This is a genomic window from Actinoplanes sp. NPDC089786 (assembly GCF_040684855.1).
Taxonomy (GTDB): Bacteria; Actinomycetota; Actinomycetes; order Mycobacteriales; family Micromonosporaceae; genus Actinoplanes.
Window position 1 is genome coordinate 286,081 of record NZ_JBFBGU010000004.1, and the last position, 115,343, is coordinate 401,423.

Sequence of the window (115,343 nt, forward strand, 5' to 3'; positions counted from 1 at the left end):
TCGCCGTACGCCCGTCCGGATCGGCCCGGCGTACGGCGGCGAGGAATTGCGTGGTGCTGCCGGCGCCGACGGTCAGCACCCGGTCGGCGCCCAGCTCGACCCCGGCCCGGGCGCTCCGGTCCTGATCGGCCGCGGCCAGGCTGCCGGCCCCCAGCGCGAGCATCGCCACCGCGGTGGCGACCAGCACGAACACCCGGTCGGCGGCGGGCTGCCGGGACACCTGCACGGCGGCCAGGCCGGCGCGCAGCCGACCCTGGTGGACGGCGAGCCCACCGGCCCAGGCGGTGACCGAGCGCAGCACCCGGGCCAGCACGAGCGCGATGGCCAGGGCGGTCAGGACCGACGCGACCACGCCGAGACCGGTCGGGTTGTCGCCGCTGCGGGCCTGGTAGACCGCCGCGACGGCGAGGGCGATGAGGATCAGGTCGAGGACGTCGGCGGCCCGGCCACGGCGTTTGGTGGAGGCCCGGCGCAGCAACGTGACGATCGGCAGGCGCAGCATGGCCGCGTCCACCAGCACCAGCACCAGCATCGCCACCAGCAGCACGACCAGCGCGGCGCCGAGCGTGCCGAGCAGGGCGAGCCACAGCTCGGAGCGGACCGGGAGGCCGCCGCCCAGCAGCCACCCGGCCAGGAAGCCGACCGGCAGGCCGGCCAGCACGCCCGCGGCCAGGGGTGGCAGGTGCTGGCCGGAGGTCAGCCGCAGCGTGTCGCCGCGGGTGTTGCCGCGCAGCTTGAGCAGGCCGACGTCGTCGCGGCGGGCGGGCAGGGTGGCCCGGCCGGCCAGGCCCAGCGCGATCCAGCCGAGCAGCAGCACCTGGCCGAGCGCGATGAGCAGGCCGGCCAGCACGGCCGTGCGGTCGTCGCGGACCTGCCGTTGCAGGTCCCGGGTCGGGTCGGTGATCGCGATGCCGTCGCCGAGCAGGTCGGGCTTCGCGGCGTTGACCACCGACCGCAGGTCGTAGCCGTTGTCGCCGCGCAGCAGCGGTTCGGGCACGTCGATGTCGGCGGCGAAGACCGGTGTGGCCAGCTGGGGCGCGTCGAAGGTGGCGAGCGCCGTGAAGATCGGGTCGAGGCTGGCCTGGGCCCGGAACTCCGGGTTGGCCCAGTAGGCGCTGGACGGATCGTCGATCTGGTAGATCGCGGTCACCGTGAGGGGCAGCTGCGGGCTGCCGGGCGACTGCCGGACCGGGATCGGGTCGCCGGCCTTCAGTTTGAGCCGCTTGGCCGCGTCGCCGCTGATCGCCGCCTGTCCGGCCGCGGACGGACAGGACCCGCTCAGCCGTACGTGCCGGCAGAAGTCGTCGCGGTAGGCGACCGGCACCGCCGAGGAGGCCGCGCTCGTGGTGTCCGGGCGGTAGACCATCGGCCGGACGGCGCCGAGCAGCGCGGTGGCGCCGGGGATGACCAGCGTGCCGGTGACCGAGCGGCCGAACTCGTCCAGGCCGGCCCGGGCGTTGCCGCTGATCGTGCCCTGCATCCGCGTGGAGAGCACCCGCTGGGCGGCCGGGGCGACGGCCACGTCGGCGGCGGCCACCCGGGAGGCGACGGTGAGCCCGTACCACGGCGCGGCCACGGCGGCGGTGGTCAGCAATCCGGCCAGGACCAGCACCATGAACGACTGGGCGGCGCGCGCTCGTACCGCCCCCAGGATCACCGTGTCCAAGCCCGTCCCCCGTACGCCGCGATCTTTCCAGCCGTGACCGTACTCGCTCGCGCGCGCCCGCGGTGGTAGACACCGGTTCATGCGCCACTACGCGACCGAGTTGACCACGTCCGCCGGAATCCGGGGAACGGTGGCCGTGTACGGCCACTACGGGCGGCCGGTCCTGGTGTTCCCCAGCGAGGGCGGCTATCCGGCCGAGTTCGCCGAGCGGGGCATGGTCGGCGCGGTCGAGCCGCTGATCGAGGCGGGCCGGGTGAAGCTCTACTGTGTCGGGTCGTTCGACGCGGGCACCTGGTCGGCCGGGCACCTGTCCCTGGAGGACCGCGCCCGGGCGCACGGCTTCTACGAGTCGTGGATCCTGGACGCGGTGGTGCCGCACATCGCCGGCGACTCGGCCGGCGCCTCCGAGATCATCACCCTGGGCTGCTCGCTGGGCGCCTTCCACGCGCTGAACTTCGCCTTCAAGCGGGCCGACCTGTTCCCGCTGGCGCTGTGCTTCTCGGGCAACTACGACCCGCGCACCTGGCGCGGCTGGGGCGAGCAGGGCGACGCGCTGTACTTCAACAACCCGGCCGACTACATCGCCAACCTGCACGGCGACCACCTGGAGTGGTTGCGGTCGCGGCTGTCCCTGCTGCTGGTCTGCGGGCAGGGGCAGTGGGAGGACACCACCGGCTCGCTGGAAGCGACGAAGCGGATGGCCGGGCTGCTGGCCGAGAAGGGCATCCGGCACGAGCTCGACCTGTGGGGGCACGACGTGCCGCACGACTGGCCGTCGTGGCGGCGGCAGCTGGCCCACCATCTGCCCCGCTTCGTGCAGTAGGTGCTCGCGGGCGGCCACGGCGGCCATCGGGTTTGAGAAAACTACTCTTTGTGTACGACGACCGCGCCGGCCGCCACCCGGATCCCGGCCACCTCATGCGCCTCGTCCGTGTGGTTGAGCAGCCAGAGCCGGTCGCCGCGCCGGACCGCCTCGACACCGGACGGCAGACCGGGCGCCACGGGCTCGACGCCGGCCTCCGCGCACACCTCGGCCAGCAGGCTGCCGTAGCCGCCGGCCAGCCGGGTCGAGACATACCAGACCGCACCCGCCCCGACCACGTGCCGGGTGATCGCCGGGCCGCCGTCCGGGTAGCGCGCGAGCACCTCGGCCCCGGCGGCGTGCACGGTCTCGCGCCACAGCTCACCCACCCGGCCGTCGTCCAGCGTGACCGTCGCGCCGGCCGGCATCGGATGGAACTCCTCCACCCGCACCCCGAGCAGGCCGCCGCCCAGCCCGCCCGGCCGGATCCGCCCGAATTCATCGGCGCCACCGCTCAGAAAGGTGACCACCAGACGGCCGCCGGCCGCGACCCACGCTTCGAGCCGCTCGACCTGATCGGCGGTCATCAGGTAGCGCATGGGAAGAACCATCATCTTGTACGCGGCTCCGACACCATCGCCGATGACGTCCGCGGTCACGCCGAGCCGCCACAGCTCGCGATGCGCCCGGCGGGCCGCGTCCTCGGCGTCCAGGCCGTCCCGGGGCATTCCCGGCCCCCGCAGCGCGAACGCCGACAGTTCGTCGTACACCACCGCCACCTCGGCGACCACCTGCCCGGCCGCCGCCGGTGCGACCTCCCGCAACCGGGCGCCCAGCGCGACCGCCTCCCGGAAGACCCGGCTCTCCGGCCCGGCATGCGGCACCAGCGCGGAATGGAACCGTTCCGCCCCGCCGCGCGGCGCCCGCCACTGGAAGTACATCGCGCCCGCCGACCCGCGGGCCACCGCGGCGAGCGCCTGCCGTTCCATCCGCCCCGGCTCCTTCACATGCATCCGCCCCGGCGTGTAGATCAGATTCGGCGCCGTCTCCATCAGCAGCCAGCCCTCCCCGCCGCCGCCCCTTTGCTCTGAGCGCGTATGGGCAACACCCGAGCCGGCCGAGCTACCCTGCCGCTCTGAGCGCGTATAGGCACCACCCGAGCCACCCGAGCCGCCCCTTTGCTCTGAGCGCGTAAAGGCAACACCCGAGCCGGCCGAGCTACCCTGCCGCTCTGAGCGCGTATAGGCACCACCCGAACCGGCCGAGCTACCCTGCCGCTCTGAGCGCGTATAGGCACCACCCGAACCGGCCGAGCTACCCTGCCGCTCTGAGCGCGTATAGGCACCACCCGCCGCGCCGCGCGCCCAGCCACGGGCCAGGTCGGCCGCGAACGCCGCCTGGTGTTCCCCCTCCAGCCCGGCGTCGGACGGGTAGTGGTCGATCGCCACGATGTCGACCTCGCGGGCCCAGCGGGCATGGTCGACCGGCACCCAGCCGCCGAGTACGAAGTTGGTGGTGATCGGCACCGCCGGGTTGGCCGCCCGCAGAACCTCGCGCTGCTCCACATAGGCGCCGAGCAGCTCGTCCGAGGTGAAGCGCCGGAAGTCGAGCAGCAGCCCCGGATTGGGCAGGTAGCGCGTGGCGCGCGGCGGCAGGATCTGCTCCCACTCGGTGTAACGCTGGCTCCAGAACGCGGTGCACCACGCGTCGTTCAGGGCGTCCAGCGACCGGTAACGAGCGTTCAGCCAGCGACGGAACGCGGCGGCGGCCAGGTCGCAGTGGCAGGCGGTGGCGTACTCGTTGTGCACGTGCCAGAGGGCGAGGGCCGGGTGGCGGGCATATCGGGTGGCCAGGGCCGACGCGATGTCCCGGGCGGCGGCCCGGTAGGCGGGCGCGCTGGCGCAGTAGGTGTCCCGGCTCCCGTGGCTGAGCCGCGTCCCGTCGGCTTCGACCGTAAGGGACTCGGGAGAACGGAGCGAGAACCACGGCGGCGGCGACGCGGTCGGGGTGGCCAGGACGACGCCGATGTCCGCGTCGGCGAGATGGTCCATCGTCTCGTCGAGCCACGCGAAGTCGTACTCACCGGGACGGGGTTCCAGGGACGACCACGAGAACACACCCACGGTGACGGCCGTGACGCCGGCTTCCCGCATCAGCGCGGCATCCTCCCGGCGGGTGGAAAGCATCAGCGCGGCATCCTCGCGGCGGGTGGAAAGCATCAGCGCGGCATCCTCGCGGCGGGTGGAAAGCATCAGCGGGGCATCCTCCCGGCGCGTGGAAACCGGCCACTGCTCGGGGTTGTAGTCCCCGCCGTACCAGAGCAAAGCCTTCAGCCCTTGACGGCGCCGACGAGCACGCCCCGGGTGAAGTGACGCTGGATGAACGGGTAGACGCAGGCGATCGGCAGTACGGTCACCACGACGACGGCCATCTTCACCGCGAGCGTGGGCGGCAGCGCCGTGCCGGCCGCGACACCCGAGGTCTGTGGCGTCATCCCGGCCAGGATGAAGCTCTGGAGCACCCGCTGGATCGGGAACTTGTTGTTGTCGTCGATGTAGAGCAGCGCCGAGAACCAGACGTTCCAGTAGCCGACCGCGTAGAACAGGCCGACCACCGCGACCACCGCCTTGGACAGCGGCAGCACGATCCGCCACAGGATGCGGAACTCCCCGGCGCCGTCGATCCGCGCGCTGTCCAGCAGTTCGCCGGGCAGGTTCTGGAAGAACGCCCGCACCACGACCAGGTTGAACACGCTGACCGCGCTGGGCAGCACCAGCGACCACAGGCTGTCCTTGAGGCCCAGCCCGGTCACCACCAGGTAGCTCGGGACCATGCCGGGGTAGATCAGGAAGGTCATCAGGAAGTAGAAGAGCAGGAACCGGTGGCCGAGCGTGCCGGGCCGGGACAGGCCGTACGCCGCCAGCACGGTGACCACCAGGCTGACCGCGGTGCCGAGCAGGGTGACGGTCGCGCTGACCGCGAGGGCCCGGGTGATCTGGCCGCCGGCAAAGATGATTTTGTACGCCGACAGGTCGATGCCGCGCGGTACGACGACCAGCCCGCCCGCCGCGGTGATCGTCTCCCGGGACGACAGGCTGGTCACCAGCACCACCCAGAGCGGCAGGACGACGGCCATGACGACGCCGGTCAGCACGGTTCCCTTGGTGGCCTGGCCGGCGACCGTGGGCTTCTCCTGCCAGGCCGGCCTTCTCGTGGTGATGGTCATGAGCGGCGGTACACCCCCGATTCGCCGAGCGCGTGGGCCAGCCGGTTGGCGACCAGGATCAGGATCAGCCCGACGGCCGCCTTGAAGAGCCCGGCCGCCGCGCCCAGCCCGTAGTCGGCCGTGACGATGGACTGGTGGTAGACGAACGTGTCGAGCACCTCGGCGGCCTGCCGCCCGACCGCGTCCCGCTGGAGCAGGAACTGTTCGAAGCCGACGGTCAGGGCGTCGCCGAGCCGCAGGATCAGCAGCAGCACGATGACCGGCCGCAGCCCGGGCAGCGTGATGTGCCACATCCGGCGCCACCGGCCGGCGCCGTCGACCGCGGACGCCTCGTACAGATCAGTGTCGATCGTGCTCAGCGCGGCCAGGAAGACGATCGTGCCCCAGCCCACGTCCTTCCAGACCGCCTCGGCCGTGACCAGCACGATGAACGTCTGCGGGTTGGACATGATCTCGGGCGGGCTGATCCCGGCGTCCCGCAGCTCCTGGGCCAGCAGCCCGGCGCCGCCGAGCATCTGCACGAAGAACGTCACCACCAGCACCCAGCTGAAGAAGTGCGGCAGGTAGACGACGGTCTGGACGAAGTTGCGGATCCGCGGCGACATGACGCTGTGCAGCACCAGGGCCAGCACGACCGGCAGCGGGAAGAAGAACACCAGCTGGAACGCGGTGATCGACAGCGTGTTGACCACCGCGTCCCAGAACGCCGGGTCGGCGAACAGGATCCGGAAGTTCTCCAGGCCGATGAACGGGCTGCCGGCCAGCGCGGCCAGGGCGCTGTCGCCGGAGTAGGGGTTGTAGTCCTGGAAGGCGACCACGTTGCCGAGCACCGGCAGGTAGTGGAAGACGAGCAGGAGCAGGAATCCCGGCGCGACCATGACCAGGAAGGGCCAGTCTCTTCTTATCGACCCGCGTCGGCGAGTGCCTTGCCCATCAGCTCGCGGGCCTCGTCGCCACCACCGGCGCGCCACTCCTTGACGATCGCGTCCAGGTCGCTGAACGGGCGCCGGCCCCGCACCAGGTCGGTGAGCTTGTCCTCGAACGGGGTCATCCCCGACTTGTACCGAGCCGGCATCTCCAGCTTGAGTCCGTCCCACGGGTCCTTCTCCAGGTATTTGACGGTCTGGTTGGAGTAACCGAGCATGTCCGGCACGTACTTGGGGGTCTGCGGTGTCGGCTGCACCACCGGCCGCCGGCCGCTGATGAAGAAGTACTGGTTGGCGATCTCCTTGAAGCCCAGGTCGGTCTTCACCGGGCCCTCGGCCTTCCGGGTGTGGTGCTTGCCCTCGACCCCGAACTCGCGGAGCTGGAACTCGGTGGTCCCGAACGGCGCCGAGCACCAGTTGATCACCCGGAGGATCTCCTCGACCCGGTCCTTGGGCAGGCCCTTCTTGACGAACGTGTACGAGATCGGCTCGTCGTCGCCCCAGGCCATCGGGTCGCCGCCGGTGGCCGAGAACAGCGGCAGCGGCTGCACGTCGAAGCCGGGCGTCACGTTCTGCTGCTCGGCCTGCATCGGCTGCCACGCGCCCATGCCGTCCTGGGTGATCAGGATCTTGCCGCTCTGGAACAGCTGCTTCATGTCGGCGCCGCGGCTGGCCACGATGTCCGGGTGGATCAGGCCGTCCCGGTAGAGCTTGGCCATGAACTCGGCGGCCGCCTTGAACTCCGGTGTCTCGTACTTGAACTCCGGTGTGCCGTCGGCCCGGCGGCGCCAGCCGTCCTTCGTACCCGGCGACCTGAAATACATCTGGATCATCGCGAACACGTCGCTGAACGCCCACACGCCCTGGTTCGGTTTGGTGATCTCCTTGCCGAGGCGGTACAGCTCGTCGATCGTCGCCGGCGGCTTCAGGCCCAGCTTGGTGAACAGGTCGCGCCGGTGGAACATCACCCACGGGAACGGGCCGTCGGTCGGGTTCGGCACCGACATCAGCTTCTCGTTCCAGCAGGCGTTGCGCCACGCCCCCGCCGGGAAGGTCGCCAGCATCGGATAGGCCGAGACCTTCGAGCCCCGCAGGTACGGCGTGAGGTCCTCGAACAGCGCGTTGGTGGCGTCGGCGAACCGGGCCAGCTTGGCCACCTCCCACTGCGGCACGCAGAGCAGGTCGGGGACGTCCCGGGCGCCCAGCAGCGCACCGATCTTGTCGGCGTACTGGAGTCCGTCCTGGACGCTGAACTCGACCGGCACGCCCAGTTCGTCGTTGATCGCGACCAGGTACGAGTTGTTCCGGCCGGCGGGCGGCGCCGGGCCCCAGACCGGGGTGATCGCCCGGATCGCCGAGCCGCCACGGCCGGGCTTCTCGCTGATCGCGTCGACCAGGGTGGCCGGGAACCTGGTGTAGCCGTCGGCCACCGGCCGGGTGCCGACGACGTCCGGCGGCGGGATGCTCAGGCCTGGGTCCTTGGCCGCCGGTATCAGCGAGGACAGCTTGTCGAGTTGCTGGGTGGCGCCGCCGCGGGTGCTCTTCTCCCCGCAGCCGCCCAGCAGCCCCGCGCCGGCCACCGAGGCGGCCACCCCCAGGAACGTCCGTCGTGACGTCACGGCGCTCTCCTCGACCTCGGATGGCCCGGGCCTCGATCGACCCGAACCTCGATTGACTCGGACTTAGTTTGGCTTGTAACCAAACAAACTATCCCCCGGTACTAGGATGGACAAGGGGCGTCGATCTCCGATGCGGCATGATGAGCGGATGAGCGGGAACAGGGTGATCTCGAGCCTCACCGACGTGCGGGCGACCAACCTGGCGGCGGTGCTCCGGCATGTGCGGGTGCACGCGCCGTGTTCCCGCACGGACGTCGCCTCCGCCACCGGGCTGAACAAGGCGACCGTCACCAGCCTGGTCGGCGAGCTGCTGGACCGGCGGCTGCTGCGCGAGACCGGCCCGGCCGGCAACCGCATCGGCCGCCCCGCCTCGCTGCTCGCCCTGGAGGGCCGCCCGTTCGCGGCGGTCGGCATCGAGGTCGCCGTCGACTACCTGACCGCGGTCGCGGTCGACCTGAGCGGCTCGCGGCTGCTGTCGTGGCGGCGCTCGTTCCCCGGCCTGGGCACCCCCGCCGGGCGTCCCGAGTCGGCGGTGGCCGCCCTGGCCGGGCGGGTCACGGCCAAGCTCACCGGTCAGGGGCGGCGCATCCTCGGTCTGACCGTCGCCGTCCCCGGGGCGGTGGCCGCCGACGACACCGTCCGCTTCGCGCCCCACCTCGGCTGGGCCGACCTCGACCTGCGGCCGGCCCTGGCCAAGGCGCTGCACGACCCGGCGTACGACGTGGTGATCGAGAACGACGCGAACCTCGCCGTGGTGGCCGAGCACCGATCCGGGACGCACGCCGGGGCGCCCGACCTGATCGCGCTGCTCGGCGGGGCCGGGGTGGGCGCCGGGATCATCGCCGGCGGCCGGCTGGTGCGCGGCGACCGCGGCCGGGCCGGGCGGGTGGGGCACCTCCAGCTCGAGCCCGGCGGGCCGCTCTGCCGCTGCGGGCGGCACGGCTGCCTGGACGCGTACGCCGGGCTGCCCGCCCTGATCCGGGCCGCGCTGCCGGACGCCGCCGACGACGGACCGATCACCGACTACGCGCCCGAGCTGGCGCGCCTGGCCACGATGGCCGGGGCGGGCGACCCCACCGCGCTGGCCGCCCTGACCACGGCCGGTCGCCGCCTCGGCCAGGCCGTCTCGCTGCTCAGCGACCTGCTCGACCCGCGGGCGGTGGTGCTCGGCGGCACGTTCACCGACCTCGCGCCGTGGCTGCTCCCCGCCGTCGAGGCCGAGGCCAAGCTGACCGTGTCGATCATGGACCCGGCCGCCGTGGCGACCGGCGCGGCGGCGCTGGCCCTGGAGAATCTCGAGGCCGGCGCCCTGCCGTCCTGAACCTGTCACGGGCGCCCGCGCTTGGCCGCCGAACCTATACTGAGGTCCGATATGGACGCGGTCGCCGGTCGGGGCCGCGGCCGGCGAAGGGCGGGGCCGTGCCTGACGAGACGGACGAACCGAAAGGGACGTTGCTTTTTCGCGTGCTCTTCAGCACCTTCTTGATCGTCGTCGCCACGATCGCCGCGTTCGCCTATCAGAAGTCCGACAACAACGTGTACGTGCTGATCGGCGCGATGGCCGGCGTCATTCTTCAGCCGATGGTGAATAATCCCGAGAAGACGCGGAAGGCGCTGGGCCGCCTACGCGGGATCGTCTCGGGCCGGCAGAGGATGATCGCGTTCGGCGCGGCTGGGGTGCTGGTCCTCACCGTGGCGGTCGTGTCCATCATCGAGATCACCCCCGACGAGATCTGTCCGCACGCCACCGAGCTGCGCGTTCTCACCTCGCCCGAAGGGCTTCAGGCGATCCGCGAGGTCACCGAGGCCTACGCCCGGGCCACCGCCGACGACGGCTGCCCGACGGTGTTCCCGTACGTCTACGCGGCGGGCGCCGCGTCCGTCGGTGGCGCCCTCGCCCGCGGCTGGGTCGATTCGCGCACCGAGCATCCGCTCATCGACTTCGGGCCGCGCCCCGACGTGTGGCTGCCCGACTCGACGGTCGACGTGCGCAAGGTCCGCGAGATCCTGGCCAAGACGCTGCCGCCCGAGCTGACCGCCAACGGCCGGCTGGTGGCCCCGCTGCGCGACGTCACGTCGGTCGCGTCCTCGCCGATCGTGCTGGCCGGCCCGGCGGCCGCCCGCGACGAGACGGCGACCCTGCCCGGCCTGGTCGAGGCGGTGCTGGCCCGGCCGCGTCCCACGCTGGCCGCCGCCGATCCGGAGTCGTCGGCGGCCGGGCTGCTGGCCTCGGCCGGCTACCTGCAGGACGAGCGGACCGGTCTCGTCGGCGACACCGAGGCGCGGCGGCGCGAGCAGATCATCGCCGGCTCCACGCCGTCCAGCACCGACGAGGTGAGCCTGCTGTGCTCGTACCTGCGTCGCGGCCAGACCCCGGCGGCCGTCCTCACCAGCCTCCGCACCTGGCGGCGCATGGTCGCCGGCAAGCCGCTGGGCCCCGGCTGCCCGGACCGGCCCGCCTCACCGCCGGACGCGGACGCCGCGCCTCCGGTGCTCGAGGGCCCGGCGCTCGACCTGCCGTTCGTGCGGTTCACCTGGAGCGGCACCCGGCACGCCGAGGCGGCCGACGGGCTGCTCACCTGGCTGCTCAGCGACAACGCCCGGCCGCAGCTCAGCCAGGCCGGGCTCGATCCCCCGCTGCCCGGCTGCACCCCGCTGGAGCGCAACGCCTGCGTGCCGATCGCCCTGAACGAGATGCTGCGGGTGCACCTCCAGGCCAAGCTGTCCGGCCGGGTTCTGCTCGCGGTCGACTCGTCCGGCTCGATGGCGGCCCGCACCGGGCCCGGCGAAGCCACCCGGTTCAGCGTGGCGTCCCAAGGCGTGCTGGAGTCGCTCGGCCATCTCGGCCCGAACGACGAGTTCGGGCTGTGGACCTTCCCGGCCCAGCGGGGCCGGCGCTCGCCGGAGCTGGTCGGGCTCGCGCCGGGCACGTTGCCACAGCGCAGCGCGATCGCCGCCGGGCTGCGCACGGCCCGGCCGGCCGGGGCGACACCGCTGTACGCCACGATCCTCGGCGGACTGGACGAGGTCGCCGGCGGTCGCGACGACAAGCGCATCCGTGCCCTGGTCGTGCTGACCGACGGCGAGGACACCAGCAGTGATCGAACCCTGAAGCAGATGGAGACCGAGGTGCGCCGCCGGACCGGCGCCTCCGGTACGCGGCTCTATGTGATCGCCACCGGCGACGCGCGCTGCGAGGGTGCGGGCGGGACGGAGAACGGCCTCCGCCTGCTGACCGACGCGGCACGAGGTGAGTGCCTGGAGACCAGCCCGGGAAAGGCGGACGCCACCATGGCCCAGCTCTTCGCGACCCTGTGGGGTGGACGGTGATCAGCACACCGAGGTGGCGCACCCTGGCGCACGCGCTCGCCTGGTTCGCCACCGGAGTCCTGGCGATGGTCTTCGTGGTCTACGCCCGTGGCCTCGTCCACGATGATCCCTCGCCCCTCACCGGCGCCGAGATGGTGATCCTCACCGGCGCCGACGAGAGCATCGGTGGTCAGCGGCAGGCGCTGGTCGACCAGTGGAACCGCGCGCACCCGAGCACCCCGGCGCGACTGGAGAACCTCTCCACCAGCTCCGACGCTCAGCACAGCGAGATGGTGTCACGGGCCCAGTCCGACAATCCCGGCATCGACATCTACAACCTCGACGTCACCTGGACGGCCGAGTTCGCCACCGCCGGGTACATCCGGGCCCTGGACGAGACCACCGACATCGCCGGGTTCCTCGGCGCTCCGTTGCACACCTGCCAGTTCGACAGCCGGCTGTGGGCGCTGCCGTTCAACACCGACGCCGGCCTGCTCTACTTCCGCACGAGCGTGCCGACGAACGCGCTGCCGAAGACCCTTCCCCCGCAGCCGAACGACGTGCGCGCGCTGCGGACCTCCCAGCCAGGGCTCCAGGGCGGCCTGGTGACCCCGCTGGCCCAGTACGAGGGGCTGACGGTCAGCGCGCTCGAGGCCATCTGGTCGGCCGGTGGCGAGGTGTACGACGCCGAGAACAACCTCGTGGTCATCGACAGCACGAAGGCGCGCGCCGGGCTGCGCCAGCTGGCTCAAGGACTGCGGGGAACGGACGGCCTGCCGCCCGCCATCGCGCCGCGGTCACGGGAGTTCCGGGAGGACACCGGCCGCACCGCCTTCCGGCGCGGCGAGGCCCCGCTGATGCGCGACTGGCCGGTGGCCTATGGTCAGCTGCGCTCCGGGGACAAGCCGCTGAAGGACTTCGACGTGCGCCCACTGCCGGGCCGCAGTGTGCTGGGCGGACAGAACCTGGCCGTCGCCGCGGGCACCCGCGACCCGCAGGTGGCGCAGGAGCTCGTCCGATACCTGACCAGTGAGGACAGTGAGAGGCAGCTGTTCGCTCAGGGCGGGCTGGCGGCCACCCGGTCCGCGGTCTACGACGATCCGGAGGTCCGGCGGAAACGCCCGTACGCGCCGGTCCTCCTGCAGGCGCTGAACGAGGCCAAGTCGCGGCCCGACACGCCGCACTACGCGCTCTTCAGCAGCGTCTTCCAGGAGATCGTGGTGGAGACGCTGAACAGCGGCGGCGAGCTGCCCGACGACGCGGTGACCCGGCTGACGGACGCCCTGCACGGCCGCCTCGGCTGACCAGACTTAACCGTTTAAGAAAATATCGATGGATGCCGCTGGAGGTCTTGACCGGCGTCGATGTCCGGTGCCAACCTCGGAGGACTCCGCGTAACACGGGTGTAACCGTCGGCGGAGTTTTCTTCACAGTCTCATCGAAGCGCTTCGACGAGGGGTGGCGCGGCATGAAGGACCCGGCGCCCGGGAGCTTCCGGGACCCCGACCGGCCCGTCGCCGACCGGGTGGCCGACCTGCTGGCGCGGCTCACGCTGCCGGAGAAGATCGGGCTGCTGCGTCAGCATCAGGTGGGCGTGCCCCGGCTGGGGTTGACGCCTTTCCGGACCGGGACCGAAGCGCTGCACGGGGTGGCCTGGCTCGGGCCGGCCACCGTGTTCCCGCAGGCCGTAGGGCTCGGCGCCACGTGGGATCCGGACCTCGTCCGGCTGGTCGGCGAGGCCACCGGGGCCGAGGTGCGGGCGCTGCACCACAAGGACCCCGAGCGGGTCGGCCTCAACGTGTGGGCGCCGGTGGTCAATCCGCTGCGCGACCCGCGGTGGGGGCGCAACGAGGAGGGGTACGCCGAGGACCCCTGGCTGACCGGCGTGATGGGCACCGCGTACGCGCGCGGCCTGCGTGGCGACGACCCGCGCGTCCTGCGAACCGCGCCGACCCTCAAGCACTTCCTCGGCTACAACAACGAGACCGACCGCTCGCGTACGTCCAGCGACCTGCCGCCGCGGGTGCTCCACGAGTACGAGCTGCCGGCCTTCCGAGCGCCCCTGGCCGCGGACGCCGCGGTCGCCGTGATGGCGTCGTACAACCTGGTCAACGGCCGTCCCGCCCACCTCAGCCCGCTGATCCGCTCGGCGCTGCCCGAGGTGATGGTGGTCGGCGACGCCGGCGCGGGCGGCAACATCCACCGCGACCAGGGCTATCTGCCCGACCACGCGGCGGCGTTCGGCGCGGCGCTGCGGGCCGGGGTCGACTGCTTCACCGAGGACGACGCCGATCCGAGGCCGACCGTCGACCGGCTCACCGAGGCGCTCTCGCGTGGGCTGATCGACGAGGCCGACGTGGACGCCGCGGCGCGGCGGATCCTGACCGTGCGGGTCCGGCTGGGCGAGTTCGACCCGCCGGGCTCCGATCCGTACGCCGCCGTCTCCGGCGACGTGATCAACTGCGCCGAGCACCGCGACCTGGCCCGGCTCGCCGCCCGCGGCAGTGTCGTGCTGCTGCGCAACTCCGGGGCGCTGCTGCCGTTGCCGCCGGGCGCACGGCTCGCGGTGATCGGGCCGCTCGCCGGCACGGTGCTGACCGACTGGTACAGCGGCACCCTGCCGTACGCGACCACGCTGCGTTCCGCCCTGCCGTCGGCCACCTTCGTCGAGGGCTGCGACCGGATCGTCCTGCGATCCGGTACGGCCGAGGCCGGCCGCTTCGACGTGCTCGACTGGGGCGGCAGCGTCCTGACCTTCCGCTCCCCCGCCGGCGGTTACCTGCGGGCCGGCCCGGACGGGGTGCTGACCGACGACAGCGCCGGACCGGGCGAGTGGGTGGTGCGCGAGACCTTCGAGGCGCGCCGCACCGGCGACGAGGTGCGCCTGCGCAACGTGGCCCTCGATCGCTGGGTCACCTTCTCCCCCGGCGCGCTCCCGCCCCTCCGGGCCGCCGCGCCCACCGTCGACGAGGCCACGGCGTTCACCGCCTCGCTGATCGTCGACGGGCCGGCGCTGGCGGCCTCGGCGGCCCGTGACGCCGACGTGGCGATCGTGGCGCTGGGCAACCATCCGATGGTGGCCGGACGCGAGACCGAGGACCGCGCCGATCTGGCCCTGCCACCGGCGCAGCAGGCCCTGCTCGAAGCGGTGCTGGCCGCCAATCCGCGCACGGTCCTGGCCCTGACCAGCAGCTATCCCTACGCGCTGCCGGACGATGTGCCCGCGGTGCTGTGGTCGGCGCACGGCGGGCAGGAAGCCGGGGCGGCCCTGGCGGAGATCCTGCTCGGCGCCGACGAACCGACCGGGCGCCTGCCCCAGACCTGGTACCGGGACGCGGCCGAACTGCCCGACCTGCTGGACTACGACATCATCGGCAGCGAGTCGACCTATCTGTACTTCCGGGGGACGCCGCAGTTCCCGTTCGGCCACGGGCTTGGCTACACCCGTTTCGCCCATGAGAACCTGCGCCTCAGCCGGGCCGAGACGGACGCCGGCGGGGTCGTCACGGTGCTGGCCGAGGTGGTCAACGTCGGTGATCGGGCCGGTACCGAGGTCGTCCAGCTCTACACCCGCCGGCGCCGGTCCCGGGTCCGGCAGCCGTTGCGGCAGCTTCGCGACTTCCGCCGGGTACGCCTCGAGCCCGGCCAGCGGGCCACCGTCTCCTTCGAGCTGCGGGCGGCCGACCTCGCGCACTTCGACGTCACCCGCGGCCGGATGACCGTGGAAACGGCCCGGCACTCGGTGATGATCGGGCGCTCCAGCACCGACATCACGCTCTGCGCGGCGTTGTCGGTGCGGGGCGAGGAGGTGCGTGATCGGGCCGGTCCGCTCGCGGCCGCGACACGCGACGACCAGTTCGGTACGCGGCTGGCCGACGAGACCCGCACCGACGGCGACGTGGTGGAGGCGCGGCTGGCCGGCGCCTGGGTGGCCTTCCACCACGTCGACCTCGGGGCCGGGGTGAGCCGGGTGCGGGTCCGGGCCGCCGCGCCGGACCGGGACGCCCGCCTCGAACTGCGGCTGGACGATCCGCTCACCGGCCGGCTCCTCGCCACGATCGACGTGCCCGCGACCGGCGACCCGTACCGCTACGCGGATGTGGTGCAGACCCTCGACGGCGCGGGCCGGCACGATCTGTTCCTGGTCTTCGACCAACCGGGGGTACGGGTCAGCGCGCTGGAGTTCGGCCGAGGGGCGGCCTGATGGCCCGTCCGGACGGGAAGCGCGCCGACATGGTGACGATCGCCGACGTGGCCCGGCACGCCGGCGTCGCGGTCAGCACGGTCTCCTACGTGCTCTCCGGCAAGCGGGCCATCTCGACGACCACCCGGCAGCGGGTCCTGGCCAGCATCGCCGAGCTCGGCTACCACCCGCACGCCGGGGCACGGGCGCTGGCCAGCCGGCGGGCCAACGTGATCGCCCTGGTCCTGCCGTTGCGGACCGGCATGCACCTGCCCGTCCTGATGCGGCTGGTGACCGCCGTGGTCACCGCAGCCCGGCAGGCGGGGCACGACGTGCTGCTGATGACCGCGGACGAGGGGCCGGCCGGGCTACGGCGGATCGCGGCCAGCGCCATGGTGGACGGCGTGCTGGTGATGGACGTGGAGATGTCCGACGCCCGGGTGCCGGTGCTGCGGGAACTCGGCCGGCCCTCCGTACTCATCGGATTTCCCGCCGACCCGACCGGGCTGACCTGCGTCGACCTCGACTTCCACCGGGCCGGGGCACGCTGCGCCGAACACCTGGCCGAACTCGGGCACACCCGGATCGCGCTGCTGGGGGCGCCGCCGGTGGTCTACCAGCGCGACACCGGGTTCGCCCGCCGGACCCGGGCCGGGTTCCTCGACGCGGCCGAGCGGCTGGGGATCACGGCCACCGCGCGGCCCTGCGGCGAATCGCCGGACGACGCGCGGGCAGCCGTGGAACAGCTGCTGATGGACGTTCCGGACGTCACCGGACTGGTCGTGCACAACGAGGAGGCGCTCGCCCACGTCCTGGCGGTGCTGCCCCGGCTGGGACGGGGCGTGCCGGACGACGTGTCGGTGGTGGCGATCTGCCCGGACCAGGTGGCCGAGAACGCGTGGCCGCCGCTGACCGCGGTGCTGATCCCGGCCGAGGAGGTGGGACGGCAGGCCGTCTTCCTCTTGATGCGCAAACTGGACGGTGCGCCCGTACCCGAATCGACCCTGCTCGGCCCCGCGCTCACCGTGCGCCGAAGTACCGCATCAAGACCTGTTTCGGAGCCCACGGCGGCCCGGATGGGTGAGTGACCGGAACCCGACCCTCACCGATCCGGTACGCGCGCCGCGGCGAAGTCCTCCCGCACGACCACCTTGGGGGAGGACAGAGAATGACCACACGACGAAAGCGCACCGCCGCGGCGCTCGCCGCCACCGGCCTGGTGCTGGCCGGCGCGATCGGCGGACTCGGCCCGTCGACGAGCACCGCGTCCAGCCACCGCGAGGCGCCGCTGATCGCCAGCGACCCGGCTGCGGACAACACCGACCTGTACGCGTTCGTCAGCCCGGACCGGCCGGGCTACGTCACCATGATCGCCAACTGGATCCCGTTCGAGGAGCCGAACGGCGGCCCGAACTTCTACCCGTTCGCGACCGACGCCGCGTACAAGATCAATGTCGACAGCGACGGCGATGCCAAGGCCGACGCCGTGTTCCGCTGGACCTTCAAGAACGTCGACAAGCGTGGCAACAAGACGTTCCTCTACAACAACGGCCCGGTCACCTCGCTCGACGACGAGAACCTGCTGTTCCGGCAGACGTACACGCTCCAGTCGTCGTTCGACGGGCAGCCCTTCAAGACGCGGATCAAGGACGCCCCGGTCGCGCCGTCGTGGACCGGCGCCGCGTCCATGCCCGACTATCGGACGCTGCGTGACCAGGCCACGGTCGGGCTGCCCGGCGGCTGGAAGCTCTACGCCGGCCAGGCCGACGACCCGTTCTTCCTCGACCTGCGGGTCTTCGACCTGCTGTACGGCGGGGACCTCAGCGGGACCGGTCAGGACACGCTGGCCGGCTACAACGTGAACACGCTCGCGCTTCAGGTGCCGTTCAAGGACGTCGCCCTCAAGGGTGACGCCCAGCGGAACCCGGTGATCGGCGTGTGGACCACGACCGAGCGCAACCGGGTGCGAATCACCGGCGACTCCGCTTTGACCAACGACCGGGTGCAGGTGTCGCGTCTGGGCAACCCGCTGGTCAACGAGGTGGTCGTACCCGCCGGCCTGAAGGACGCGTTCAACTCGATCTCGCCCGACAAGGACGCCGGCATCCCCGCCGTCGTCCAGCGTGTCACCGACCCGGAACTGCCCAAGCTCATCCAGGGCATCTATCAGATCCCGGCGCCGGCGACACCGCGTAACGACCTGGTCGAGATCTTCCTGACCGGCATCACCACCAAGGCGAACGGTCCGATCAAGGCCGACCTCAACTCGCAGCTCAACAACAAGGACGTGCGGGCGAGCCGGTTCCGGCCGTCCGAGATGTTGCGGCTCAACCTGGGCGTGCCGGTCGCGGCCACACCCAACCGGCTCGGCGTGCTCGGCGGCGACCTGCAAGGCTTCCCGAACGGGCGGCGGCTCACCGACGACGCCGTCGACATCTCGATCCAGGCGGTCGAGGGTGCGGCGCAGACCGGCAAGCTGGTCGATGCCCTGGCCGCCGGCGACAAGGTGGACGCCAACGACCAGCAGTTCGGCGCGTCCTTCCCGTACGTCGCGCTGCCCAACATGGGCGCCGTCAACAGCAACCGGTCGCCGGTCGTGGCGGCCGAACCGCCCACCGCGACCATCCCGTCAGCGTCCTCCGCGCCCGGGCCCGTCGCCCTCAAGCCTGCTTCGGCCGACCAGGACTCGTCCCGGGACAGGTGGCTGATCGTGGCTCTCTCGGTCGGGGCCGTGGCCGTCGTCCTGTTCCTCGTCGTCCTCGCCTGGCTGCGCCGCCGGGCCCGGGTCTGAGGAGACAGCGACGTCATGCGTCACCACCTGCGGATTGTGTCGATCGTGTCGGTGACCGCCCTGGCCGTGTTCGCGGCCGGTGCGATCCTCGGCCTGCGCGAGACGCCGCCGGTCGTCCGGACGGCGGGTGCTGCCCCCGCGGCAGCGCCCGCCGACCGGCAGGCCCAGGCCATCGCCCGGGCCCAGGACCGGCTGCGCGAGCTGCCCCGCGACCACCAGACCTGGGCGGCGCTCGGCGTCGCGTACGTGGAACGGGCCCGGATCACCGCCGACCCGTCGCTGTATCCCCGGGCCGAAGGCGCCCTCGAACGCTCACTGGCGGTGCGGGACAACCCCGACGCGCTGGTCGGCCTGGGCGCCCTGGCCAACGCCCGGCACGACTTCGCGGCGGCGCGCATCTACGCGACGCGAGCGCTGCGGACGAACGCGTACGACGCGAACGCGTTCGGTGTGCTGGCCGACGCGCTGACCCAGCTCGGCGACCGGGCCGGCGCCACGGCGGCGATCCAGAAGATGCTCGACCTGCGGCCCGGCCTGGCCGCGTATGCTCGGGCCTCCTACGACCTGGAGCTGCGCGGCTCGCTCGACCGGGCGTCGTCGCTGATGGAGCAGGCCCTGGCCGCGGCGGCCGACCCGGCGGACATCGCGTTCTGCCGCGGCCAGCTCGCCGACCTGGCGTTCAGCCGGGGCGATCTGGCCGGCGCGTCCGCCCACCTCGACGCCGGGCTGGCCGCGGAACCCCACTACCAGCCGTTGCTGCGGGGCCGCGCCCGCGTTCTGGCCGCCCGCGGCCTGCTGGCCCCCGCGCTGGCCGACGCGGCCAAGGTGGCCGCCCGGACCCCCACCCCCGACACCCTCCTCGAGTACGCCCAGCTGCTGCGCCTGGCCGGCCAGGACCCGTCTCGGCAGCTCGACCTGGCCGACGCCGCGCACCGCGTCTTCCAGGCCAACGGCGGCCGCGACGACCTGACCGGCGCCCAGCTGGCGCTCGCTCGCGGTGACCAGGCCACGGCCGTGCGGCTGGCCCGCGCCGAGTTCGCCCGGCGCCCCTTCCCCGACGTGGCCGACGCCCTGGCCCAGGCCCTCCACCAGTCCGGACAGGACAAGGCCGCCCTCGGGTACGCCCGCCGCGCGGTGGCTGCGGCGCCGTCCTCAGCGGCCTACACCTGGCATCTCGCCCAGATTTCACTCACCCTGGGTGACCGGTCGTCGGCGCTCGTCCAGCTCCGGCGAACACGTTCGCTCAACCCGCACTTCTCCCCCGCCGACGGACCCACCGCGGCCCGCGCCCTGGCCGCCCTGGAGGCCCACCGATGAAGCGCGCTGCCATCCTGCTGGCCCTGGTCATCGGGGCCGTCCTGCTGCTGCCGTCCGGGCCGGCGTCGGCGCACCCGCTGGGCAACTTCTCGGTCAACACGTACGCGGCGCTGACCGTGCACCCCGACCGCCTGGACGCGGTGGTGGTGGCCGACATCGCCGAACTGCCCACCCTGCAGGACCCGGCGCCGACCTGTGCTTCCGCGGCGTCGACGTTCACGGTGACGGTGTCCGGCCGGCCGGTCGCGTGGACTGTGGCGTCCTCATCGTTCACCTCAGCGCCCGGGGCCGGCGGCCTCTCGACGAGCCGCCTTTCGTGCACACTCTCCGCACCGGCCGCCCTCGGCGCCGTGGCCATGGCGTTCACGTTCCGCGACGACCGCATCGGCTGGCGCGAGCTGGTGGCGACGGCCGGGCCCGGGGTGGCGCTGGAGGGTTCGCCGCTGCCCACCGCCGGAATCAGCGACGAGCTGCGGCACTACCCGTCGGACCTGCTGACGTCCCCGCCTTCGGCGCGAACAGCGTCGTTCACCAGCCGGGCCGGCGCGGGGTCGTCGTCTGCTCTGTCCGAGGCGTCGCCGCTCTCGGCCGGGCCGTTGGAGGCGTCGCCGCTCTCCTCTCGGCCGTTGGAGGCGTCGCCGCACTCGGCCGGGCCGTTGGCTCGGGCCGAGCGCTATCTCGAGGAGCTGGTCGGCGGGCGGCGGCTCACGCCCTGGGTCGGCGCGTTGGCCGTGGTGCTGGCGTTGCTGCTCGGGGCCGGGCACGCCGCCCTGCCCGGCCACGGCAAGACGGTGATGGCGGCGTACCTGGCAGGCCGGCGTGGCCGCCCCCGCGACGCGGTCGCGGTGGGGGCGACGGTGACCTTGACCCATACCGGCGGGGTGCTGGCTTTGGGGTTGCTGCTGACGACGGTGGCCGGGGTCGCCGGGGAGACGATCCTCGGGTACCTGGGGTTGGTCAGCGGGGTGGTGGTCACGGCGATCGGGGCGGGCGCGTTGATCGCCGCCCTCCGCCGCCGGGGCGGCCCCTTGGACGCCCACCACCATCACGGCCCCGGCACCCATTCCCACGACGAGGACGGCGGCCACACGCACACCCGCGCCGGCGCTCAGCCCCACCTTCACGCCGGTTCTCACCAGCACGACCACGCCGGCCCGCACACCCACGCCGGCGCAGACAGCCGGGCGCCTGGGCGAGAGACGACTCAGCCGCACGTCCATGCCAGCGGACGTACCTTCGCAGGCGCACCCATTGACCGCGGCGGCGGCGTCACCACCGGCCCGAGAGCCACGGCCGTGCTGGATCTTCCGCGCGCGGACGGCGAGCCCGCCGACGTTACTAACGACCAGCCGCACCACGACCCCGCGCCCGGCCAGCACGAACGATGGCACAGCGAGGGTGATGCCCACACGCATAAGCCGGACCGCCACGCCCACGCCCACACGCAAAAGCCCGGACACCACCACTCCGATGTGGCGGAGCAACACCGTGACAACGCCTCAGGGCCGAGCCGGTGGAGTATCGCCGGGATGGGCATCGCCGGCGGGCTGGTCCCAAGCCCGTCCGCGCTGATCGTCCTGCTCGGCGCGGCCGCCCTGGGCCGGACCGTCTTCGGCGTCCTGCTGGTCGTCGCCTACGGCGCAGGCATGGCCGCCACCTTGACCGCGGCCGGCCTCCTCCTGATCAAGATCCGCGACCGCCTGGAGGGCCGCCTGACCCGCCTACGCCGCCTGCGCACCGCCGCCCCGATACTCACCGCCGCCCTGATCCTGATCGTCGGCGCCGGCCTCGCCGGGCGAGCCGTCATCGGCCTGCTCTGACCCGGCCGGCGAGCAGGCCGCCGCCAGCCCACTCTCCAAGCACGACAATCCACACCGGCACCCTCCTGTGGACGAAAGACCGAACTTGTCGTACCTCCGCGCTACGTTTCGCCCACCCAGAACAGGGGTGGGGGAGGTGGCGGCGGCCGCGTCAGATTTGATCTTGCTTGCCAATGGCGACCCCAGCCTCATGGCGTGCCTGGTCCCGCTGCGTGCTGGCCCTCGGGTCGAGCCCGCTTCCGCTGGGTGCCGGCCCTCGCGCTGGTCATGGGCCGAGCTAGGTTGCCAGGCGCCCGAGCTGCCCGCTCACCCTCCCTGCCGCCACTCACCCTGGCTGTCCCGCACCGGTGGTAGGCCCTGACGGTGTCCGGGCAGGCGTCGCCGAGCTGCCCCACCACCGCCCGTCGCAGCGGTAGACCCCAACGGCATTCAGGACCGCAACGCCGAGCTGCCCTACCACCGCCCGTCGCAGCGGTAGACCCCAACGGTATTCAGGACCGTAATGCCGGGCTGCTCTGCCACTGGTCATGACGGTGGTGGGGCGGCACGGCACACTGACCGCGACACTGCGACTGCGCGGCTCGGCAGGGAGGGCGAGCGGCCGCAGGCAGGGCGAGCGGGCAGCCCGGGCGCCTGGCAACCCAGCCCAGCCCACGACCAGCGCGAGCGATGCAGCAGACCTCCCACCCGGGAAGGCTTTCCGGCAAGCGCCACATTCCGGACTCAGCTTCGACAGGCCGCGCTGGACACGAGTCAGAGGACCGGCCGGCCCGCCAATGCACGACGCAGGCGCGACACGAGTATCCGCAATGGAGGTCGCGCCAGTTTGATCGGCGTCGAGTTACTAAGATGATCGTCGATGGAAGATCTGAGGCAATTGCACACTGTCGATGCTGATGGCCGGATCGCGCCGATCACGCTGCAGGTCAAAGGCGACCGCGGCGCGACCGTGGTGGGGGCTCGGTCGCTGGAGCGGGACTACGGCGCGTTCGCCGGGCCGGATCTGGTTGATTGCCTGATTGACCTGCGGCTGCGGCTCGAGGCGGACGGGCTGTTGCTGTGCTGCCAGGGTTGCCGGGTCAACGTCTGGCCGTCGGGGCAGCTCCGGCAGTTCGCGGACGGCCGGCAGGGGTATGTCCTCACGCGGCGCGCCCGGGGTCAGGTCCATGAGATCGTCGACCTGCTCGACCCGGCGCCGGCCGGTCAGGTGGTCAGCGTCGAGGATCAGCGCCGGTTCGTGTACGAATTCCACGCTCTGGGGCTGTGAAAGCCTAAGCTGGTCGGGTGCCGTTTCCGTCGCCGCTGCTGCTTGTGCTGGACGGGAACAGTCTGTTGCATCGCGCCTACCACGCGTATGCGAGCGATCCCATCGAGGATTCCGACGGCCGCCCGGTCTGGGCGTTGCGCGGGCTGGTGGGTTATGTCGCGCGGGCGGCGGCCCAGCTCCGGCCCGATGCGATCGTGGTCGGCTTCGACTGTTCGGTGTCGTCGGCGCGCCGGCTGGAGTGGGACGGCTACAAGGCGCACCGGCCCGAGAAGCCGGCTCCGCTGAGCGAGCAGATCGCGGGCGCGCCCGAGCTGCTGCGGAACGCGGGGGTCTGCGTGGTCGTGCCGCCGGCCTATGAGGCGGATGACGTGCTGGCGAGCGGGGCCGCCGCGGCCCGGCGGGCGGGCTGGCGTTCGGTGCTCATGACCAGTGACCGCGACGCGTTCGCGTTGATCGACGAGACGACCGAGGTGCTGCGCGTACGCAACGGAGGTTTCGACGAGGCGGTCCTGATCGACGCTCCGGGCCTGGTCGAGCTGTGCGGCGTGGAGGCGGGACAGTACCGGGACTTCGCCGCGTTGCGGGGCGACCCGTCGGACAACCTGCACGGCGTCCGGGGCTTCGGGGCGGCGACCGCGGCCAAACTGCTGAACGCCTTCGGCTCGGTCGACGAGGCGTGGGCCGCCCTCGACCGCGGTGACCTGCGGACGGTCAGTGACGTGGTGGGCGACGCGCCGGCGGGGCAGCTGGCGACGAGCAAGGACCGGGTCGACCGCAACCGCCGCCTGATGCGCATGCGCACCGACCTGCCCCTGCCCGACCTCGACGCGGCCCGCCTGCCGCTGGACTATCTGACGATGCGCCGCGCTCTCCGTGCCCGTGGCATCAACCTGGGGCCGTCGCTGTGGGCCCTGGTCGGCAACGTTCCGCCCCAGCGGGTCGACGACACCACCACCCCGGAGCTGCAGCCGTGGGTGTTCCGTCGCAGCCTGTCCAGCCGCCGCGACCCGACGCCGGGCCAGCTGAGCCTGTTCTGACCGCCGTCCCCGCCGCACGTCCAGGACGAACCCCGACAAGACCTTGATCGGGTACGGGCACAGCCGAGTCCCGCCGTCTACGCGCCGGCCGGTCGGTGCTCCGGGCCGCTTCCTGCCGCCGGGTCGGCGTCAACAACCGCCGACCGCAGCACCGACGGCCCGAGCAGCGCCGTGGGATCGATGTCCTGAGCCGTGCGTACCCGGAAGGTGAACGACTCGCCCGGCAGCAACGTCACCAGCTGCTCGTCCACGGCCGCGTCGGCCGCCACCCGGTCGGCGAGCAGCGTCACGTCCCGCGCGAAGGACGACGCCGCGACGGTCACGGCGTATCCCCCGGGCGCCGGAGCCACGGTCGCGGTCAGGGCCGACGGGTCGTACGCGAGCGTCTGGTCCTCGACGAACGTCCGGAACGCGCGTACCCCGTCAAGCTCGGCGACCACCACCTCAGCCGCCGGCGAGCCCGGGGTGGTGACCGACGGATCCAGCGGCAGCGTGGCCACGGATCGCGCCGCCACCGAGGCGGGCAGCGAGACCGAGGCCAGCACCGTGCCGTCGAAGGCCAGTCGCCGCACGAGAAGCGTCCCCGACCAGGGCGCATCGGAATCGTTGACCGCGACGACGGAGAGCGGCCGGATCGTCAGCAGGCGCGGCGCGTACGCCCGGCGCAACGCGTACCAGGACGGCTTGAGCCGCCCGGCGCTGTCGACGACCGCCCAGGACGTGACCGGCCAGCAGTCGTTGAGCTGCCACAGGACGCTGCCCATGGTGCGTGGCCGGTGCGCGCGCAGGTGTTCGACCGCGTACGTGGTGGCGCGGGCCTGGTTGAGCTGGGTGGCCCAGTGCCAGTCGTCGAAGCGGGCCGGGATGCCCAGGTGGTGGGCCAGGCCGCGGTCGAGCTTGCCGTTGCCGTCGGCCGCCTTCTGGTGCAGCAGGAAGGCCGGCGAGTCCTTGCGCAGGTCGGCCGGGTCGAGCCACTCGGTGAGCGTGGCCCAGGCCGGCGGCGCCTGCCAGCCGAACTCGGCGCAGAACCGCGGCACGTTCCGGTCGTGCCAGGTGTAGTCGCGCTGGTTCCACGACTCCCACTCGTGCCGGGTGCCGTACCGGTCGTCGTTGGGGTGCACGTCGGCCGGGTCGTGACCGGGGCTGGACGGGCTGCCCGGGTGGTAGGGCCGGGTCGGGTCGATCTCGGCCAGCAGGGCCGGGAAGTCGCGCTGGTAGTAGCCGAGCCCCCAGGTGCGGTCGCCCAGCTCGAGCTTCCAGTTCCAGTCTTCGTGGCCCCACAGGTTCTCGTTGCCGCCGTTCCAGATGGCCAGCGACGGGTGGGGGCTGAGCCGGGCGATGTTCTCGCGGGCCTCGGCCAGGATCTCGCCCCGGATCGGTTCTTCCTCCGGGTACGCCGCGCAGGCCAGCGGGAAGTCCTGCCAGACGAGGACGCCGCGTTCGTCGCAGAGGTCGTAGAAGTCGTCCGACTCGTAGATCCCGCCGCCCCAGACCCGGAGCAGGTTGGCGTGGGCGAGGACGGCCCGGTCGACCGCGGCGGCGTAGCGTTCCCGGGTCAGCCGGGTGAGCAGGTGGTCCTCGGGGATCCAGTTGAGACCGAGGGCCCAGATCTCGCGCCCGTTGACCACGATCGCGAACCGCTGTCCGATCTCGTCCGGTGTCTCGTCCAGCTCGACCCGCCGGAACCCGACCCGCCGCTCGGCGACATCGAGCCGCGCGTCGCCGTCGAGAAGCTCGATCGTGACGTCGTTCAGGGGCTGGTCGCCGTAGCCGACCGGCCACCAGATCGCGGCGTCCTCCACCGCCAGCTCGACCACGGCCGCGTCGGAGCCGGCCGCGATCCGCGTCTCGGCCACCCGACCGGCGACCGAGACCCGCAGCACCAGGTCGCCGGCGGGCTGGAGCCCCGAGCGCTCGATCGAGGCGTGGACGGTCAGCCGCCCGGTGGTGTCGTCCGGGTCGAGGGTGGCGAGCGGGCGCACCGAGGCCAGCCGGGCGACCCGCCAGCGCTCCAGCCGCACCGGCTTCCAGATGCCGCAGGTCTGCAGGTCGGGGCCCCAGTCCCAGCCGAAACTGCAGGCCATCTTGCGGATCATGTTGTACGGGTGCTCGTACGCCGCCGGTCGCGCGCCCAGCCGCTCGCGCATCGCCTCGGCGTACGCGAGCGCGCTGTCGAACCGTACGCCCAGCTCCTGATCGGTGTTGACCTTGTCGCGCACGTCGAACCGGAAGCTCCGGTGCATGTTGGCGGTGTGACCGAGCTCGGCCCCGCCCAGCGTGATCGTGGCGACCGTGTCGAGCCCGTCGAAGACCAGGTCGACCCGCTCGTCGGCGGCCGGGGCGACCGCGGGCAGCGTGGTGCGGTAGATCCAGGACGACCGGTGCAGCCAGGTGAGGGCGGCCTCGTTGGCCCCGGCGTACGGGTCGTCGATCAGCCCGGCGGCGAGCAGGTCGGTGTGGATCGAGCCCGGCACCTCGGCGGTCAGCGGCCCGATCGAGTCATCGGCGGCCACGACGGTCCAGCCGGCGTGGAGATCGTCACGGATCATTGAGTTGGCAAGCTCCTGGTGAGATGTTCGGGCAGGCCCATCACATCCTTTCACGTACGTCTCAGGGTCGGCCCCGGATGTTTCTCGGGGCCGCGCTTCCCTAGCGTCGGGGTGTGAAGGCGATCATCCAAGATCGGTACGGCTCGCCCGACGTCCTGCGCCTCGCGGAGATCGACCCGCCCGTCCCCCGCGCCGACGAGGTGCTGGTGCGGGTGGCGGCGGCCTCGGTCAACGCCTCCGACTGGCACTCCATGCGCGGCGATCCGTATGTCGGCCGGCTCCTCGCGCCGGAGCACACGCTGTTCCACGGTCCCCGGCAGCCGGTTCGCGGGCGGGACTTCGCCGGGGACGTGGCCCGGGTCGGCGCGGAGGTCACCGATCTGGCCGTCGGCGATGAGGTGTACGGGGACCTGGGCGCCGCCGAGGGCGGGTTCGCCGAGTACGTGCGGGCGCCCGCCCGGCTGGTCGCCCGGAAGCCGGCCAACCTCACCTTCGAGCAGTCGGCGGCCATGCCGCTGGCGGCGTGCACCGCGCTGGTCGGCGTACGCGATCATGGCCGGGTCGGTCCGGGGACGAGGTTGCTGGTCAACGGCGCGTCCGGCGGGGTCGGAACGTTCGCCGTGCAGATCGGCAAGCTGCTCGGCGCGACGGTGACCGCGGTGTGCCGCACGCGGAACGTGGAGATGGTGCGGGCGCTCGGCGCCGACGAGGTGATCGACTACACGCGGGCCGATTTCACCGCGGGCCACCCGCGCTACGACGTCGTGCTCGACCTGGTCGGCAACCGGACGCTCGGGGACATGCGGTGGGCGCTGACCCCGGACGGGACGCTGGTGCTGGGCGGGTTCGGCGTGTCCCGGGGCGGCAGCGTGCTCGGCCCGATGAGCCTGCTGGTGCGGGCCCAGATCGCGGCGCGCTTCGTGGCCCACCGGATCGTGCTGCTCCAGGCGCCGGGCGGTCGCGCGGTCCTCGACACGCTGCGCGACTGGGCCGAGGAGGGGCTGATCCGCCCGGTGGTCGACCGCACCTACCCGCTGAAGGACGTGCCGGAGGCCATCCGCTACCTGGAGACCGAGCACGCCCGCGCGAAGGTGGTGATCACGTTCTGAGGTTCGCCCCGCCTCTAGACTCGTCACGTGATCACGATCGGCGACGCGGTGCGGGCCTGGCGGCTCGCGCCCCGGGTCTCGGCCGGCCGGCTGGAATCCCGGTCGGGCGCCGGCGTCTACCCCGTGACCATGGTGGACGGTTCGCCGGCCTTCGTGAAGATCAGCCGGACCTCCGACCGCGAGCTGCGCTTCTACCGTTCGCTGGCCCCGGCCGCCCCGGTCCGTACGCCCCGGCTGCTCGACCACCTCGACGCCGGCGGCGACGGGGTGGCGCTGCTCCTGGAAGACGCCGGACCGACCCGGCCGGTCGACCGGTGGACGCCCGCGATGTGGGCCGCGCTGGAGCGCGACCTGGCCGCCCTGCACGCCATGCCCCCGCCCTCGGGGCCGGGCTGGGAGACCCCCGGCCCGCTGGCCTTCCTCGACTTCAAGGCCGTCCGGGCGTTCTGGGCGCCGGCGCTGCCCCGGCTCGACGACATCTTCGCCGCCATCGGCCGGCTGCGCGCCGACCTGGCCGGCCCGCCGCTCGCCTTCGTCCACGGCGACTGCCACACCGAGAACATCACGGTCGACGGCGACGCCCTGGTCTTCTGCGACTGGCAGATGGCGGGCATCGGCCGGCCGTCCGCCGACTACGCCCTGCTGAACGTGCGGGCCACCCCGGCCGGCGTGACGGTGCCGATCAACCTCGACCGGGCGACCACGCTCGGCCGCGCGGTGCTGGCCGAGGAACTGGCCATCCTGGTGTTCCAGTGGCCGCAGTACGCCGCCTACAACACCCCGGCCGGCAACGACCACATCCGCGCCCGCGCCGCGGCCCTGGCCGACGAGTGGCTCGGCGCGCGTTCGGCCTGGTGAGGGGTAACGTCCGCAGGATGACTCAGCTTCGTGAGCTGCTCGCGGTGGAGGCCGGCTCGTTCCGGCTCGACAAGGTCGATCCCCGGGGTACGCCGGGACTGCCCGACAGCAAGGCCGTGCGTAAGGACCCCAAGGCGTGGGCCCGGGAGGCGGTCTCGTCGATCGGGACCGAGCTCGCGGCGTACCAGGAGAAGCTCTTCGCCAGCGCGAAGAGTGAGCGGACCGACCGGCGGGTGCTGCTCCTGCTGCAGGCCATGGACTGCGGCGGCAAGGACGGCACGGTACGCAGCGTGTTCGCGGGCCTGAATCCGACCGGCGTCGAGGCGGTCAGTTTCGGGCCGCCGACCGACGAGGAGAAGCAGCACGACTTCCTGTGGCGGATCGAGCGGGCGCTGCCGGCGGTCGGCCACGTGGGGGTGTTCAACCGGTCGCAGTACGAGGACGTGCTGGTCGTCCGGGTGCACGGCCTGGTGCCCGAGGACGTGTGGTCGCAGCGCTACGAGCAGATCAACGCGTTCGAGACGGCGCAGGCCGAGGCCGGGCTGACCCTGGTCAAGGTGATGCTGCACATCTCGCCGGAGGAGCAGCGGCAGCGGCTGCTCGACCGGCTCGACGATCCCACCAAGTTCTGGAAGTACAACCCGGGCGACGTCGACGAGCGCGCCCGCTGGGACGACTACCAGGAGGCGTACCAGGCGGCCCTGACCCGGTGCAGCACCGAGGCCAACCCGTGGTTCGTGGTGCCGGCCGACCGCAAGTGGTACCGCAACTGGGCCGTGGCCACGCTGCTGCGGGACGCGATGGCCGCCGTCGACCCGGGCTATCCGCCCGCGGACTTCGACGTCGAGACCGAACGTCAGCGGGTCAGGGCGCTCAGCCAGGGGATCTGACGCTGCCACTGGTGGCCGCCGCCGCCCTCGTGGTCGTTGAAGGGCCAGACGTCGATCTCCTTCGGCCCGGCGTACGCGTTGTAGGCGGCGTAGACCGTCGAGGGCGGGCAGGTCTGGTCCATCAGCGCCACCGAGAAGCGGGCCCGGGCGACCGCGCGCTTGGCGTGGTTGGCCGCGTCGATGTACGACAGGGTGTGGAACGCCTGCTCGGTGTGCGCGCGGTTGACGGCCAGGTAGGCGGAGACCTCGGCGTAGGGGTCACGCGCGGTGATCTCGACGCCGCGCTTGATATGGCAGAGGAAAGGTACGTCGGGAAGCACCGCGGCGACGTCCGGCACGAGCCCGCCCACCGCCAGCGCCATCGCCCCGCCCTGGCTGCCACCGGCCACCGCCACCCGCGCCGGGTCGACGCCGTCCACCGCCCGCAGCGCCTCGACGGCCCGGGCCGCGTCGGTGAACAGCCGCCGGTAGTAGTGCTCGCGCGGGTCGAGGATGCCCCGCGTCATGAACCCCGGGTGTGCCGGCCCGGCGCCGACCGGGTCGGGCGTGTCCCCGCCGTCACCCCAGCCGCTCCCCTGCCCGCGGGTGTCCAGGAACAGCTCCACGTAGCCGGCGCTGGCCCAGCCCAGATGTCCGGTCGCCAGCCCGCGCCCGCCCCCGTAGCCGTTGCAGGTCAGCACCGCCGGCAGCGGCCCGTCCAGCCCGCGCGGCCGGGTCAGCCACCCCTTGACCGGGTGCCCCCCGAACCCGCTGAACGTCACGTCGTACACGTCGACCAGCACCAGCCCGGTGTCGACGGCTGTCAGCTCCAGGCTCAGGTCGTACCCCCGGGCCTCCCCCAGCGTCCCGCCCCAGAACTCGTCGAAGTCGTCCGGCTCGGCGATCTCGGGCGCATAGCCCGCCAGCTCGTCCGCGCTGAGATCCCACAGCGGCATGAAACGCTCCCTCCAGAGGCATGATCACCACCATCATGCCCCCGGCGCCTGGAGCACCACGCCGGAGAGGCGGCGGACTGCCTCGTCCATCTGGGAGGGTGCGGCCGCCGCATAGGTCAGGCGCAGGTGCGGGGCGGGCGGCTCGGCCGCGTACCAGGGCCGGCCGGGGAAGACGACCACGCCCCCGGTGGCGGCCGCCGCGGCCACGGCGGTGTCGTCGGTGTGGTCGGGCAGGCGCATCCACAGGTGCAGGCCGCCGCGCGGGACGGTCATCGGCGCCAGTGACGGCAGGTGGCGGTTGAGGGCCGTGCGCAGGGCGTCGCGACGTGTACGCAGGGCGGTGCGCAAGGCCCGGCGATGCCGTTCCCAGCCCGGGCTGGTCACCAGCTCGAGCGCCGCCTGTTGCAGCGGGCCGGCCACGAACAGGTCGTCCAGGAGGCGGGCGTTGCGCAGGCGCAGGGCGGCCGGTCCGCGCGCGCCGATCGCAGCGATGCGCAGGCTCGGCGCGGTGGTCTTGGTCAGCGAGCGTACGTACACCACGTGGCCGTCCGGGTCCGACGCGGCGAGCGGTGGCGGCGCCTCGCCGTCGATGGTCAGGTCGCGGGCGTAGTCGTCCTCGATCAGGAACGCGCCGGCCTCGCGTACCGCCGCCTGGACCGCGGCCCGGCGGCCGGCCGACAGCGTCGCGCCGGTCGGGTTGGCGTGCAGGGGCTGGCAGTAGAAGAGCCTGGCCTGGGTACGGGCGAGAGCGGCGCCGAGCTGATCGGGCCGCACCCCGTCGGCGTCGGCCGGCACCGGCACCACGCGCAGGCCGGTCGACCGGGCCGCCGCCAGCGCGCCGACGTAGGTGGGCGACTCGACCAGCAGCGTGTCCCCCGGCGAGGCCAGGGCGCGGAAGGCGGACGACAGGGCGGCCTGGCCACCCGGGGCGAGCACCATGTCGTCGGCGTGCAGCCCGCCGCCGACCTCCCGGGCGAACCAGGCCCGCAGGTCGGCCCGGCCGGCGGCGGGACCACGCTGCCACGCCGCGGGCTGGCGGGCGGCCCGGGCCAGGGCGGCGCCCAGCGCGGCGAGCGGCTGCAATTCTTCGTCGAGGTAGCCGCCGGAGAGCGGGATGGCGCCGGCCGGCGGCAGGGCCAGTAACGCCTGGAGCGCGTTCTCGTCGGCGCGGCCCGCGCCCAGGGTGACGGTCTGCCAGGACAGATCGGGCGCCGCGGCGGCCGGCGACGTCTCGGCGACGTAGAGCCCACGCCCCGGCCGGGCCGAGACCAGGCCCTGCGCCACGAGTTGCCGGACGGCCGCGGCCACGGTGACCGGCGACGCCTGGTGTCGCACGGTCAGCTCGCGCACCGACGGCAGCCGGGCGCCGGCCGGCGACGCCAGCGCCCGGGCGCGCAGATCTTGGATAACGCGGGCGGCTGCGTTACCGTTCTCCATGACGGCACAGAGTAGCGCTATCGCGCGGAAGTCGATAACACCCGGCGCGATCGGCGTGCTCGCGTTCAGCCTGTCCCTCCCCGCCACCCGCGTCGCCGTGCACGATCTCGACCCGTGGTTCGTGGCGTTCGGCCGCGCTGTGGGCGCGGCGTTACTCGCCTGGGCGTACCTGACCATCGTGGCCGCGCCCCGCCCCACCCGCAGCCAATGGCGGCGCCTGACCATCGTCGCGCTCGGGGTGGTCGTCGGGTTCCCACTGTTCACGTCGCTGGCCCTGACCACGCAGACGTCGGCCCACGGCGCCGTGGTGATCACCGTGCTGCCCGCGATGACGGCCGTGTTCGCCGTGCTGCGGGCCGGCGAGCGGCCACGGCCGAGGTTCTGGGTGGCCGCGCTCGGCGGCCTGGCCGCGGTGGTCGCGTTCCTGACGCTGAGCGGCCAGGTCCGCGGTGGCCCGGGCGCCGCCGACCTCTTCCTGCTGTGCGCGGTCATCCTCTGCGGGCTCGGGTACGCCGAGGGCGGCGCGCTGGCCCGCGACCTGGGCGGCGCCCGCACCATCGGCTGGGCTCTGATCATCGCGCTGCCGGCCACCGTCCCCGCGACACTCGTCTCCGCGTGGCTGCGCCCACCCCACGCCGGCGCCGCCGCCTGGTCAGGCTTCGCCTACCTGACCGTGGTGTCGATGTTCCTGGCCTTCTTCGCCTGGTACGCCGGCCTGGCCCGGGGCGGCATCGCCAAGGTCGGCCAGCTCCAGCTGATCCAGCCCGTCCTCACCCTGGCGTGGTCGGCCCTGCTGCTCGGCGAGCCGGTCACCCCCGCCGCCATCGCCGCCGCCCTCCTGGTGCTGTCCTGCGTAGCCGTCACCCAGCGCGCCCGCGACTAGTGGGCGCCGACGCGGCGCAGCTGTTCACGCAGCGCTCCGGCTGGAAGCGCGACAAGTCCCGCCCGTTCGGGCGTGCGGAAGGTGGCCGGCGCCGTCCGGCAGCTGAGCTGAGCACTGCCATGGACGTACATCTATATAAATGCCTCTCAATGGGTTTAGAATGCTGGCCTAGAGAGCGCTCTCTCCGAATCTTGGGCCGGAGAGGAGAACCATGAAGCGAACGATGACAACGTTGGCAGCGTTGCTGCTGCTGGCCATGGCGGCGGACCCCGCACATGCCGTCGCCTCCGTCACGGCCGCCGCCGCGCACACGGTGACGTTCGTGAACCGGTCGGGTCAGACCATTTGGCTCGGCAGCCAGGTCAACGCCGACCAGTCGGTGAACTTCACCAGCCTGCCCACTCTCGCCAACGGGCAGTCGGCGACCGTCACCATCCCGGAGAACAGCTTCCCGAACCACTGGCGTGGCAAGTTCGTCGCGCGGCAGTATTGTTCCGGCACGTCCGGCAGCACCTTCCACTGCCTCGTCGGCGACTGCGGCGTGTACGCCGACCACTGTGCGGTCGGTGAACAGCCGGCCGGCCTCGCGGAGTTCAACTTCGACACCGCCGACTCGCTCGCCCCCTGGTACAACGTCAGCTACGTCAACGCCTTCTCCCTGCCGCTGACCATCGCGCCGAACAACGCGCCCGCGCCACCGGCGGGTGGCGGCAGCTGCCAGGTGATGGGCTGCACGACCGACCTGCTGCCGTACTGCCCGGCGGCGAACGTCACCAACTACCCCGGCACGAGCACCCGCATGCTGTGCACCAACCCGAACCGCGACGCGCAGACCGCGTACAGCAACGCGCTCGGCAGCCACTGCCCGTACGCGTACTCGTGGTCGAAGGCCGACTCCGTCCCCGGCAACCAGGTGATCCGGCAGTGCGCCAACTGCACCGGCTTCACCATCACCTACTACGCGCCCGGCACCGCCTGATGTTGAAGGAGCGAATGGACATGAAGCGCCGCAGTCTGGTCGTCGGTGCCGTCGCAGCGATCCTGGTGCTGCTCACCGGCAACCCCGCCAACGCCGCCATCCCGGTCGGGCAGACCTTCACCGGCAAGGCGACCTACTACGACGACGCCGGGTACGGGGCCTGCGGCACGCAGATCAACGCCGCGACCGACTACCTCGTCGCGGTCTCGTACACCTGGTGGACGACAGCGAACCCGAACAACGACCCGGTGTGCAACTACAACGTCGAGGTGACGTACAACGGCGTCACCGTCACGGTTCCGGTGCGGGACAAGTGCCCGTCCTGCGACTCGACCCACCTCGACCTGAGCAAGCCGGTGTTTCAGCGCTTCGCCAACACCGACCAGGGCGTCATCAACGGCATCACATGGAAGTTCGTCAACCGCTGACGATCGCGTCCGTGGCGAGGTGATTCGGCGCGCCGCCGGATCACCTCGCGCAACTGCCCGACGGCGGCCGCAGTCCGGCCGACAGGCAAACATTTCGCTGGTACGCATGCCATGGGCCGTTGTCGGCACATTGGTGCCAGCCGCTCGGACCAGGTCTCATCTGGACCGCCCGCCCTTCGTCCTCGGAAGGTCCGGGCGGCGGCTTTCGTAGCGCAAGATTCTGGTGTACTGATCTGCCGCGATCCGCGCGCAGGTCAGAGCTTCCAGGCTTCATCGTCGTCGGGCTTGGGGTAGCCGAGTAGGTCCATCGCCGTTTGGTTGTCGACCCGTGACCAGAACAGCTGGTGCAACTCGATGGGCAGCTCATCCTGATGGCTGCCGGTGCGACCTCGGCGGAAGAACAGGTCGTCATGCCCCCTCAGCTCGTCGAGAGAGGGAATGGCAGCCCCCGACCGCAGACCAAGCGCGGGGGCCACCGTGGCGATGATCGGAGCGACCGCCGCATGCGGGTCACGAATCAGGTCCTCGTATCGCAGGACGACACGATGCGGCGCCGACGGTCGCAGCCAGCTGAGAACGTTGGTTCCCCAACTTCCGGTTCCGACCGCGCTCACTCGCAGAATCTTCGACCGCAGTTCGGCCCGGTAGATGTTCGGGTCTTCCTCGCTCGCTTGGCGGGCCCACGAGACCAAGGCGTCACGGCCGTCTCGCACCAGGCAGATCGCCCGATCGTCCTCGTCGACGTCGGCATCACGCTGCCGGTGGGTCTTGACGAAATGCAGCTCGTCGGTCGCCCGCATCTCAGAAAGGCTTCCTGGTCGATCGGTGAACCCGATCAAATCCTTCCCGAGGCGCTCGGCAACACCGTCAACGTCATAGACAGTCGAGGTTCTGACGCCATACAGCCTGTGGAGGACGATCCGCAGGAAGGTGTTGCCGGAACGAGGAAACGACGCCACCCACACAATCATCACCGAACCGTAGCCAGCGGCAGAGCGCATGAGCGAGCCGATGTGCCGCCGGCATCCTCTTCTGCCGCGATGCGATCCCGCGAGAGGACGACGGCTTCTTCAGCCCAACTCACGTCGAGCACGCCGGGGACCAGATTCCTGAGCTATCTGGCGCTGCCACCTGGCATGGGCGTCGTGCTGGCTCCGGGCAGGCGCGGATCTGCTGAGTCGAGGGCAGGGATTGACTTCTGGCCGGGATCTGGAACGCGGCGGTGGACGTGCGGCCTACGGGAGCGGCGCGTCGCGGAAGACCTGCCACTTGCCGCCGACCTCGTCGCGGTCGGCGCGGTTGCCGGCGTCGAGGCGGGCCATGTCGGCCAGGGTCGGGTCGGCCTCGACCAGGTGGACCATGGCGTCGACCAGGACGGCGCCCTCGACGTTGGGGTCGTTGACGCCGTCGAGGACGATCCAGGAGTTGTCGGCGCTGTGGATCACGCTCAGGGCGGGCAGTTTGCCCTCATGCACGGTTCGCTGCACCACGGCGCCCAGCTCGGGTGGGAAACGGTGGTCGGGGAACGGGAACGGGAGCATACGGAAGATCTCGTGGGCCACGAGCGACGATCATAGGTCCCGGCGCTGGAACGAGAGGGCCGCCAGCCCCAGGATCAGCGCGCCCCAGATCACCGCCCAGCCGACGTAGGCCGGGGGCGTGGGCACCATGCTGAGGAACGGTGACGCGCCGAAGCTGGCCGCGAACTGCACCGCGCCGGGGTCCTGGAAGGCGTTCATCGCGCCGCGCCACAGGCCGTCGGTCGGCAGGATCATGCGGGACACCGTGCCCACCTGGGCCATGCCGGCGTTGCCCAGTTCGTCGCCGACCTGGCCGACCACCCCGGCGATCCAGGTGGCGCCGAACAGGCCCACCGACACGATGCCGGACGCCATCGGGGAGATCACCGTGGACAGCAGCAGGCCCAGGGTCAGCAGGACGGTGGTCTGGCCGGCCAGCATCAGCAGGCCGGTGATCGGGTGCGGCGGCCAGTAGTCCAGCGTCGCCTTCACGATCACGAACTGGGCCAGGCCGGTGATCACGATGTAGCCGCTGCCGAAGGCGACCAGCCCCAGCCACTTGCCGGCCAGCACGGACGAGCGGCGTACCGGCCGGGTCATGATGGCCAGCGCCACGCCGGACTCGATCTCGCCGGAGACGGTCGGCCCGGCCAGGAACGCGGTGCCCAGCGCGGCGATCAGGCTCAGCCCGAACATCACCAGGTTCAGCACCTGCGACGCCGCCAGCTTGGCCTCACCGCTGGTCAGCGTCCCGAATTCGAGGCTGAGCCGCCAGAACCCCCACGCGCTCAACGCCAGCAGCACCACGGTCAGCACGGCCAGCGAACGCAGCACCTTCCGCCGGGCGGCCTCTTTCAAGGTCAGACCCGCGATGACGGGTACGGTCGACAGCGTCATTCCTGATCCCCCCGGAGAATGTCGAGCAGCCGCTCCTCGAGACTGATCCGCCCCGGCTCGACCGCGTGCACCCGCACGCCGAGCCCGACCAGGTCGGCCACCAGATCGGGAATGGCTTCGAGCGAGGCGTCGACCGTGAAGGCGTCGCCGTCGCGCGTCACGGGCCCGAGTGCCGCCATCCGGGCCTCGGCCGCGTCCGGGACGGAGGCGAGCCGCAGCCGGATCTCGGTGCGGCCCAGCAGCTCGGCCAGCGTGCCGGCCGCCGCGACCTTGCCCCGGTCGAGGATCACCACCCGGTCGCAGACCCGCTCCACCTCGCCGATCAGGTGCGAGTTGAGCAGCACCGCCACGTCCCGCTGCCGGAGGGCGAGCAGCAGGTCGCGCACGTCGGCCCGGCCGAGCGGATCGAGCGCGCTGGTCGGCTCGTCGAGCACCACCAGCTCGGGCCGGGCGACCAGCGCGACGGCCAGCCCGAGCCGCTGCTGCATGCCCTTGGAGAAGGCGCCGACCCGGTCGTCGGCCCGGTCGGCCAGCCCGACCAGTCCCAGCGTCTCCCGCCGCTCCCCCGCCGGCACCGCGACGCCGGACAGCTTGACGTGCAGGTCGAGCACCTCGGCCGCGGTCAGCCAGGGCTGGTAGCGGAACAGCTCGGGCAGGTAGCCGACCCGGGTCCGGGCGGCCGGCTCGGTCGCCGGCCGGCCGAGCAGCAGCACCTCGCCGGCGTCCGGCCGGACCAGCCCGAGCAGCATCTTGATGCAGGTGGTCTTGCCGGCCCCGTTCGGACCGAGCAGCCCGACCACCTCGCCCCGGTCCACGCTGAACGACACGTCGTCCACGGCGATCTGCCTCCGGTACCGCTTCCGCAGTCCCGAGCACCACACCGCGGCCGCCGGCGGAAGCTCGGCGACCAGCTGGGCCGCCGCCTCCAGGGACCCGGTCATCGCAGTCCCCGGGCGACCGACAGGACCTCGTCGGCGCCGATCGACCCACCGACCGCGTTGATCACCCCGTCCTCGATCCAGACCACGCCGTTCATCGCGTTCCCCCGGTCGGTCAGCAGCGTCGCCGGGACACCGTGCACGTCGGTGGACGCGGTCGCCTCCTCGTCCGAGTTCACGATCATCGGCAGCGTCGTCCCGTCCCCGGTGAACGCCCGCAACTGCTTGGCCACGGTCGCCGGCAGCCCCGGCAGCGACAACAGATAGTCCCGCGCGGTTTCGAAAGGCACCCCCGTCGAGTACGCCTTCGGCGCCACCACCCGCGCGACGACCAGGGCGGGCACACCCCGCGCCTCGTTCCAGACCTGGGCCAGCCCCGGCCCGGCGGTCATCCGGAACTCGCTGCCGTCCAGCCCCGCGGGCGGCGCCGGATGTGCCGTGCCCCCCGCCGCCGCGGCAGCTTTCCTGGCGTCGAACGTGAACTGTGCGCTGACCTGGTTCACCACAAGGAAGCCCGGCTCACCGACCACGCCGCGCGGCAGCTCACCGACCCGGGGAGCGGTCAGCCCGGTCGCCGCGCGCGCGGCCGCCGCGTTCGGCACCTTCCGGACGTCGGCCGGCTCGATGAACCGGACGTCCCCGTACGCGTCCAGCTCGGGCAGTTTCCCCAGGTCGGCCGGGTCGACGGTGATCGGCGCGACCCGCTCGGCCCGGAAGATCGGGAACCAGTCACCGGCGGCCGCCGCGCTCGCCCCGGTGACGATCGCGGCCACCCCGACGACCGCGATGACCGGACTCCGCAACGCCGCCCGCCACCGCTCCGCGCGCCCTTTGCTCTGAGCGCGTATAGGCAACACCCCGACGCTCTGAGCGCGTACAGGCAACACCCCGTTGCTCTGAGCGCGTACAGGCAACACCTTGGCGCCGGCCTCCTCCGCGAGGGCATCGGACAGCCGGCTCCAGCCGGCATCGACGTCCGAGGAAGCGGAGGAGGCCGAAGAAGCGGAGGAGGCGGAGGTCTGCAGGGCCGTACCCACCAGAAGCGCGTCCTCACGGGCCGCGGCCAGCGCGGACAGGCAGGTCCGGCAGTCCGCGACATGGGCGCGGTCGGCGGCGGCCACCCCGGCCGGCTCGTCCAGGAGGCGGCGCAACGTGCCGTCAGTCGGATGGCGCATGACGGTTCAACTCCTTGCGTAGGGCGGACTCGGCGCGGCGCACGGTGGTGCCGACGCTGCCCGGTGAGAGATCGAGGGCGGCCGCGACTTCGGCGTACGAGAGACCGCTGTGTCGCAGCACGAGGGCGACGGCCTGTTTGCGGGGCAGCGTCGCGAGCGCCGCGCGTACCCGTCGGCGTTCTTCGAGGGTGACCACCGCGTCGGCGATGTCGGGCGCGACCTCCGCGGTGCCGGAGATCGCCTCGCGGGAGGCGCGGCGGCGGCCGGTGCGGAGGTGGTTGAGCGCGGTGTGCGCGGCGGCGACCGAGAGCCAGCCGGCGGCCTCGGCGGCCGGCACCGACGAGCGCCCGAAGGTCAGGAACACCTCCTGGGCGACGTCCTCGGCCTCGTACCGCGAGCCCAGCACCCGGGCGGCGACCGCGACCACGCGCGGATAGGCCGACCGGAACACCTGCTCCAGGTCGGGCCGTACGCCCGCCACCATCACATCCTGCTCCACATCCCTCTAAGCACCGCCGGCGGCGCGGATGTGACAGGGGGCCCGGAGCCAAGCGGCTCCGGGCCCCCTGTTCCTGGGGACAGGGTGTCAGGACAGGGGGTAATCCGGCAGGTAGACCGGCTGGCCGACCTTGGTCGTGTCGGCCGCCTCGCCTACGCCGTTGACCACGTGGTCGATGACGCCGGCGCTGAGGTTGACGGTCATGATGTGGTGCAGCTTGACGCCCGGGCGGTTCGGGACCTCGAAGCCGTTCTCGGTGTGGATGGCCGGGTTGTTCTGGTTGAAGACGTACACGCCGGCGCCGTAGAGGTGGTGGTTGCGGACCTGGTCACCGACCTTGTAGCCGGCGTAGCCCTCGACCTTGCCGTTCATCCAGTCCCGCTGCGTCGGCGGGTCGTACGGCAGCTCGTTCTGGTAGAGCACGGTGGTGCCGTTGTTGCCGTTCCAGACGGTGTTGTACTTCTGGAAGTGCTCGACGAACAGGCCGGTGGCGGTCACCCGGTCACCGTTGACGATCACGCCGGTGGTGCCGATGTTGGTCCGCCAGCGCTCGGTGTCGCCGCTGAAGCCCTCGACGCCGTGGTCGGCCCGCCACACCCAGGTGTGGTCGATCAGCACGTCGTCGGCGTTGACCTCGAGGGCCGTGGCAGTCTTGCCGATGTGCGGCCCGCCGACCCGGAAGTACAGGTCGCTCAGGGTGGTGGGGTCGGAGTTGCGTCCCCACGCGTCCTGACCGGGGCGGCCGACCTGGACGAGCACCTTGGACTTCGTCAGCCCGGCGTCGACGGTGACACCGGCGACGACCACGCCGGGTACGTCGGCGATCTTCAGCGGCGTCGAGCCGTTGACGGCGGTGAGCGTGGCGTGTCCCTGGCCGAGCACCACGGTGCCGGGGCGTTTGATCTCGATGCTGCGCGGGATGTCGTACACCCCGGGGGTCAGCAGGAGGTTCTTGCCCCGGGCCAGCATCGAGTTGATCTTCGCGACGGCGTCGCCCGGCTTCGCGACGTAGAAGTCGCTCAACGGGATGGTGCGGCCACGACCGACATCGGCGGACCAGGAGATGCCGCTGGTGTTGCGCTGGACCGCGGGGACGCGGACGGCGTAGCTTCCCCGAGCATCCACGAACAGGTACGGCTTCTCCCGGCTGACCGGCGTCTTCTCCAGGGTGGTGTACGGCGGGGCGGGGAAGCCCGCCTCGGACGGCGCGCCCTCGACCCCGGCGAAGACCTGGTTCCACACGCCGTTCGACCAGCCGGCGACCTGGCTGTTGCGGGTCAGCCACTGCTGCTGCGAGCCGTTGGTGACGTCCGGCAGCTTGGAGTCGGCGATGAAGCCGCCGGAGGCGTACTGCGGCCCGGCCGTGCAGTAGTCCATCAGCGACAGGTTGCCCCCGGTGACCTGGACCCGGCGCATCGAGACGGCCTGCGACACGGCCCAGAAGTTGGCCGACGAGCGGCAGCCGTCCTGGCCCTTGGCGTTCACGTTGATGGTCAGGTTGGACACGGTGCGCCAGAAGTTGACCAGCGCGAGGCAGTTGTCCGCGGTGAGGCAGCGGTTGTAGACCTCGACCTTGCCGTTGATGGTCACGTCGCCCGGGTTGGCGCCGAGGCCGGAGATCTCGGTGTAGTAGCCGACCTTGATCTGCAGTGGCTGGTCGGCGGTGCCGTAGACGCCCGGCTTGAAGTAGTACGCGTACCGCTGCGTACCCATCTCGTTGCCGACCTGCTGAGCGTAGGTCGCGTCGAGGACGGCTTGGATCTCGCCGACCGGCGTGCTCGGGTCGAAGACGGTGACGTTCGGTCCGAAGCCGGCCGGGGCCGGATGCGAGGCCGACGGAGTATGCGTGACGGGCTGAGCCCCGGCCGAGGCGGCGGAGGTCAGGACCAGCCCGGTGAGAGCGGCACAGACGGTGACGATCCGGCCGAGACGCCGGCGTGTGATCATGCGGTCCCCTTTTCGAGTCAACGTGAATTAACGCGCTGGCAATGACTAGGTCCCAAGCAAGCGATAGACAGACTTCTTCGTCAAGCGGGGGAACACGGCAATCCGGCCGAGCCCGGACAACTCGCCGCGGTTCCGGAACCCGGTTGCCCGAAGCGGCAGCGTCACGCGGATGTTCGGGCAGCCGGAACCGGTACCGGGAGGTTGATTCGATAGTTGTCCTGTTACAAATGTCCCGTGGAAGATCCATACACTCTCAGTGCAGATCCGCCGGTGCTCGCGCTCGCCGGCGAGTTCGATCTGGCCGCCCGGGACGAGTTGACGCGCGCGCTACTGAACGTAGCGGGAGACCCGGCCACCGACCAGGTGGTCCTGGACCTCACGGACACGACGTTCATCGACTCCGAGGCCCTCGGGGCCGTCATTGTCGGGGTCAACGCCGCCCGGGAGGCCGGCAAACCGTTCCGGATCGTCGGCGCCACCGGCGTCGTCCATCGGGTCATGGACGTGGCCGGACTGCTCGATCTCATCGACGACCATCATCACAGTCCGTGATCTGACACTGCACGTCTCGTATTTGCACGGGGTCGTTCCCCTCCCTACCCGTACGACGTTTCATGCCCACGGGAGGGGAACACCGCATGATTCGCAACAACGACCGGCTGGCCGTCCGTGGTCCGATAAATCCGGACAACGGCTTCCCACGCTGGTACAAGGACGCGAACGGGGTCCGGCTCGAACTGGCCTTCGACCCGGCCGACCCGAACACCCCGGCCATCGGCGAACTGCCCGACCCGGCCGCGCCGGTGAGCTTTCCCGGGAACTTCCCGGACGAGGCCTTCTACTTCCTGGCCGAGGCCGAGCTGCCGATCGGCGGCGGGCCCCGGCCCGGTCGCGCGCGGGTGGTCCTGGCCCTGGAGGCGGCGTTCGCGCTGGAGGTCCCGCAGGACGGTCAGCAGCAGGTGTTCGCGCGCATCCGGGTCCGCATCGACAACGGCGTCCCCGGCGCGGCGTACGTCTTCACCCACCCGTACGGCGAGACCGATCCGTTGATCGCCGACGAGAACGGGCGGGTCTTCGTCACCGAGGACATCGGCGCCGCCGCGCTCCGGTTCGACGACGTGGTGCGGGACGGCGAGGTCGCACCGTTCCTGAGCTGGGACGCCGACGCCCCGGACGGCTACCTCGGCATCGGCGGCGTCGACCACACGATCACCGGCAGCCCGTTCGGCACCAACTTCGTGCGGATCCAGGGTCCGGGCGCGGGCGGGCCGGCCGTCGACGAGGTCTCCACGAACCTGTTCTCGCTGCAGGGGCGGCTGGCCACGGTGGCCGGCGCCGAGGTCACCCGCGCGGTCTACACGCGGACCTCCGGCTCGATGGTGGCGGACGTCTTCGCGGTCTCCGAGCCGGATCAGACGCTGCGGGCCGCTGGGGCCACGCTGCGGGACGCCGGCCCGCTCTATCACGTACGCGCGGAGCTCGGCGCCGCCGCACCCGCCACGATCGACCTGGTCAACACCACCGACCAGCCGCCCACCACGGTCACCGTGCCGCTGGTCGACGCGGTGACCGTGCTCGTCGCCGACTACGACACCACGGCCCGCCGCCTCACCGTCGAGGCCGCGTCCTCCGATGTGGACGGCCCGACCACGCTGACCGTCACCGGCTTCGGCGACCTGCCCGCCGGCAAGGCGTCGTTCGAGTTCGTCGAGGCGCCACCCGCGACGGTCGAGGTCACCTCGTCGCACGGCGGCTCGCACACCCGGCACGTGCTCGTCGCCGGCCCCGCCGCCGAGGCCGACCCGCTCGCCGCGGACGCCGGCCCCAACCGCGCGGTGGTCACCGGCGACCTGGTCGCCCTGGACGCGAGCGCCAGCACCGGCCCGGCGACCAGCTTCACCTGGACGCAGACCGCCGGCACGCCGGTCACCCTGTCCGACCCCACCTCGGTACGCACGACGTTCACCGCCCCGGCGGCCGGCTCGCTGGAGTTCGCCGTCACGGTGAACGGCACCGAGACCGACACGGTCGTGATCGTGGTGACCGCGCCGACCCCGACGGTGGACACGCTCACCGTGGGCCGGGCCGAGTTCCGCACCGACTCGGGACGCTGGCGGGTCGACGGCACCGCGACCGGGCCGCTGCCCGACCGGGTCACGGTCAGCCTCGGCGGCGTCGAGATCGGCACCGCGGCGGTGGACGCCACGCTCGGCTGGGACGTCCGGCGCACGGTCATCCCCGGCGAGACGGACATCATCCCGGCCAACGGCGCCACGATCGCGATCACGTCCAGCCGCGGTGGCTCGGCCACCACGACCGTCACCGTCCGGCGCTGAGAGGGGCACGACGATGGGATATCTCCTGACCGGCGTCTTCACCGAGGCCTGCGACTGCACCCTGGTCTGCCCGTGCTGGCTGGACGACGCGCCCGAGGAGGACCACTGCACCGGGCTGTTCGCCTGGCGGCTGGACGAGGGCTCGGCCATCGACGGCGTGGACGTCGGCAAGCTCACCGTGGTCAGCGTCTCCACCCACGCCGGCGAGCGGCGGGCCGGCGCCACGGCGACCGCGATCTTCATCGACGAGAACGCCGACGACCGGCAGTTCGAGCTGCTCGGCGCGGCGTTCGCCGGGGAGCTGGCCGGTCCGCTGGGCGAGCTGGCCGCGGTCAGCGGGGTGGTCGTGCAGCGGCTGGCGGCGCCGATCGAGATGACCGCGGACGAGGCCGGCTGGCACCTGGTGGTCGGCGTGCCCGGGGCCGGACCGATCGAGGCGACCGGCGCCCCGCACGTGCTGCTCGACGAGGACGAGCCGCTCACCCTGCGGCACACCGCCCTGGACCGGGAGCTCAGCGTGGCCGGCGACGACGGGGTCGCGGCGCACCGCACCGAGCGGCTGGCCGTGCGGGTGCCGGCGCTCGCGGGCGGGTATCTGGACGTGGCCGGGCGCTCCGCGATGCGAGGGCGGTTCCGGTACGCGGACCCGCTCCCGCCCCGTTCACGGCGATGACCCGTCCACTGTTGCCTATAGGTGCGCAGAGCAGCTCTGCGCACCTATACGCACCACGCTGGGATCGGGTGACCGGTGTCGTCGTCACTCTGGGCGTGGTGGCCTGGGTGGCGATGACGCTCGGTCAGCCCGGCGGCCATCACCACGGGCACACGTCGCTCGGCGGCTGGCTGATCATGGTGGTGGCGATGATGCTGCCGCCGGCGTTGCCGCTGTTCCGCGTCGTCCTCGGGCTCACGTCCTCCGCGGCGTACACCGGGATCGCGATCTTGATCTTTGTCGCGGCCTGGGGTGTGACCGGGATCGTCCTCACGGCCGGCACCGACCTGCTCGGCGCCCTCGTCTTCCGGCTGCCGCATGAGCAGACGCTGCTCGGGGCGGGGCTGGTGCTGGCCGGGGCGTGGCAGTTCACGCCGTGGAAGGACGCCTGCCTGACCGCCTGCCGGACGCCGCGCGGGATCGCCATGACCCACTGGCGTGGCGAACCCCTGAGAGGCAGCGCGGCGATCGCGGTCGTCTACGCGGCGTCGTGCATCGGCTGCTGCTGGGCGCTGATGGCGGTCGGGCTGCTCACCGGCGCGGCCGGCCTCGGGGCGATGGCCGTACTCACTCTTCTGATGGCCGCCGAACGACTCACCCGGTGGGGCCGCGCCCTGGTCCGCCCGGTGGGCGCGGCCGCCCTCATCCTCGGCGTCTCGCTGCTGCTCGGCGTGGACGCCCTCTTCACCTAGGAGCCTTCCCTGATGGCTGACCTCACCTACGACGTGGTCGCGTGCGAGTTTCCGGTCGTCTACACGATCGACGGCGACCACGACCCCAGCGGCCTTCTCTTCGTGCTGCGCGCCTACCAGCCGCTGCTCGACTTCGCGCGGGCGCGCTGGGAGGACGACGACCAGTTCCTGCCCCGCACCCACGAGCGCGCCCAGTGGACGCAGCTCGTGGTCGACGGATTACGGCGCTATGAGCTGATGCGGGCCAAGCTCGAGCCCGGTGATCCGCTGCTCGACTATGGCGTGACGGCGCCGGTCGAGACCGGCCTCGAGAGCGAGAACGAACGTTCTTCCCCGCTCTCGGCGCGCGAGCAGAACCTGCGGGCCACTGTGGACGAACTCCTCGCCGCGCTCGACCTGCTCACCGACGGCGCCGTGCGAACCCTGCCACCGGACGCCGCGACCCGGGCGGCCTGGGTTGTTCTCTATTCCGACGCATTGTCGGCCGCGCGGGCCGCGATCGCCGAGCGGCTGGCCAAGCTCGAGGTGGACGACGAGACCACGCTGCGGGCGCTGGCTCGTGACACCGGCCTCTCCCCCGCCCGGGTGCGGCGGCTGATCCTCAACGATCACAGAACGGACGTGACCGGTCTGGGCGCGGACACGCCGGCCTACGACCGGTTCAACCCGCTGCGACCGCTCCCCCTGGCCCGGCCGCTGGTCTTGCGGGCTTCGCTCGGGCAGAGCGTCGAGGTGCGCTTCGAGAACCAGATCCGTGACCGTCAGGTCGGCCTGCACGTGCAGGGCGACGTGCTCAACGACATCCAGATCGACGACGGCGCCGAGGTGGGGCGCAACATCTCGTCGCTGGTGCCGTTCCAAGGGCGCCACACCTACCACTGGACGGCCACGCACGAGGGCGCGTACGTGATCAATGACCTCGGCGACGTCCGGGGCGACGAGCGCGGCACCAACAGCCACGGCCTGTTCGGCGCGTTCCTGGTCGAGCCGGCCGGCGCGACCTGGCGCGACCCGGAGACCGGCGAGAACCTCACCGGCACGGCGTTCGCGGACGGCGCGTACGTGGACATCATCGTCCCGGACGACCGCCCCGACGTGCCGTTCGTGGACTTCCACAGTGGCACCGCGCACAGCCACCGCGAGTTCACCGTGTTCATGCACGACGAGCCGTCGGTGCACAGCGGGCTGCACGTCGCCGGCGAGCACGACGTGATGCCGCTGTCGCTGCGGGCCGAGCCGATGCCGAACCGGCTGCCGCACCGGATGCGCCGGCTCGTCGAACAGTCCGCCGACCGGCCGCTGCCGCCGCCCGGCCAGATCGACCAGCACGCCATGACGATGGTCATCGACGACGACCTGACCGAGGTGTTCCTGGTCGCCCGGAACAGCGACGGCGAGTTCCTCGAGCGGGTGGCCGGCGAGGAGCAGCACCACAGCTCGTGGCTCTTCGGCGACCCGGTGACGCCGATCTTCCGGGCCTACAAGGGCGACCCGGCCCGGGTGCGCGTCCTGCACGCCGGGGTCAAGGAGACCCACGTCTACCACCTGCACGTGCATCAGTGGCGGCAGATCGCGGCCGACCCGGACTCGCAGCTGGTCGACTCGATCACGATCGGACCGCAGACCGGGATCACGCTGGATCCGCTGTACGGGTCGGGCAGCCGGCAGAAGGCGCCCGGCGACGTGATCTGGCACTGCCACCTCTACCCGCACTTCCACCACGGGATGTGGGGGCTCTGGCGCAGCTTCGACCGGCTGGTCGACGGGAGCGTGCCGGCCTACCCGGACGGGACGCCGGTGCATCCGCTGGAGCCGTTGCCGGGGCGGGCGCCTCTTCCCCGTACCCCGGAGCTCCCCGGTTTTCCGTGGTTCATGGACGCCGCGTTCCCGCAGAAGTCTCCCCCGCCGCCGGCCGTGATCCCTTCGCTGGCCGTCGGGCGGCGACGGCTGCTCGGGATGCCGCCGCACTCCGAGCTCGAGGCGGGCGCCTTTCCCCCCGGCGTGGTGGCCGACCCCCGGCCCGGGGCGGTCTTCGTGGACCTCGACGGGGACGCGGCCGAGTGGAACGCGGCGGCCGGCCAGCCGGCGCCGCGGGTGATCAGCTACGACGTGGTGGTGGACGCCGACCCGGTGGTCTACAACTCGCGGGGCTGGACCGATCCGCGCGGGCACCACTACCAGATCCGGCGGGTGACCGTGGACGGCGTCGGGTTCGACCCGCCCGCCGACCGGATCGAGCCGTTCTTCCCACGGGCGAACCACGGCGACATCGTCGAGTGGCGGATGTTCAACAACCTGGACAGCGCGCCCGCCGACGGATTCGACCTGCCCGTACCGCCGGCCGAGTGCGGGCTGCACGTACACCTGGTGAAATTCGACGTGCTCGTCGCGGACGGGTCGTCGACCGGGTTCAACTACCTGTCCGGCGCGTCCTGCCTGTCCGCCGTCGACACGGTCGCCTCCGGGCCGGACGAGTTGCCGGTCAACGTGGGCCTGCACCGGTGGGTGGTGGACGAGGAGTTCGGGCCGTGCTTCTTCCACGACCACCTGCTGGCCAACTACCGGCAGAAACACGGGCTGTTCGCGGCGCTGATCGCCGAGCCGTTCGGGTCGCGGTGGCTGCTCCCCGATCAGGAGACGCTCGCGTGGTCGGGGCCGCAGGCCGTGGTGCTGCCGCCGCTGTCGTCCGGGCTTCCCGCCTATCGCGAGGCCGGCATCGCGGTCGGCGACTTCGTGCCGCTGGTCGACGCGTCCGGGGCGCCGTTGAATCCGCCGGGCGAGCTCGGCGGGGACGACGACCCCGGTGTCATGGCGGTCAACTACCGGTGTTCGCCGTTGACGTTCCGGGGTGACGACCCGTCGCAGTGGTTCGCTTCCACATCTCCGGAGAAGGGCGACCCGGAAACCGAGATCATTCGGACCTATCCGGGCGACCGGCTGCGGATCCGGCTCATCCAGGGCTCGCACGAGGAGCAGCACAGCTTCGTGACGCACGGGCTGCGCTGGCCGCGCGAGTGGAAGAACGACCGTTCTGCCCTGGTCAACCAGCAGACGATCGGCATCTCGGAGGCGTTCACGCTGGATCTGGACGCGTACGGCCTGGGTGATCACCTGTGGCACTTCGCCGCCATGGACGATCTGTGGCTCGGATGCTGGGGTCTCGTCCGTTCACAATTGCCGAGCCCTTCGGCGTTGCTGGAACTGCCTCCCCTGCCCGGGCGGCCGGGCCTCGACCCCGCGCCGCTGCCGCCACGGCCGGCCCGGCCCGATCGGGACTATGTGGTCAGTGCCCGGCGGCGCGAGATCTTCTACGACGGCCGTACGCTGACCGATCCCTGGGGGTTGATCTTCTCCCCCGCCGACGGCTTCGTCGAGGAGCGCGATGACGACGATCGGCTGCGCCGCGTGGCGTACGGAGTCTCGCGTACCCAGGAGCCCCTGGTTCTGAGGGCCCGGCCGGGTGAGTGGATCCGGGTCACGCTGATCAACGACCTGGCCGACGCCACCGATCCGCTGCTGCCGCCGTTCGGCGTCGAGCCGGTGGTGGTGCCGCTGCCGCTGGACGACGAGCGGACGCTGTCCTCGCGGGTCTCGCTGCATCCGTCGCTGCTGCGGTACGACGTGGTCAGTGACGACGGGGCGTTCGTCGGGCGCAACCACGACAGCACGGTGCCGGCCCTGGACCTACTCGCCGGGGACGAGCACGGGCACGCCTCGGCCGGGCACGACGACAGGCAGAACTGGCGGGAGTACTGGTGGTTCGCCGACCCCCGGCTCGAGGGCCAGGTCTGCTACCTGCAGGACATGGCCGACGTGCGCAACCACCGGCACCACGGCCTGGTCGGCGCGCTGGTGGTGGAGCCGACCGGCGTGACACCGGTGTCGTCCGAGACCGGGCGCGAGCAGTGGACCGGCGCCCAGGTGGTGCTGGTCGGCTCATCCGGTGAGCGGGTGGCCAACGAGCAGGTGCTGCTGGTGCAGGACGGCCTGCGGCACTTCGTGGCCGGCAACCCGACGATGGCGGTGCCCGACGTGGAACCTGGCGACGACCCGGAGGACGCCGGCCAGAAGGGCATCAACTACGGCACGGCCCTGGCGCACCCGCGCGACGTGCTGAGCTGCGACACCCCGCCCACCCCGATCTGGCCGGCCCGGGTCGGCGACCGGCTGTGGCTCCGCCTGCTCGGGGCCGCCGACAAGCCCCGCAACCACAGCTTCACGGTGCACGGCATGTCCTGGCCGGCCGCGCCCTGGGTGCCGGACGGCCCGGTCGAGGCGGCTCTGTCCGGTTTGACCACGGGGTACGCCCGCACGCTCGAGATGAGGGCCGGCTCGGCCGGTGACCACGCCTACCGTTCGTGCGCCTTCCGCTGGGCCGTCGAGGGCGGTGTCTGGGGCATCATCCGCGTGGCCCCACGCCCCTGACCGCCCCTCCGTCAGAGACGGGCCTCGCCGGGATCCCGGCGAGGCCGCCCGTCCCCGCATAACCTGCCGAGGTGAAGTTGCAACCGCTGACCGCCGAGCACGCCGACGCCGTCCTCGCGTTCGAGACCCGCAACCGCGCCTACTTCGCAACCAGCATCCCCGACCGGGGCGACGACTACTTCGCCGCCTACCCGGACCGCCACGCCGCCCTGCTGGCCATGCAGGACGCCGGAACCGACCGCTTCCACGTGATGGTCACCGACGACGGGACGGTCGCCGCCCGCGTCAACCTGGTCCACATCGAGGACGGCGAAGCCGAGATCGGCTACCGGGTCGGCCAGGAGTTCACCGGCCGGGGCGTGGCCACCCGGTCGGTCCGGGCCGCCTGCGACCTGGCCCGCACCGCCTACGGCCTGACCCGGCTGCACGCGGTCGTGACCACCGACAACCCGGCGTCCCGCACCGTCCTGCTCCGCAACGGCTTCACCCCCACCACCGCGACCGTGGTGAACGGGCGGGCGGCCCACTCCTACGTCCGACCTGTCCCCCTGATGGGGGAATAATCGGCCGCATGGACAGCGGGGGCCTTCTCATCATCATCGTCGTCGTGCTGGTCACGATCCCGGTCAGCTTGATCATCCTGTACGCGATCATCCGCAGCGCCGTCTTCCACGGCCTGCTGCGCTTCACCAAGGCCATCGCCCACGAGGCCGAGATCGTCGACCACGCCACGTTCCACAACAGGGAGGCCTACCGGGCATACGACCGGCTCGTCCGGGCCACGGCGGCCCGGATCCGCAGCCAGGCCTAGCCTCGTTTCCAACCCGGCCTAGAGGTCGTCGAGGCGGAAGCCGACCTTCATGGTCACCTGGACATGGGCGACGTCGCCGTCCTCGAGATGCCCGCGGATCTGGGTGACCTCGAACCAGTCGAGGTTGCGCAGCGTCTGCGACGCCCGGGTGATGCCGTTGCGGACCGCCTGATCGATGCCGTCGGGCGAACTGCCGACGATCTCGGTCACCCGGTAGGTGTGGTCACTCATCGAGACCTCCTTGAACACGTCGCGTGGCGACCACGCTACCGCTGCGCCCGCTCCGGCCGCACTTGTTCGAGCCTTGAGCACTCCAAATCCGTTGCGGCCTCGGACGTGGCGTCCCGAGACTGCCGGGATGGCGAACCTCGGCGGCACCTATGTGCGGTGGGTGTGGTGCCGGGCCGTGCTGCATCGCGGGTGGTGGCTGGTCACCAGCGTCTATCTGGTGGTCGACGCGCGGCTGCCGGCGTCGCAGCTCGTGCTCATCGGCGTCGGTCAGGCCGTGGTGGCGCTGGTGTTCGAGGTTCCGGCCGGGGTGCTCGCCGACCACGTGAGCCGGAAGTGGTCGCTGGTGGTGTCGCACGTGCTCATGGGCGGGGCGATGCTCGCCACCGGGCTGGCCGACGGGTTCCTGCCGCTGCTGGCCACGCAGATGGTGTGGGGGCTGGCCTGGACGTTCGCCAGCGGCGCCGACGTGGCCTGGGTCAGCGATGAGCTGGGCGATCCGGCGTACGCGCGAACGGTGTTGATCCGGGCGGAACAGGCGCAGCTGCTCGGGACCGTCGCGGGGTTGCTGAGTGTCGGCGGGCTGGCCTGGCTCGTGGGGCGCGGCCCGGCGATGGTGCTGGCCGGGGCGGTCATGGTGCTGCTCGGGCTGTACGTGATCGCCGGCTTTCCGGAGCGGCGCTTCGTCCCCGCCCCGAGCGCGCAGCAGTGGCCGATCCTGAAGGGCGTGCTGCACAGCCGCACCCTGCTGGCCGCCTTCGGCGCGACCTTCCTGGTCCAGGGCGCGGCGGACGCCTTCGGGCGGCTGTACCCGCTCCAGCTGCTCGCCCTCGGCCCCGCGGTCGGTCCGGTCGTCTGGCTCACCGGCCTGGGCGTGCTCATGTGCCTCGGCGGCGCGGCGGCCCTGCGCCTGGCGCAGACCCGAATCAGCGGCCAGGCCAGGCCGGCGCCGGCGCCGATCGGTGGCGACGACACGATGCCGCCGGCCCCCACCGGCGGAGAGAGCACAACGGCGGCGGGCCCCATCGGCGGCGAGGGCGCGGTGCGCAACGGCTACGTCTTCGCCTGCGTGATCGCCGTGGTCGGCGTGGCCGGCCTGGCCCTGGCGCCGGGCGTCGTCGGCGGCAGCCTCGCCGTGCTCCTGGCCGCGGGCGCGTTGCCGCTGACCCGCAGCTTCGGCACGATCTGGGTGAACAACGAGACCGTCGGCGCGGTGCGGGCCACCGTTCACTCCCTGCTGGCCCAATCCGAGTACGCCGGAAAGATCGCCTGCGGCCTCACCATCGCCCTGTTCGCGGAGCGAACCGCCTTGGCCGCCTGCACCCTGCTCATCCTGGCCGGAGCAGTCATCGCACGCCTCAGCCACCGCCGGCGCCTGCCTCGACAACGACCCTGAGGTGCACAGCGTGCTCACCACGAAGGTGTTCCCGAGGCAGGCGGACGTCACGACCGTCGGCGACTGGGCCGCCGCGACCTAGAGGCCCTTGTCCCGGGCGATCCGCACCAGCTCGACCAGGCCGGCGGCGTACTCCTGGGACTCACCGTGCGCCTCGTCGTACGGCGGCTGGAAGCCGACACCCTCCCACTGTTCGGTCGCGTCGTTCCAGATGTCGTTGCCCACCTCGAAGTTCCAGGCCGTGATGCCCAGGTCGTAGTAGAGGTGGTCGGCCGAGTTGCCGGCCGCGCTGTAGAGGACGTCGGCGACCGGACCGGTGTACGACGGCCAGGTGACCGTGCCCCGCTCGGCGGCGATCGCCCCGACGATGCGGCGGGCGGAGTCCTGGAAGTACTTCGCCTCGTCGATCGACGGCCGCGGCAGTGTGACCCGTCCCGCCGCCTTGTAGGCGCCCGGCGACCACATGAAGTAGCCGCCGTACGAGTGCACGTTCAGCGAGTACTTGATGTTCGGGTGGGACTCGGCCAGGGCGACCACGTTGCGGCTCTCGGGTTCGGAGAGCTCGGCGGTGCCCGCATAGGTGCCGGACAGGCAGTTCGTGCTGGCGCCCACGTAACCGTCGAAGAGCGAGCCGACCGCGTAGTTGCGGTTCACGTCCACGCCCCACGAATCACGGTTCCGCGGGTCGCGGGCGGCGCCCGTACAGTGATTGCTCAGGTTCTTGCGCTGGAAATTGAAGTCGTTGAACGCGTAGTTCGCGCCGTCTGGATTGACGGTCGGGATGATGAAGACGTCGACCGAGTCGAGCAGTTCCCGGGTGGCCGCGTCGGTCGCGTAGTTGGCCAGCAGCCGCTCCGCGAACTCCATCGTCACCAGCGGCGTCGCCCATTCGCGCGCGTGCTCCTGGGAGTAGGCCATGACGCCGACCTTCGAGCCGTCGCGCACCTTGCCGATGCGCAGCGCCTGCACGGTCCAGGGGCGCGTCGGCACCTCCGCGCCCTTCAGGCCGTCGTCGAGCCGCACCGGAGCGACCACCGGCATCGGCAGGCCCTCCGAGCCGCTCTCGGCGAAGGCCCGGAAGCGGTCCGGGAAGCTCGCGTTGATCGCGGCCGCCACCTCGGTGGTCGTGCTGATCGTCTTGCCGGCGTTGTCGGTCGCGAGCGAAACGGTCAGGACCCGATCACGGTACGTTACGGTGAGCGGCCGGTTGGCCTGGCCGGGATCGACCGTCCGGGCCTGGATGCCGTTCTGGTTCTCGGCGCCGAACTTGACCGTGTCGACCACCACCGCGGCCACGTTGGGATCGCCCAGGTAGGCGACCGCCGTACGCCGATAGCCCTGGGTCTTGTTGGGCAGGTCGAGCACGTCCACCAGGGCCGGGTACTGCCGCTTGAGCCGCTTGACGCGGACGGTGATGTCTTGCGGCGTCATGTACGCGTCGATGAAGTCCTGCTGGTAGCCGGACGGCGTCGGCGGCGGCGTGGCGCCCGGCCACACGCCCGGGGCGATCGAGCGGGACCGGCCGCCCAGCGACGAGGTGGCCACCACGGAGACCGGCTGGGCCGGCAGCTTCTGCGGCAGCGCCCAGTGGTACTGATATTCGCCCGAGTCGACGAAGCGCACCAGCGGGAACGACCCGGTGGCGCCGTCGGCCGTGGTCCAGGTGACGGTGATCTCGACGTTCGGGTCGTCGCTCGCCGTGGTCGCGACCTGGGTCTGCAGGAAGGTGGTGCCCTTGCTGGCCCACCAGTACGCCTGGAGGAACTGAAGGGTGTCGGCCGCGACCCGCTGCTTGCTCCGGCGCTGGCCCGCCGCCGCCGACCCGGTCGGGATGATCTGCACGGGGGTCGCGCCCTTGGCCGTCAGGGCGGCGAACTCGGCGCCGGTCACGACCAGGTCGGCCAGCACGGCGTTCGCCGTGGTGCGGGGACGCGCGGCGATGTCGGCGCCACTCTCGAGCAGCTCGGTGAACTGCTGCTCGCCGGTGAGCTGGAAACGCACCAGGGCGGTCTGGCCGTCGGCCAGGGTGAGGTCAGGGTTCGGGGCGGCGTTCGCTGCGCCGGGGTGGGCGAGCGCGCCGGTGAGCAGAACGGCAACGGCGGCGATGACCACCGAGCTGCGCCGGGACGGCATACCAGGCCTCCAAGTGACGAATGTGGACTCAGCTCAGTCCCTCGATCGACCGCTGTCAACCTGTACGGATGGGCACTGTGGATAACGTCTGACGGGCTCCGCGGACCGGGTACGGTCGGCCCATGCGAATTCCCACCGCGGCGATCACCGCAGGCTCCCTCATCGGCGGCTGGCAGCTGGCCCGCCGAACCGGCATCCGCCCCCTGGGCGGCGTGGTCCTGGCCGCGGGCGGCGTCCTGGCCGGCCGCGAGTGGCACCGCAAGACCGGCCCGGCCGTGACAACGGCCCTGGTCACGGCCTATGTGGGCGCCTTCGCCCTGTCCCATCCCCTGGCCCGGCGGATCGGCTCCTGGCCGTCGGTGCTCGCGGTGTCGGCCCTGACCGCGGCGGTGGCCTACGCCGCTTCCGACCGCCGGACCGTGACGCCATGACGCCGATAGCCGAGGCCTTCTCACGTCACGCCTTCAGTGAGGTCTACCCCCACTTGGCCGACGACGTCCGCTGGCGTCTGATCGGCGCGGCCGATGTCGAGGGCCGAGACGCGGTGATCGCCGCCTGCGAAGAGTCGTTGCCCCACCTGGCCGCCCTCAAGACGGAGTTCACCGAGTTCCGGGCCCGCGGCGGCCCCGACTTCGCCGTCGTCGACAGCACCGCAACCTACACCGACCCCGACGGCGCCACGTCCCAGGTCGCGTCGTGCGACCTCTTCACCTTCACCGGCGGCAAGCTGACCGAGATCGTCTCCTACACCGTCGAGCTCCCGCCCTGACCTCACGGCCCGCCACACCCGAGTCATCGGCGCCCCGGGGGTTCAGCTGCTCGGGCGCACCAGCCAGACTTGGGAGGGGTCTACATCCGGCCGGAAGAACATCTGCGGCAGGCCGGCATCGGGATGTCCGGCAGCCCGCAGCCCCTGAACCGCCTGAGCGTAGGCAGTCTGCACCGAGTGGCCGGCCGCGATGCCACCGTAGAACCGAACGGTGAAGGCACGCGCCGCGGCATCGGAGATGGGCCCGGCCATGCCAATGGCCACCTCGGCCGACTGGGCGGCCTGCTCAGCGAACTGGGCCGAGTCGCAGATGTTGAAGAGGATGACCGGTGACACCTCAAGCGTCGAGTGGATGACGCCGATGAGATCACCAGGCGCTACCGGCTTCGGCAGGTTGTTGGGCGTGGAAAGGACAATGCCCTCAGCCGTTCCGTGTCCGCTGAAGTGCACCAGGCGAGGCGCGAAGCGGTTGAGCCGATCGAACAAGTCGGTGACCCGCGTAGCCGGACACAGCTCGAACTGCACAAGGCGCCCGTGCCTGCTGGCGGCGAGCTGTTCCTGAATGTCGTGCATTTCGTGATCCAGCGAGACCTTCTCGTGGCCCTCCGGGTTGGAGGCGAACATGACCGCGATGAGCTTCTCGGGGAGCCCGGCAGCCTGCTCGACGGACGGCTGCAGCGCATCCTTGACCGCGTTGTCGATCGCGTCGGCCGGCAATTGGCGAGTCGACGGTCGGCCAAACGGCAGCGGGGAGGCCTGTGTTGCGCCGGCCCGACGCTGCTCAAGCCCTCGAACCGACTCCACGACCTCACGGACAGCGTCCGTGTTGAGTCGTAGAACCTTCTGCACGGGGTTCATTGATGTGATGACGTACTTGACAGTGCTCGTGAGCTGGCCGCCAACCGTGTTCAGCTGCTCACCCTGACTCGTCAGAATCTCATTGGTCGTTCCTAGTCGTTTGCCGAGATCATCGAGCCCGGAGCGCATGGCGGCGAGCTGTTGCCGGGTCTCGCCCTCCCGCCGGAGGGCCTGGGCGAGCAGAACCTGGATTCCTTCGATGATCTCGGCCTCCGCGGTGACAACTCGGCGGTGCAAGGCATCCGCCTGACTCTGTGCCTGATTGGCGACCTTTTCCAAGCGGTCAATCACGCGGCGGTCGGTGACCGTGACGGCAGCAGCCGCGTATATCGCCTCGTTGACCTTGCTGACGCGCAGGTTCGCGTTCGTTCTGGCCTCATTGGCACGCAGCGCGAGACGATCGTGCTCGACGAGCTTCTCGCCAAGGGTGGCCAAGTCATTGATCACGGTTGTGGTCCTCGAGAACGGCCGCAAATGCCCCGGCCAATCCGTGGGCGAAAACTTCTGCCGCGACCTTGGTCTCAGGCCCAGTCACTTCGAAAGTGACGTTCAGCCGGTCCGCCCCCTGCCGAACTTCGAGAACGATCCTTTTCGTCTCATCACGGCGTCGAGCACGAGCCCAGATCCGCCGTGCCAATCGAGTTACCTCGGCGCGGCCCATAAGAACTGTGACAACGTCGGCCGTGGCACCGAGCGCACCCCCGACAACACCGATAGAGACGAGAACGTCAGCAACCGCTCCGCGGTGCGGCCCGGACACGACGATGTCGAGCTCCTCAAGGTCCGCCCTGAGCTCCCGTGGCACCTCGACATACATTCCCGACGCCATCACAGAAGGATATCGATGGGCGACTCTGTGTCATCGGGATCAGGGCGGAAGTCCAGCAACTGCGCCTTCGGGCGACTCGGCCTCCAGCTTTCGATCACCTAGGGACACAGCGGCGCGGTGATCAGGCGGTGAGCACGGCCCAGCCCCGGGCCGGCAGAGTGACGACGGAGTCGGACAGGGCGCCTTCGCCGGCGGCGAGCGTGGTCGCGTCGGCCGCGGGCAAGGGCACCTGCTCGTCGGCGAGATTCAGGGCCGTGATGACGGCCGCCGTGTCGGTTGCGGTTCGGAGGACCAGCTGGTGGTTGGCCAGGTGGACCACGTCGGTGTGGGCGCGTAGCAGCCACGGGTGCCGGCGGCGGATGGCGATCAAAGCGCGGTGGGTGTTCAGGGTGTTGTTGTCCGGCGGCGGCTGGGGCGGGAACTCGGGGCGGACCGCGTCGTCGCCGCCCTCGCGCTGCTCCTTCACGCCGGTCCAGGCGTATTCGTCGCCGGCGTAGATGCTGGGCACGCCGGCCACCGTGAGCAGGATGGCCACGGCGTGCGGGACCAGGTCGGTGCCGATGGCCGAGGCCAGGCGGGTGACGTCGTGGTTGCCGGTGAAGGTGCTGGGGACGAAGGTGGCCAGCAGGTCGTTGTGCCGCTTCAGGCCGTGGGCGGTCTCGTAGAAGTTGCGGTCGGCGATGCCGTGCCAGATGGCCTGCCACAGTTCGTACTGGGTGAGCGAGTCCATGGTCGAGACGCGGATGATCTCGGGGTAGTCGCCGTGGATCACCTCGCCGCTGAACCAGGCGTCGGGGTGGTCGCGGCGGACCTCGGGCAGGACCCTGGCCCAGAACGCCGGCGGGGTGGCGTAGGCGGCGTCCAGGCGCCAGGCGTCGACACCGCGGTCGAGCCAGTGGTTCATCACCCGGATCGCCAGGTCGGCGACCTCGGGCCGGTCGTGGTCGAGGACGACCAGCGAGTCGTGCCCCTCGAAGACCTGGTCGAGGGCGTAGCGGCGGGCCGCCGGATGCGTACGCCCGACGTGGTTGAAGACGCCGTCGAGCTGGACCCGGACGCCGCGGTCGTGAGCCGCCGCGACGAGCCGGTCGAAGTCGGCCTCGTCGCCCAGGCGCGGATCGATGCGGAAGTGGTCGACCGTGTCGTACCCGTGGGTCTCCGAGGCGAAGATCGGGCCGAGCGCGATGCCGTTGAGGCCGAGCCGGACCACGTGGTCGAGCCACGCCTCGATCCGCCCGAGGCGGTGCACCGGCGTCGAGGCCGGGGCCGCCGGGCGCACGGGCGCGCCGGTGAAGCCCAGCGGGTAGAGATGCCACCACATCACATGGTCGGCCCAAGCATTCATGCCTGAAGAGTAGTCACACCCGATACCCTGTCCCCCTTCTGACGTCTCCCGGGGGCAGGTAGAGGTTTGCGGTTCCGCTTGCTCGGCCCGGTGGAGGTCCTGGCCGGCGACCGTCCCGTCAAGCTGGGCGCGCTCAAGCAGCGACATCTCCTGGCCGCGCTGCTGTTCGACGGCGGGACGCCGGTCACCTTCGACACGCTGATCGACCGGCTCTGGGACGACGAGCCGCCGGCCGACGCGCGGGGAACCCTCTACGGGTACGTCGCCAGGCTGCGCGGGACCCTCAAGCAGGGCGACGCGGTACGGGTGGACCGCTGGCCGGGCGGATATCAGCTGCACGCCCCGCCGGAGTCGGTCGACCTGTTCCGCTTCCGGGCCCTGGTCGAGCGGGCGCGGACGCGGACCGGCGAGCGGGCGGCGCTGCTCGACGAGGCGCTGGGCCTGTGGCGGGGCGAGGCGCTGGGCGGGCTGCCGGGCGGGTGGGCCGCGCGGGCCCGGGAGGGGCTGGAGCGGCAACGGCAGGCGGCGCTGGCCGGCTGGGCCGAGGCGGGCCTGGCCGCGGGACGTGAGAACGACGTGATCGACCGGCTGACCGCCGCGCTGACCGCGGATCCGCTGGCCGAGGCGCTGATCGCGATCCAGCTGCGCGCCTTGCACGCGGCCGGCCGTACCCCGGAAGCCTTGGATCTCTATGCCCGCTCGCGCGAGAAGGTGGCCGGGGAGCTGGGCGCCGAGCCGGGCCGGCTGCTGCGCGAGACGCACACGGCGATCCTGCGGGCGCCCGAGAAGAGGGAACCCGTGCTTCCGCCGGATCTGCCGGACTTCACCGGCCGGCAGGCGGTGGTGGCGACGGCGAGAACGGCGCTGGCCGGGGGTACGAGCGTCGTGGTGATCTCGGGGCCGCCGGGCGCCGGCAAGAGCGCTCTGGCCGTCCACCTCGCGCACCGCCTGGGCGAGGAGTTCCCGGACGGCCGGCTGTTCCTCAACGTCGGCGGGGCCGACCCGCTCAGTCCTCCGGAGGCGGTCAGCCGGGCCCTGCGAGCGCTCGGCGTCACCGACGCCGACGCGCAGGGCAACCCGGACCTGCGGGAACGTGTCGCCCGCTACCGCTCGGAGCTGGCCGGGCGCCGGGTGCTGGTGGTGGTCGACGACGCCGCGACGGCCGTGCAGGTGCAGCCGTTCCTGCCCACCACGCCGGGCTCGGCGCTGCTCGTGACCAGCCGGTCGCGACTGTCCACGCTGCCGTCGGCGGTGCGGGTCGAGCTGGGCGTGCTGTCGGCGGCCGACGCGGAGGCGATGCTGACCCGGATGATCGGGGCCGAGCGGGCGGCCGCCGACCCGGAGCAGACGGCGCGGCTGGCCGACCTGTGCGGGCGGCTGCCGCTGGCCGTCCGGGTGGCGGGCGCCCGGCTGCTGGCCCGTCCGCACTGGACGGTCGCGCAACTGGCCGACCGGCTCAGCGACGAGCGCCGCCGCCTCGACGAGCTGGCCGTGGACGAGCTGGAGGTGCGCGCCGGGCTGGCGGTCAGCTACCGAGGGCTGCGGCCCCGGGCGCAGGAGGCCTTCCGCGCTCTGGGCGCCCTCGACCCGCCCGACCTGACCGCCCTGACCGTGGCGGCGCTGCTCGGCGCCGGCCTGGACGAGGCGGCCGACCTGGTCGAGGAGATCACCGACGCCCGGCTGCTGGACGTGACCGCGGCCGGCGGCTGGATCACCCGCTACCGGATGCACGACCTGGTGCGGCTGTACGCGGCCGAGCTCGCCGAGGCCAGCGCGGACCACGTCGGCCGGGCGGTGACCGCGATGTTGCGGATGGCGGAACGCCTGGCCGAGCCGTTGCCGCTGGCCATTCCCCGGATGTACCGGCCCGACCGGCTGCCCGAGCCGGGTCCGGCCTGGACCGAGGCGCTGGACCGGATCGACCTGGGCGTGTTCTTCGCCGCCGAGGAGCCGGCCCTGGTCGCCGCGGTCGAGCGGGCCGCGGCGCTGGACCTGGACGAACCGGCCTGCGCCCTGGCCGATGCGCTGGTCTTCGCGTCGTTCGCCAAGGTCAACAACTTTGCGGGCTGGACGCGTACCCATGCCGCCGCGGCCGGCGTCGCGGCCCGGACCGGCAATCAGGCCGCTGCCGCGGTGATCGCCTGCGGCATCGCGCAGATGCACTACAAGCAGGACCGGATGCCCGAGTCGCGGGAGCAGTTCGCCGCGGCGGCCGAGCTGTTCGAGGCGGCCGGCAACAACCGCGGGCTGGCCGTGGCGCTGAACGGGCTGGGCACGGTCGGCCGGGAGATGGGCGAGCACCGGGAGGCGTTGCCGCAGATCGAGCGGGCGCTGACCATGCTGGAGGGCTTCGGCGACGACGCGGGCGTGGCGCATGCCCACTACAGCGCCGGGTTCGCGTACCGGGAGCTGGGCGAGGACGCGGCGGCGCTACGACACCTGGAGAAGTCCCGGGACCGCTACCGCGCCTGCGGGCACGAGCGCGGCGAGATGATCGCCATCCGGGGCATCGGGCTGGTGCACCGGGCCCGCGGCGACCTCGACCAGGCGGAACGGTTCTGCGCCGACGCCCACGAGCGGGCCACCACGATCGGTGACCTGCATCTGCTCGCGTACACCGCGCAGGCCCTGGCCAAGGTGTGGATCCGCCGCGGCGAGCCGGACCGGGCCGCCGGGCCGCTGGCCGCCGCGTCGGCCACCGTCACCGCCCACCACGACCAGCTGGGCGCCGCGCTGGTCAAGCGCACGGTCGGCGAGATGCACCTGGCCGCGGGCCGGTTCGGCCGGGCGGCCGAGCAGCTGGACCGGGCCGCGGCCGGGTGGCGGGCGATCGGCCTCGACCTCGGCCACGCCCGCACGCTGCGCGACCTGGGTGCGGCGCGGTGCGCGAGCGGCGACCATGCCGGCGCGCACGCGGCGTGGTCGGCCGCGGCGGCCACGTTCGGCCGGTTCGGCGTACGCGAGCAGGACGAGCTGGCCGCCTGGCGGGCCCGCTGGGGATGTCACTGCGCCCCCGATCAACTGACCGCCGCAGTGTCGTCCGCCGAGCGCAGCACGCGCAGCACGTTGCCACCCGCCAGGGCGGCCAACTCGTCGCCCGGCCAGCCGCGCCCGGACAACTCCGCGGACAACCGCGGGTAACCGGACACGTCGGCCGGCCCGGACGGCATGTCGTCACAGCCGCCGAAGTCACCACCGAGGCCATCGGATCTTGCGGGGCCGACCTTGCAGTTTTCTGGCAGTACTTCCGGCCGGCACGCATCCCCCAGCGGATGGGTGAGTCGCCGCCAGGGAGGAACGATCAAGATCAAGAGCCAGATGTCGTAGCTCGGTGGGTGGCACAGACCGTCGCTCCCGCCGAGGCCGGTCACCCGGCTCCAAGGCCGTGACCGGCCAGAACAGAGCCGCGCACCCTTCATTCGGCGTGAGTGGTCACCCGGAAAACCCCGGCGGCGGCCGCGTGGTTCCACTCGGTACACCGCAGGTGGGCGAGCGCGGCCACCAGGTCCGGCCGGTCCCGGCGCACCTCCACGACCGCCATGGCGCGGACGGTAGCCTTCGGCGGTGGTTTCTTCACGTCGAATTCGAGGCGTCGACGACCTCGGGGCCTGGCTGGTGAAAGGCAACGCCGACCACGTCGACCTGGCCGGGCGTTTCGCCCGGGAGCCGCGGGTGACCCGGTGGTGTGTGCAGCCGAGTTATCGGCTCGGCCTGATGCGGGCGGGCCAGCCGGTGCTGTTCTGGGCCAGCGGCAGCCGGCGGCGTGATCTGGCGTACGGAATCTGGGGTCTTGGTCGTCTGACCGGACCACCCCGGCAGGGCGACGGCTGGGCGATGCCGATGGATCTCGTCGTCGCGGAGCCGGGCGGCCGCCTGCCCCGCGAGGAGTTGCGGGCCGATCCGCGGCTGGCCGGGCTGGAGGTGCTGCGTCAGCCCCAGGGCGCCAACCCGTCGTTCGTGGACGTCGAGGAGTTCGCCGTGATCCGGGAGCTGCTCGGGGTCACGCCGGGCGGCGGAGCAGGCCCCAGGCCAGCAGGACAGGCGCGCCCAGGGTCAGGATGACCAGCACGGCGGCCAGCCCCGAGACCGAGGGGGAATAGCTGATCACGGCGCCCAGCTGGAGGAACGCCGACGAATGCTCGCGGCGCCAGAGGAACGACCAGATGTCGGCGGCGTTCGAGTAGGTCCAGGCGGTCAGGACGGTCAGGATCAGGGCGCCGGCCGCGGGCCACAGGGACGCCGCCGCGCGTTCGACGGTCAGGAACAGGATCACGGCGGTGAGCAGCATCGCCGTCAGGGCGGGCCAGGTGCCGATCAGCAGCGGGCCGGTCCAGGCGAGTTCGTCCAGGTCGGTGAGGACATCGGTCAGGGCCAGGACGACGGGTACGGCGGCCACGATCGCCGCGGGCGCCGCCCGGCGGGAACCGGCGCGGGGCAGGAAGATCAGCCCCACCGCGAAGGCGAGCAGGGCGGGGATCAGGAGCAGGGCGTCGGTGTCGTAGCTGCCCAGCCACGCACCCCGGTCGTCGGCCGGCGGAGCGTACCCCCGGATCGAAAGAAGCTGACCGGCCGACAACAGCAGGAGCGCGGCGGCGACCGACCATCGCAGGGCCGACCGCGGGCCGATCGCGGCGCAGACCGCGGCCCCGAGGAAGGCCACCGCCGCGCACTGCCGGGACATCGTGTCGCCGCCGAGGGCCGCCGTGCCGGCCGCGAGGAGGGCGGCGACGGCGGTGACGAGAGCCGGGATCCGGTACGGGTGCGGGAGCATCGCCCCGCACCGTACCGAACGGGTCGTTACGCCGCTTGCCCGATGTTGACCATCCAGGCCACGCCGAACCGGTCGGTCAGCTGACCGAACTCGTCGCCCCAGACCTGCTTCTCCAGGGGGACCGTGATCGTGCCGCCCTCGCCGAGCGCGGCGAAGTAGCCGGCCAGGCCGTCGTCGGCGCCACCGCTCAGGCTGACCGTGATCGTGGTGCCCGGCGTGAACGGCATGCCGGGCATGATGTCCGAGCACATCAGTGTGTAGCCGGCCGGGGTCTCGAGCTGACCGTGCATGACGCGGTCCTTGACCGCCGCGTCGTCGTTGCCCATGTCACCGAAGGTCATGGCGGTGAACTCGCCGCCGAAGACGCCCTGGTAGAACTCGAGCGCCTGCCGGGCGTCACCGTTGAAGTTGATGTACGGGTTCAGTCGTGAGGTCATGGACCGCACGTTAGAACCCGTACCACCTCACTGGAACAGCTTCGCGGCGGTAATGACCGTCTGGATGATGCCGTACCCCAGAAGCACCGTGACCAGGGCCCACGAGATGATCAGCCTCATGCCGCCACCTCCCTTTCTACCGGCGTGGCCGGCTCGTGGTACTGCTCGGGCACCGGGCGGATCAGCAGGTTGGCGACGAAGCCGACGGCCAGCACCCCGACCATGGTGAACAGGGCCGGACGGTAGGCCTCGGCGGTCAGGGTGCCGGGCTTGCCCTGCGCGTCGAGGAAGCTGTTGACGATCAGCGGCCCGGCGATGCCGGCGGCCGACCAGGCGGTGAGCAGCCGGCCGTGGATGGCGCCGACCTGGAACGTGCCGAACAGGTCGCGCAGGTAGGCCGGCACGGTCGCGAAGCCGCCGCCGTAGAACGACAGGATCACGCCGGCCAGCAGCACGAACAGCGCGGTGGCGGAGTGCCCGGCGACGGCCAGCAGGGCGTACAGGATCATGCCGACGCCCAGGTAGATCATGTAGATGGGCTTGCGGCCGATCAGGTCGGAGGTGGACGACCAGGCGAACCGGCCGGCCATGTTGAACAGCGACAGCACACCGACGAAGCCGGCCGCCGCGGTCACCGCGACCGTGGACGTGCCGTTCTCCCGGAAGAAGTCCTGGATCATCGGGCTGGCCTGCTCGAGGATGCCGATGCCGGCGGTCACGTTGCAGAACAGCACGATCCACAGCAGCCAGAACGAGCGGGTCTTGATCGCGTTCGCGGCCGACACGCTGGCCGTAGTGACCAGCGGCTTCGCCCTGACCGAGGCCGGGTCCCAGCCGTCCGGCCGCCAGCCCTCGGCCGGCACCCGGATGTTGGCGACGCCGAACATCATGATCACGAAGTAGCCGATGCCGAGGGTCAGGAACAGCAGCACCAGGGCGCTGCCGCTGGCCGTGGACGAGGCGACCGACGAGTCGTAGCCGCTGTCGTAGAGACCCAGCAACTGCCGGGACAGCGGGCTGGCGACCAGCGCGCCGCCGCCGAAGCCCATGATGGCCAGGCCGGTGGCCAGGCCGGGCCGGTCGGGGAACCATTTGATCAGGGTGGACACCGGCGAGATGTAACCGATGCCGAGGCCGATGCCGCCGATCACGCCGTACCCGAGATAGAGCAGCCAGAGCTGGCCGGTCCCGATGCCGAGCGCGCCGACCAGGAAGCCCGTCGCCCAGAACGACGCCGACACGAACATGGCTTTGCGCGGCCCGTTCCGCTCGACCCAGGTGCCGCCGATCGCCGCCGACAGGCCGAGCATGACGATCGCGATGCTGAACACGATGCCGATCTCGGTCTGGCTGGCGTCAAAGTGCTTGACCAGTGAGTTCTTGTAGACGCTGGTGGCATAGGCCTGGCCGATGCACAGGTGGACCGAGAGCGCGGCCGGCGGGATCAGCCAACGGCTGAAGCCTGGCGGCGCGACGGACTTCTCTCGGTCGAGCGCGGACAGCACGGACACTGCATCCCCCTCATCGGAGTGCTTCGATCATGGTTGATCGTATGACCGTCTATTCATTGCCGCCATCCACGCAAGGTCATGAACACGGAGACCAAGCGCTCGCTCGATCGGTGTCGGGTCGGCGCCGGCCGGCTCCTCAGGTCCGAAGATGCCCATTTCGCGGGCCCTGCGGCGCCCGCGCCCCGAGAAGGGCCGGCCGCCTCGACGGCCGTCGCTCAGTGAAGTGCTTGCGCTTGCAACTTTCCGCTGATCCTGCCCGATCGGACGCCCGTGACCGACACGATCGAGCGCGGGCCGGGCGGCGGCGAGCGGTTCGGTGGTCACGGCGGCACCGTCCGTCACGGTGGTCACCTTCATCAGGACCCCGGTGACGCTCACCTCCGGTTCGTGGTGGCCGAACAGAAGGGTGTGGGGCGGCTCGTCGGGGAGCACGCCAGGCGACGCCTGATCGGGGTCGTGCTGGTGGTCGTCGTGCTGCTCGCCGGCGGCGGCGCCACCTGGCTGGCCACCGCGGCGTTGAGCAGCGGGCAGCGGCAGCTGGCCGAGCAGTCGATGACCCGGACCGGCGACGACGCCGCGGAGGCGGTGGACGACGAGATGAGCCACTACGCCGACGCGATCGCGGACGTGGCGTCGGGCATCGGAGCCACCGACGATCTGACCGCGACCGACTGGGCCGGGATGACTTCCACCCTGACCGCGGACCGGCTGCCCGGCGCCACCAGCGTCGCGTGGGTGGTGCCGGCCAAGGACCCGGCGGTCGCGGCCACCCAGGCGGAGTGGCGGGCGCGGGGCGCGAAGGGGCTCACGCTCTATCGGACCGGTACCGGCGTCGAGCACCAGTTCGTGATCTACATGAAGTCGTTCACCAGGCTGCCGCCGGCGCCGGGCCGCGACCTGAGCAGCACGCCGGCCACCCGGGAGGCGCTCGACCTGGCCCGGCGCAGTTCGACCCTGGCGGTCGGCGGCGCGCACATCTCGTTGCGGGACCGCCAGCTGCCGGTCTCCGAACAGCAGCTGACGGTGACCATGGCGGTGCCGGTGCTGGACCGGAAGGGGCAGTTCGGGGGTTGGGTGGTGATGGGCGTGCACGGCGTCGACTTCCTCCGGTCGGCGCTGGCCGGCCGCCTCGGCAACGCCGTCAACCTGCAGCTGGTCGACTCGGAGCCGACGGTGGACCGGACGCTCGTCCGCATCGCGGGCGGCGTACCCATGAACGAGCCGACGCTGAACCGCAGCCGCTCCATCGACGTGGGTCAGCGCACCTGGCGCGTCGACCTGCAGCCGACGACCGCCCTGCTCGGGGTGTCGGACCGTCGCCTCAGCTCCTGGACGCCGGTCGCCGGCGGCGCGTTCTCCCTGCTCCTGGCCGTGCTCATCGGGGTGCTGGTGAGCGGGCGGATCCGGGCGACGGACCGGGCCGACCGGGCCACCGCGGCGCTGCGCCAGGACATCGAGCGGCGCCAGGCGGTCGAGGCCGAACTGCGCGAGCGGGAGCTCTCCCAGCTGCGTGAGCTGGCCTTCCACGACCAGCTCACCGGTTTGGCCAACCGCGTCCTGTTCTTCGACCGGGTGATCCACGCGCTGCGCACCCACGCCCGCGACAACGACACGTTCGCGGTGTTCTTCATCGACCTGGACGGCTTCAAGGAGGTCAACGACCAGCTCGGGCACGGCGCCGGGGACGCGGTGCTGCGCGCGACCGCCGACCGGCTCAAGGAGTGCATGCGGGAGAGCGACACCACGGCCCGGTTCGGCGGCGACGAGTTCGCGATGCTCCTGGAACGGCTGGCCGACCCGGCCGACGTGCTCCTGACCGCCGACCGGATGGTGGCCGCGCTGCGGGAGCCGATCCGGATCGGCTCCCGCATGGTGTCGGTCACGGCCAGCATCGGTATCGCGCTGAACCGGCCGGGCGACGACGCCGACGCCATCCTGCGCGCCGCCGACCTGGCCATGTACGAGGCGAAGACGAGCGGCAAGTCCCGACATGTCCTGTCGGGTTCCTGACGCTGCCGTAACGTTATCGATCCTGGCCGAAACGGGACTGCGCGGCCGATCGCCGATCGCCCATAATTTTCGCCGTGACTGAGCAGTATTACGGACCGCCTGGACCTCCTGGACCCCCGGGACCTCCCGGGCCGCCCTTCCAGCCCCCGGGTGACGGCGCCGCCTTCGCCCCACCTCCGCCGCCCAAGAAAAGCAAGAAGAAGGTCTGGATCGCGGGTGCCGCGGTCGGCGCACTCCTGGTCGCGGGCTGCTGCGCCGGTGGCGCGCTGATCGTCCGCAACCAGGGTGACGACAAGGGCGGTTCGGGCAGCGGCAAGGCGGTGTCCGCCGCCGACTACGCCAAGACACTCGGCGAGGTCGACTCCTCGCTGAAGGACCCGTTCGCCAAGATGGCGACGGGTGACAAGGCGTCGTACGCGACGTCGGCCTCCGGGCTGCGCGCGGGCGCCGACAAGCTCGACGCGATCGTGCCGCCGACGACGGCCTCCGGCGCTCACGTCACGCTGGTGACCGCGCTGCGCGGGCTGGCCGACGACGCCGAAGACGCGGCGACCGCCAAGCCGAAGTGTCCCGCGGCGTCCCCGGTGACCGAGTTGCTGGGCTCGGACGCCGCCGACGACATCCGCGAGCAGTCCAAGACGCTGGCCACCCGCGACGCCACGTTCAAGGTCGGCTCGTTCCTCCCGGCCAAGCCCAAGGAGCAGAACCGCCGCCTGAACACGGGCACGTTCGTCACCAAGAAGGCCGGCAACGGCTCGGGTGACCTGGTGATCGAGAACGGCTCCGGCGACACCACGGTCAGCCTGGTGCCCAAGGGCACGAAGAAGCCGAACTTCACCGTGTACGTGCGCGGCAACGCCAAGCACACGGTCAAGAACATCAAGAACGGCAACTACGAGATCTTCGCGGCGGCCGGCAAGGACTGGGACGCGGGCAAGAAGGGCTTCACCCGCGACTGCTCGTTCACCAAGTTCGACGACGAGTTCAAGATGGAACCCGGCGTCATCTGGACGATCACCCTGACCCAGGTCGTCGGCGGCAACGCCTCGACCACCGACGTCGACCCGGGGGCCTTCCCGACGGAGTGACCGTCGGGCTCCCGGCCCGAGCCTGCTTGGGCCAGACTGGGCCGATGTCAGGACGACCGTCGATCCGGGTCAATCAGGTCGGTTATCTGCCCGGCGGGCCACAGCACGCCACGTGGGTCACCGCTGAGGTCGCGCCGCGGCCCTTCGTGGTGTTCGACGCGGCCGGCGCGCAACGAGGGGCGGGCCGTTCCGAGCCTTGGCCGGAGCGGCCCGAACCCACGTCGGGCCTGACCGTGCACGTTCTCGATCTCGGCGGTCTGCCGCCGGGCGACGGCTTCCGGGTGGTGGCCGGCGACGACCGCAGCCACCCCTTCCGGGTCGCGGCCGGGCTCTACGACGAGCTGAGCCGTGACGCGGTAGAGCTGTTCACCCGGCTGCGGTGCCGGCACGCGGGGGACGTCGCCGTGCCGGGCTGGACCGGGCCGGACGCCGAGCGGCTCTACCCGGGGTGGCGGCCGGACGGGGTCTTCGACGTCTCCGGTGGGTGGTATGACGCCGGGGACTACGGCAAGTACGTGGTCAGCGGCGCCATCGCGCTCTGGCAGCTGCTCGATCTCGCCCGGCTGCTGAAGGCGCGCGGCCGTGACGCGAGCGTGGTGGTGGACGAGTGCCGGTTTCAGCTCGACTGGCTGCTACGGATGCAGGTTCCGCCCGGCCATCAGTACGCGGGGATGGCGTTCCACCGGGTCCACGGCACCGAGTGGTCGCCGATCCCGGGGCGGCCCGAGGACGACCCGACCACCCGCGTCCTGCACCGGCCGTCCACGGCGGCCACGCTTCATCTGGCCGCCGTCAGTCTCAAAGCGTCGCGAGTGCTGGACGACGCCGCGCTGGTCGATGTGGCCCGGACCGCCTGGCGGGCGGCGAAACAGCACCCGGACCTGATCGCCCCGGACGACGAGGGACGGTTCGGGGGCGGGCCGTACGGGGATCCCGACCTCACCGACGACGAGGTGTGGGCGACCGCCGAATGGGGGCTGCCGGTGACCATCCCGCCGCCCGCGGACCTCGACGGCTTCGACTTCGACCGGGTCACGATCCCGGCGCTGCTGGACTCGGGCCAGGATCTCCGGCCGCCGGCCGACCGCCTGCTGGAGCTCCAGGCCGGCCAGCCGTGGGGCCAGCCCTACGCGCCGGAGCAGGGCTGGCACTGGGGGTCGAACGGCCGGATCCTGAACAACCTGGTCGTGCTGGCGCGGGCGCACGAGCAGACCGGCGACCGCCGCTACCGGGACGGTGTCGTGTCCGGCGCCGACTACCTGTTCGGCCGCAACGCGCTCGGACAGTGCTACGTCACCGGCTACGGCACCGACGCGACCCGGCACCTGCGTACCCGGCAATTCTCGACGATCCCGCCCGGCGCGCTGGCCGGGGGCGCCAACTCGATCCCCACGCCCGGGTTCCCGAGCGACCCCCGGCTCGACGGCCGGCCGCCGCAGTGCCACTACCTGGACGAGGACACCTCGGAGACGACCAACGACATCTGCATCCGGTGGAACGCGCCGCTGGCCTACATCACGGCGTACCTGAGCGACGGCTAGACCTGACCGGCCTTCTCCAGCGCGGCGCAGCAGGTGTCGGTGATCAGCCGCGTCACGGTGTAGGGGTCGACGTTGGCGTTCGGGCGGCGGTCCTCGATGTAGCCCTTGCCGTCCTTCTCGACCTGCCACGGGATGCGCACCGAGGCGCCACGGTCCGAGACGCCGTAGCTGTACTCGTTCCACGGGGCGGTCTCGTGCAGCCCGGTCAGCCGGTCGTCGATGCCGGCGCCGTAGTTCTTGACGTGGTCCATCGGCTTGGAGCCCTCACCGAGGGCCTCGCACGCGCCGATGATCGCCTCGTAGCCTTCGCGCATCGCCTTGGTCGAGAAGTTGGTGTGCGCGCCGGCGCCGTTCCAGTCGCCCTTCACCGGCTTCGGGTCGAGGGTGGCCGAGACGTTGAAGTCCTCGGCCGTGCGGTAGAGCAGCCACCGGGCGACCCAGAGCTGGTCGGCGACGGCCAGCGGCGCCAGCGGGCCGACCTGGAACTCCCACTGGCCGGGCATGACCTCGGCGTTGATGCCGGAGATGCTCAGGCCGGCCTTGAGGCAGTTGTCGAGGTGGGCCTCGACGATGTCCCGGCCGAAGATCTCGTCGGCGCCGACACCGCAGTAGTAGCCGCCCTGCGGGGCCGGGAACCCGCCGGCCGGGAAGCCGAGCGGGCGGGCGCCGTCGAAGAAGGTGTATTCCTGCTCGATGCCGAACAGCGGCTCCTGTGCGGCGAACCGCTCGGCGACACCGGCCAGGACGGCGCGGGTGTTCGACTCGTGCGGCGTCATGTCGATGTTGAGGACCTCGCACAGCACCAGCACGTGGTCCGCGCCGCGGATCGGGTCGGGACAGGTGAAGACCGGCTTGAGCACGCGGTCGGAGGAGTGACCCACGGCCTGGTTGGTCGAGGACCCGTCGAAGCCCCAGATGGGCAGGTCGGCGCCCTTCTCGTGGTCCTCCAGAATCTTCGTCTTGGAACGGAGCTTGGCCGTCGGCTGGGTGCCGTCGATCCAGATGTATTCAGCCTTGAAGCTCACGATCCACATCCTCCAGGTACGCCGTACTGACGCCGGAAGCGTGCCAATGCGCCATTTCTCGCCCGTTGCCCGTGTGTGAACCGGAGGTTACCGGCGGTGTGTCAGGTGTCACCCGGTAACTCACACGCTGACCGGATCGACCACCAGGGAGGTGAGCGAGCCGAGCGGCGCCGGGTAGCCGTACAGGAAGCCCTGGCCGAACGGGCAGCCCAGCTCGAGCAGCATGGCCGCCTGGGCCGGGTCCTCGATGCCCTCGGCCACCGCGGTCAGGCCGATCGCGCCGAACAGCTGCCACAGCGTGCCGACGATCCGGACGGCGGCCGGGTCGCGGGCGATGTCCTGCACGTAGGTACGGTCGATCTTGACGATGTCGGCCGGGAACAGGTGCAGGTAGCGCAGCGACGCGTAGCCGGTGCCGAAGTCGTCGATGGCGATCCGGACGCCGGTGGCCCGGAGCTGCGCGAGGGTGCCGATCACCTCGGACTCGTCGGCGAGCGCGTTCTCGGTCACCTCGAGCACGAGTTGCTGGGGGCGCAGGCCGGCCTCGGCCAGGGTGGCGATGACCATCGCGGTGAACTCGGGGTCGAGCATCTGCAGCGGCGAGACGTTGACCGACAGGTACGCGTCCCGCGCGCCCGGCCACGCCGCGAACTCGGCGCAAGCCCGGCGCAGCATGAACATGCCCAGCTCACCGATGAGCGCCGCCCGCTCGGCGACCGGGATGAACACCTCGGGCGCGACCGGTCCCAGGCCGGGGTGGTCCCAGCGGGCCAGCGCCTCGACGCCGACGACCCGGTGGTCGGCCAGCCCGACGATCGGCTGGTAGGCGAGGTGCAGCGACCGGTCGGCCAGGGCCTGGCCCAGCTCGGCGCGCCACATCATCTCGCGGTCGAAGCCCTGACGCATGGACAGCTCGAACATGGCGTACGTGTTCTTGCCCTGGCCCTTGGCCGCGTACATCGCGAGGTCGACGTTCTTGCGCAGGTCCTCGGGCCGGGTGCCCTCGGGGCCGGCCGCGACCGCGATGCCCACGCTGGCGCTGACCCGGACCATGCGCGAGCCGACCTCGAACGGCTCGCGCAGCGCGTACAACAGCCTCTCGGCCTGGGCCTCGAGCCCGTCGACCTGGCCGGTGAGCACGGCGAACTCGTCGCCGCCGAGCCGCGCGACGGTGTCCTCGGCGGTGGAGCAGGCGGCCAGCCGGTCGCCGACGGTCCGCAGCACGATGTCGCCGGCGTCGTGCCCGAGCGAGTCGTTGATCATCTTGAAGTCGTCGAGGTCGAGGTAGACGATCGCGGCGGGCCGGCCGGACGACAGGGCCTGGTCCAGCCTCTCGTTGAACAGCGCGCGGTTGCCGAGCCCGGTCAGCGGGTCGTGGTACGCCTGGTGCCGCAGCCGCCGGGTGAGCGCCGAGTTGTGCAGCAGCGTGGAGAGCTGCCGGAGCAGAATCAGGACCAGACCGGCCAGCATGGGTACGGCCACCGCCGCGTCCGAGGTCACGCCGGCCGGCACCTGTCCGACGGCCACGGCGGCGGCGAGCCCGAACGGCACGTACGGCAGCATGATCTGGAGCCGGTTCATCACGCCGGTCTCGTCGAAGACCATCGGCTGCCGGGCCGCCGCCCAGCCGGCCGCGCCGAACGCCGCGAAGCAGAGGAAGAAGCCGGCGTCGGTGGGCTGCCCGGTGTAGTAGGTACCGGCCGAGGTGTCCAGGGCGAACATGGTGTCCGAGGTGGCCAGGCCGGCCAGGCCGATGATCAGCAGCAGGCCGACGCCGCGTCCGCCGCGCCGGGTCCGGGCCGCGATCAGCACGGCCATGGTGACCAGCACGATGTCGCTGACCGGGTAGGCCAGCGACACCACGAACGCGAAGGCCGAGTCGGCGCCGGCCTCCCAGACCGACCGGAGCGTGACCGCCCAGGCGATCGCGAACAGCGCGCAGCCGGCGATCAGGCCGTCGAGCAGCACGGTGAGCCGGGAGCCGACCGTGGTCCAGCCCGAGATCAGGAACAGGCCGGCCGCGGCGAGCACCGGGAACAGCAGGTAGCCCAGGTCGGCCCAGGAGGGGAACAGCACCTCGGCGTGGGCGATCAGCTCGTTGTACGACCAGTAGAAGTTGCCCAGGCCCCAGCTCGCGAGGCCGGCGGCGATCAGGCCCCAGCCGCCCCGGGCGAGGCCGATCGCCCGCCGGGCGGCCAGGGAGCACAGCACCGCCGCCACGCAGGCGAGGGTGCTGCTGGCCAGCTGGGTGTAGGGGGCGGCGGCGGTGTGGGCGAGCAGGATGATCGGCACGCCGGTCGCGAGACTGATCGCGACCAGCGTGGCCACCTGCCGCTGCCGAAGTAGCACGGCTGAGTGATCGGCCGATCACCCGGTGACTTGAGCGGGAAGGGCGGCCCGACCCGCTTCCAGCCGGGCGACCGGGACGCGGAACGGCGAACAGGACACGTAGTCCAGCCCGACCTCGTGGAAGAAGTGCACCGACTCGGGGTCGCCGCCGTGCTCGCCGCAGACGCCCAGCTTGAGGTCGGGACGGGTGGCCCGGCCCTCCTCGCTGGCGATGCGGACGAGCCGGCCGACCCCCTCGCGGTCGATCGACTCGAACGGGCTGATGCCGAAGATGCCCAGTTCCAGGTAGCGCCAGAAGAACGCGCCCTCGACGTCGTCGCGGGAGAAGCCCCAGCCCATCTGGGTGAGGTCGTTGGTGCCGAAGGAGAAGAAGTCGGCCGCCTCGGCGATCTGCCCGGCGGTCAGTGCGGCTCGCGGCACCTCGATCATCGTGCCGATGGCGATCTCGACGCCGGAGTCGCCGACCACCTCGGCGATGATCTTCTCCGCCTCCGCGCGGACCGTCTCGAGCTCCTGCACCGCGCCGACCAGCGGGACCATGATCTCGGGGCGCGGCCGGCCGCCCTCCTGGGCGAGCGCGACGGCGGCCTCGGCGATGGCACGCACCTGCATCCCGAACAGCCCCGGCACCACCAGCCCCAGGCGCACCCCCCGCATGCCCAGCATCGGGTTCGACTCGTGCATCCGGCGCACCGCGGCGAGCATCTTCTCGGACCGCTTGGCGCTCTCGCCGCGCTCCTTGGCCACCGCGACGTGTACGGCCAGATCTTCCAGCGACGGCAGGAACTCGTGCAGCGGCGGGTCGATCAGCCGCACCGTGACCGGCAGGCCGTTCATCTCGCGGAACAGCTCGAGGAAGTCGGCCCGTTGCAGCGGCTTGAGCGCGTCCAGCGCCGCCTGCCGCTCCTTGTCCCCCTCGGCCAGGATCAGCCGCTCGACCAGCTCGCGGCGATCGCCCAGGAACATGTGCTCGGTGCGGCACAGTCCGACGCCCTGGGCGCCGAAACGGCGGGCGCGGGCGGCGTCGGGGCCGGTGTCGGCGTTGGTCCGCACGGCCAGCCGGCGCCGCTCGTCCGCGTGCGTCATCAGCCGGTGCACCGCCGCGACCAGCGGCTCGTTGGCCAGCGCGGGGTCGAGGTCGCCTTCGAAGTACTGCACGACCTCGGACGGCCGGACCGGCACCTCGCCCAGGTAGACGCGGCCGGTGGTGCCGTCGATCGAGATCACGTCACCCTCGTTCACGGTGTGCCCGCTCACCGAGAACGCGGACGGCGACACCTCGAGCTGGTCAGCGCCGCAGACGCAGGTCTTGCCCATGCCGCGGGCCACCACGGCGGCGTGGCTGGTCTTGCCGCCGCGCGAGGTGAGGATGCCCTGGGCGGCGATCATGCCGGGCAGGTCGTCGGGGTTGGTCTCCCGGCGGACCAGAATCACGTCCTTGCCCTGGGCCGCCAGCTCGGTCGCCCGCTCCGCGGTGAAGACCACCTCGCCGTACGCCGCTCCGGGCGACGCCCCGACCCCCTTGGTCAGCACCTCGGGGTCGCCGGCCAGGTCGAAGCGCGGGAACATCAGCTGGGCCAGCTGGGCGCCGGTGACCCGCCGCAGCGCCTCGTCGAGGTCGATCACACCCTCGTCGATGAGCTGCGCGGCGATGGTGAACGCGGCCGCCGCCGTGCGCTTGCCGACCCGGGTCTGGAGCATCCACAGCTTGCCGCGCTCGATGGTGAACTCGATGTCGCACAGGTCGTGGTAGTGGCCCTCGAGGGTGGCCATGATGCCGAGCAGCTCGTCGTACGACTTCTTGTCGAGCCCTTCGAGATCTTGCAGCGGGACCGTGTTGCGGATGCCGGCGACCACGTCCTCGCCCTGGGCGTTCTGCAGGTAGTCGCCGTAGATGCCCTGCTCGCCGGTGGCCGGGTCGCGGGTGAAGGCGACGCCGGTGCCGGAGCCGGCGCCGAGGTTGCCGAAGACCATCGCCACCACGTTGACCGCGGTGCCCAGGTCGGCCGGGATGCGCTCCTGGCGGCGGTACAGGACGGCCCGGGGCGCGTTCCACGACTGGAAGACCGCGGCGATGGCCCGGTCCATCTGCTCGCGCGGGTCCTGCGGGAAGTCGTCGCCGGTGTGCTTGGCGAACACGTCCTTGTACGCGCCGACCAGCGCCTTCAGGTCGTCGGCCTCCAGGTCGGTGTCGTCGCGTACGCCCTTGGCCGACTTGGCGTTGTGCAGCGCCTGCTCGAACTCGTCGCCGGGCACCTCGCACACGGTCTTGCCGAACATCTGGATCAGCCGGCGGTAGGAGTCCCAGGCGAACCGGTCGTCGCCGCCGGCCTGGGCGCTGAGCCCGGCCACGGACTCGTCGTTGAGGCCGACGTTGAGGACGGTCTCCATCATGCCGGGCATGGAGAACTTGGCGCCCGACCGCACCGAGACGAGCAGCGGATCGGCCGGGTCGCCGAGCCGCTTGCCCATCGCCTCCTCGAGCTTTTCCAGATGCGAGGTGATCTCTTCCTCGAGCCCGTCGACATGGGCCCCGGAAGCCAGATATTGCTGACAGGCCACCGTGGTGATGGTGAACCCGGCGGGCACGGGCAGCCCCAGATTCGTCATTTCCGCCAGGTTGGCGCCCTTACCACCCAGCAGATCCTTCAGGTCCTTGTTGCCCTCGGCGAAGTCGTAGACGAACTTGTCGGCTCCCTTGCCTTCCATGCGAACGCACCTCCGGGTTTCGATTACCCCGGCGCGGTCGGTTTCACGCCCCGGGAACCGAAGGCTAGGTGACCTTCCGGCCGACGAATACCAGCCCGTGCGGAATTCCACAGGTGTGAGATTCAAGGTGCACGGAATGCGCTCTCTTCGCGCACCAACGAGCACGGTTAGGCTTTGCCGGGTGACCGCCATTGTGGAGACTCCGGAGACCGCGCGCCTGCTCGACGAGCTGACCACGCCGATCGGCCGGGACGATCCCTATCCCCGGTACGACCGGCTTCGCGAGATCTCCCGGCTGATCCGGGCCGAGGACGGCGCGCTCGTCGTGACCGGGTACGACGAATGCCAGACCGTGGTCCGCGACAGCCGGCTCGGCCACTTCCCCACGGACATGCTCGGGCTCGCCGGCCTGGCCGACTGGGCCGACCACCCCGGCACCTACATGCTGTTCACCAGCCTGGTGACGCTCAACCCGCCCGATCACACCCGGCTGCGGCGGCTGGTCAGCTCGGCGTTCACCGCCCGGCGGGTGGCGGCGCTGCGCCCGTCGATCGAGCGGATGGTCGACGACCTGCTGGCCGACCTGGCCGGTGCCGGCGACTTCATCGACCGGTTCGCGTTCCCGTTGCCGGTCAACGTGATCGGCGAGCTGCTGGGCATCCCGGCGGCCGACCGGGCCCAGTTCCAGTCGCTCATCCGGGACTGGTCACAGGTGCTCGAGACGGTCGAGCCTTCCGCTTTGGAAAAGGCCGACCCGGCCGCGGCGACGCTGCGCGACTACCTGACCGGGCTGGTCGCCGAGCGCCGCAAGGACCCGCGCGACGACCTGATCAGCGCGCTGGTCGCGGTCGAGGCCGACGGTGACCGGCTGACCGAGGACGAGTTGCTGACCATGGTGGCGTTCCTGTTCGCGGCCGGCTTCGAGACGACCACCAACCTGCTGGCCAACGGGCTGGTCGCGCTGCTGGCCAACCCGGGCGCGACGATCGCCGACCCGGGGCTCGCGGCCGAGGAGCTGCTGCGCTGGGACAGTCCGGTCCAGCTGGTCTCGCGTGTGGTCTACGAGCCGGTCGAGATGGCCGGCCTGACCATCGAGCCGGGCGAGCGGGTGGTCGCCTATCTCGGCGCCGGCAATCGAGACGCCGCGCGGTTCGACCACCCCAACACCCTTGATCTTCGGCGTACGGACAACAGCCCGCTGTCGTTCGGCGGCGGCATCCATTACTGCGTGGGTGCTCCCCTGGCCCGCCTCGAAGCGCAGATCGCCTTTCCCGCGCTGCGTTCCGCCTACCCGAATTTGGCGCTGACCGCCGAGCCGACGCGGCGGAACAGTCTGACCTTGCGGGGATACACCGAGATGCCGGTCGCCACAAACTAGCTCAGCTCGACAAAATAAGGCGCCGCTGCGAATTCCACGGGGGAAGAACTCGCAACGGCGTTGGAGCCACGTTAGACCACTCGGTTCGGCGCTGTCTATCCCACCCGGTTCAGGACTGTGCCGAGGAGTTTCTTCCAGTCGGTGTCGAACTGCGGCGAGCCGCTGGCGTTGCCCAGCCGGTAGACCGCGTACCCCTCCACGACCAGCACATTCGACTTGCTGACGACGGACACCGCGACATCGGCGGTGCCCGGGTGCTTCGCCTCGTACACCTTGTGCCGGGTGATCACGAACCCGGACCAGCCGCCCTCGTTGATGTCCTGGGTCTTGGCCGTCTCGGTGTACGCCGGCTCGTTGCGGTCGGCGGTGGTCTGGTGGCCCTGGCTGACCGTGGCCGGGCACTTGTCGGCGACCGCCCGCAGCGACGCGAGGGCGGCCTGGGCGCCGGTGGCGTCCCCGTACACCAGCGCGGTCTGGTTGAGGGTCTGCGCGCCCTTCGTGCCCTCGTCGGCCAGCGGCGCGCTGACCACCTCGGCCCCCGGCGGCACCGGCGGCGCCGTGGCCGCCCCGCCGCAGAGCGGAACCAGCCGCTGCGCGTCGGTCGACGCCTCGGGCGCCGCCCACGACCCGCCGACATCACTGGCCTGCAGCAACGCCCCCCGCATGGTGGTCACGCTGATGGTCCCGCCGTCCGGCTGGTCCGGTCCGTCGTCCGACGAGTCACATCCGGCGGCCAGCGCAACCACGCAGAGTGCTGCGGCGGCTACCCTGCCGATCTTGGGCTCGAGCATCCGGCCATGCTAATCGGTGCCGAGGTCGAAGTCGGCGGCCGTGCTGCGCACGAACAGGTTCAGGGACACCGGCGCCGAGGTCAGTTCCTGGTCGCCGTCGTGGAGCGACGAGCGTTTCGGCCCCTCATGCCGGTGGATGCTACCGGTGTTCCGGCAGGGTCCGGCCGCTCGCCTCGACGGCCTCGGCGGCCGGGCGGGCCGCCCAGCCGAGCAGGCGGCGCGCCTTGTCCGAGGACCGGATCCGGCGGCGCCCCAGGTTGACCACGAGCGCGCCGAGGTCGGGGTCGGCGATCGCGGCCTGCCGCACCACCTCGTCCGGCAACGGCTGCGTCGGCACCCGGCTCGCCGCGTCACCCAGCCGTTCCCGCAGCAGCCGCGCGATCTCGGCCATCCACAGGAACTCCCCGGTGCCCAGGAACCGCTCCCCCGCGGCGGCCGGGTCGACCATCGCCCGCAGGTGCAGATCGGCGATGTCCCGCACGTCCACCACCTCGAACCCGACCCGGGGCAGCCCCGGCATGCGTCCGGTGATCAGGTCGTCGACCGCCCGCAGCGACCCGAGGTTGGCCAGCGGCCCCCGCACCGGCCCGAGCACCCATCCCGGCAGCACGGTGCTGAGCTCGGTCTTGCCGCCGCTCGTCGCGATGAAGTCCCAGGCGGCCCGTTCGGCCAGCGGCTTCGACCGCCGGTAGGGCGTCGACAGCGGGTCGCTCACGTCGGTCCACAGCGTCTCGTCGGTGACCCCGTCCGGCGTCTCGGAATGCGGCGAGGCCGCGGCCGCCGACGACGTCACGACGACCCGCCGAACCCCGGCCGCGACGGCCGCCCGCAGCACCCGCAGCGTCCCCTCCCGGGCCGGCGCGACCAGCGCGTCCGGGTCACCCGGGTCGGCCTCCCCGGTGGTCACCGGCGACGCCACGTGCAACACGTAGTCACACCCGTCGACCGCCTCGTCCCACCCCTCGTCCCGGGTGAGGTCGGCCTCGATCGCTTCGGTCCCTTGCGGCGCCCGACCGCGATCCCGCACCGTCGTGCGTACGTCGTACCCCCGCTCTTGAAGCGCGACAACGCACCACCCCGCGAGAAAGCCCGACCCACCGGTCACCAGAACGCGTTCACTCATGCCTCTCCCAACGTGCCCGGAGGCGCCCGAGTTCAGACCCGGACCTTCGCGTGCGGGGCTCGCCAGTGGCGCAGGATGGCGACGATGCGCAAGGTGACGACGAAGACGGCGGCGCCGGTGGCCACGGCCGGGACGTTCAGGTCGAGGGAATGGGCGACGGCGACCAGGGTGGCGCCGCAGGCGGCCGGGATGGCGTACAGGTCGGAGTCGGTCTTGACCAGGCTCGGGGTCTCGCGGGCGGTGATGTCGCGCAGGACGCCGCCGCCCACGGCCGTGGTGACACCGAGCAGGACGGCCTGGATCGGGCCCAGGTGGTAGTCGAGGGCCTTGATCGTGCCGGTGACGCAGAACAGGCCCAGGCCGGCGGCGTCGAAGACCGCGATGGTGAAGGAGAGGCGCTGCACCAGCGGGTGGGCGAAGAACGTCACGGCCGCGGCGACCAAGGGGATGATCAGGTACGTGACCTCGGTGAACGCGGCCGGTGGGGTGTCGCCGATGATCAGGTCGCGGAGGATGCCGCCACCCAGGGCGGTGAGCAGGGCCAGCATCAGGATGCCGACGACGTCGAAGCCCTTCTGGATGGCCAGCAGGGCGCCGGAGGTGGCGAACACGTAGAGGCCGACCAGCTCGAGCACGGTCACCACGGTGGTTGCGGGCATGCCTGGGATTGTTCCGTCCCAGGTCAGCCCGCATCGAGGAAGGCGGCCAAGGCGCGTCGCAGGTCACTGCCGGGCAGGCGGACGCCGCGCAGGGCGGTGCTCAGGCGGTCGCGGAGGCCGGCGGGCCAATCCGTGTCGGGCAGCCGCAGGACCGTGGTGAGCAGGTCGCCGGTGTACATGTCACCGGACGCCGGCGGGTCGCGGACCAGGACGTCGACGGCGCGGGGCAGCAGGATCGGCACGGCGATCCGCTGGCCCAGCATGATCCGCAGATCTTCGGCGGTGAAGCCGGCCACGGGCTTGCGCCGCAGCTCGGTGCAGCGACGGATCAGCGTGGTGGCGCCGGGGCCGGGGTCGGGCTCCCGCATTCCCTCGATCTCCTCGATGGTCGTCACGGGCAACACTGTGCCAGCTCGGCCACGCCGGCCGCGATGCGGTTCTCGGTCATCTGCGAGTAGCCCAGCACCAGGGTCGGCGGGCCGGTCGTGAGGGCGTAGTCGGCCATCGTGGCCAGGGCGATGCCCCGCCGATGCGCGGCGCGGCGCAGCGCCGCCTCGTCGACCGTGCGCGGCAGGGTCACGGTCACGTGCAGGCCGGCCGCGATGCCGTGGATCTTCGCCGCCCCGAGGTGTTCTCCGATGGCGGCGACCATGGCGTCACGGCGGCGGCGGTAGCGCAGGCGCATCCGGCGCAGGTGCCGGTCGAGGTCGCCGCGCTCGACGAACCGGGCGAAGGCCAGCTGCTCGACCCGGGCCGAACCCAGGTCGGGGACGGTACGCAGGGCGGCGGCCAGCCACGGCGGCGCCACCAGCCAGCCCAGCCGCAGCGCCGGCGCCAGCACCTTGCTGGTCGTGCCGCAGTAGACGACGTGCTCCGGGTCGAGCCCCTGCAGCGCGCCGACGGCGGGGCGGTCGTAGCGGTACTCGGCGTCGTAGTCGTCCTCGATCGCCAGGGCCCGGTGGGCGCGGAGCCACGTGACCAGGGCGGCGCGGCGGGACGGGGCCAGCACCACGCCGGTCGGGTGCTGGTGGGCCGGGGTGAGCACGACCGCGTCGACGTCGGCGGGCAGGTCGCCGACGCGCAGGCCGAGGTCGTCGACCGGCACGTGGACCGGGGTCAGGCCGGCCCGGGCGACGATGACGGCCATGTCCGCGCTGCTGGGGTGCTCCATCGCGATCTTCCGCGCCCCGCGGGACCTCAGGGCATGCGAGATCAGGCCCAGGCCGTGGAGATAACCGCTGGTCACGACGGTCAGGGCCGGTGCGGCCACGACCCCGCGGGTACGCCCGAGATGGCCGGCCAGGGTCGCGCGCAGGGCCGGGACGCCGAGCGGGTCCCCGTACCCCAGCTCCTCGGTGTTGATCTCGCCGACCGCCTCGCGCAGGCAGCGTGACCAGGCCTCACGCGGGAAGGCCGACACGTCCGGGCGGGAGGGGCGGAAGTCGAACCGGTAGGCGTCCTCCCGCGGCGGGCCGTTCTCGGCCGTGCGGACGATCTCACCCGAGGCGACCCGCGGCCGGGCGCCCTGCCGCATGGTCAGGTAGCCCTCGGCGGCGAGCTGGGCGTACGCGTCGACGATCACCTTGCGCGAGATGCCGAGCTGGGCGGCGAGGTCGCGGGTCGACGGGAGGGCGACGCCGGCGCGCAGGCTGCCGTCGCGGACGGCCGTTCGGAGGTCGTTCTCCACCTGGCTGCGGAGCGTGCCCGGCCGTTCGCGCGACACCGAGAGGAGTAACTCCAACTGGTCCCCTCCTCGACCGTGTGACTGGACCTGTCTTTGGTACCAGTCCGAGGCGATCGTGGCTACATGCTCTTCTCCACCTCGGTAATCGCCCGGCTCCCGCTGGCCACCTTCGGCATCGGCCTGCTCGTCCACGCCCACCACCTGACCGGCTCGTACGCCGCCGCCGGCGCCGTGGCCGGAGCCCTCGCCGTCGCCCAGGGCGCGGGCGGCCCGCTGCTCGGCCGGCTGGTCGACCGCCGCGGCCAGACCACGGTGCTGCTCGCCTCGGCCCTGGTCGCCGGCGGCGCCCTGTTCGCCGCGGCCGCGCTGCCGGTCGGCACTGCCCTGCTGCCGTTGCTGCTGCTGGCCGCGGTGATCGGCTTCGCCACCCCGCCGGTCGGCGCGTGCATGCGCACCCTGATCCCGTCCCGCTTCCCGGTCCTGAAGAGCCAGCGGCGCGCGTACGCCGCGGACGCCACCGCCACCGAACTGACCTGGGTGGCCGGCCCGCCCCTGGCCCTGTCCCTGGGCGCGCTCGCCGGCACCGGCGCGGCCCTGACCTTCGCCGCCGTGGTGCTCGTGGTCGCGACCGGCCTCTTCGCGCTGGCTCCGGCATCCCGCGCCTGGCGCCCCGGCCCACGCGTCGCCGCCGGCCAGGGCGCCCTCTCCTCACCGGCCATGCGCGTCCTGGTCGTCGTGCTGGTCGCGGTGGGCGTGGTCTTCGGGGCGACCGAGGTGGGCGTGGCGGCCGCCGCCGGTTCGTCGGCCGGCCTGCTGCTCGGCCTGTGGGGCGTCGGCTCGCTGGCCGGCGGCGTGGTGGTGACCCGGCTCGGTGGCGGCGCGGCCGCCGGACGCGGCTTCGTGCTGCTGCTGGCCGGCCTGGGCGCCGGTCACCTGGCCCTGGTGGCCGGCTCGCTGGGCACGGTCGCCTTCGCCGTGCTGATCACCCTGGCCGGCTCGATGATCGCCCCCATCCTGGCCAGCGCCTACGGCATGGTCGACCACGCCGCCCCCGAGGGCACCGCGACCGAGGCCTTCTCCTGGCTGGCCACGGCAACCGCCGTCGGCTCGGCCCTGGGCGCGGCGGCCGGCGGCGCCCTGATCGACGCGGTGTCTCCCGCCGTCGCCTTCATCCTGGCCGGCGCCGCGGGCCTGCTGGCCGCGGCCACCGCCCTGACCCGCATCCCGGCCCGCCGGCCCGATCCCGTCGGCCGGCCGGTTCCCCTCGCCATCGGCCGTGGCCAGGACGTCGATCAGGGCGCCGCGGGCGTCCGCGCCGTGCTCCTCGCCGATCAGCCGGCCGGATGACACTCGGGGCCGCGCCGGCCGTCTGCCCCACGGTGACTCCGTGGGACAGACGACGCGTCAGCCTCGTCGGGGTTCCGGTGGGGAACCCCCGACAAGGCCGCCGATCACTTGGTGGATCTGCATTTGGGATCGAACTCGGCCTCGTGGCACTCATCCCAGCGGGTCGTCGGGTGACTCTTGTCCTGGAGCTCGATCAAAAGGTAGGTGACACCGCCGGGCACCGTTGACGTGAAGTTGACCGTCCCGACGGGAATCCAGATGTTGTTGGCCGGGCAGTAGTCGCTGCCGTCAGTGTCGGGTAGCGGTAGTAGTTGGTCACCCGCGTGTTGGCGCCCTGGTAGCCGGCGATGTACAACGTCGCGCACTCGCCACCGCGAACGAAGAACCTGGTGTTCGAGATGGTGACAGTCTTGAGCGACGACGACCAACCGACCGAACCCGTGGTCTGCACCGCGATGACGCCGGTGGAGTGGGTCAGCTGGGTGCCGAAGGAGGTCGGGGCGGCGGTTATCGGCGCGAAGCGCCGGGAGGGTGATCACGCACGCGGAATGAAGGGTGCGGGCAGCCGTTCTGGACGCGCCAGCGGCCAGGCTGACCGCGCCCGGCCTCGGCGAGAGCTGCGGTCTGCACGCCCCACCCAGGTGCGACATCACGCCCTTGATCTTGATCTTGACGTTGGGGGAAAGTCGGCTACAACCGTTCCCGCCGGATCTCCGTCGACTACCTGGCCTACGTGCAGGGGCGGCTGCCCACGTGGCGGCGGGCGGCCTATCTGCTGTGCGGCGACCGGCCGCCGGACCCGGAGCCGGTGCGCAGGGGTGATCCGGCGGAGCGCGAGACGCTGCGGGCCGCCCTCAAGAGGCTGCCGCCGCGGCAACAGGCGGTGCTCGTCCTGCGGTTCCTCGGCGATCAGCCGGTGCACGACGTGGCCCGGACTCTCGGGTGCAGCGACGGCACGGTGAAGTCGCAGACGTCGCGCGGGCTGAACCGATCGTCAAGGTCGGCGTGACCATGGCCCTGCCCGTCGACCCGGGCAAGCAGTACGAGGTCAACGCCTACAGCGCTGACGGCCGGCTACAGCGTCACCGGCGGCGAGAAGGTGGGCAATGAGCCCGTCGTCTGGCGCTGCCGGTGACCCCCGGCCCCTGATCTTCGCCGCGGTGGCACTGGTCACGCTGTCCGGATGTCCGGTCGTCGCCGAGGGCGCGAAGTACGTTCGAGAGAAACTGGACAGGCAGCGTACCGGCGAACCCACCGTCGCGGTCGGCTACACCGACGAGAACCACGCCGGCCTGGCCGTGACCATCCTGGTCGGCGTGGTCGCCGGGCAGTCGGTCAGACGGCGTAACCCCACTGGGTCAGGTGGTCGGCGATCACGGATTCGACGTCGGTCACCTGGCGCGGGGTCAGTTCGCGGCGGTACGCGTCGCCTCGGCCGCCGTGCAGCTGGTGCTTCTGGAAGCCTCGTTCGAACTCGGGGGTCCAGTCGAGGCCGAGGAATTCCAGGGCGCGGGTCAGTTCCTTGCGCGGGTCGAGCACCACGTCCTCGTACCGGAGGTCGAGCCACTGGCCCGGCAGCTGGGCGCGCGCGTCGGCGTACGCGGTCATCAGCATCGCCCAGCCCAGCCCGGCCAGCACCGGGAACGATCGCCCGGAGGCCTCCCACCGCTCCTGCAGGGGCCGCGGCAGCGGGCCGAGGTACCAGTTCGCCGGCCCGCTCCAGCCGTCCCACCAGCCCATCTGCAGCCAGGAGTTGACCACCGCGCGGCCGTCGCGCACCACGTTGACCACCTTGAGGTCGGGGTACGCGGCGGCGAGGAAGCCGGTGCGGGGCCACCCGGTCACGTGTTGGAGCAGCAGGTCACAGCGCTGGGCGGCGATCCGGCTATCGAAGAACGCGCGCGTTCTGGAGGAGAAGAACGGCGTCATGTCCGAGGCCAGCAGGTCCCGGCAGGGGCGGCTGAAGCCGGGCGTCACGTGCCGGTCGAGCAGCCGGTAGGCCTCCGACGGCGCGACCCGGACCCGGCCGCGTTCCAGCAGCCTGCGGCTGTAGGCCAGGGATGTCATGCCGGACGGGCGGGGCGCGCCGCGGCGGTAGAGGCGGCCGTTGCGCTTGCCGGTCAGGTTGAGTTTCGGCAGCTTGTCGTCGACCCCGGAGATGAAGCCGATGCCGGGGTGCCGGCACAGCAGCTCCTGCACCAGCGTCGACCCGCACCGGCCGGTGCCGGCCACCACAGCGAGACTCATCGAGCCCTCCGTCCGAAGGGGTAGCCCAGGCGTCGCAGCAACGGGCTGGTCAGGGCGGTCACCAGGGCGAACGACCGCGGCGACATGGCCGTGCGCCACTCGTCGTCGGCGCGCACCTCGACGCCGCCGGTGCGGTGCCGGACCGGGTTGCCCGCGACCGAATGCGTGGGCGCCAGCGTGAGCAGGCCGTCCTCGGTGAAGGGCAGTGGTGAGGAAGGCGCGGCGCCGGCGAAGGCGGCGATCCGGCGTACCCAAGCCTGCGGGTCTTGAACCAGGTCCTCGTAGCGCACGCGCAGGTAGGCGCCGCGCGACCAGCGGCGCAGCACGGCGCCGTTCCAGACGGTCCAGAGCAGCGCCGCCTTCCACACCGGGTGGCGGGTCATCAGGCGGTCGTCGCCGTCCAGCGAGCGGCGGCGGCGCCAGGAGAACGCGGCCGCGCGCGGGTCACGCACCACATGCAGCACGCGCAGGTCGATGCCGGGGAGACCGGCGAGCAGCACGCCGTACGGCGGGAGCTTGGACGAGTCGACGATGACCGCGCCGCCGGTGTGCGCGTGGATCGCCTCGTACAGTGCCGTGATGGTGGCGTCGTCGGGGCTCGGCGGCACCCGCAGCCGGTTCCGCATCCGCAGGCGTTCCCGCAGGCCGGCCGCGATCGACGCCGGCTCGTGCGGCGGCAGCTTGGCCAGCACCGCGCTCCACATCGGGCAGTCCGGCAGCGGCTGACCGCACCCGCACGGCCGCTGCTCGACCAGCCCGCGCTGCCACAGGTAGCGCAGCTCCCCGGCGGCGAACAGCCCGTCGACCTGGCCCAGCGCGGTGGTCACCAGGGTGCTGCCGCTGCGGCCGCTGCCGGCCAGGTAGAGGACGCGGATCACCCTGCCACCGACCCGTAGGCCGCGTTCAGCCCGGCCAGATGGTCGGCCGGGCTGAAGTGCTGCTCGACCTTTCTGCGGCCGGCCCGGCCCATGGAAAACGCAAGATCAAGATCTTTGAGGGTACGCTGCAGCGCGCTCGCCAGTGACGATGGTTCGTCCGGGGGAACCACCTCGCCGTCCACGCCCGGGGTGATCAGCTCGGGAAGCCCACCGAGATCCGTGCCGACGACCGGCACCCCGCAGCCGAAGGCCTCCAGCACGGCCAGGGGCTGGTTCTCGTACCAGCGCGAGGGCACCGCCACCACCGCCGCGCTCCTGATCAGCTCGTGCAGCTCGTCCTTCGGCAGGCGGCCGTGAAAATGTGTCCTTTTTGTCCGAGGTAGCTGCGCGAGCGCCGGTCCATCCCCCGCGATGTCGATGTCCAGACCCGCGATGTCGGCCGCCTCGATCAACGTGTCCACACCCTTCTCATGGGCCAGCCGCCCGGCGAACACCACGCCGCCGCCCGGCTTCTCCTTGACCTTGATGGTGTCCACGTCGACCGGGTGCCGCAGCACGCGCAGCCGCCCTGCGCCGACCCCGGCCCGGGTCATCACCCCGGCCAGGAAGTCGCTCGGCGCGATGAACACACCGACCCCGTCGTACGCCCGGAACCGCCGATGCAACCACGACTCCACCGCGAGCAGCGTGCTGGCCGACCGCGAACCGTCCTTGCAGGAACGCCGCGCCGCCTGCCACGGCCCACCGGTTACGCACGCGTCACACGGCCGCCCCCGGTCGAGCATCTGGTAGCTCGGACAGGCCAGCTTGTAGTCGTGCAGCGTCATGACCACGGGCACCCCGGCGTCCCGGCAGGCGGCGACCACCGAGGGCGACAGCTGGTGATACACGTTGTGCATGTGCACGACGTCGGGCCGGAACTGCTTCAGGGTCCGGGCGAGACCCTGCCGCGCCGACGTCGACCAGATCATCCGGGCCGCCGCCTCGGCCCGGCCGCGCACGCCGGGAGGCGGCGGATCCAGGTCCACCTGCGACGGGAAGTGCTCCTCGAACCGCAGGCCAGGGTCGTTGTCGACGTGGGCCATCCCGAAGAAGGCCACCTCGTCGCCGGCCCGTTCCTGCAGGCGCGCCACGTCGAACAGGTAGCCCTCGGCGCCACCGCGCCGATAGAGGAACTTGTTGACGTGCAGGACGCGCATTTATCCACAGGCCTGTCGTGAGGGTCGCGGGGATCGAGCGCGGTCACGCTAGCATTCAGCCGCCAAAGCCTGATGCATCGAGGAGGACGAGTGACCGGCGACGAGCCTTCCGCGCTGCGATATTTCGCCCGCCGCGTGGTCCGTCACGTCCGCTGGGCCCGACGCGAGGGGCTGGGCCGGCTGATCGCCGAAGACCGCCTCGACCCGCGCGAGCGTCTGCGGACGGCGTGGTCGAAGTGGCGCTGGCGCCGCGCCCACGGCGCCCCGCCCGGTCAGGCCCAGCCGGTCTACCTGGTCGGTCTCCAGCGCTCGGGCACGAACATGCTGGTCCGCGGCCTCGACGAGGCGCCCGAGGTGGAGGCGCGCAACGAGAACGACTCGGCCGTGTTCCGCCGGTTCCGGCTGCGCTCCGACGCCGAACTGCTCCGGGTGCTGGGGCGCAGCCGCCACCGGGTGGTGCTGGTCAAGCCGCTGTGCGACAGCCACCGGGTGACCGAGCTGCTGGCCCTGCCCGGGCCGCGGCCGGGCCGGGCGCTGTGGATGTGGCGTGACGTCGACGACCGCGCCCGCTCCGAGGTGGCCAAGTTCGGCCCGGCCACCCTCAACGCGCTGCGGGGCATCGCCGAGGGCACGATCGGGGCCGGCTGGCAGGGCGGCGGGCTCGGCCCGGCCGCCAAGCAGCTGATCGCGAGCTTCGACTACGACACCATGGATCACCACACGGCGGCCGCGCTGTTCTGGTACGTGCGCAACGACCTCTACTTCCGCCTCGGCCTCGACCGGCGGCCCGACGTGCTGCTGGTCTCGTACGGCGACATGGTCCGCGACCCGCAGGCCACCGCCCGCCGCCTGTGCGCCTTCCTCGACCTGCCCTACCGCCCGTCGTTCGCGGCGGGCGTGGTGGCCGGGCCCGCACGCGAGAAGCTGACCATCGACCCCCGGGTCCGGGCGATGTGCGACGAGCTGACCGGACGCCTGACCGCAGGGGTGACACAGCGTGGATAGTCCAATTTTCCTCGTGGGCTGCCAGCGGTCGGGCACGACGATGCTGCGGCTGGTGCTCGACTCGCACTCGCGGATCAGCTGCGGCCCCGAGACCCGGTTCCTGCCCGACCTGCGGCGCATCGTCGACGAGAAGCGCGACTGGCCCCGGCTGGCCCGCTTCGGCTTCGACCGCGCCGACTGGCTGCGGCGCATCGCCGGCTTCTTCGGCGGGGTGCACGCCGACTACGCGGCCAAGCGCGGCAAGGCCCGCTGGGCCGACAAGACCCCGCTGTACGCGCTGAGCATCGACTTCGTCACCGAGGTGTTCCCCGACGCGCAGATCGTGCACGTCATCCGCGACGCCCGCGACGTGGTCGTCTCCCACCGCAAACGGTTCGGCTACTGGTCGGCGGTCAAGTGCGTGGTCAAGTGGCCGCGCTACATCCGCACCGCCCGGGCGTTCGGCGCCCAGCTGCCGCCGGGCCAGTACCACGAGCTGCGCTACGAGGAGGCGGTCGCCCAGCCCGACAAGACGCTGCGGTCGCTGTTCGAGTTCCTGGGCGAGGAGTGGGAGGAAGGCGTGCTCGAGTACGCCGACCGCACCCACGACGTGGCCGACAAGTACACCGTGGAGGCCGACAAGCGACGGGCCGCCGCCGGCACCGACGCGGCCATCTACGCGTCGCGCGTGGGCAGCTACCGCCGCGAGCTCGATCCGTTCCTCCGCCTCCTGGTCCTGGTCTTTTCCGGCCCGATGCTCAAGGAGCTGGGTTACCGATGAAGCGCGTCCTGCCGGTTCTCGCGCTGCTCCTGCTGGCCGCGTGCACCTCCGACCCCGCTCCCCCGCCGCCGCCTCCCACATCCGCTGCCCCGGCCCCGGCCCCAGCCCCGTCGCAAAAGGGACGCACCGTCTTCGGCGCCCACTGGGACTGGAACCGCTACCAGCAGTTCGAGCCCTACCTGCGCAAGCTCGCCGGCTCCTCGACCTACTACGAGCTGAGCTGGTGCGACATCGAGAAGACCCAGGGCTCGCCCGACTGGGCGCCCCTCGACGCGATCGCCGCCAAGAGCCGCGACCTGGGCATCCACCTCGACCTGAAGATCCGCATCGGAACCTGCTGGGCCACCGGCGGCACCGCACAACACACCCGCGGCGAGGCCGGCAAGACCGAATCCCGGATGCCGCAAGACCTCGCGGCCTACCGGACCTTCGTCGAGACCTTGGTCAAGCGGTACAAGCCGCTGGGCGTGACCCGCTACGCGATCGAGAACGAGGTCAACGCGCAGCAGTACTGGGCCGGCACGCCCGAGGAGTACGAGACCCTGGTCCGCGCGGCCGCCGAGGCGGTGCACGCGGCCGACCCGGCGGCCCAGGTCGTCGACTCCGGCATCAGCAGCGTCGCCATGGGCATGGGCATCGCCGACCGGCTGCTCGAGGCCGGCCAGAACGACCAGGCGGTGGCGGCGTACACGGCCTACTTCGCCCGGCGCGTCGGCACCCGGGGCCGGCAGATCCCGCAGGTCAGCGACCCGGCCGGGCTCCAGAAGGCGCTCGGCAACCAGGTCAACCAGCGCAACCTGGCCTACCTCGCGGTCACCGACAAGCTGCTCGCCGACAAGGTCGTGCAGGTGCGCCAGCTGCACTTCTACGAACACCCGGACGGCGTGCCCCCGCTGCTCGACCTGCTCAAGGCGACCACGCCGGCCGGGGTGCCGATCTCGGCCTGGGAGGTCGGCCGGTTCGAGAAGTCGGCCGACGCCGCCCCCGCGGTCGTCGCGGACGAGATGACCAAGGTGACCGCGACGCTCGCCGCCGCCGGGATCGTCGACGTGGTGTGGCTGCCGCTGGCGTTCAACCCGGGCAACCGGGCCGGCGCCGAGGTCCGGGCCGGGCTGCTCGAACCCGGTGGCGCGGAACGTCCGGCCGGGGCGGCGCTGGCCGGGCTGGCCGGCGCGGGCCGTGGCGCCGTGGCGAGCCCGGTCGCCCAGGACGGGCTGGCCGGCGTCGCGTTCAGTGGTGACGGGACGCGCATCGTGGCGTGGTCGACGGCTGCGCCCGTACCCGTCGAACTGCCCGCGAAAGATCTCGAGAACGGCGCCGCCGTCAAGCAGGTCGGGACCGATCCGGTGCTGGTGGAGACCGATCAGCCGCTCGACAAAGCGTTGGACTCGCTGCGCGGCTGATCCGACACGTGCATATGGTCACGGTCCGGGGTGGCCCCTAGCCTGCGTACATGAAACGACTGCCATGGATGACCGCCATCATCGCGGTGGCCGCGCTGGTCGTGAGCGCCTCACCGGCGGTCGCGGCCGACACCCCCACGATCGTGGTGGCCAACGGCGTGACCCAGCCGGTCTTCGGCTACTCCGACGCGATCCGCGAGAAGCTGTTCATCGACTCCACCTTCGACAGTGACCACGACGGCCGGCGCGACATCATCGCCTTCGACGTGATCCGGCCCCGCGCCACCGAGCAGGGGCTCAAGGTGCCGGTCATCATGGACGCCAGCCCGTACTACACCACCGTGTGCCGCGGCAACGAGTCCGAGTGCAAGCAGGACCTCGACGGCGACGGGCTGCTGGACAAGTGGCCGCTGTTCTACGACAACTACTTCGTGCCGCGCGGCTACGCGATGATCCTGCTCGACATGGTCGGCACCGGCAGCTCGACCGGCTGCCCGACCACCAACGCCAACGAGGACAACCTCAGCGCCAAGCAGGCGATCAACTGGCTGAACGGCCGGGCCACCGCCCGCAACGCCGCCGGCCAGGTCGTCGAGGCCGACTGGGACAACGGCAAGGCCGCCATGGTCGGCAAGTCCTACGACGGGTCGCTCGCCCTGGCCACCGCCGTCACCGGCGTGAAGGGCCTGACCACGGTCGTGCCGATCAGCCCGCCGACCGAGTACTACGACTACGTCCGCTCCAACGGCGTCGTCACCCGCGGCAACGACTACGTGTCCGGGCTGGCCAACACGGTCACCAACCCCGACCGGCGGGCCTACTGCGCGCCCGTGCGGGCCGAGATCGGCGCGGCCGACGGCGACGACACCGGCGACTACACGGCGTTCTGGAACGAGCGCAGCTACGTCAAGAAGGTCCCCAACCAGACCGCCAGCGTGCTGTTCTACCACGGCCTCAACGACGACAACGTCCGTCCCGACCACTTCAGCAAGTACTGGGCGGCGCTCGCCGAGAACAACATCCCGCGCAAGGCCTGGCTGTCCCAGGAGGGCCACGTCGACCCGTTCGACGTGCGCCGCACGGTCTGGGTGAACACCCTGCACCGCTGGTTCGACTTCTGGCTGCACGGCGTGGCCAACGGCATCATGGACGAGCCCAGAATCGACATCGAGCGCTCGGCCGACACGTGGGAGACCTTCGCCGACTGGCCGGTCCCCGGCGCCGCCCCCACCGAGGTCTACCTCCAGCCCGGCGGCGACCTGGGCCTCGTCCCGGCCACCGGCCCGGTGACGGAGTCGCTGCAGGACAGCACCACCCAGTCCCAGGACACCATGATCCGCAACCCCGACACGGTCCAGCCCAACCGCCTGGCCTACGTCTCGGACCCGCTGACCGCACCCTTGCACATCTCCGGCACCGCACGCCTCCAGGTCCGCGCCGCCGCCGACAAGACCGACACCAACCTGGGCGTCATCCTGGTCGACTACGGCTCCGCCGAACGCGTGGCCCACCGAGCCTCCGGCGAGGGCATCACCACGCTGACCACCTCCGACTGCTGGGGCGAGTCCAGCGCCACCGACGACGGCTGCTACCGCCAGACCGCCAAGCGCGTGGCCACCGCCGACCTGGAGGTGGTGACCAAGGGCATCCACGACGCCGCCAACCGCCAGTCCCTCCGCGTAGCCGCCCCCCTGACCCCCGGCACGGCCTACAACTACGACTTCCCCCTCCTCCCCGAGGACTACGTCTTCCCCGCCGGCCACCGCCTCGGCGTCATCGTCGTAGGCAGCTACCCCCAGTACTCCAGCCAGTCCGACCCGAACAACGCCCACATCACCTACCAGCTCCGCTCCAGCAAGATCCTGCTCCCCATCGTCGGTGGCACACCGGCCGCCCACTCCGCAGGCCTGTAGCTCTTCTTCCGGGAGGGGCGACGTTGGCCGCGCCGCCCCTCCTTCACAACCCTCAGATCAACCGCTATGGGTACGCTCAACTCGCAGGCCCAAACGCACCACCGCGGAGCCGTGGCACACCGCGACCTTCGCGAATCCCCAGGCCGTGAACGCGTGTCTCGCGTGAGGGCCGCGCCACGCCGCGCATGGCCCGGCCCCGGCAAATCCCGCACGCCCGAGTCGGAACCCCAGAGACGCTCAGTCGCCGCGTCGCGTGACACCAAGGCCCGGATGACGCTCCGCTCCGCCGCGTCGTCGTTCGACTCGCGCCCAGTCGCGCCTTCCGTCTCGACCTCGGTGCCCCGGTTCTGATCTATCTGCCCAGCCGATCGTCGAAGACCCGCTGAAGTCTCGAAGCCCCGCGAAGCTCTCATGTCGCGTGGCATAGCGTGTCTGGCGTCCTAGGAGGCTAGCCCAGTATCTTGCCTAGCAGCCGCACAAGTTCTGCCCCTGCGCCCAGGCACCTGCCACCGCCATCGAGCGTCCCCAGGCACCTGCCACCGGCATCGAGCGTCCCCAGGCGCGTGCCGGCCGCCCCGGCTCGCCGATGATGTGACCGGTGGTCATCGCCTCGACTGGTCGCGGGCTGCTGCGATGCCGCCCTCCACGATGGCGACCGCGAGTTGCCGGGTCACCTCAGGGGTCACGATCTCCGGCGGACCGGTGACCAGGGCGAAGAGCGCGCCCCCGTAGGTCACGAGCATCGCCGGGATCGCGGCCGGCGGGATCGGCGTCCCCGCCGCGGTGTGGTGCGCGCCCGTGAACGCGACCATCCCGGCCGTCAGCTCGCTGATCGCCGCGGCCAGCGCCGGGCGCCGCAGGCTCTCCAGCCGCAGCTCGAAGATCGCCAGATACCGCGCCCGATGCTCCCCCGCCGCCAGCAGCAGCGACTCGGCGATCAGCGACACCGCGTCCCGTCTCGGGCGAGCGGGCGCCACCGCGGCGTCCATGTCGGCCCGATGCTGCTCGATCACCCGGCGGACGGTCGCCACGAGCAGAGCCTCCCGGGTCCGGAAGTAGTTCGACGCCGTCCCCCCGGGCAACCCGGCCCGCTTGTCGACGGCCCGATGCGTAACCCCGTGAACCCCCGACTCGGCGAGCAGCGCGATGGCAGCATCCGCGAGCCGAGCCCGGCGCTCTTCGTTGGGTGGCGGCACGTTCCCATCCTATGACACCATCCGTAGTACAACGATCGTAGTGAACGGAGACCCGCCGATGGAAATCCTGATCGTGGGAGCGGGCTTGGGCGGGCTGGCCCTGGCCCGCGGCCTCCTGGCCGACGGGCACACCGTCCGAGTCCTCGAGAAGGCGCCCCAACTCAGGACCGGCGGCGCCGCCGTCACGATCTTCAGCAACGGCACGGCGGCCCTGGCCGCCCTCGGCGCGCCGATCGTCGGCGGTGAGCCCAGAACGGTCGGCGGCGGCAACGCCGAAACGGTCCGCGAACGGGAGGTCGCAACGGTCGGGAATGAGCAGGCCATACCCGCCGACGGCGCGGAAGGGCGCATCGGCGGGCGGCTGGATGTGTTGCGCTTCGACGACGCCGGCGGGCGGACCGTGGTCGAGGCCGACCTGCGTGTGCTTGCGCGGAGTACCGGTTTCCCGGTCGTCTCGGTGCCTCGGGACCGGTTGAGCCGCCATCTCGCGCGGGGCGTTCCGGTGGAGTTCGGCGTGGAGATCGTCGACATCGACGGGACGACCGCGATCGACGCCGCCGGCGCCCGTCACCCGGCCGACGTCGTCGTGGGTGCGGATGGGCACCGGTCTGCCGTGCGCCGAGCGATCCTCGACCCCGCGCCCGCCGCGACCAACGGCTGGGCGACATGGCAGGGGCTGTCGCGGGTCCTCCCCGAGGTCGCCTCCGGCACGACCGGCGTTTGCGTCGTCGGCGGCGCCGGCCTGGTCGGCATGTTGCCCGCGGGCGACGGGCTCCTGATGTGGTGGTTCGACGTCCGTGGCCCGTTCGACCGTGAGCGCTTCCGCGGCTACGGCCCTCTCGTCGACCGCCTGCTCGATGAGGTCGCCGGCGAGGTGGCCGGCGACCGGGCGATCGGGCCGGCCGGGCCGGAGCCGTTTGAGCACGTCACGCATCGGGTCCCGATGAGGTGGGGGCGCGGCGGTACGACGTTGCTCGGGGATGCCGCGCATGTCTTCCCGCCGACCCAGGCGCAGGGCGCGAACCAGGCGTTCGAGGACGCCTGGCTGCTTCGCCGCATTCTGAGCACCGACCCGCCCGACATCCCGGCCGCGTTGCGACGCTACGAGAAGCTCAGCGCCAGGCGCGTACGCAAGGTTTCCCGCCGGGCCGCGAACGAGCGCACCAACCAGCCCCTCCCCCGGCCGCTGAGCGCGGTGACGCGGCTGATCCCGCCGGCCTGGATCGGCCGGGCCTACGCCGCCCAGATCCAGGGGATCAGCAGCGTCCTTCCAAACCGGGAAACACGCGACCGGGAAAGACGTGAGGCGGGGAAGACGGTGAAGCGAGGAAGGAGGTGAAGCGAGGAAGGAGGTGAAGCGAGGAAGGAGGTGAAGCGGGCGCGCTGCGCCCGCCTCACCTCCTTCGTCAGGGCAGGTCGATCGGGCGCAGCACCCGGTCGATGCCGTGGGCGATCTGCTTGTTGCCGTTGTTGACGTCGAACCGGACGACGCGCGGGTCGCGGTCGCTGCGGTCGGCGTCGATCAGCCGGACCCGCTTCCACCAGCCGCCGTACACGTCGACCTTGATCGACGCGCCGGCCGCGGTGGCCAGGGAGGCGCCGTCGGACTTGAGGGCCGCCCTGCGGTCGACCGTGGCGCCGGGGACGACGTGGTAGAGCAGCACCGACTCGACGGTGTCGATGCCCAGGCCGGCCACGGCGGTGAACGCCGCCTTCTCGCCGGGCAGCTTGCGGGTGTTCTGGATGTCGGCGACCAGCGTCTGGAAGGCGCGGTCGTTCGGGATGAACGCGGTCAGCGCCACCTTGCCGTCGGTGAGTACGCCGACGGGGCTGGACGGCTTGGCCTTCAGGACGGCCAGCACGGCGGCGGTGAGGATGTCGTAGTCGCCGCCGTTACGGTCGAAACCGCTCTTGTCCGCGGTCAGCACCGCGGCGAGCGACCTGGTGCCCAAGGGCTTGGGGTGGCCCTGCGCCTGGGCGGGAGCGGGGGCAAGAGCGAGAGCGGAGACGACAGTCGTGGCGGCCGCGACCGCGGCGGCTCGGATGAACCTCATCTACGTGCGTCCTTTCCGAAGTTCGGGTGGTGGCTTCGTCGCCACCACCCGGTCCTTCGTGCGGAAGCACCGCGTTGGATGCACTAAACCGATGCGCTAAATCGATGCGCTAATAGGTGAGCGTTCCGCGGAGCAGGCTGCGGCCGGAGTGCGCGGCGTCCCCGTCGTGCGGTTCGTCGCTGACGTCGACCAGCCGGTAGCGGTTCATGTCGACGCCGGACGGCACCGGAAGCACCGCGTCCGGCCGGTCCGGCAGGTTGCCGATCGCGACCATCTTCGTGGGGTCGTCCGGGTCGATCAGCCACACCTCGTGGAACCCGGTGGTCAGGGGCAGGTTGCGCACCTCGATGCGCATCTCGCCGTCGGACAGCACCCGGACGCTGCCCTCCGCGGACGCGGGAATGGCGCCCAGCGGCGCGAGGGTCGCCCGGGCCAGCACCGTCGCGGCCGGTGGGCGGCGGACGAACCGGTCGACCGCGACCGTGCCGGCCACCGCCAGCACGGCGGCCGCCGCCGCGGCGAGCACCGGGGTCAGCCAGCGGGGACGTGACGGCCGGGGCCGCTCGGCCACCCGGAGGGAACGCGGAGCGGGGTCGGTGATGTCGGCCTCGATGCGCTGCCAGATCCGCTCCGGCGGCGCCGGCAGGTCGTGCAGGTCCTGGCCTTCGGCACCGAGGTCGGCGACGGTACGCAACGCGTCGAGCTCGTGCCGGCAGACCGCGCACTCGGCCAGATGGCCGGCGTCGCCCGGCCCCTCGGGCTCCTCAGAGAGCGCGAGAAGGACCAGCCGATCGGGATCCAGATGCTGCACCGTCCACCTCCCATCGGCGACGTAGGTTCGCCAGTCCACGGCGAATGTGGCTCTTGACCGTACCGAGCGGGAGCCCGGTCACGGCCGCTATCTGTGGATGGGTCAGGTCGTCGAAGAACGCCAGTTCCAGGGTGCGCCGCTGTTCGGCCGGCAGCCGGTCGAGCTCGTCGGCCACCACCAGCCGGTCGAGGATCCGCTCCGGCCGTTCCGGCTCGTCCGGCGGGGCGACCTGCGCGCGTACCGTCTCGGCCACCCGGCCGTCCCGCGCCGCCGACCGGATCCGGTCGATCGCCTTGCGCCGCGCTATGCCGAGCAGCCAGGCCAGGATGGTGCCGCGCTGCGGGTCGTAGGAGTCGCGCCCGGACCAGGCCGCCACGAACGTCAGCTGGGTGACGTCCTCGGCGTCGGCCCGGTTCCCGAGCAGGCGCTGGGCCAGGTGGAGCACGGCGGCGCCGTGCCGCTCGTACGTCGTCCGCAACGCCTTCTCGTCACCGTCGCGCAGACGCTCGGCGAGCTCGTCGTCGGAAGCCATCGACCTCCCTCCCGCACATCGGTCCTTCCCCAGTCCTTCGTTCGGCGGGCCTCCGCCGGATGCACCGATTTCTCACACCGTCGGGGCGCATCCGCCGGCCGCGGCCACGACGAAGGACATGGCGAAAGTCAACCACGTGATCATCCGAAGGAGTTCCGATGCGCATCCTGCACCTCCGCCGCGCCGCCACGGTAGGCGCGGCGGCCCTGATCGCCTTCGGCACCGCGGGCGCGTTCCTGTCCGGCCCGGCCGCGGCCAAGGCCAACTCGAAGGTTTCCGTCGTGCACGGCATCCCCGGGCAGCCGGTCGACGTCTACGTCAACGGCAAGAAGACGATCCCGGACTTCCAGCCGGGCAAGGTCGCGGGGCCGCTCAGCCTGCCCGCCGGTGAGTACGACATCGCGCTGACCAAGCCCGGCGACGCGATCGGCAGCGCGCTGCTGAAGGTCGACAACGCCGAGGTGCCCGGGGGCGCGAACATCAGCCTGGTCGCCCACCTGAGCGAAGACGGCAAGCCGACGCTGACCCCGTTCGTGAACGACACCAAGAAGCTGGCCGCGGGCAAGGCCCGGCTGATCGTCCGGCACACCGCGGCCGCGCCGGCGGTCGACGTCCGCGCCGGCGGCGACCCGGTCTTCGAGGGCCTGACCAACCCGAAGGAGGCCAAGGCCGACATCGACGCGGGTACGGTGTCCGCCGACGTCGTGCTGGCCGGCTCGTCGACCCGGGTGCTCGGCCCGGCCGGCCTGAACCTGAAGGAGGGCACGGCGACGATCGTGTACGCCGTGGGCTCGGCCGAGGACAAGACCCTGGACATCGTGTCGCAGACGATCACCGGCCTGCACTCGGCGCCGGGCGGCGTGCCCAGCGGCAACGGTGGCCAGGCCGACCGCGGGCTCACCCCGCCCTGGCACGGCGTCGGCATCGCCGGTGTCCTCCTCGCCCTGTTCGGGCTGACCCGGCTGGCGACCGGCCGCCGATGAGGAAGGGGTTACTCCCCCTGGTGCTCGGCGTGGCCCTGACCACGACCTTCGGGATCGTGGCGTGCCGCGCCGAGCCGCCCGGGGACTTCGGCGCGCCGGAAGCCATGGCGCCGACGGCCCCGGCGGCCGCGCTCCCGTCCGTACCCATCAGTGACGGCCGGCCCCCGACCGAAGCCGCAGCCGACGCACCTTCGCGGCTCGAGGTCCCGGCTCTGAAGCTGTCGGCCACCGTCGACGCGGTCGGCATCGACGAGAAGACCGGCGACTTCGCGGTGCCGCCGAGCGTCGACCGGGTGGGCTGGTACCGGTTCGGGCCCGGCTTCGCCGCCACGGCCGGTTCGATCGTGGTGGCCGGGCACGTGGACAGCGCGGCCGAGGGTAAGGGCGCGTTCTTCCGGCTGGGCTCGCTCGAGGACGGCGACGAGATCACCCTGGCCGGCCCGGGCGGGAAGACCCGTACCTTCCGGGTGACGGCCCGTGAGCGCTACCGCAAGACGGCGATCCCGCTGGGCAAGTACTTCGTCCGCGACGGCGCCGTTCGGCTGACGCTGATCACCTGCGGCGGCCCGTTCGACCCCAGGACGCGGCACTACCGCGACAACGTGGTGGTCACCGCGACGGAGAAGTAGCGACGGAGAGGTAGGGCGGGCAGTGGCCGGAACGGGGAACCGGCCACTGCCCTGTTCAAGAAGGTCCTACTTGTCGACGCGGCACTGCTTGGTGGTGGTCTGCGCCGGGTCGGACTCGGACGTCGCGGTCAGCTTGACGAAGCCGGTCGCCACGGCCTCGGGGGTCGCGGCGACCGCCACCTTGACCGTCGTGGTGGCGCCGAACTTGGCCGTGGCCAGCTCGTTGGGCACCGTCACCCGCCAGCCGCGGCCGGCCACCGAGGCGGAGAGCCGGTACACGTCGGAGGTCAGGTACTGGGCGGCGTTCTCCGGGTGCTGCGCGCCGCCGGCCGAGTACGCGCCGGTGTTGGTCAGCTCGAACGAGCAGGTGACGCCCCGGTTGACCGGGTTGCCGCCGGAGCTGACCGCGCCCTTGCCGAGGGCCACGCCGTGCGTGCTGGGCCCGCCCGAGCCGTCCAGCGACTTCACCGCCACCGTGTACGACAGGACGCCGGTGTTGTCGCGCTTCACGTCCAGGATGTAGAAGTGCAGCCGGTTGGCCTCGTCGGTGTACTCGTACTCGGAGCCCGACCGCGTCCCGGCGTGGAACAGCGCGTCCGAGAGCTGCCGGTAGTCGCCCATGGTGATCTTGGCGGGGGTCCCGTCCGGGCGGATGAAGTCGACCATGTCGATGTCCTGCGGGTTGGCGTCGACCGTCCACACGAACGGCGCCTGGTCCTGGTTCTTGGTCTTGCTGATCATCACGCCGGAGTCGGGCGTGAACGAGTCGGCGCCCATCCGGTCGATCACCTCGACCGTGTAGTTCTGGAACCCGCGGCCGTCGCACAGCGGGTCGGTGTTGACGTTGCAGGCGGGCGCCCGGTCGGCGTTCATCGCCACGTTCACACCCATCAGACCGTTCGAGCCGGGTACGACCTCACGGGCGGTCACCTTGGCCACCACCAGACCGGACGACCCCAGCGCCTCACGGGACAGCCGCAGCACGTGGTCCTCGCCGACCAGCCCGATCTTCAGCTTGTCGCGCAGGGTGTGGGCCGAGCCCATCGAGCCGCCCTTGACCGCCGGGATCTGCCAGCGGGTGTGCGGGCCACCGGGCCCGTTGAACGATCCGCGGGACATCATCGACCAGGGCCCGGTGTACGCGCGGCGCAACGGCACGCCGTACGGGTTGTTGTAGTTGTCCCCGATGGTCAGCAGGTGGCTGAGCTCGTGGGCGTACACCCCCATGCCCGAGCTCTCGGCCTGGGTCGACGACCCGCCGCCGGCGTTGGGCCAGATCGTGGCGGCCGAGGCCCAGGACGTCCACTCGACGTAGCGGGTGCGCGCGTAGTTGGGCTGCGGCTCGACCGGCGGCCCGAACGGGTCGGTGACGGCCTCCTTGGTCTGGAACTTCATCTCGCCGAACTCCTGCCAGGTGGACGACTCGTCCTGGCCGGCGGAGAGGATGAAGACCAGCTCGTACGAGTCGGCCACGTCGTCGCCGACGTCGGCGCGCCACGCGTTCAGGGCGTCCGTGCGGATGTTGCGGTTGCACGTGTCGCCGGCCGGGCACATGCCCGGGTTCATGTCGTTGGTGATGCCGTACGTGTAGGACTTGGCCGGCATCTTGTACGCCCCGAACGCGGTCAGGTCGACGCCGTAGCGCCCGCCCGAGTCCTCCATCCAGTACTCGTGCAGGGTGTGCCCGCCGTTGAGCGTGTTCGGCGTGTTCAGCAGGTCGCGGTAGTAGCCGGGCACCGCCTCGCGGGCCAGACCGGAGACCGCGGGCTGCGGGTTGCCGAAGATCGTCGAGCCGGCCCGCTGGGTCACCACGAACGGCTGGTCCGGGTAGTCCAGTGTGACCAGTGCGATGTTGAAGTTGCGGACCGAGCCCTTGCGAGCCGGGTTGGGCCAGTCGGTGCCGGGCGGCCTGGTGTAGTCGTCCCAGGTCATCGCGTCGGGGTTCTCCCAGTTCTGCGGGTCGACCACCGCGAACGGGCCGGTCGCCGGGTCGGCCGGAGCGGCCTGGGCGGGGGCGGCGGCGAAGGTGGTGGCCAACGCGGCGGCGAGCACGGCGGCCAGGCCGGCGCGCCGTTTCCCTGCGTCCGTGAGCTGCATCACCGGAACGTAATGGGCGGGACGACGGAAGTGATACCTGCAAATGTCGGTAGGTACCGGTGTGCCCTTCGACAACTGATGAAGATCACGCCTTGAACCGTGACACCCCCATCGACAATCATCGGCATTCGGAGGGGTGATGCACGGGGACCTACAACGCATCGTCGACACCGTCGCTCAACGGGTCGGCCGCGCCGCGCTGATCGAGGACAGTCACCAGCTCGTCATCGCGTATTCGTCGCATTCGGAGCCGATGGACGAGGTGCGCCGGGAGAGCATCCTGAGCCGGCACACCACGCCCGAGGTGATCGCCTGGTTCCGGGGGCACGGCGTCCAGCGGATCAGGGCGCCCATGCGCACCCCGGCCGCGCCCGAACTGGGCCTGCTCCCCCGGGTCTGCCTGCCGATCGTCCACCGCGACCTGCTGCTCGGCTTCCTCTGGTTCATCGACGCCGACGGGACGATGTCCGATCTGGACATCCGCGCGGCGGGTGAGGCGGCGTCCGACGCGTCCCGGGTGCTGCACCGGGCCGGGCTGCTCGGCGACCTGGCGTCGCAGCGGGAGGCCGAGGCCACCCGGGCGCTGCTGTCCGACGTGGCCGAGAGCCGCGAGCGGGCCGCCAAGGAACTGCTGGAGGACGGCCTGATCATGGAGGACGGCCCGGTGGTGGCGATGGCCGTCCGGCCGACCGGGGACGCGGTGTTCGACGAGCCGGCGCGGGCCGCGGTGGAGCACGCCCTGGTGCTGACCCGCCGGTGGTACGGCGACCACGCCGCGCTGCACCTGATGCGCCGCGATCACGGTCTGCTGCTGATCTCCGGCGCCGGCCGGGGGCGGCGGCCGGCCACGGTGGCCCGCCATCTGGCCGACAGCCTGGACACGATCCGGCGTCGGCTGCCCGGCGTCGGCCGGACGGTGATCGGGCTGGGTGAGGCGTACCCGAGGCTGGCCGAGGCGGCGGTGTCGTACCAGGAGGCGGTGCGTTCGGCCCGGGTCGCGGCGCGGCGGCCCGACCTGGGCGAGGTGGCGGCCTGGTCGTCGCTGGGCGTCTACCGCGCGGTGAGCCTGCTCGACGAGCAGGGACTGGAGGCGCGGGACGTGCACCCGGGCCTGCTGCGGCTGCTGCGCACGGACGGCGGCCAGGTGCTGGTGGAGACCCTGGAGACGTATCTGGACCTGGCCGGGAACGCGCACGCCACGGCCGAGCGGCTCCAACTGCACCGGACCACGCTCTACTACCGCCTCCAGCGGGTCGAGCAGCTGGCCGGCACCAACCTCAAGGACGGCACCGAACGCCTCTGCCTGCACCTGGCCCTCAAGATGGCCCGGCTCGCCGCTCCGGCACCGGGCCGGCCCGGGCCGGAGTCGCCGTGACGTCCTCACCGGGAGTCGGCGAGCAGTCCGTCCAGGGCGTGCTGGTCGTCGGCGAACGCCGCGTCGAGCCGTGCTCGCAGAGCGTCGTCGAGCGGCGGCGCGCCGGACGCCCGCCGGGTGTGCACCTCGGTCGGCGCCTCCTGCGGGGGCAGGCCGAGGAAGGCCAGGATGCCGGCATACCGCGAGGTCAGTTCTTCGGTACGGACGACCAGCACGCGATCGCGCCCGGCGGCGTCGAACCACCGGGTGAGCTGCTCGGCGTACCGCCCGCGGGCCTGGTAGCTGAACTGCCGTCGCGCGGCGTGATCACCGGAGGCGAGGCGGGCCGGTTCGGCGTCCAGCGCCTCGGCGAACGGGAGCTTCTCCACCCCGTACGCCACCGAATGCAGGTAGTGCGAATAGGCGCGTTCGGCCGGGTCGCGGATCAGGGCGATGAACCGGGAGGCCGGCAGCATGGCGGCGGCGCGCGCGGGCACGGCCGGGTCGAACAGGTAGTAGGGCGACGCCTCGAAGCTGTGGATCGACTGCGGTCGCACCGGGAAGTGCGCCCGGTACCAGCGTTCGCCCCGGCCGTGGTGCAGGCTGAAGAACTGGAGCTCCTTGCCGGTGGCCGGCCGCACCGACGGGTGCGCCGCCAGGTAGCGGTAGAGCGACGTGGTGCCACACCGCTGCCCGCCGATCACCAGGAACTCCGGCAGCCGGCCCAGGGGCAGGGGCAGAACCGCTTTGCCGTACGCCCGCGAGGAGCGCACCGCCCGCCGTAGAGCGTCAACTCGCACGCGCACCCCTCCGCAACGCCCGCAGCACCATCCGGTCCTCCCGGCCCAGCCCCAGCGCCAGCACCGTCCCGGCGTAGACACCGGCGATCGCGACCAGGCCCACGATCAGCCCGGCCGGGCCGGACGGCAGCACCGCCTCGAGCACCAGCCCCACGGCCAGCGCGGCCACCCCGGCCAGCAGTCCCTTGGCCATGCCCCGGGACGCCGGCAGCGTGGCGATCAGCCGCCGCACCTGGATCACCCGGGCCAGGTTGACCACGGTCAGCGAGGCGGCCCAGGCCACCGCGGCCCCGACGATGCCGTACTCCGGGATCAGCACGAGGTTGAGCAGCACGTTGAGGACGAGGGCGGCCACGTTGTCGGCCATGTTCAGCGCGACCTGACCGGACATGTTCAGCACCGTGCCACACGGTCCGGTGGCCGCGTTGACCAGCTGCCCCACGGCCAGGATCACGGTGACCGCCGCCCCGGCCGCGTAGGCGTTGCCGAAGAGCGTCAGCAGCTCGTCCGGGAAGGCCAGCAGCGCCGCGAAGGCGGGCAGCGACAGCCGGATCACCCAGCCGGTCACCGCCCGGTAGCTGGCCCGCACCTGGTCCAGCTCGCCGCGGTGGTAGAGGTCGGCCAGGTACGGCGCGAAGGCCGCGTTGAGCGGGGCGAGCACGAACACCGCCACCGTGACCAGCCGCGTGGAGACGTTGTAGACGCCGATGTCCGGGCTGGCGAAGAAGCCCAGCAGCAGCGTGTCGAGCCAGATCAGGCCGGTCGAGGCCAGCGAGGACACCCAGCTCACGGTGGAGAACGAGAAGAGCTGCCGGGGCGCGTACGTGTGCCCGTCGCCGGTCAGCGCGGCCAGCCGCTTCCGCAGCGCCAGCAGCGCGAGCACCGCCGCCGACCAGGCCGACACGACCAGGGCGGTGAAGGCGCCGCCGACCCCGAACCCGGCCAGCAGCAGCGCGGCCGTGATGACCAGGCGGCAGGCGGGCTCGTAGATCTGCCCGACCAGCGTGAACGCCTTCTGGCTGCGCCAGCCCCGGGTGGCGGCGAGCGCCGCCTCCATCACCGTGGAGGCGGGCAGGGTGAGGGCCATCAGCCGGAGGCCGCCGGTCAGGGCCGGGTCGTGCAGGCGCTCGGCCAGCCACGGCGCGGCCAGGGCCAGGGCCACGCCGAGCAGGGCGGCCGAGCCGCCGGAGACGAGCAGGGCCAGGCGTACGGTGCCGCGGACCGCGGCCGGGTCGTCGTCGGCCAGGTGCACGGCCACGAACCGGGTCACGCCGGCCCGGAAGCCGGACAGGGCGAGCAGACCGAGCAGGGTCAGGACCGCGTACCCCTGGGCGTAGCGCCCGACCTCGTCCTCGCCGAGCACACGGGCCAGCAGCAGCAGGACCCCGAAGACCGCGGCCTGGCCGAGGATCGCCCCGGCCAGGTTGAGCACCCCGCCGCGGGCGATGCCCCGGATCTGCCGGTCCGCCCCGACCGTCATACCGAAGCCGGCTCCTTCTCCCGCCGGGGCGACGGGATCGAGCCGTCAAAAGGGGCGGTGGGCCGTCGCACGATCTCGAGCAGGACGATCAGCAGCACGGCGATCAGCAGGCCGGCGCCGGCCACCGGCGGCACGGTCTGGGCCAGCGCGGAGAGCTTGGAGTCGGAGACGACCTCGCCGGTGCTGGACACCGACTTCGGGTCGGCCGCGCCTACCTGCGCCTTGGCCGCCTGCAGGCCCTGCTGGGCGTTGGCGAGGGCGTTGGTCGAGGCGTCCCGCTGCGCGATCAGCGCCTGGTAGCCGGGCAGCTTCGGGCCGATGTCGTTGAGCCGCTTCTCGTTGTCCTCCAGCGCGTCCTTGGCCGCCGACGCGCCCTTGGTGTTGCCCACCGCGGACATCTCCAGCTCCTGCCGGCGCAGGTTGCTCTGCTCGGCCAGGGTGGCCTGGAACAGCTTGTCGGGCTGGGTGACCTTGTTGGCCGTCTCCCAGTCGGTGATCTTCTTGGTCGCCGCGGTCACGTCCGCCTCGGCCGCCGCCACCTGCTGGGTGGCCACGTCGACCTGGGAGGCGAACAGGAAGGTCAGGGCCCGGCCGGTCATCGAGGTGGCGACCGGCGCCACCGTGGCCCGGTCCGAGCCGGTGAAGGTCAGGGTGAGCTGGCTGCTCGCGCCGACCTGCTTGACCTCCACGCCGTCGCGAAGCTCGTCCTGGCCCACCCCGGTGTCCGCGGCGACCTGGTCGATCACCTTGGGCGAGGTGGCCGCGGCCGAGAAGGCGGCCACGAACTGGTTGGCGCCCTGCTGGCCGGAGAACTGCTGGGCGGCCACGCCGCCGATCAGCGCCGGCGCCGCGACGTAGGTCGTCACCGCGTACTTCGGCGGGGTCAGGAGCACGACCGCGGTCGCGACCAGCGCGGCGAGAACCGGGAGGCCGATCAGGATGGGCAGCCGCTTACGCGCTGTGCCGAGATAGTCCACTGTCTCCATGCTCCTCGACCTTGTTCGTCACCGGCCTGCTCGTCACCGGCTCGGTCGTCACGACCTCGAGCGCCGGGGCCGCCCCGGCCACCGCCGCGAATGCCACCAGGTACCACAGCGTCGCCACACTGGACAGCACATTGGACACGGCGCTGATCGCCACGAAGGCGACCGCGCAGCCGAGATTCCCCGCCGCGATGCCGCGCGCGAGCGTACCCGGTGGCGCCCGGCGCAGCGCCCGCAGCCCGGCCAGGAGCAGCAGGACCATCATGGCCAGGTAGGCCAGCAGCCCGACGACGCCGGTCTCCACGTACGCCCGCAGGAAGTCGTTGTGCGGCTTCTTCGCCTCGTCGGTCTGGAACTGGGTCATGTTCGGCCCGATCCCGGTCACCGGGTTCCGGTTGGCCAGCGAGACGATCTCCGACCAGTAGCCGAGCCGCCAGGCCAGGGTGTTCCCGGTCGGCGCCCCGCCCACCTGGCGCGCCTCGGCCAGCTGGGCGAACCGGTCACCCACCGCGGGCAGCAGCGCGACGCCGAGCACGGCGGCCAGGCCCAGCGCCAGCAGCATGCGGGCGCTGCGCTGCACCAGCGCCACCACGATCAGCCCGATGGCCAGGCCGAGGATCGCGCTGCGGGTGTTGGTGAGCAGCAGGAAGACGAACGACAGGCCGAGCAGCACACCCAGCGCCACACGGAGCCGGCCGTGCACGTACCGGAAGATCCCGAACCCGAAGATCAGCAGGAACATCAGGTACCGGCCGAACGTGGTGGACTGCGCGAAGGGCCCGCTGATGCGGACGAAGCTGCCCTTGACCTCGGCCGGCGGGTTCCCGGTCAGGGACAGGATCACCGTGTACGCCACCACGATGGCCAGCGACCCGTAGACGGCGAGCAGGATCCGCCGCGCGTACCGGTGATCGCCGAGAAGTTGCTCGAGAACCACGAACATGACGACCACGGTGAGGATCCGCAGCGCCTCCAGCAGGCTGTTCGGCACCTTGTCGGCGCCCAGGGCACTCACCAGCGCGGTCGCGCCGACCATGAGCAGCGCCACGGTCAGCGGCGAGGTGCGCAGCCGGCCGTGCTCGCGGGCGCGGGCGGCCAGCCACAGCCCGGCGGCGATCAGGAACAGCACGCCGAGGATGGTCGACGGATCGAGGGTGCGGCTGACCCCCTCGGCGTCCACCCCGGCCTTGCCCGCGGTCGGACCGCTCAGCTTGAACAGGTCGACCATCGGCCGGACGGCGAGCATGAGCAGCGCGTACGCGCCGAACCGGGTGAGCGCCAGCGCGCCCACGACCAGGCCCAGCGCGGCGGCCACCGGCAGCACGGCCAGGCCGAGCGCGCCCTCGCCGAGCGCCCAGGCGGTGAACCCGGCCGCGACCGCGGAGGCCACCGCCATCGCGCCGGTGAGCAGGCGAGAGGTCAAGACTTCGTCCTCACCACGGACAGGTAGACCTGCTCGACCTCGCGGGCGGCGGTGTCCCAGCTGTACTGCGCGCGCAGCCGGCCGCCGTGCCGGGTGGCGGCGAGCCGCTCGGTCCTCGGCTCGGCGAGCAGCCGGGTCAGGGCGGCGACCAGGTCGTCCTCGTCGCCGTCGCGGAACAGGCGCCGGCCGGCGTCGTCGGAGCCGAGCAGCTCGACGTGCGGCGGGATGTCGCTGGCGACCACCGGGAGACCGTACGCGCACGCCTCCAGCAGGGTCAGCGGCAGCCCCTCCAGACGGGACGGCTGCACAAAACCGGCCGCGTTGGTGTACAGCTCGGCCAGCAGGTCGCCGTAGGCGAAGCCGGTGAAGACGACGCGCGGGTCGTCACCGGCCGCCTCGCGCAGGACCTTGACGTACTCGTCGCTGAACGAGGAACCGCCGACCACGGCCAGCTTGAGGGTGGTGTCGAGCCGCCGGAAGGCGCGGATCAGCAGGTCGGCGGCCTTCTCCGGGACGAGCCGGCCGACCAGCAGCAGGTAGCCCTGCTCGGTCAGGCCGAACCGGCTGACGATCTGCTGGGCGGGCACGCTGCGCTGGGCGCCGACCCCGTTGGGCACGTAGCGGGTGTCGGTGCCGAACCGGTCCTGGTAGTGGGTGGCCAGGGTGCGGGAGACCGTGATGCGTACGTCGGGCACGCGGCCGCTGCACCAGTGGGCCGCGCCGAGCACCGCGCGGGCCAGCCGGCCCCACTTGGCCCGCTGGTTGTCCAGCCCGTGGATGGTCTGCACGACCCGGACCCGGGACAGGTAGCGCGGCAGCGGCGCGACCAGGCCCGGCCCGATGCCGTGGTAATGCAGCACGTCGGGCTTGTCCTTGAGGGCGGCCAGGGTGGCGGTGGCGGCGTGGGCGATCGCGTCGAAGTGCTTGGTGGCGATCGTGCGGGTACGCCGCAATCGCACCCCGCGGTACTGGTCCATCGGCATCGCGTCGTAGCTGTCGCGGCAGTAGACCGTCACCTCGTGGCCGAGCGCGACCAGCCGGGCGCCGAGCTCCTCGACGTGCCGTTCGATGCCGCCGTAGGTCGCGGGCATGCCCTTCTGCCCGACCATGGCGATGCGCAGCGGGCGCCAGCCGGTGGGGCGGTCGGCGTTCTCAGGCGACTGCCGCGGCCGGATGATCGCGGGCGCGCGCATCCTGGTGTCGGTGTCCTCGGTGTCGAGCTCGTTCAGTGTCACACGGGTCCCCTGGGGTATCGGAGGGCCTCAATACTTATCTGGTGCGGTCAAGAACGACTTATCTGGTGCGGTCAACAACGCTGCCGGCAAGGGTGGCCAGAGCGGCGCGGGCCTCGTCGGAGATGGGCGCGTCGGTCAGTGCCGCGACCGCCGACTCGGCCCGCACCGTGATCATGTCTTCCACCCGGTCGAGCGCACCGGTGGCGGCGATGATCGTACGCAGATCTTCTGCACCTGCGGGGTCCAGATCCGCCCGGCCGAAGAGATTTTTGAATTTATCGCTCTGACCTGCATCACTACGTTCCCGGGTCAGTGCGATGAGGACGGTCGGTTTGCCCTCTCTAAGATCATCAAGGACGGGTTTGCCGGTCACCGAGGGGTCGCCGAAGACGCCGAGCACATCGTCACGCAATTGAAACGCGTCACCGAGCGGGTCGCCGAACCGCAGCAGCGCGGCCAGGGTCTCCGGCTCGGCGCCGGCCAGCGCCGCGCCGATCTGCAACGGCCGGGTCACGGTGTAGCGGGCGGCCTTCATCCGGATCACGGTCAGCGCCCCGGCCACCGAGCCGTCGCCGACACTGGACACCAGGTCGAGGTACTGCCCGGCGATCACCTCGGTGCGCATGAGTGTGAACAGACGGTGACCGCGCTGGATCCACTCCGGCGGCAGCCCTGACCCGGTGAACATCTGGTCGGCCCAGGCGGCGCAGAGGTCGCCGCCGAGCAGGGCGGCGCTGTGGCCGTACCGAGCGGCGTCACCCCGCCAGCGGTGCCGGTTGTGCAGGTCGGTGAAGTGCCGGTGCATGGACGGGCGCCCGCGGCGCTGGTCGCTGCCGTCCATGATGTCGTCGTGGATCAGCGCGAACGCGTGGAACAGCTCCAGGCTGGCCGACGCGGTGATGATCTCCGGGCCGTCCGGTCCGCCCGCCCCGCGCCAGCCCCAGTAGCAGAACATCGGGCGCAGCCGCTTGCCGCCGGCCAGGATGAACCGCCGGCAGGCGTCGAGCACGCCGTGCGGGGCGCCGTCGGGCCACTGTGGGCCCTGCCCGTCCAGGAAACCGGTGAGGGCCTGGTCGAAGCGGCGGGCCAGATCCTCCGCGGTCACCCCGACGGCCGACCCGACCGTCATGATGGAGCCCCGGAGGGGTGGTGGTTCTCCGCGCCGTCCGAAGGACCAGGCTTCGGTGGCGGCACAGCGAGTTGCAGGAGCAGGGCCTTGACCTCGGTCGCGGCGATCTGCTCCCGCGCGTACGCGGGGTCGGAACAGATCAGGACCGGCGCGTCCCGCGGATCGTCCGGCAGGCGTCCGTGCGAACCGCGCACCGCGCGGGCGCCGGCGTCCAGCCCGACCACGTTCATCAGGTAGCGCAGGCCGACCTTCTTCCGCAGCAGGGCCGCCCCGGCCCGGGCCTTCGCCGCACCCGGGCCGGCCGGGTCGAAGAACAGCTCGGCCGGGTCGTAGCCGGGCTTGCGGTGGATCTCGACCAACCGGGCGAAGTCCGGGGCGCGGGCGTCGTCCAGCCAGTAGTAGTAGGTGAACCACGCGTTCGGCTCGGCGACCAGCACCAGGTCACCGGAGCGTTCGTGGTCGAGGCCGTGCCCGGCCTTCCCGGCCGCGTCCAGCACCTCGGCCACCCCGGGCAGCTCGGCACAGCGCTTGGCCACCGCCGGGATGTCCGCCGGGTCCTTCACGTAGACGTGTGCGACCTGGTGGTCGGCCACCGCGAAGGCCCGGCTGGTCCAGGTGTCGAGGTATTCCATCCCGGCCTGGGTGTAGACCTCGAGCAGGCCCTCCGAGCGAAGCATCCGGTTGACGTCGACCGGCCGGTCGACGTCGACGATCCCGTACTCGGACAGCACCACGACCGTGGCGTCGGCCTCGAGCAGCGGCGCCAGCTCCTCGTCGAGCTCACGGGCGGCGGCCGCGGCCTGCGGGGCGGACGGCCCGAACCGCTGCAGGTCGTAGTCCAGGTGGGGCACGTACACCAGCGTGATGTCGGACTTCTTCTGCGCCAGGATGCGCTGGGCGGCCTTCACGATCCAGGCCGACGAGGTGATCCCGGCGCCCGCGCCCCAGTAGCTGAACAGCGGGAACGTGCCCAGCGCCGAGGTCAGGTCGTCGTGCAGCTCGGGCGGGTAGGTGTAGCAGTCCGGGTCCTTGCGGCCGTCGGCGTGGTAGATCGGCCGGGGCGTGACCGTCCAGTCGACGTCCATGCCCATCGCGTACCACCAGCAGACGTTGGCGACGGTCAGCCCGGGCCGGGCCTTCCGCGCCGCCTCCCACAGCTTCTCGCCGCCGACCAGCCGGTTGTGCTGCCGCCAGAGGAGGACCTCCCCCAGCTCCCGGAAGTACCAGCCGTTGCCGACCACGCCGTGCCCGCTGGGCAGCTCCCCGGTCAGGAAGGTGGACTGGGCCGAGCAGGTGACCGCCGGGAGCACCGTGCCCAGCGGCGCCTGGAAGCCCCGCCCGGCCAACGCCCGCAGCCGGGGCATGTGCTCCAGCAGCCGCGGGGTCAGCCCGACCACGTCGATCACCAGCAACGGTTTCACGGCTCGGCTCTCCCTCAACCCTGCCATGTGACCTTCTCCCGGTTGAGATTCAGTTCGTCCAGCAGGCCGCGAGCGTGGTCCAGCTCGGCGGCGATGCCCGCCACCAGCTCGGCGGGATCGCGCGGCCGCGACCCCTCCGGAAGCACGTTCCAGGTGTACGTCTCCACGTCGAGGTGGTCGCACTCGGCCGTGGCCCCGCCGACCAGCACCCGCAGCGCGTCCCGCAGCACACCGGTGGTGGCCCGCAGCGGCGGGACCGGCTGGGCGTGGATCGGCACGTGGTAGTGGATCCGCCAGGGCTGGCCGCGGTCGCCGGCCAGGGCGTCGTCCAGATCGTCGGTGGACAGGCCGGCCCGCCCCCGGGTCTGGTGCAGGAAACGCGGCTCGACGTACTGGGCCAGCACCTCGGCGTCGCGTTCCGGGTCGTCGCTGGCCAGGGCGGCCGACACCTGGGTCTTCACGACGGGCACGCCCGCCTCGCGCAGCCGTTGCAGGGCGGCCGCCGGGTCTTCCCAGGCGCAGGCCAGGTGGGCCAGGTCGAGGCAGACGCCGAGCCGCTCGGTGTCCGCGTCCCTGAACATCTCGGCCGCCTGCGTGGTGTTCTCCACGACGCAGCCCGGCTCGGGCTCGAACGCCACCCGCACCGTGCGGTCGAGCCGGCCCAGCTCGCTGGCCAGCACGTCCATCGACCGGCGGCAGGCGTCCCGGCGTTCGTCGTCCCAGGGGGTACGCCAGGCCAGCGGCAGCGTGGAGACCGAGCCGCGGACGGCGTCCTCGGGCATCAGCCGCTCCAGGATCCGGGCCAGATTCAGCGTGTACGTGAGCCGCGCCGGCGTGGTCCAGTCCGGCTCGTACACGGCGCCCTTGACCACCGGTTGCTGGAAGGCGGCGTACGGGAAGCCGTTGAGGGTGACCACCTCGAGGCCTCTTGTCGCGATCTCCCGCCTGAGCCTCTCGATCTTGGCGGAGTCGGAGACCAGCTCGGAGGCCGCCGGGGCGGCGATCCACAGGCCCAGCCCCAGGACGTTGGTGCCGAGCTTCTCGCGGATCGGCAGCGCGTACGTGTCGAGCTGCTCGATGATGCCGTCCAGCTCCTCGGCGGCGTGCACATTCGTGCAGTAGGACAGGTGCACGGTCTGCCCGTCACGGTGGCGGAGGCGCATCAGCTGCCGCCCCGCAGGATCGAGCTGCCCTCGAAGGTGGCGTCGGTCGTCGTCTCGCCCAGGTCGAGCTTGCCCGACTGGGCGTAGAACTCGACCGGGTTCCGCCACAGCACCTTGTCGACGTCGTCGGTGGTGAAGCCGGCCGCGAGCATCGCCTCGGCCGTCGCCACGGTCAGCAGCGGGTCGGACTTGCCCCAGTCGGCGGCCGAGTTGACCAGGATCCGCTCGGTGCCGCGCTCCTTGAGGATGTCCACCATGCGCGGCGGGGACATCTTGGTGTCCGGGTAGATCGAGAAGCCCATCCAGCATCCGCTGTCCTGGACCAGGCCCACCGTGACCTCGTTGAGGTGGTCGACCAGGACGTGGCCCGGTTCGATGCCCGACTCCTTGACGACGTCGAGCGTCCGCTTCGTACCCGCCGCCTTGTCCCGATGGGGGGTGTGCACCAGCGCCGGGAGCTCGAACTCGACGGCCAGGGCCAGCTGGGCGGCGAACACCTCGTCCTCGACCGGCGACATCGAGTCGTACCCGATCTCACCCACCGCGACCACGCCGTCCTTGTCCAGATAGCGGGGCAGCAGGTCGAGCACCGGGCGGCAGCGGGGGTCGTTGGCCTCCTTCGGGTTCAGCGCGATCGTGGCGTGATGGCGGATGCCGTACTGCGCCGCCCGGAACGGCTCCCAGCCGATCAGCGAGTCGAAGTAGTCGGCGAACGAGCCCGGGTTGGTCCGCGGCTGGCCCAGCCAGAAGGCCGGCTCGACGACGGCCTTCACGCCGTGCGCCGCCATCGCCGCGTAGTCGTCCGTGGTCCGCGAGGTCATGTGGATATGGGGATCGAAGATGCGCACGGTGGTCACGCCTCCAGTCGGTTCAGCAGGGCGGTGGCGTCGGCCGACATCTCCCGGCCGGCGGCCGCCCGCTCGTCGGCCAGCGAGCGGAGCATCTGGGCCAGCTCGGCGTCGGCGCGCTCGTCCAGGTCTTCCACTTCGGCGAGGGGTACGCCCATGAAAACGATCTTGATGACGCCCTGGCGCCAGGTCGCCGCGTCCAGGTGCCGCGCGTACGGGCCCAGCGCGGCCGCGACCAGCCGGGTGTCGTTGGTGCGCAACGCGTCCAGCAGCAGCGGCACGCCGGCGTCCTTGATCGGCAGCAGGGGGAGCGCTTTCAGCACGGCCAGCTTCTCGGCGGCGTCGCCATGGTCGTACAGCTCTCTGATCTGCTCAGGGCTCTGCCCGCCGAGGAGCAACGCTCGTCCCGCCTGCCCCGCGGTCCAGCCCGGCGCGATCTCGTCGCGGCCGAGCTGACGGTCGGCTCGCGTGAAGAGGCGGGTGATCTCGGTAGCATTTTGTGTGCTTTTCAGCCATTCCTTGTCCGGCAGCGCCTCGCGCAGGTCGTCCAGGGTCATTCCGCCGCCGCTCCTCTCAGGAAATCGATCGACCGCCGGGCCACGTCCGGCGCCGCGTGCGAGTGCCGCGGCAGCTCGACCGCGACCAGCCCCCGGTAGTCGGCCTCGCGCAGCGCCCGCAGCACCGGCGGAAAGTCGATCTCCCCCTCGCCGAACTCCAGATGCTCGTGAACCCCCCGGCGCATGTCATCGATCTGCACGTTGACCAGGTGTTCCCGCACAGCGAGAACACACTCGGGCACGCCCAGATCCTCCAGGCACCGGCAGTGCCCGATGTCGAGCGTGATGCCCAGCTCGGCCGGATCGCCCAGGTCATGCCGGAGCCGCCGCCAGTCCGCGATGTCCTGCACCAGCATCCCCGGCTCCGGCTCGAACCCGACCTTCGTCCGCGCGTACCCCAGCACCTCGGCAACCCCGTCGACCAGCCGCTTCCAGGCCGTGTCCGGGTCGACGTCGTCCGGCCTGACCCCCGCCCAGAACGACACCGCTTCGGCCCCCAGATCGGCCCCGATGTCACAGGCCCGCCGCAGAAACTCCAGCCGCCTGCCCCGGTCGTCGTGCAACAGGGTCGGCGCATGCTTCCGCCAGGCATCCAGCAGATACCGGGCCCCCGTCTCGACCACCACACCCAGCCCGAGATCCCGCAGCCGATCCGCGGCCCGGCCAACCTGCTTCGCGACATCCGGCGCGAACGGATCCACATGATCGTGATCCAGCGTCAGCGCCACACCCTCATAGCCCAGCTCGGCGATGACCGTGAGCGCCTCATCCAGCCGATGATTGGCGAACCCGTTCGTCCCGTAGCCGAAGCGCAGCCTTCCTCCGGCGGCCTGCTCGTCCTCGGTTGAACCGCCCCCGGCCCGCTCACCCGCCGGCGCCTTGATCGACGGCCCATCCGGCGTTCCCGCGCTCGGGCCGCGACCGAGCGGGCCGCCCATGATGGGCTCGCCGCCTGCCGGTTCGCCGGTGATCGGTGCGCTCATGTCGGGGACACCTTCCGGGCCAGCGCACCAGCCAGCGGCGCCGCCGCGGCCACGGCCATCCCGACGAACGGCGCGCCCGAGCGAGCGGCCAGCGCGCCCTGCAGCGACGGCAAGGAGGTGATGCCGGCGCCGACGGCCGCCCGGACCCGCGGCGCGGCCGGATCGCCGATGACGGCGGCCTGGGCACGGCCGTACTTCACCGCATACCCAGCGGCCATCACGGCCGTGGCCGCCAGCCGCCAGGCCCGGCGCCGCTTGTCCGCGCGCTCGTCCCCGCCGCGCCCGAACGCGCCCTCGACCCGCCCGCCGCCCAGCCCGTCCCAGCGCCCTCCTCGGTGGGAGGTGGGTTGCGCTGACCGACGACCCGCCCCCTCCCCCGCCCCATCACTGGGTGGGCCGGAATGTAGCGCGTGGGCCCGACGCTCCGACGCGGTTTTCCACAGGTGGCCCGTCGTGGCCACCGCCCCGGTCAACGCCGCCGTGGTGGCCAGAGTGACCGCGGCCAGCCGCGGCTCGGCTCCCGACACCTCGCGCCGTGACAACGCCGTCACGGTGTACGTGTGCAACGCCACAGCCAGCGCCGACGGCACCGCTCGGGCCATCCGCGCCGAGCCGCTGGCGCCGAGCATCACGTCCAGCCCCCGGCACACTGCCATCCCGGCCGGCCCGGCCGCCGTGTTCTTCAGCTTCAGGTCATAGGCCCACACGGCGGCGGCCAGCGGCCCCGCGACGGCCAGTGCCCGCCGCCCGCCGGCCGCCCCGGCGAGAGCCAGCCCGGCCCCGGTCAGCCCGGCCGCGATCCCGAAGGCGGCCCGGGGCGAGATCCGCCCGGACGGGATGGGCCGTTCCGGCCGCTCGACGGCGTCGAGTTCCCGGTCGGCCCAGTCGTTGGCGGCCATCCCGGCCCAGTAGAGACAGACCGATGCCCCGGCCAGCCCGGCCGTCGACGGCGACAGGGCGCCGGCCGCGCCGGCCCCGGCCACCACGTCCCCGGGCACGGAGAGGGCGGCGGGAGCGCGCACGAGCGAGATCAGGTCACGGAACCTCATCGGCCGTCTTCCGAAGAGGAAGGAGAAGAGGGCAAGGACGCGGCGTCATCAAAAGGCCCGGAGGCGGAAGGGCCGGAGGCGGAAGGACCGGAGGCGGAAGGGGCGGAGGCGGAAGGGGCGGAGAAGGACGACACCAGGCCGACCAGCAGCGCCCACTGTTCGGCCAGCGCCGACGGCCCGTCGCCGATCGGGTCCTTGAAGAAGAAGCCGAGCTCGGGCAGCGGCCCGCTGCGGCCGCTGCGCTGGGCGGCCGCGGTCAGCCGGGCCAGGTCGAGCACCAGCGGCGCGGCCAGGGCCGAGTCGCAGCCGTGCCAGGTGAACTCGACGCGCATGCCGGTGCCCAGGAAGCCCTGGAAGGTGACCAGGTCCCAGGCGGTCTTGAAGTCGCCGATCTCCTCGACGTAGTCGATGCGGCTGGTGCCGGACGGCTCGTAGCCGAGGGCGTCGCCGAGCACGCGCTGTTTGCTGGCCACCTTGGCGGCGTTGGCGGCGGGGTCGGCGAGGTTGGCGCCGTCGCCGCCGCCGAGCAGGTTGAGCCCGGACCAGCTGCGGACGCGCAGGTTGCGCATGGCGAACATGGGCGCCAGCACCGACTTGACCAGCGTTTCGCCGGTCTTGCCGTCGTTCCCGGCGTACACGACGTTGCGGGAGCGCGCGAAAGCGTCCAGGAAGGGCAGCCGCGCGCCGGTCGACGGGGTGAAGTCGATGAACGGGCAGCCCACGGAGAACGCCGCGTAGGCCGCCAGCGAGCTGCCGGGCAACGAGCCGAGGGTGGCGGACGAGTCATCGAACAGGGGTTCGGTGGTGGAGACGTTGACGACCACGACCAGATCGAGAGAATGCCGGGCGCGGAAGCCGGCGATGTCCGCCGCGATGAGCTGCGCCGCGTGTTCCTGGGTGTCGGCGGTGGGCAGCGGCCGGATGTTGTCCTCGTGGTCGGTCAGCTCGTCGGTGAGCGCGGCGACCAGCCGGCCGGGCAGCACGCCGGCGGCGGCGAGGGCCTCGGCCTTCTTCACCACCGGCGTGCTGACGATGTCGTGGCCGCCGAACACGAGTTCGCCCCAGCCGGGCAGCGCGGGGCTGCTCAGCGGCGGCAACTCGGTGACGCATCCGGTGGTGTCGGTCAGGCGTGCCTTGAGGGCGAACGCGCCGACGGTGGCGGTGACCGCCACCGAGCCGCGTGCGCCGATCAGCCAGATTCCGGTACGCATCAGCGGACCTCCAGGGGGGCCGGTCCCCGGGGCCCG

The 115,343-nt window shown here is 71.9% G+C and carries 96 protein-coding genes and 1 pseudogene (1 of these 97 running past the window's edge); 43 read left to right on the top strand and 54 right to left on the bottom strand.

Going from position 1 to position 115,343, the window contains the following annotated elements; all coding sequences use genetic code 11:
- Window positions 1-1,657: the 5' portion of an FtsX-like permease family protein gene (locus AB0O15_RS17735; protein WP_364319748.1), read on the bottom strand. 1,349 nt of this gene lie to the left of the window's left edge; 1,657 of the gene's 3,006 nt are visible here — the first part of the coding sequence; the start codon lies at window positions 1,655-1,657; its stop codon lies off the left edge, out of view.
- An 88-nt stretch (window positions 1,658-1,745) separates the two neighbouring features.
- Here AB0O15_RS17735 and AB0O15_RS17740 point away from each other — a divergent pair, with 88 nt between their 5' ends.
- A complete protein-coding gene (locus tag AB0O15_RS17740) occupies window positions 1,746-2,489 on the top strand; it encodes an alpha/beta hydrolase-fold protein (protein ID WP_364319528.1) in 744 nt (247 codons plus the stop codon).
- Between the two features lie 41 nt (window positions 2,490-2,530).
- Here the strand turns inward: AB0O15_RS17740 and AB0O15_RS17745 are convergent, their stop codons facing one another.
- The 4 genes from AB0O15_RS17745 to AB0O15_RS17760 form a co-directional block, all read right to left on the bottom strand.
- On the bottom strand, window positions 2,531-4,720 hold the full coding sequence (locus tag AB0O15_RS17745) for a beta-galactosidase (RefSeq protein ID WP_364319530.1): 2,190 nt from the start codon (window positions 4,718-4,720) through the stop codon (window positions 2,531-2,533).
- A gap of 77 nt (window positions 4,721-4,797) precedes the next feature.
- A complete protein-coding gene (locus AB0O15_RS17750) occupies window positions 4,798-5,694 on the bottom strand; it encodes a carbohydrate ABC transporter permease (RefSeq protein WP_364319532.1) in 897 nt (298 codons plus the stop codon).
- Window positions 5,691-6,572: an ABC transporter permease subunit gene (locus AB0O15_RS17755; RefSeq protein WP_364319534.1), complete on the bottom strand. Its 882-nt coding sequence runs from the start codon at window positions 6,570-6,572 to the stop codon at window positions 5,691-5,693. Before AB0O15_RS17755 ends, AB0O15_RS17750 begins: the two co-directional genes overlap by 4 nt.
- A 23-nt stretch (window positions 6,573-6,595) precedes the next feature.
- A complete protein-coding gene (locus AB0O15_RS17760) occupies window positions 6,596-8,239 on the bottom strand; it encodes an extracellular solute-binding protein (protein ID WP_364319536.1) in 1,644 nt (547 codons plus the stop codon).
- Window positions 8,240-8,387: 148 nt separating this feature from the next.
- Between AB0O15_RS17760 and AB0O15_RS17765 the strand changes: the two genes are divergently transcribed.
- The 10 genes from AB0O15_RS17765 (at window position 8,388) to AB0O15_RS17810 (ending at window position 23,963) form a co-directional block, all read left to right on the top strand.
- Window positions 8,388-9,560 (top strand): ROK family protein, encoded by a 1,173-nt coding sequence (locus AB0O15_RS17765; RefSeq protein WP_364319538.1) that lies wholly within the window; start codon window positions 8,388-8,390, stop codon window positions 9,558-9,560.
- Between the two features lie 143 nt (window positions 9,561-9,703).
- Entirely contained in the window at window positions 9,704-11,569 is a 1,866-nt protein-coding gene (locus tag AB0O15_RS17770; RefSeq protein WP_364319540.1) for a substrate-binding domain-containing protein, read from the top strand.
- Window positions 11,566-12,852, top strand: coding sequence for an extracellular solute-binding protein (locus tag AB0O15_RS17775; protein WP_364319542.1), 1,287 nt, complete (start codon window positions 11,566-11,568; stop codon window positions 12,850-12,852). Before AB0O15_RS17770 ends, AB0O15_RS17775 begins: the two co-directional genes overlap by 4 nt.
- Before the next feature lie 164 nt (window positions 12,853-13,016).
- A complete protein-coding gene (locus AB0O15_RS17780) occupies window positions 13,017-15,752 on the top strand; it encodes a glycoside hydrolase family 3 C-terminal domain-containing protein (protein WP_364319544.1) in 2,736 nt (911 codons plus the stop codon).
- Window positions 15,752-16,819 (top strand): LacI family DNA-binding transcriptional regulator, encoded by a 1,068-nt coding sequence (locus tag AB0O15_RS17785; protein WP_364319546.1) that lies wholly within the window; start codon window positions 15,752-15,754, stop codon window positions 16,817-16,819. The genes AB0O15_RS17780 and AB0O15_RS17785 overlap by 1 nt, the downstream gene beginning before the upstream one ends.
- A gap of 80 nt (window positions 16,820-16,899) precedes the next feature.
- Window positions 16,900-18,522 (top strand): DUF4331 domain-containing protein, encoded by a 1,623-nt coding sequence (locus AB0O15_RS17790; protein WP_364319548.1) that lies wholly within the window; start codon window positions 16,900-16,902, stop codon window positions 18,520-18,522.
- A gap of 15 nt (window positions 18,523-18,537) precedes the next feature.
- Window positions 18,538-19,839, top strand: coding sequence for a hypothetical protein (locus tag AB0O15_RS17795; protein ID WP_364319550.1), 1,302 nt, complete (start codon window positions 18,538-18,540; stop codon window positions 19,837-19,839).
- Window positions 19,836-21,659, top strand: coding sequence for a sulfite exporter TauE/SafE family protein (locus AB0O15_RS17800; protein WP_364319552.1), 1,824 nt, complete (start codon window positions 19,836-19,838; stop codon window positions 21,657-21,659). Before AB0O15_RS17795 ends, AB0O15_RS17800 begins: the two co-directional genes overlap by 4 nt.
- 859 nt (window positions 21,660-22,518) lie before the next feature.
- Entirely contained in the window at window positions 22,519-22,926 is a 408-nt protein-coding gene (locus AB0O15_RS17805) for a hypothetical protein (RefSeq protein WP_364319554.1), read from the top strand.
- 17 nt (window positions 22,927-22,943) lie between these two features.
- Entirely contained in the window at window positions 22,944-23,963 is a 1,020-nt protein-coding gene (locus tag AB0O15_RS17810; RefSeq protein ID WP_364319555.1) for a 5'-3' exonuclease H3TH domain-containing protein, read from the top strand.
- Window positions 23,964-24,040: 77 nt separating this feature from the next.
- Here the strand turns inward: AB0O15_RS17810 and AB0O15_RS17815 are convergent, their stop codons facing one another.
- Entirely contained in the window at window positions 24,041-26,512 is a 2,472-nt protein-coding gene (locus AB0O15_RS17815; RefSeq protein WP_364319557.1) for a glycoside hydrolase family 2 protein, read from the bottom strand.
- 113 nt (window positions 26,513-26,625) lie between these two features.
- Between AB0O15_RS17815 and AB0O15_RS17820 the strand changes: the two genes are divergently transcribed.
- Genes AB0O15_RS17820 through AB0O15_RS17830 form a run of 3 tightly spaced genes read left to right on the top strand, consistent with a single transcriptional unit; the run spans window position 26,626 to window position 29,369 of the window.
- Window positions 26,626-27,621, top strand: a complete 996-nt coding sequence (locus tag AB0O15_RS17820) for an NAD(P)-dependent alcohol dehydrogenase (protein WP_364319559.1) — start codon at window positions 26,626-26,628, stop codon at window positions 27,619-27,621.
- Window positions 27,622-27,648: 27 nt separating this feature from the next.
- Window positions 27,649-28,479, top strand: coding sequence for an aminoglycoside phosphotransferase family protein (locus tag AB0O15_RS17825; RefSeq protein ID WP_364319561.1), 831 nt, complete (start codon window positions 27,649-27,651; stop codon window positions 28,477-28,479).
- Window positions 28,480-28,496: 17 nt separating this feature from the next.
- Window positions 28,497-29,369 carry a PPK2 family polyphosphate kinase gene (locus AB0O15_RS17830; protein WP_364319562.1) on the top strand — a complete coding sequence of 291 codons (873 nt, stop codon included), beginning with the start codon at window positions 28,497-28,499 and terminating at the stop codon, window positions 29,367-29,369.
- On the opposite strand, the gene AB0O15_RS17835 is transcribed toward AB0O15_RS17830, so the two are convergent.
- Entirely contained in the window at window positions 29,336-30,304 is a 969-nt protein-coding gene (locus AB0O15_RS17835) for an acetylxylan esterase (protein WP_364319563.1), read from the bottom strand. The two genes, AB0O15_RS17830 and AB0O15_RS17835, sit on opposite strands and share 34 nt — an antisense overlap.
- Before the next feature lie 33 nt (window positions 30,305-30,337).
- Window positions 30,338-31,741 (bottom strand): PLP-dependent aminotransferase family protein, encoded by a 1,404-nt coding sequence (locus tag AB0O15_RS17840; RefSeq protein ID WP_364319564.1) that lies wholly within the window; start codon window positions 31,739-31,741, stop codon window positions 30,338-30,340.
- Between AB0O15_RS17840 and AB0O15_RS17845 the strand changes: the two genes are divergently transcribed.
- The 3 genes from AB0O15_RS17845 (at window position 31,740) to AB0O15_RS17855 (ending at window position 34,031) form a co-directional block, all read left to right on the top strand.
- Entirely contained in the window at window positions 31,740-32,624 is an 885-nt protein-coding gene (locus AB0O15_RS17845; RefSeq protein WP_364319566.1) for a DMT family transporter, read from the top strand. The two genes, AB0O15_RS17840 and AB0O15_RS17845, sit on opposite strands and share 2 nt — an antisense overlap.
- Before the next feature lie 223 nt (window positions 32,625-32,847).
- A complete protein-coding gene (locus AB0O15_RS17850) occupies window positions 32,848-33,603 on the top strand; it encodes a thaumatin family protein (protein WP_364319568.1) in 756 nt (251 codons plus the stop codon).
- A gap of 20 nt (window positions 33,604-33,623) precedes the next feature.
- Window positions 33,624-34,031, top strand: coding sequence for a cysteine/serine endopeptidase inhibitor (locus tag AB0O15_RS17855; RefSeq protein ID WP_364319570.1), 408 nt, complete (start codon window positions 33,624-33,626; stop codon window positions 34,029-34,031).
- Between the two features lie 254 nt (window positions 34,032-34,285).
- Here AB0O15_RS17855 and AB0O15_RS17860 read toward each other — a convergent pair whose 3' ends face one another.
- The 7 genes from AB0O15_RS17860 to AB0O15_RS17890 form a co-directional block, all read right to left on the bottom strand.
- Window positions 34,286-35,002, bottom strand: coding sequence for a sulfotransferase domain-containing protein (locus tag AB0O15_RS17860; RefSeq protein ID WP_364319572.1), 717 nt, complete (start codon window positions 35,000-35,002; stop codon window positions 34,286-34,288).
- A gap of 264 nt (window positions 35,003-35,266) precedes the next feature.
- Entirely contained in the window at window positions 35,267-35,593 is a 327-nt protein-coding gene (locus tag AB0O15_RS17865) for a hypothetical protein (protein WP_364319574.1), read from the bottom strand.
- A gap of 9 nt (window positions 35,594-35,602) precedes the next feature.
- A complete protein-coding gene (locus tag AB0O15_RS17870; RefSeq protein WP_364319575.1) occupies window positions 35,603-36,448 on the bottom strand; it encodes an ABC transporter permease in 846 nt (281 codons plus the stop codon).
- Window positions 36,445-37,389, bottom strand: coding sequence for an ABC transporter ATP-binding protein (locus tag AB0O15_RS17875; RefSeq protein ID WP_364319577.1), 945 nt, complete (start codon window positions 37,387-37,389; stop codon window positions 36,445-36,447). The genes AB0O15_RS17870 and AB0O15_RS17875 overlap by 4 nt, the downstream gene beginning before the upstream one ends.
- Complete coding sequence (locus AB0O15_RS17880; RefSeq protein WP_364319579.1) at window positions 37,386-38,561, bottom strand: hypothetical protein; 1,176 nt, start codon at window positions 38,559-38,561, stop codon at window positions 37,386-37,388. Before AB0O15_RS17880 ends, AB0O15_RS17875 begins: the two co-directional genes overlap by 4 nt.
- A complete protein-coding gene (locus AB0O15_RS17885; RefSeq protein WP_364319581.1) occupies window positions 38,545-39,060 on the bottom strand; it encodes a sigma-70 family RNA polymerase sigma factor in 516 nt (171 codons plus the stop codon). The genes AB0O15_RS17880 and AB0O15_RS17885 overlap by 17 nt, the downstream gene beginning before the upstream one ends.
- A gap of 87 nt (window positions 39,061-39,147) precedes the next feature.
- On the bottom strand, window positions 39,148-41,007 hold the full coding sequence (locus AB0O15_RS17890) for an adenylyl cyclase (protein WP_364319583.1): 1,860 nt from the start codon (window positions 41,005-41,007) through the stop codon (window positions 39,148-39,150).
- Between the two features lie 270 nt (window positions 41,008-41,277).
- Between AB0O15_RS17890 and AB0O15_RS17895 the strand changes: the two genes are divergently transcribed.
- The 7 genes from AB0O15_RS17895 to AB0O15_RS17925 all read left to right on the top strand — a co-directional run bounded on the left by AB0O15_RS17895 (window position 41,278) and on the right by AB0O15_RS17925 (window position 49,983).
- On the top strand, window positions 41,278-41,559 hold the full coding sequence (locus tag AB0O15_RS17895; protein WP_364319585.1) for an STAS domain-containing protein: 282 nt from the start codon (window positions 41,278-41,280) through the stop codon (window positions 41,557-41,559).
- A gap of 86 nt (window positions 41,560-41,645) precedes the next feature.
- Window positions 41,646-43,343, top strand: a complete 1,698-nt coding sequence (locus AB0O15_RS17900) for a hypothetical protein (RefSeq protein ID WP_364319587.1) — start codon at window positions 41,646-41,648, stop codon at window positions 43,341-43,343.
- 13 nt (window positions 43,344-43,356) lie between these two features.
- Window positions 43,357-44,016 carry a DUF1326 domain-containing protein gene (locus AB0O15_RS17905; RefSeq protein WP_364319589.1) on the top strand — a complete coding sequence of 220 codons (660 nt, stop codon included), beginning with the start codon at window positions 43,357-43,359 and terminating at the stop codon, window positions 44,014-44,016.
- A 68-nt stretch (window positions 44,017-44,084) separates the two neighbouring features.
- Window positions 44,085-44,747 (top strand): DUF2182 domain-containing protein, encoded by a 663-nt coding sequence (locus tag AB0O15_RS17910; RefSeq protein ID WP_364319591.1) that lies wholly within the window; start codon window positions 44,085-44,087, stop codon window positions 44,745-44,747.
- A 12-nt stretch (window positions 44,748-44,759) separates the two neighbouring features.
- Entirely contained in the window at window positions 44,760-49,172 is a 4,413-nt protein-coding gene (locus tag AB0O15_RS17915) for a multicopper oxidase domain-containing protein (RefSeq protein WP_364319593.1), read from the top strand.
- A 71-nt stretch (window positions 49,173-49,243) separates the two neighbouring features.
- The gene (locus tag AB0O15_RS17920; RefSeq protein ID WP_364319595.1) at window positions 49,244-49,735 is read left to right on the top strand and encodes a GNAT family N-acetyltransferase; all 492 of its coding nucleotides are present in this window, start codon (window positions 49,244-49,246) and stop codon (window positions 49,733-49,735) included.
- 8 nt (window positions 49,736-49,743) lie between these two features.
- Window positions 49,744-49,983, top strand: a complete 240-nt coding sequence (locus tag AB0O15_RS17925; RefSeq protein ID WP_364319597.1) for a hypothetical protein — start codon at window positions 49,744-49,746, stop codon at window positions 49,981-49,983.
- Between the two features lie 18 nt (window positions 49,984-50,001).
- Here AB0O15_RS17925 and AB0O15_RS17930 read toward each other — a convergent pair whose 3' ends face one another.
- Window positions 50,002-50,214: a dodecin gene (locus tag AB0O15_RS17930; RefSeq protein WP_364319598.1), complete on the bottom strand. Its 213-nt coding sequence runs from the start codon at window positions 50,212-50,214 to the stop codon at window positions 50,002-50,004.
- A gap of 127 nt (window positions 50,215-50,341) precedes the next feature.
- Here AB0O15_RS17930 and AB0O15_RS17935 point away from each other — a divergent pair, with 127 nt between their 5' ends.
- A complete protein-coding gene (locus tag AB0O15_RS17935; protein WP_364319600.1) occupies window positions 50,342-51,607 on the top strand; it encodes a hypothetical protein in 1,266 nt (421 codons plus the stop codon).
- A 78-nt stretch (window positions 51,608-51,685) separates the two neighbouring features.
- Here the strand turns inward: AB0O15_RS17935 and AB0O15_RS17940 are convergent, their stop codons facing one another.
- Window positions 51,686-53,740 carry a M14 family zinc carboxypeptidase gene (locus tag AB0O15_RS17940; protein ID WP_364319602.1) on the bottom strand — a complete coding sequence of 685 codons (2,055 nt, stop codon included), beginning with the start codon at window positions 53,738-53,740 and terminating at the stop codon, window positions 51,686-51,688.
- A gap of 122 nt (window positions 53,741-53,862) precedes the next feature.
- On the opposite strand from AB0O15_RS17940, the gene AB0O15_RS17945 reads away from it, so the two are divergent.
- Both AB0O15_RS17945 and AB0O15_RS17950 read left to right on the top strand, forming a co-directional pair.
- The gene (locus tag AB0O15_RS17945) at window positions 53,863-54,171 is read left to right on the top strand and encodes a hypothetical protein (protein WP_364319604.1); all 309 of its coding nucleotides are present in this window, start codon (window positions 53,863-53,865) and stop codon (window positions 54,169-54,171) included.
- Complete coding sequence (locus AB0O15_RS17950) at window positions 54,168-54,509, top strand: nuclear transport factor 2 family protein (protein ID WP_364319606.1); 342 nt, start codon at window positions 54,168-54,170, stop codon at window positions 54,507-54,509. The genes AB0O15_RS17945 and AB0O15_RS17950 overlap by 4 nt, the downstream gene beginning before the upstream one ends.
- A 42-nt stretch (window positions 54,510-54,551) precedes the next feature.
- Here AB0O15_RS17950 and AB0O15_RS17955 read toward each other — a convergent pair whose 3' ends face one another.
- From AB0O15_RS17955 to AB0O15_RS17965, 3 genes are all read right to left on the bottom strand, one after another.
- On the bottom strand, window positions 54,552-55,814 hold the full coding sequence (locus AB0O15_RS17955) for a CHAT domain-containing protein (protein WP_364319608.1): 1,263 nt from the start codon (window positions 55,812-55,814) through the stop codon (window positions 54,552-54,554).
- Window positions 55,804-56,196, bottom strand: coding sequence for a hypothetical protein (locus tag AB0O15_RS17960; RefSeq protein ID WP_364319610.1), 393 nt, complete (start codon window positions 56,194-56,196; stop codon window positions 55,804-55,806). Before AB0O15_RS17960 ends, AB0O15_RS17955 begins: the two co-directional genes overlap by 11 nt.
- 121 nt (window positions 56,197-56,317) lie before the next feature.
- The gene (locus AB0O15_RS17965; RefSeq protein ID WP_364319612.1) at window positions 56,318-57,541 is read right to left on the bottom strand and encodes an alpha-amylase family glycosyl hydrolase; all 1,224 of its coding nucleotides are present in this window, start codon (window positions 57,539-57,541) and stop codon (window positions 56,318-56,320) included.
- Window positions 57,542-57,847: 306 nt separating this feature from the next.
- Here AB0O15_RS17965 and AB0O15_RS17970 point away from each other — a divergent pair, with 306 nt between their 5' ends.
- The gene (locus AB0O15_RS17970) at window positions 57,848-60,682 is read left to right on the top strand and encodes a BTAD domain-containing putative transcriptional regulator (protein WP_364319750.1); all 2,835 of its coding nucleotides are present in this window, start codon (window positions 57,848-57,850) and stop codon (window positions 60,680-60,682) included.
- Here the strand turns inward: AB0O15_RS17970 and AB0O15_RS17975 are convergent.
- Window positions 60,649-60,960: pseudogene (locus tag AB0O15_RS17975) on the bottom strand (hypothetical protein); the annotation flags it as partial. The gene AB0O15_RS17970 and the pseudogene AB0O15_RS17975 sit on opposite strands and share 34 nt — an antisense overlap.
- On the bottom strand, window positions 60,957-61,082 hold the full coding sequence (locus AB0O15_RS17980; protein ID WP_364319614.1) for a hypothetical protein: 126 nt from the start codon (window positions 61,080-61,082) through the stop codon (window positions 60,957-60,959). The gene AB0O15_RS17980 and the pseudogene AB0O15_RS17975, both read right to left, overlap by 4 nt.
- A gap of 23 nt (window positions 61,083-61,105) precedes the next feature.
- On the opposite strand from AB0O15_RS17980, the gene AB0O15_RS17985 reads away from it, so the two are divergent.
- Complete coding sequence (locus AB0O15_RS17985) at window positions 61,106-61,603, top strand: hypothetical protein (protein WP_364319615.1); 498 nt, start codon at window positions 61,106-61,108, stop codon at window positions 61,601-61,603.
- Here AB0O15_RS17985 and AB0O15_RS17990 read toward each other — a convergent pair.
- From AB0O15_RS17990 to AB0O15_RS18000, 3 genes are all read right to left on the bottom strand, one after another.
- Window positions 61,542-62,312, bottom strand: coding sequence for a hypothetical protein (locus AB0O15_RS17990; RefSeq protein ID WP_364319617.1), 771 nt, complete (start codon window positions 62,310-62,312; stop codon window positions 61,542-61,544). The genes AB0O15_RS17985 and AB0O15_RS17990 overlap by 62 nt on opposite strands.
- A gap of 26 nt (window positions 62,313-62,338) precedes the next feature.
- Complete coding sequence (locus tag AB0O15_RS17995; RefSeq protein ID WP_364319619.1) at window positions 62,339-62,749, bottom strand: VOC family protein; 411 nt, start codon at window positions 62,747-62,749, stop codon at window positions 62,339-62,341.
- A 116-nt stretch (window positions 62,750-62,865) separates the two neighbouring features.
- Window positions 62,866-64,254 (bottom strand): OFA family MFS transporter, encoded by a 1,389-nt coding sequence (locus AB0O15_RS18000; RefSeq protein WP_364319751.1) that lies wholly within the window; start codon window positions 64,252-64,254, stop codon window positions 62,866-62,868.
- Between the two features lie 276 nt (window positions 64,255-64,530).
- Here AB0O15_RS18000 and AB0O15_RS18005 point away from each other — a divergent pair, with 276 nt between their 5' ends.
- The 3 genes from AB0O15_RS18005 (at window position 64,531) to AB0O15_RS18015 (ending at window position 68,899) form a co-directional block, all read left to right on the top strand.
- A complete protein-coding gene (locus AB0O15_RS18005; protein ID WP_364319620.1) occupies window positions 64,531-66,270 on the top strand; it encodes a sensor domain-containing diguanylate cyclase in 1,740 nt (579 codons plus the stop codon).
- Window positions 66,271-66,344: 74 nt separating this feature from the next.
- Window positions 66,345-67,358, top strand: coding sequence for a hypothetical protein (locus AB0O15_RS18010; RefSeq protein WP_364319622.1), 1,014 nt, complete (start codon window positions 66,345-66,347; stop codon window positions 67,356-67,358).
- Window positions 67,359-67,402: 44 nt separating this feature from the next.
- Window positions 67,403-68,899 (top strand): glycoside hydrolase family 9 protein, encoded by a 1,497-nt coding sequence (locus tag AB0O15_RS18015; RefSeq protein ID WP_364319624.1) that lies wholly within the window; start codon window positions 67,403-67,405, stop codon window positions 68,897-68,899.
- On the opposite strand, the gene glnII is transcribed toward AB0O15_RS18015, so the two are convergent.
- The 3 genes from glnII to ppdK form a co-directional block, all read right to left on the bottom strand.
- On the bottom strand, window positions 68,896-69,924 hold the full coding sequence (glnII, locus tag AB0O15_RS18020) for a glutamine synthetase (protein WP_364319626.1): 1,029 nt from the start codon (window positions 69,922-69,924) through the stop codon (window positions 68,896-68,898). The two genes, AB0O15_RS18015 and glnII, sit on opposite strands and share 4 nt — an antisense overlap.
- A 120-nt stretch (window positions 69,925-70,044) precedes the next feature.
- The gene (locus AB0O15_RS18025; RefSeq protein ID WP_364319628.1) at window positions 70,045-72,273 is read right to left on the bottom strand and encodes an EAL domain-containing protein; all 2,229 of its coding nucleotides are present in this window, start codon (window positions 72,271-72,273) and stop codon (window positions 70,045-70,047) included.
- A gap of 18 nt (window positions 72,274-72,291) precedes the next feature.
- Window positions 72,292-74,982, bottom strand: coding sequence for a pyruvate, phosphate dikinase (gene ppdK, locus AB0O15_RS18030; protein WP_364319629.1), 2,691 nt, complete (start codon window positions 74,980-74,982; stop codon window positions 72,292-72,294).
- Window positions 74,983-75,163: 181 nt separating this feature from the next.
- On the opposite strand from ppdK, the gene AB0O15_RS18035 reads away from it, so the two are divergent.
- The gene (locus AB0O15_RS18035; RefSeq protein WP_364319631.1) at window positions 75,164-76,360 is read left to right on the top strand and encodes a cytochrome P450; all 1,197 of its coding nucleotides are present in this window, start codon (window positions 75,164-75,166) and stop codon (window positions 76,358-76,360) included.
- A 95-nt stretch (window positions 76,361-76,455) separates the two neighbouring features.
- Here AB0O15_RS18035 and AB0O15_RS18040 read toward each other — a convergent pair whose 3' ends face one another.
- From AB0O15_RS18040 to AB0O15_RS18060, 5 genes are all read right to left on the bottom strand, one after another.
- Window positions 76,456-77,151: a hypothetical protein gene (locus AB0O15_RS18040; RefSeq protein ID WP_364319633.1), complete on the bottom strand. Its 696-nt coding sequence runs from the start codon at window positions 77,149-77,151 to the stop codon at window positions 76,456-76,458.
- 139 nt (window positions 77,152-77,290) lie between these two features.
- Window positions 77,291-78,274 (bottom strand): NAD-dependent epimerase/dehydratase family protein, encoded by a 984-nt coding sequence (locus tag AB0O15_RS18045; protein ID WP_364319635.1) that lies wholly within the window; start codon window positions 78,272-78,274, stop codon window positions 77,291-77,293.
- Between the two features lie 32 nt (window positions 78,275-78,306).
- Complete coding sequence (locus AB0O15_RS18050; RefSeq protein WP_364319637.1) at window positions 78,307-78,933, bottom strand: trimeric intracellular cation channel family protein; 627 nt, start codon at window positions 78,931-78,933, stop codon at window positions 78,307-78,309.
- 23 nt (window positions 78,934-78,956) lie between these two features.
- The gene (locus AB0O15_RS18055) at window positions 78,957-79,328 is read right to left on the bottom strand and encodes a contact-dependent growth inhibition system immunity protein (protein ID WP_364319639.1); all 372 of its coding nucleotides are present in this window, start codon (window positions 79,326-79,328) and stop codon (window positions 78,957-78,959) included.
- Window positions 79,325-80,674: a PLP-dependent aminotransferase family protein gene (locus AB0O15_RS18060; RefSeq protein WP_364319641.1), complete on the bottom strand. Its 1,350-nt coding sequence runs from the start codon at window positions 80,672-80,674 to the stop codon at window positions 79,325-79,327. The genes AB0O15_RS18055 and AB0O15_RS18060 overlap by 4 nt, the downstream gene beginning before the upstream one ends.
- A 66-nt stretch (window positions 80,675-80,740) precedes the next feature.
- On the opposite strand from AB0O15_RS18060, the gene AB0O15_RS18065 reads away from it, so the two are divergent.
- A complete protein-coding gene (locus AB0O15_RS18065) occupies window positions 80,741-81,964 on the top strand; it encodes an MFS transporter (protein WP_364319643.1) in 1,224 nt (407 codons plus the stop codon).
- Window positions 81,965-82,697: 733 nt separating this feature from the next.
- Window positions 82,698-82,973, top strand: a complete 276-nt coding sequence (locus tag AB0O15_RS18070) for a sigma factor-like helix-turn-helix DNA-binding protein (RefSeq protein WP_364319645.1) — start codon at window positions 82,698-82,700, stop codon at window positions 82,971-82,973.
- A gap of 326 nt (window positions 82,974-83,299) precedes the next feature.
- Here AB0O15_RS18070 and AB0O15_RS18075 read toward each other — a convergent pair whose 3' ends face one another.
- Genes AB0O15_RS18075 through AB0O15_RS18085 form a run of 3 tightly spaced genes read right to left on the bottom strand, consistent with a single transcriptional unit; the run spans window position 83,300 to window position 86,288 of the window.
- Entirely contained in the window at window positions 83,300-84,211 is a 912-nt protein-coding gene (locus AB0O15_RS18075) for a sulfotransferase (protein ID WP_364319647.1), read from the bottom strand.
- Entirely contained in the window at window positions 84,208-85,089 is an 882-nt protein-coding gene (locus AB0O15_RS18080) for a sulfotransferase (RefSeq protein WP_364319649.1), read from the bottom strand. The genes AB0O15_RS18075 and AB0O15_RS18080 overlap by 4 nt, the downstream gene beginning before the upstream one ends.
- A complete protein-coding gene (locus tag AB0O15_RS18085) occupies window positions 85,086-86,288 on the bottom strand; it encodes a glycosyltransferase (RefSeq protein WP_364319651.1) in 1,203 nt (400 codons plus the stop codon). Before AB0O15_RS18085 ends, AB0O15_RS18080 begins: the two co-directional genes overlap by 4 nt.
- A 90-nt stretch (window positions 86,289-86,378) precedes the next feature.
- On the opposite strand from AB0O15_RS18085, the gene AB0O15_RS18090 reads away from it, so the two are divergent.
- From AB0O15_RS18090 to AB0O15_RS18105, 4 genes are read left to right on the top strand one after another with little or no spacing between them, the layout of a single operon-like run.
- On the top strand, window positions 86,379-87,293 hold the full coding sequence (locus tag AB0O15_RS18090; RefSeq protein ID WP_364319653.1) for a sulfotransferase: 915 nt from the start codon (window positions 86,379-86,381) through the stop codon (window positions 87,291-87,293).
- A complete protein-coding gene (locus AB0O15_RS18095; protein WP_364319655.1) occupies window positions 87,286-88,053 on the top strand; it encodes a sulfotransferase in 768 nt (255 codons plus the stop codon). Before AB0O15_RS18090 ends, AB0O15_RS18095 begins: the two co-directional genes overlap by 8 nt.
- Window positions 88,050-89,456: a hypothetical protein gene (locus AB0O15_RS18100; protein ID WP_364319657.1), complete on the top strand. Its 1,407-nt coding sequence runs from the start codon at window positions 88,050-88,052 to the stop codon at window positions 89,454-89,456. The genes AB0O15_RS18095 and AB0O15_RS18100 overlap by 4 nt, the downstream gene beginning before the upstream one ends.
- A gap of 50 nt (window positions 89,457-89,506) precedes the next feature.
- Window positions 89,507-91,369: a CocE/NonD family hydrolase gene (locus AB0O15_RS18105; protein WP_364319659.1), complete on the top strand. Its 1,863-nt coding sequence runs from the start codon at window positions 89,507-89,509 to the stop codon at window positions 91,367-91,369.
- Between the two features lie 602 nt (window positions 91,370-91,971).
- Here AB0O15_RS18105 and AB0O15_RS18110 read toward each other — a convergent pair.
- On the bottom strand, window positions 91,972-92,565 hold the full coding sequence (locus tag AB0O15_RS18110) for a TetR family transcriptional regulator (protein WP_364319661.1): 594 nt from the start codon (window positions 92,563-92,565) through the stop codon (window positions 91,972-91,974).
- A gap of 58 nt (window positions 92,566-92,623) precedes the next feature.
- Here AB0O15_RS18110 and AB0O15_RS18115 point away from each other — a divergent pair, with 58 nt between their 5' ends.
- Window positions 92,624-93,904: an NAD(P)/FAD-dependent oxidoreductase gene (locus AB0O15_RS18115; protein ID WP_364319663.1), complete on the top strand. Its 1,281-nt coding sequence runs from the start codon at window positions 92,624-92,626 to the stop codon at window positions 93,902-93,904.
- A gap of 67 nt (window positions 93,905-93,971) precedes the next feature.
- On the opposite strand, the gene AB0O15_RS18120 is transcribed toward AB0O15_RS18115, so the two are convergent.
- From AB0O15_RS18120 to AB0O15_RS18130, 3 genes are all read right to left on the bottom strand, one after another.
- Window positions 93,972-94,619, bottom strand: coding sequence for a fasciclin domain-containing protein (locus tag AB0O15_RS18120; protein WP_364319665.1), 648 nt, complete (start codon window positions 94,617-94,619; stop codon window positions 93,972-93,974).
- Between the two features lie 109 nt (window positions 94,620-94,728).
- A complete protein-coding gene (locus AB0O15_RS18125; RefSeq protein WP_364319667.1) occupies window positions 94,729-95,430 on the bottom strand; it encodes an anti-sigma factor in 702 nt (233 codons plus the stop codon).
- Window positions 95,384-95,962, bottom strand: coding sequence for a sigma-70 family RNA polymerase sigma factor (locus tag AB0O15_RS18130; RefSeq protein WP_364319669.1), 579 nt, complete (start codon window positions 95,960-95,962; stop codon window positions 95,384-95,386). The genes AB0O15_RS18125 and AB0O15_RS18130 overlap by 47 nt, the downstream gene beginning before the upstream one ends.
- Before the next feature lie 158 nt (window positions 95,963-96,120).
- Here AB0O15_RS18130 and AB0O15_RS18135 point away from each other — a divergent pair, with 158 nt between their 5' ends.
- A complete protein-coding gene (locus AB0O15_RS18135) occupies window positions 96,121-96,945 on the top strand; it encodes a DUF4397 domain-containing protein (protein ID WP_364319671.1) in 825 nt (274 codons plus the stop codon).
- The gene (locus AB0O15_RS18140) at window positions 96,942-97,574 is read left to right on the top strand and encodes a class F sortase (RefSeq protein WP_364319673.1); all 633 of its coding nucleotides are present in this window, start codon (window positions 96,942-96,944) and stop codon (window positions 97,572-97,574) included. Before AB0O15_RS18135 ends, AB0O15_RS18140 begins: the two co-directional genes overlap by 4 nt.
- A gap of 66 nt (window positions 97,575-97,640) precedes the next feature.
- On the opposite strand, the gene AB0O15_RS18145 is transcribed toward AB0O15_RS18140, so the two are convergent.
- Window positions 97,641-99,671 (bottom strand): M6 family metalloprotease domain-containing protein, encoded by a 2,031-nt coding sequence (locus AB0O15_RS18145; protein ID WP_364319675.1) that lies wholly within the window; start codon window positions 99,669-99,671, stop codon window positions 97,641-97,643.
- Between the two features lie 139 nt (window positions 99,672-99,810).
- Between AB0O15_RS18145 and AB0O15_RS18150 the strand changes: the two genes are divergently transcribed.
- The gene (locus AB0O15_RS18150) at window positions 99,811-101,046 is read left to right on the top strand and encodes a helix-turn-helix domain-containing protein (RefSeq protein WP_364319677.1); all 1,236 of its coding nucleotides are present in this window, start codon (window positions 99,811-99,813) and stop codon (window positions 101,044-101,046) included.
- 5 nt (window positions 101,047-101,051) lie between these two features.
- Here AB0O15_RS18150 and AB0O15_RS18155 read toward each other — a convergent pair whose 3' ends face one another.
- Genes AB0O15_RS18155 through AB0O15_RS18215 form a run of 13 tightly spaced genes read right to left on the bottom strand, consistent with a single transcriptional unit; the run spans window position 101,052 to window position 115,307 of the window.
- On the bottom strand, window positions 101,052-101,825 hold the full coding sequence (locus tag AB0O15_RS18155) for a sulfotransferase (RefSeq protein WP_364319679.1): 774 nt from the start codon (window positions 101,823-101,825) through the stop codon (window positions 101,052-101,054).
- A complete protein-coding gene (locus AB0O15_RS18160; protein WP_364319681.1) occupies window positions 101,815-103,305 on the bottom strand; it encodes an oligosaccharide flippase family protein in 1,491 nt (496 codons plus the stop codon). The genes AB0O15_RS18155 and AB0O15_RS18160 overlap by 11 nt, the downstream gene beginning before the upstream one ends.
- Window positions 103,302-104,291 (bottom strand): Wzz/FepE/Etk N-terminal domain-containing protein, encoded by a 990-nt coding sequence (locus AB0O15_RS18165; RefSeq protein ID WP_364319683.1) that lies wholly within the window; start codon window positions 104,289-104,291, stop codon window positions 103,302-103,304. The genes AB0O15_RS18160 and AB0O15_RS18165 overlap by 4 nt, the downstream gene beginning before the upstream one ends.
- Window positions 104,257-105,711, bottom strand: coding sequence for an O-antigen ligase family protein (locus AB0O15_RS18170; RefSeq protein WP_364319685.1), 1,455 nt, complete (start codon window positions 105,709-105,711; stop codon window positions 104,257-104,259). The genes AB0O15_RS18165 and AB0O15_RS18170 overlap by 35 nt, the downstream gene beginning before the upstream one ends.
- Window positions 105,708-106,946 (bottom strand): glycosyltransferase family 4 protein, encoded by a 1,239-nt coding sequence (locus AB0O15_RS18175; RefSeq protein ID WP_364319687.1) that lies wholly within the window; start codon window positions 106,944-106,946, stop codon window positions 105,708-105,710. Before AB0O15_RS18175 ends, AB0O15_RS18170 begins: the two co-directional genes overlap by 4 nt.
- A 58-nt stretch (window positions 106,947-107,004) precedes the next feature.
- A complete protein-coding gene (locus AB0O15_RS18180; protein ID WP_364319689.1) occupies window positions 107,005-108,075 on the bottom strand; it encodes a polyprenyl synthetase family protein in 1,071 nt (356 codons plus the stop codon).
- Window positions 108,072-109,496, bottom strand: coding sequence for a nucleotide pyrophosphatase/phosphodiesterase family protein (locus AB0O15_RS18185; protein ID WP_364319691.1), 1,425 nt, complete (start codon window positions 109,494-109,496; stop codon window positions 108,072-108,074). Before AB0O15_RS18185 ends, AB0O15_RS18180 begins: the two co-directional genes overlap by 4 nt.
- A 14-nt stretch (window positions 109,497-109,510) precedes the next feature.
- Window positions 109,511-110,659: a metabolite traffic protein EboE gene (gene eboE / locus AB0O15_RS18190; protein ID WP_364319693.1), complete on the bottom strand. Its 1,149-nt coding sequence runs from the start codon at window positions 110,657-110,659 to the stop codon at window positions 109,511-109,513.
- On the bottom strand, window positions 110,659-111,507 hold the full coding sequence (locus AB0O15_RS18195) for a TatD family hydrolase (RefSeq protein WP_364319753.1): 849 nt from the start codon (window positions 111,505-111,507) through the stop codon (window positions 110,659-110,661). Before AB0O15_RS18195 ends, eboE begins: the two co-directional genes overlap by 1 nt.
- Window positions 111,508-111,512: 5 nt before the next feature.
- Window positions 111,513-112,064 carry an EboA domain-containing protein gene (locus tag AB0O15_RS18200; RefSeq protein ID WP_364319695.1) on the bottom strand — a complete coding sequence of 184 codons (552 nt, stop codon included), beginning with the start codon at window positions 112,062-112,064 and terminating at the stop codon, window positions 111,513-111,515.
- Window positions 112,061-113,047 carry a sugar phosphate isomerase/epimerase family protein gene (locus tag AB0O15_RS18205; RefSeq protein ID WP_364319697.1) on the bottom strand — a complete coding sequence of 329 codons (987 nt, stop codon included), beginning with the start codon at window positions 113,045-113,047 and terminating at the stop codon, window positions 112,061-112,063. The genes AB0O15_RS18200 and AB0O15_RS18205 overlap by 4 nt, the downstream gene beginning before the upstream one ends.
- Window positions 113,044-114,096 (bottom strand): SCO3242 family prenyltransferase, encoded by a 1,053-nt coding sequence (locus AB0O15_RS18210; protein ID WP_364319699.1) that lies wholly within the window; start codon window positions 114,094-114,096, stop codon window positions 113,044-113,046. Before AB0O15_RS18210 ends, AB0O15_RS18205 begins: the two co-directional genes overlap by 4 nt.
- The gene (locus AB0O15_RS18215; RefSeq protein ID WP_364319701.1) at window positions 114,093-115,307 is read right to left on the bottom strand and encodes an inositol-3-phosphate synthase; all 1,215 of its coding nucleotides are present in this window, start codon (window positions 115,305-115,307) and stop codon (window positions 114,093-114,095) included. The genes AB0O15_RS18210 and AB0O15_RS18215 overlap by 4 nt, the downstream gene beginning before the upstream one ends.
- Window positions 115,308-115,343: the final 36 nt, after the last annotated feature.

What these genes read in the sequence shown, in the direction of transcription:
- AB0O15_RS17740 (WP_364319528.1), top strand. Translation starts at nt 1,746, where the DNA reads ATGCGCCACTACGCGACCGAGTTGACCACGTCCGCCGGAATCCGGGGA.
- AB0O15_RS17745 (WP_364319530.1), bottom strand. Translation starts at nt 4,720, where the DNA reads ATGCTTTCCACCCGCCGCGAGGATGCCGCGCTGATGCTTTCCACCCGC.
- AB0O15_RS17750 (WP_364319532.1), bottom strand. Translation starts at nt 5,694, where the DNA reads ATGACCATCACCACGAGAAGGCCGGCCTGGCAGGAGAAGCCCACGGTC.
- AB0O15_RS17755 (WP_364319534.1), bottom strand. Translation starts at nt 6,572, where the DNA reads ATGGTCGCGCCGGGATTCCTGCTCCTGCTCGTCTTCCACTACCTGCCG.
- AB0O15_RS17765 (WP_364319538.1), top strand. Translation starts at nt 8,388, where the DNA reads ATGAGCGGGAACAGGGTGATCTCGAGCCTCACCGACGTGCGGGCGACC.
- AB0O15_RS17780 (WP_364319544.1), top strand. Translation starts at nt 13,017, where the DNA reads ATGAAGGACCCGGCGCCCGGGAGCTTCCGGGACCCCGACCGGCCCGTC.
- AB0O15_RS17785 (WP_364319546.1), top strand. Translation starts at nt 15,752, where the DNA reads ATGGCCCGTCCGGACGGGAAGCGCGCCGACATGGTGACGATCGCCGAC.
- AB0O15_RS17790 (WP_364319548.1), top strand. Translation starts at nt 16,900, where the DNA reads ATGACCACACGACGAAAGCGCACCGCCGCGGCGCTCGCCGCCACCGGC.
- AB0O15_RS17795 (WP_364319550.1), top strand. Translation starts at nt 18,538, where the DNA reads ATGCGTCACCACCTGCGGATTGTGTCGATCGTGTCGGTGACCGCCCTG.
- AB0O15_RS17800 (WP_364319552.1), top strand. Translation starts at nt 19,836, where the DNA reads ATGAAGCGCGCTGCCATCCTGCTGGCCCTGGTCATCGGGGCCGTCCTG.
- AB0O15_RS17805 (WP_364319554.1), top strand. Translation starts at nt 22,519, where the DNA reads ATGGAAGATCTGAGGCAATTGCACACTGTCGATGCTGATGGCCGGATC.
- AB0O15_RS17815 (WP_364319557.1), bottom strand. Translation starts at nt 26,512, where the DNA reads ATGATCCGTGACGATCTCCACGCCGGCTGGACCGTCGTGGCCGCCGAT.
- AB0O15_RS17830 (WP_364319562.1), top strand. Translation starts at nt 28,497, where the DNA reads ATGACTCAGCTTCGTGAGCTGCTCGCGGTGGAGGCCGGCTCGTTCCGG.
- AB0O15_RS17835 (WP_364319563.1), bottom strand. Translation starts at nt 30,304, where the DNA reads ATGCCGCTGTGGGATCTCAGCGCGGACGAGCTGGCGGGCTATGCGCCC.
- AB0O15_RS17845 (WP_364319566.1), top strand. Translation starts at nt 31,740, where the DNA reads ATGACGGCACAGAGTAGCGCTATCGCGCGGAAGTCGATAACACCCGGC.
- AB0O15_RS17840 (WP_364319564.1), bottom strand. Translation starts at nt 31,741, where the DNA reads ATGGAGAACGGTAACGCAGCCGCCCGCGTTATCCAAGATCTGCGCGCC.
- AB0O15_RS17850 (WP_364319568.1), top strand. Translation starts at nt 32,848, where the DNA reads ATGACAACGTTGGCAGCGTTGCTGCTGCTGGCCATGGCGGCGGACCCC.
- AB0O15_RS17855 (WP_364319570.1), top strand. Translation starts at nt 33,624, where the DNA reads ATGAAGCGCCGCAGTCTGGTCGTCGGTGCCGTCGCAGCGATCCTGGTG.
- AB0O15_RS17860 (WP_364319572.1), bottom strand. Translation starts at nt 35,002, where the DNA reads ATGATTGTGTGGGTGGCGTCGTTTCCTCGTTCCGGCAACACCTTCCTG.
- AB0O15_RS17870 (WP_364319575.1), bottom strand. Translation starts at nt 36,448, where the DNA reads ATGACGCTGTCGACCGTACCCGTCATCGCGGGTCTGACCTTGAAAGAG.
- AB0O15_RS17875 (WP_364319577.1), bottom strand. Translation starts at nt 37,389, where the DNA reads ATGACCGGGTCCCTGGAGGCGGCGGCCCAGCTGGTCGCCGAGCTTCCG.
- AB0O15_RS17880 (WP_364319579.1), bottom strand. Translation starts at nt 38,561, where the DNA reads ATGCGCCATCCGACTGACGGCACGTTGCGCCGCCTCCTGGACGAGCCG.
- AB0O15_RS17890 (WP_364319583.1), bottom strand. Translation starts at nt 41,007, where the DNA reads ATGATCACACGCCGGCGTCTCGGCCGGATCGTCACCGTCTGTGCCGCT.
- AB0O15_RS17900 (WP_364319587.1), top strand. Translation starts at nt 41,646, where the DNA reads ATGATTCGCAACAACGACCGGCTGGCCGTCCGTGGTCCGATAAATCCG.
- AB0O15_RS17905 (WP_364319589.1), top strand. Translation starts at nt 43,357, where the DNA reads ATGGGATATCTCCTGACCGGCGTCTTCACCGAGGCCTGCGACTGCACC.
- AB0O15_RS17915 (WP_364319593.1), top strand. Translation starts at nt 44,760, where the DNA reads ATGGCTGACCTCACCTACGACGTGGTCGCGTGCGAGTTTCCGGTCGTC.
- AB0O15_RS17925 (WP_364319597.1), top strand. Translation starts at nt 49,744, where the DNA reads ATGGACAGCGGGGGCCTTCTCATCATCATCGTCGTCGTGCTGGTCACG.
- AB0O15_RS17930 (WP_364319598.1), bottom strand. Translation starts at nt 50,214, where the DNA reads ATGAGTGACCACACCTACCGGGTGACCGAGATCGTCGGCAGTTCGCCC.
- AB0O15_RS17935 (WP_364319600.1), top strand. Translation starts at nt 50,342, where the DNA reads ATGGCGAACCTCGGCGGCACCTATGTGCGGTGGGTGTGGTGCCGGGCC.
- AB0O15_RS17940 (WP_364319602.1), bottom strand. Translation starts at nt 53,740, where the DNA reads ATGCCGTCCCGGCGCAGCTCGGTGGTCATCGCCGCCGTTGCCGTTCTG.
- AB0O15_RS17945 (WP_364319604.1), top strand. Translation starts at nt 53,863, where the DNA reads ATGCGAATTCCCACCGCGGCGATCACCGCAGGCTCCCTCATCGGCGGC.
- AB0O15_RS17950 (WP_364319606.1), top strand. Translation starts at nt 54,168, where the DNA reads ATGACGCCGATAGCCGAGGCCTTCTCACGTCACGCCTTCAGTGAGGTC.
- AB0O15_RS17960 (WP_364319610.1), bottom strand. Translation starts at nt 56,196, where the DNA reads ATGGCGTCGGGAATGTATGTCGAGGTGCCACGGGAGCTCAGGGCGGAC.
- AB0O15_RS17965 (WP_364319612.1), bottom strand. Translation starts at nt 57,541, where the DNA reads ATGAATGCTTGGGCCGACCATGTGATGTGGTGGCATCTCTACCCGCTG.
- AB0O15_RS17980 (WP_364319614.1), bottom strand. Translation starts at nt 61,082, where the DNA reads ATGGCGGTCGTGGAGGTGCGCCGGGACCGGCCGGACCTGGTGGCCGCG.
- AB0O15_RS17990 (WP_364319617.1), bottom strand. Translation starts at nt 62,312, where the DNA reads ATGCTCCCGCACCCGTACCGGATCCCGGCTCTCGTCACCGCCGTCGCC.
- AB0O15_RS17995 (WP_364319619.1), bottom strand. Translation starts at nt 62,749, where the DNA reads ATGACCTCACGACTGAACCCGTACATCAACTTCAACGGTGACGCCCGG.
- AB0O15_RS18015 (WP_364319624.1), top strand. Translation starts at nt 67,403, where the DNA reads ATGTCAGGACGACCGTCGATCCGGGTCAATCAGGTCGGTTATCTGCCC.
- ppdK (WP_364319629.1), bottom strand. Translation starts at nt 74,982, where the DNA reads ATGGAAGGCAAGGGAGCCGACAAGTTCGTCTACGACTTCGCCGAGGGC.
- AB0O15_RS18040 (WP_364319633.1), bottom strand. Translation starts at nt 77,151, where the DNA reads ATGCTCGAGCCCAAGATCGGCAGGGTAGCCGCCGCAGCACTCTGCGTG.
- AB0O15_RS18045 (WP_364319635.1), bottom strand. Translation starts at nt 78,274, where the DNA reads ATGAGTGAACGCGTTCTGGTGACCGGTGGGTCGGGCTTTCTCGCGGGG.
- AB0O15_RS18050 (WP_364319637.1), bottom strand. Translation starts at nt 78,933, where the DNA reads ATGCCCGCAACCACCGTGGTGACCGTGCTCGAGCTGGTCGGCCTCTAC.
- AB0O15_RS18065 (WP_364319643.1), top strand. Translation starts at nt 80,741, where the DNA reads ATGCTCTTCTCCACCTCGGTAATCGCCCGGCTCCCGCTGGCCACCTTC.
- AB0O15_RS18075 (WP_364319647.1), bottom strand. Translation starts at nt 84,211, where the DNA reads ATGAGTCTCGCTGTGGTGGCCGGCACCGGCCGGTGCGGGTCGACGCTG.
- AB0O15_RS18085 (WP_364319651.1), bottom strand. Translation starts at nt 86,288, where the DNA reads ATGCGCGTCCTGCACGTCAACAAGTTCCTCTATCGGCGCGGTGGCGCC.
- AB0O15_RS18100 (WP_364319657.1), top strand. Translation starts at nt 88,050, where the DNA reads ATGAAGCGCGTCCTGCCGGTTCTCGCGCTGCTCCTGCTGGCCGCGTGC.
- AB0O15_RS18105 (WP_364319659.1), top strand. Translation starts at nt 89,507, where the DNA reads ATGAAACGACTGCCATGGATGACCGCCATCATCGCGGTGGCCGCGCTG.
- AB0O15_RS18115 (WP_364319663.1), top strand. Translation starts at nt 92,624, where the DNA reads ATGGAAATCCTGATCGTGGGAGCGGGCTTGGGCGGGCTGGCCCTGGCC.
- AB0O15_RS18120 (WP_364319665.1), bottom strand. Translation starts at nt 94,619, where the DNA reads ATGAGGTTCATCCGAGCCGCCGCGGTCGCGGCCGCCACGACTGTCGTC.
- AB0O15_RS18130 (WP_364319669.1), bottom strand. Translation starts at nt 95,962, where the DNA reads ATGGCTTCCGACGACGAGCTCGCCGAGCGTCTGCGCGACGGTGACGAG.
- AB0O15_RS18135 (WP_364319671.1), top strand. Translation starts at nt 96,121, where the DNA reads ATGCGCATCCTGCACCTCCGCCGCGCCGCCACGGTAGGCGCGGCGGCC.
- AB0O15_RS18140 (WP_364319673.1), top strand. Translation starts at nt 96,942, where the DNA reads ATGAGGAAGGGGTTACTCCCCCTGGTGCTCGGCGTGGCCCTGACCACG.
- AB0O15_RS18145 (WP_364319675.1), bottom strand. Translation starts at nt 99,671, where the DNA reads ATGCAGCTCACGGACGCAGGGAAACGGCGCGCCGGCCTGGCCGCCGTG.
- AB0O15_RS18150 (WP_364319677.1), top strand. Translation starts at nt 99,811, where the DNA reads ATGCACGGGGACCTACAACGCATCGTCGACACCGTCGCTCAACGGGTC.
- AB0O15_RS18160 (WP_364319681.1), bottom strand. Translation starts at nt 103,305, where the DNA reads ATGACGGTCGGGGCGGACCGGCAGATCCGGGGCATCGCCCGCGGCGGG.
- AB0O15_RS18165 (WP_364319683.1), bottom strand. Translation starts at nt 104,291, where the DNA reads ATGGAGACAGTGGACTATCTCGGCACAGCGCGTAAGCGGCTGCCCATC.
- AB0O15_RS18180 (WP_364319689.1), bottom strand. Translation starts at nt 108,075, where the DNA reads ATGACGGTCGGGTCGGCCGTCGGGGTGACCGCGGAGGATCTGGCCCGC.
- eboE (WP_364319693.1), bottom strand. Translation starts at nt 110,659, where the DNA reads ATGCGCCTCCGCCACCGTGACGGGCAGACCGTGCACCTGTCCTACTGC.
- AB0O15_RS18200 (WP_364319695.1), bottom strand. Translation starts at nt 112,064, where the DNA reads ATGACCCTGGACGACCTGCGCGAGGCGCTGCCGGACAAGGAATGGCTG.
- AB0O15_RS18205 (WP_364319697.1), bottom strand. Translation starts at nt 113,047, where the DNA reads ATGAGCGCACCGATCACCGGCGAACCGGCAGGCGGCGAGCCCATCATG.
- AB0O15_RS18210 (WP_364319699.1), bottom strand. Translation starts at nt 114,096, where the DNA reads ATGAGGTTCCGTGACCTGATCTCGCTCGTGCGCGCTCCCGCCGCCCTC.
- AB0O15_RS18215 (WP_364319701.1), bottom strand. Translation starts at nt 115,307, where the DNA reads ATGCGTACCGGAATCTGGCTGATCGGCGCACGCGGCTCGGTGGCGGTC.